Origin of the sequence: Microbispora sp. NPDC049125 (assembly GCF_040802045.1) — a bacterium.
GTDB lineage: Bacteria > Actinomycetota > Actinomycetes > Streptosporangiales > Streptosporangiaceae > Microbispora.
Genome location: NZ_JBEZDW010000004.1, coordinates 1 through 113,288, shown reverse-complemented (window position 1 = coordinate 113,288; position 113,288 = coordinate 1). Strand labels below are relative to the sequence as shown.

The 113,288-nt window shown below is 72.3% G+C and carries 102 protein-coding genes and 1 pseudogene (1 of these 103 running past the window's edge); 52 read left to right on the top strand and 51 right to left on the bottom strand.

Annotated elements, in window-relative coordinates; all coding sequences use genetic code 11:
* On the bottom strand, positions 1-1,291 hold the 5' portion of the coding sequence (locus AB0B72_RS06345; protein ID WP_367737290.1) for a sensor histidine kinase. It extends 365 nt beyond the left edge of the window; the window shows 1,291 of its 1,656 coding nt (coding positions 1-1,291); its start codon is at positions 1,289-1,291; its stop codon lies off the left edge, out of view.
* Between the two features lie 281 nt (positions 1,292-1,572).
* Here AB0B72_RS06345 and AB0B72_RS06340 point away from each other — a divergent pair, with 281 nt between their 5' ends.
* Genes AB0B72_RS06340 through AB0B72_RS06330 form a run of 3 tightly spaced genes read left to right on the top strand, consistent with a single transcriptional unit; the run spans position 1,573 to position 3,872 of the window.
* The gene (locus AB0B72_RS06340) at positions 1,573-2,163 is read left to right on the top strand and encodes a class I SAM-dependent methyltransferase (RefSeq protein WP_367737289.1); all 591 of its coding nucleotides are present in this window, start codon (positions 1,573-1,575) and stop codon (positions 2,161-2,163) included.
* A gap of 58 nt (positions 2,164-2,221) precedes the next feature.
* Positions 2,222-3,403 carry an acyl-CoA dehydrogenase family protein gene (locus AB0B72_RS06335; protein WP_367737288.1) on the top strand — a complete coding sequence of 394 codons (1,182 nt, stop codon included), beginning with the start codon at positions 2,222-2,224 and terminating at the stop codon, positions 3,401-3,403.
* A gap of 46 nt (positions 3,404-3,449) precedes the next feature.
* A complete protein-coding gene (locus AB0B72_RS06330) occupies positions 3,450-3,872 on the top strand; it encodes an SRPBCC family protein (protein WP_367737287.1) in 423 nt (140 codons plus the stop codon).
* 60 nt (positions 3,873-3,932) lie between these two features.
* On the opposite strand, the gene AB0B72_RS06325 is transcribed toward AB0B72_RS06330, so the two are convergent.
* The 3 genes from AB0B72_RS06325 to AB0B72_RS06315 are packed head-to-tail and all read right to left on the bottom strand — an operon-like array spanning position 3,933 to position 6,412.
* A complete protein-coding gene (locus AB0B72_RS06325; protein ID WP_367737286.1) occupies positions 3,933-4,715 on the bottom strand; it encodes an enoyl-CoA hydratase/isomerase family protein in 783 nt (260 codons plus the stop codon).
* Between the two features lie 11 nt (positions 4,716-4,726).
* Positions 4,727-5,650: an alpha/beta hydrolase gene (locus AB0B72_RS06320; RefSeq protein ID WP_367737285.1), complete on the bottom strand. Its 924-nt coding sequence runs from the start codon at positions 5,648-5,650 to the stop codon at positions 4,727-4,729.
* 51 nt (positions 5,651-5,701) lie between these two features.
* Positions 5,702-6,412, bottom strand: a complete 711-nt coding sequence (locus AB0B72_RS06315) for a gamma-glutamyl-gamma-aminobutyrate hydrolase family protein (RefSeq protein WP_367737284.1) — start codon at positions 6,410-6,412, stop codon at positions 5,702-5,704.
* A 309-nt stretch (positions 6,413-6,721) separates the two neighbouring features.
* Between AB0B72_RS06315 and AB0B72_RS06310 the strand changes: the two genes are divergently transcribed.
* From AB0B72_RS06310 to AB0B72_RS06290, 5 genes are all read left to right on the top strand, one after another.
* Positions 6,722-7,837 (top strand): globin domain-containing protein, encoded by a 1,116-nt coding sequence (locus AB0B72_RS06310; protein WP_367737283.1) that lies wholly within the window; start codon positions 6,722-6,724, stop codon positions 7,835-7,837.
* Positions 7,838-7,912: 75 nt separating this feature from the next.
* Positions 7,913-8,989, top strand: a complete 1,077-nt coding sequence (locus AB0B72_RS06305) for a WD40/YVTN/BNR-like repeat-containing protein (protein ID WP_367737282.1) — start codon at positions 7,913-7,915, stop codon at positions 8,987-8,989.
* Positions 8,990-9,011: 22 nt separating this feature from the next.
* The gene (locus AB0B72_RS06300) at positions 9,012-9,299 is read left to right on the top strand and encodes a hypothetical protein (protein ID WP_367737281.1); all 288 of its coding nucleotides are present in this window, start codon (positions 9,012-9,014) and stop codon (positions 9,297-9,299) included.
* 116 nt (positions 9,300-9,415) lie between these two features.
* Positions 9,416-9,997 carry an NADPH-dependent FMN reductase gene (locus tag AB0B72_RS06295; protein ID WP_367737280.1) on the top strand — a complete coding sequence of 194 codons (582 nt, stop codon included), beginning with the start codon at positions 9,416-9,418 and terminating at the stop codon, positions 9,995-9,997.
* A gap of 43 nt (positions 9,998-10,040) precedes the next feature.
* Complete coding sequence (locus tag AB0B72_RS06290) at positions 10,041-10,385, top strand: winged helix-turn-helix transcriptional regulator (RefSeq protein WP_367737279.1); 345 nt, start codon at positions 10,041-10,043, stop codon at positions 10,383-10,385.
* On the opposite strand, the gene AB0B72_RS06285 is transcribed toward AB0B72_RS06290, so the two are convergent.
* Together AB0B72_RS06285 and AB0B72_RS06280 are read right to left on the bottom strand one after the other, a co-directional pair.
* Positions 10,382-11,800, bottom strand: coding sequence for a PLP-dependent aminotransferase family protein (locus tag AB0B72_RS06285; RefSeq protein WP_367737278.1), 1,419 nt, complete (start codon positions 11,798-11,800; stop codon positions 10,382-10,384). The two genes, AB0B72_RS06290 and AB0B72_RS06285, sit on opposite strands and share 4 nt — an antisense overlap.
* A 204-nt stretch (positions 11,801-12,004) precedes the next feature.
* Positions 12,005-12,631 (bottom strand): helix-turn-helix domain-containing protein, encoded by a 627-nt coding sequence (locus tag AB0B72_RS06280; RefSeq protein WP_367737277.1) that lies wholly within the window; start codon positions 12,629-12,631, stop codon positions 12,005-12,007.
* 186 nt (positions 12,632-12,817) lie between these two features.
* Between AB0B72_RS06280 and AB0B72_RS06275 the strand changes: the two genes are divergently transcribed.
* Positions 12,818-14,392: an NCS1 family nucleobase:cation symporter-1 gene (locus AB0B72_RS06275; protein ID WP_367737276.1), complete on the top strand. Its 1,575-nt coding sequence runs from the start codon at positions 12,818-12,820 to the stop codon at positions 14,390-14,392.
* A complete protein-coding gene (locus AB0B72_RS06270; RefSeq protein WP_367737275.1) occupies positions 14,389-15,129 on the top strand; it encodes an aspartate/glutamate racemase family protein in 741 nt (246 codons plus the stop codon). Before AB0B72_RS06275 ends, AB0B72_RS06270 begins: the two co-directional genes overlap by 4 nt.
* Here the strand turns inward: AB0B72_RS06270 and thyX are convergent, their stop codons facing one another.
* The 7 genes from thyX to AB0B72_RS06235 form a co-directional block, all read right to left on the bottom strand.
* On the bottom strand, positions 15,130-15,912 hold the full coding sequence (gene thyX, locus AB0B72_RS06265) for an FAD-dependent thymidylate synthase (protein WP_367737274.1): 783 nt from the start codon (positions 15,910-15,912) through the stop codon (positions 15,130-15,132).
* Positions 15,913-16,059: 147 nt separating this feature from the next.
* Entirely contained in the window at positions 16,060-17,211 is a 1,152-nt protein-coding gene (locus AB0B72_RS06260) for an ROK family protein (protein ID WP_367737273.1), read from the bottom strand.
* Positions 17,212-17,302: 91 nt separating this feature from the next.
* The gene (locus AB0B72_RS06255) at positions 17,303-18,085 is read right to left on the bottom strand and encodes an ABC transporter permease (RefSeq protein WP_367737272.1); all 783 of its coding nucleotides are present in this window, start codon (positions 18,083-18,085) and stop codon (positions 17,303-17,305) included.
* On the bottom strand, positions 18,082-18,972 hold the full coding sequence (locus AB0B72_RS06250; protein ID WP_367737271.1) for an ABC transporter ATP-binding protein: 891 nt from the start codon (positions 18,970-18,972) through the stop codon (positions 18,082-18,084). The genes AB0B72_RS06255 and AB0B72_RS06250 overlap by 4 nt, the downstream gene beginning before the upstream one ends.
* Positions 18,973-19,068: 96 nt before the next feature.
* A complete protein-coding gene (locus AB0B72_RS06245; protein ID WP_367737270.1) occupies positions 19,069-19,926 on the bottom strand; it encodes an oxidoreductase in 858 nt (285 codons plus the stop codon).
* A 41-nt stretch (positions 19,927-19,967) separates the two neighbouring features.
* Positions 19,968-21,149 (bottom strand): amidohydrolase family protein, encoded by a 1,182-nt coding sequence (locus tag AB0B72_RS06240; protein WP_367737269.1) that lies wholly within the window; start codon positions 21,147-21,149, stop codon positions 19,968-19,970.
* Between the two features lie 71 nt (positions 21,150-21,220).
* Positions 21,221-23,347: an anthranilate synthase component I gene (locus tag AB0B72_RS06235; protein ID WP_367737268.1), complete on the bottom strand. Its 2,127-nt coding sequence runs from the start codon at positions 23,345-23,347 to the stop codon at positions 21,221-21,223.
* 241 nt (positions 23,348-23,588) lie between these two features.
* On the opposite strand from AB0B72_RS06235, the gene AB0B72_RS06230 reads away from it, so the two are divergent.
* The 3 genes from AB0B72_RS06230 to mctP all read left to right on the top strand — a co-directional run bounded on the left by AB0B72_RS06230 (position 23,589) and on the right by mctP (position 27,188).
* Complete coding sequence (locus AB0B72_RS06230) at positions 23,589-25,226, top strand: CocE/NonD family hydrolase (protein ID WP_367737267.1); 1,638 nt, start codon at positions 23,589-23,591, stop codon at positions 25,224-25,226.
* Positions 25,227-25,404: 178 nt separating this feature from the next.
* Positions 25,405-25,608: a DUF3311 domain-containing protein gene (locus AB0B72_RS06225; RefSeq protein ID WP_367737266.1), complete on the top strand. Its 204-nt coding sequence runs from the start codon at positions 25,405-25,407 to the stop codon at positions 25,606-25,608.
* The gene (gene mctP, locus AB0B72_RS06220; RefSeq protein ID WP_367737265.1) at positions 25,605-27,188 is read left to right on the top strand and encodes a monocarboxylate uptake permease MctP; all 1,584 of its coding nucleotides are present in this window, start codon (positions 25,605-25,607) and stop codon (positions 27,186-27,188) included. Before AB0B72_RS06225 ends, mctP begins: the two co-directional genes overlap by 4 nt.
* Before the next feature lie 137 nt (positions 27,189-27,325).
* On the opposite strand, the gene AB0B72_RS06215 is transcribed toward mctP, so the two are convergent.
* A complete protein-coding gene (locus AB0B72_RS06215) occupies positions 27,326-29,539 on the bottom strand; it encodes an MMPL family transporter (RefSeq protein WP_367737264.1) in 2,214 nt (737 codons plus the stop codon).
* 37 nt (positions 29,540-29,576) lie between these two features.
* Entirely contained in the window at positions 29,577-30,650 is a 1,074-nt protein-coding gene (locus AB0B72_RS06210) for an aldo/keto reductase (protein ID WP_367737263.1), read from the bottom strand.
* Positions 30,651-30,717: 67 nt separating this feature from the next.
* On the opposite strand from AB0B72_RS06210, the gene AB0B72_RS06205 reads away from it, so the two are divergent.
* The 3 genes from AB0B72_RS06205 to AB0B72_RS06195 all read left to right on the top strand — a co-directional run bounded on the left by AB0B72_RS06205 (position 30,718) and on the right by AB0B72_RS06195 (position 33,123).
* A complete protein-coding gene (locus AB0B72_RS06205; RefSeq protein ID WP_367737261.1) occupies positions 30,718-31,353 on the top strand; it encodes a MerR family transcriptional regulator in 636 nt (211 codons plus the stop codon).
* Between the two features lie 62 nt (positions 31,354-31,415).
* Positions 31,416-32,135, top strand: a complete 720-nt coding sequence (locus AB0B72_RS06200) for an ABC transporter ATP-binding protein (RefSeq protein WP_367737260.1) — start codon at positions 31,416-31,418, stop codon at positions 32,133-32,135.
* Positions 32,136-32,301: 166 nt separating this feature from the next.
* Positions 32,302-33,123 carry an ABC transporter permease gene (locus AB0B72_RS06195; RefSeq protein ID WP_367737618.1) on the top strand — a complete coding sequence of 274 codons (822 nt, stop codon included), beginning with the start codon at positions 32,302-32,304 and terminating at the stop codon, positions 33,121-33,123.
* Positions 33,124-33,160: 37 nt separating this feature from the next.
* Here the strand turns inward: AB0B72_RS06195 and AB0B72_RS06190 are convergent, their stop codons facing one another.
* From AB0B72_RS06190 to AB0B72_RS06180, 3 genes are all read right to left on the bottom strand, one after another.
* Positions 33,161-34,996 carry an MFS transporter gene (locus AB0B72_RS06190; RefSeq protein WP_367737258.1) on the bottom strand — a complete coding sequence of 612 codons (1,836 nt, stop codon included), beginning with the start codon at positions 34,994-34,996 and terminating at the stop codon, positions 33,161-33,163.
* Positions 34,997-35,197: 201 nt separating this feature from the next.
* Positions 35,198-35,911, bottom strand: coding sequence for an MBL fold metallo-hydrolase (locus tag AB0B72_RS06185; RefSeq protein WP_367737256.1), 714 nt, complete (start codon positions 35,909-35,911; stop codon positions 35,198-35,200).
* 301 nt (positions 35,912-36,212) lie between these two features.
* Positions 36,213-36,599: a hypothetical protein gene (locus AB0B72_RS06180; protein WP_367737255.1), complete on the bottom strand. Its 387-nt coding sequence runs from the start codon at positions 36,597-36,599 to the stop codon at positions 36,213-36,215.
* 54 nt (positions 36,600-36,653) lie between these two features.
* Here AB0B72_RS06180 and AB0B72_RS06175 point away from each other — a divergent pair, with 54 nt between their 5' ends.
* Positions 36,654-37,100: a MarR family winged helix-turn-helix transcriptional regulator gene (locus AB0B72_RS06175; protein ID WP_367737254.1), complete on the top strand. Its 447-nt coding sequence runs from the start codon at positions 36,654-36,656 to the stop codon at positions 37,098-37,100.
* 354 nt (positions 37,101-37,454) lie between these two features.
* Here AB0B72_RS06175 and AB0B72_RS06170 read toward each other — a convergent pair whose 3' ends face one another.
* The 4 genes from AB0B72_RS06170 to AB0B72_RS06155 form a co-directional block, all read right to left on the bottom strand.
* Positions 37,455-37,781, bottom strand: a complete 327-nt coding sequence (locus tag AB0B72_RS06170; RefSeq protein WP_367737253.1) for a hypothetical protein — start codon at positions 37,779-37,781, stop codon at positions 37,455-37,457.
* Positions 37,782-38,402: 621 nt separating this feature from the next.
* Positions 38,403-38,765: a hypothetical protein gene (locus AB0B72_RS06165; RefSeq protein WP_367737252.1), complete on the bottom strand. Its 363-nt coding sequence runs from the start codon at positions 38,763-38,765 to the stop codon at positions 38,403-38,405.
* Between the two features lie 132 nt (positions 38,766-38,897).
* Positions 38,898-38,984 (bottom strand): 3-hydroxyacyl-CoA dehydrogenase family protein, encoded by an 87-nt coding sequence (locus AB0B72_RS06160; protein ID WP_367737617.1) that lies wholly within the window; start codon positions 38,982-38,984, stop codon positions 38,898-38,900.
* Between the two features lie 261 nt (positions 38,985-39,245).
* The gene (locus tag AB0B72_RS06155) at positions 39,246-40,124 is read right to left on the bottom strand and encodes a hypothetical protein (RefSeq protein ID WP_367737251.1); all 879 of its coding nucleotides are present in this window, start codon (positions 40,122-40,124) and stop codon (positions 39,246-39,248) included.
* 46 nt (positions 40,125-40,170) lie between these two features.
* Here AB0B72_RS06155 and AB0B72_RS06150 point away from each other — a divergent pair, with 46 nt between their 5' ends.
* A complete protein-coding gene (locus AB0B72_RS06150) occupies positions 40,171-41,046 on the top strand; it encodes a ZIP family metal transporter (RefSeq protein ID WP_367737250.1) in 876 nt (291 codons plus the stop codon).
* A 54-nt stretch (positions 41,047-41,100) separates the two neighbouring features.
* On the opposite strand, the gene AB0B72_RS06145 is transcribed toward AB0B72_RS06150, so the two are convergent.
* Positions 41,101-41,730, bottom strand: coding sequence for a TetR family transcriptional regulator (locus AB0B72_RS06145; protein ID WP_367737249.1), 630 nt, complete (start codon positions 41,728-41,730; stop codon positions 41,101-41,103).
* A gap of 223 nt (positions 41,731-41,953) precedes the next feature.
* On the opposite strand from AB0B72_RS06145, the gene AB0B72_RS06140 reads away from it, so the two are divergent.
* Complete coding sequence (locus AB0B72_RS06140) at positions 41,954-43,738, top strand: protein kinase (RefSeq protein ID WP_367737248.1); 1,785 nt, start codon at positions 41,954-41,956, stop codon at positions 43,736-43,738.
* Positions 43,739-43,745: 7 nt separating this feature from the next.
* Here AB0B72_RS06140 and AB0B72_RS06135 read toward each other — a convergent pair whose 3' ends face one another.
* From AB0B72_RS06135 to AB0B72_RS06125, 3 genes are read right to left on the bottom strand one after another with little or no spacing between them, the layout of a single operon-like run.
* Positions 43,746-45,257, bottom strand: a complete 1,512-nt coding sequence (locus AB0B72_RS06135; RefSeq protein ID WP_367737247.1) for a wax ester/triacylglycerol synthase family O-acyltransferase — start codon at positions 45,255-45,257, stop codon at positions 43,746-43,748.
* 56 nt (positions 45,258-45,313) lie between these two features.
* Complete coding sequence (locus AB0B72_RS06130; protein ID WP_367737246.1) at positions 45,314-46,252, bottom strand: peptidylprolyl isomerase; 939 nt, start codon at positions 46,250-46,252, stop codon at positions 45,314-45,316.
* The gene (locus AB0B72_RS06125) at positions 46,249-50,655 is read right to left on the bottom strand and encodes an NEW3 domain-containing protein (RefSeq protein ID WP_367737245.1); all 4,407 of its coding nucleotides are present in this window, start codon (positions 50,653-50,655) and stop codon (positions 46,249-46,251) included. Before AB0B72_RS06125 ends, AB0B72_RS06130 begins: the two co-directional genes overlap by 4 nt.
* 305 nt (positions 50,656-50,960) lie before the next feature.
* On the opposite strand from AB0B72_RS06125, the gene AB0B72_RS06120 reads away from it, so the two are divergent.
* Positions 50,961-53,246, top strand: a complete 2,286-nt coding sequence (locus AB0B72_RS06120) for a glycoside hydrolase family 3 N-terminal domain-containing protein (protein ID WP_367737244.1) — start codon at positions 50,961-50,963, stop codon at positions 53,244-53,246.
* A gap of 72 nt (positions 53,247-53,318) precedes the next feature.
* On the opposite strand, the gene AB0B72_RS06115 is transcribed toward AB0B72_RS06120, so the two are convergent.
* The 4 genes from AB0B72_RS06115 to AB0B72_RS06100 all read right to left on the bottom strand — a co-directional run bounded on the left by AB0B72_RS06115 (position 53,319) and on the right by AB0B72_RS06100 (position 57,568).
* A complete protein-coding gene (locus AB0B72_RS06115) occupies positions 53,319-53,732 on the bottom strand; it encodes a PH domain-containing protein (RefSeq protein WP_367737243.1) in 414 nt (137 codons plus the stop codon).
* 79 nt (positions 53,733-53,811) lie between these two features.
* Positions 53,812-54,348 carry a DUF5709 domain-containing protein gene (locus AB0B72_RS06110; RefSeq protein WP_367737242.1) on the bottom strand — a complete coding sequence of 179 codons (537 nt, stop codon included), beginning with the start codon at positions 54,346-54,348 and terminating at the stop codon, positions 53,812-53,814.
* A gap of 64 nt (positions 54,349-54,412) precedes the next feature.
* Positions 54,413-56,992, bottom strand: a complete 2,580-nt coding sequence (locus AB0B72_RS06105; RefSeq protein ID WP_367737241.1) for a hypothetical protein — start codon at positions 56,990-56,992, stop codon at positions 54,413-54,415.
* 75 nt (positions 56,993-57,067) lie between these two features.
* The gene (locus AB0B72_RS06100; RefSeq protein ID WP_367737240.1) at positions 57,068-57,568 is read right to left on the bottom strand and encodes a metallophosphoesterase family protein; all 501 of its coding nucleotides are present in this window, start codon (positions 57,566-57,568) and stop codon (positions 57,068-57,070) included.
* Between the two features lie 222 nt (positions 57,569-57,790).
* Here AB0B72_RS06100 and AB0B72_RS06095 point away from each other — a divergent pair, with 222 nt between their 5' ends.
* On the top strand, positions 57,791-57,925 hold the full coding sequence (locus tag AB0B72_RS06095; RefSeq protein ID WP_367737239.1) for a hypothetical protein: 135 nt from the start codon (positions 57,791-57,793) through the stop codon (positions 57,923-57,925).
* 260 nt (positions 57,926-58,185) lie between these two features.
* Positions 58,186-59,067 (top strand): N-acetyltransferase family protein, encoded by an 882-nt coding sequence (locus AB0B72_RS06090; protein ID WP_367737238.1) that lies wholly within the window; start codon positions 58,186-58,188, stop codon positions 59,065-59,067.
* A gap of 140 nt (positions 59,068-59,207) precedes the next feature.
* On the opposite strand, the gene AB0B72_RS06085 is transcribed toward AB0B72_RS06090, so the two are convergent.
* The 3 genes from AB0B72_RS06085 to AB0B72_RS06075 all read right to left on the bottom strand — a co-directional run bounded on the left by AB0B72_RS06085 (position 59,208) and on the right by AB0B72_RS06075 (position 61,628).
* Positions 59,208-59,465, bottom strand: coding sequence for a hypothetical protein (locus AB0B72_RS06085; RefSeq protein WP_367737237.1), 258 nt, complete (start codon positions 59,463-59,465; stop codon positions 59,208-59,210).
* A gap of 123 nt (positions 59,466-59,588) precedes the next feature.
* A complete protein-coding gene (locus AB0B72_RS06080; protein ID WP_367737236.1) occupies positions 59,589-60,542 on the bottom strand; it encodes a Ppx/GppA family phosphatase in 954 nt (317 codons plus the stop codon).
* A 72-nt stretch (positions 60,543-60,614) separates the two neighbouring features.
* On the bottom strand, positions 60,615-61,628 hold the full coding sequence (locus AB0B72_RS06075; protein ID WP_367737235.1) for an NADPH:quinone reductase: 1,014 nt from the start codon (positions 61,626-61,628) through the stop codon (positions 60,615-60,617).
* A 135-nt stretch (positions 61,629-61,763) separates the two neighbouring features.
* Here AB0B72_RS06075 and AB0B72_RS06070 point away from each other — a divergent pair, with 135 nt between their 5' ends.
* Together AB0B72_RS06070 and AB0B72_RS06065 are read left to right on the top strand one after the other, a co-directional pair.
* A complete protein-coding gene (locus AB0B72_RS06070; protein ID WP_367737234.1) occupies positions 61,764-63,512 on the top strand; it encodes a RecQ family ATP-dependent DNA helicase in 1,749 nt (582 codons plus the stop codon).
* Positions 63,513-63,634: 122 nt separating this feature from the next.
* On the top strand, positions 63,635-64,018 hold the full coding sequence (locus tag AB0B72_RS06065) for a hypothetical protein (RefSeq protein WP_367737233.1): 384 nt from the start codon (positions 63,635-63,637) through the stop codon (positions 64,016-64,018).
* Between the two features lie 82 nt (positions 64,019-64,100).
* Here AB0B72_RS06065 and AB0B72_RS06060 read toward each other — a convergent pair whose 3' ends face one another.
* A complete protein-coding gene (locus tag AB0B72_RS06060; RefSeq protein ID WP_367737232.1) occupies positions 64,101-66,020 on the bottom strand; it encodes an amino acid transporter in 1,920 nt (639 codons plus the stop codon).
* A gap of 202 nt (positions 66,021-66,222) precedes the next feature.
* On the opposite strand from AB0B72_RS06060, the gene AB0B72_RS06055 reads away from it, so the two are divergent.
* The 3 genes from AB0B72_RS06055 to AB0B72_RS06045 all read left to right on the top strand — a co-directional run bounded on the left by AB0B72_RS06055 (position 66,223) and on the right by AB0B72_RS06045 (position 69,626).
* Entirely contained in the window at positions 66,223-68,721 is a 2,499-nt protein-coding gene (locus tag AB0B72_RS06055; protein WP_367737231.1) for a Tex family protein, read from the top strand.
* A gap of 150 nt (positions 68,722-68,871) precedes the next feature.
* Positions 68,872-69,114, top strand: coding sequence for a hypothetical protein (locus tag AB0B72_RS06050; protein WP_367737230.1), 243 nt, complete (start codon positions 68,872-68,874; stop codon positions 69,112-69,114).
* Positions 69,111-69,626 carry an SRPBCC family protein gene (locus AB0B72_RS06045; RefSeq protein ID WP_367737229.1) on the top strand — a complete coding sequence of 172 codons (516 nt, stop codon included), beginning with the start codon at positions 69,111-69,113 and terminating at the stop codon, positions 69,624-69,626. Before AB0B72_RS06050 ends, AB0B72_RS06045 begins: the two co-directional genes overlap by 4 nt.
* A 33-nt stretch (positions 69,627-69,659) precedes the next feature.
* On the opposite strand, the gene AB0B72_RS06040 is transcribed toward AB0B72_RS06045, so the two are convergent.
* The gene (locus AB0B72_RS06040) at positions 69,660-70,265 is read right to left on the bottom strand and encodes a PadR family transcriptional regulator (protein ID WP_367737228.1); all 606 of its coding nucleotides are present in this window, start codon (positions 70,263-70,265) and stop codon (positions 69,660-69,662) included.
* Positions 70,266-70,360: 95 nt separating this feature from the next.
* Between AB0B72_RS06040 and AB0B72_RS06035 the strand changes: the two genes are divergently transcribed.
* Entirely contained in the window at positions 70,361-71,278 is a 918-nt protein-coding gene (locus AB0B72_RS06035) for an alpha/beta fold hydrolase (RefSeq protein ID WP_367737227.1), read from the top strand.
* Between the two features lie 48 nt (positions 71,279-71,326).
* Here AB0B72_RS06035 and AB0B72_RS06030 read toward each other — a convergent pair whose 3' ends face one another.
* The 5 genes from AB0B72_RS06030 to AB0B72_RS06010 all read right to left on the bottom strand — a co-directional run bounded on the left by AB0B72_RS06030 (position 71,327) and on the right by AB0B72_RS06010 (position 77,531).
* On the bottom strand, positions 71,327-72,511 hold the full coding sequence (locus AB0B72_RS06030) for an allantoate amidohydrolase (RefSeq protein WP_367737616.1): 1,185 nt from the start codon (positions 72,509-72,511) through the stop codon (positions 71,327-71,329).
* Between the two features lie 137 nt (positions 72,512-72,648).
* Positions 72,649-74,319, bottom strand: a complete 1,671-nt coding sequence (gene hutU / locus AB0B72_RS06025; RefSeq protein ID WP_367737226.1) for a urocanate hydratase — start codon at positions 74,317-74,319, stop codon at positions 72,649-72,651.
* Between the two features lie 64 nt (positions 74,320-74,383).
* Complete coding sequence (locus AB0B72_RS06020; protein WP_367737225.1) at positions 74,384-75,340, bottom strand: MurR/RpiR family transcriptional regulator; 957 nt, start codon at positions 75,338-75,340, stop codon at positions 74,384-74,386.
* A gap of 32 nt (positions 75,341-75,372) precedes the next feature.
* Complete coding sequence (locus tag AB0B72_RS06015) at positions 75,373-76,644, bottom strand: isoprenylcysteine carboxylmethyltransferase family protein (protein WP_367737224.1); 1,272 nt, start codon at positions 76,642-76,644, stop codon at positions 75,373-75,375.
* A complete protein-coding gene (locus tag AB0B72_RS06010) occupies positions 76,641-77,531 on the bottom strand; it encodes a hypothetical protein (RefSeq protein WP_367737223.1) in 891 nt (296 codons plus the stop codon). The genes AB0B72_RS06015 and AB0B72_RS06010 overlap by 4 nt, the downstream gene beginning before the upstream one ends.
* Before the next feature lie 81 nt (positions 77,532-77,612).
* Here AB0B72_RS06010 and AB0B72_RS06005 point away from each other — a divergent pair, with 81 nt between their 5' ends.
* The 5 genes from AB0B72_RS06005 to AB0B72_RS05985 all read left to right on the top strand — a co-directional run bounded on the left by AB0B72_RS06005 (position 77,613) and on the right by AB0B72_RS05985 (position 83,198).
* A complete protein-coding gene (locus AB0B72_RS06005; RefSeq protein ID WP_367737222.1) occupies positions 77,613-78,239 on the top strand; it encodes a TetR/AcrR family transcriptional regulator in 627 nt (208 codons plus the stop codon).
* 258 nt (positions 78,240-78,497) lie between these two features.
* Entirely contained in the window at positions 78,498-79,550 is a 1,053-nt protein-coding gene (locus AB0B72_RS06000) for a sugar ABC transporter substrate-binding protein (protein WP_367737220.1), read from the top strand.
* Positions 79,547-81,022, top strand: a complete 1,476-nt coding sequence (locus AB0B72_RS05995; RefSeq protein ID WP_367737219.1) for a sugar ABC transporter ATP-binding protein — start codon at positions 79,547-79,549, stop codon at positions 81,020-81,022. The genes AB0B72_RS06000 and AB0B72_RS05995 overlap by 4 nt, the downstream gene beginning before the upstream one ends.
* A complete protein-coding gene (locus AB0B72_RS05990; RefSeq protein WP_367737217.1) occupies positions 81,019-82,020 on the top strand; it encodes an ABC transporter permease in 1,002 nt (333 codons plus the stop codon). Before AB0B72_RS05995 ends, AB0B72_RS05990 begins: the two co-directional genes overlap by 4 nt.
* A gap of 68 nt (positions 82,021-82,088) precedes the next feature.
* A complete protein-coding gene (locus AB0B72_RS05985) occupies positions 82,089-83,198 on the top strand; it encodes an MBL fold metallo-hydrolase (RefSeq protein ID WP_367737216.1) in 1,110 nt (369 codons plus the stop codon).
* A 12-nt stretch (positions 83,199-83,210) separates the two neighbouring features.
* Here the strand turns inward: AB0B72_RS05985 and AB0B72_RS05980 are convergent, their stop codons facing one another.
* The gene (locus AB0B72_RS05980; protein ID WP_367737215.1) at positions 83,211-83,867 is read right to left on the bottom strand and encodes a response regulator; all 657 of its coding nucleotides are present in this window, start codon (positions 83,865-83,867) and stop codon (positions 83,211-83,213) included.
* Positions 83,864-85,012, bottom strand: a complete 1,149-nt coding sequence (locus AB0B72_RS05975) for a sensor histidine kinase (RefSeq protein ID WP_367737214.1) — start codon at positions 85,010-85,012, stop codon at positions 83,864-83,866. The genes AB0B72_RS05980 and AB0B72_RS05975 overlap by 4 nt, the downstream gene beginning before the upstream one ends.
* Positions 85,013-85,355: 343 nt before the next feature.
* On the opposite strand from AB0B72_RS05975, the gene AB0B72_RS05970 reads away from it, so the two are divergent.
* Genes AB0B72_RS05970 through AB0B72_RS05960 form a run of 3 tightly spaced genes read left to right on the top strand, consistent with a single transcriptional unit; the run spans position 85,356 to position 88,180 of the window.
* A complete protein-coding gene (locus AB0B72_RS05970; RefSeq protein ID WP_367737213.1) occupies positions 85,356-86,330 on the top strand; it encodes a DUF418 domain-containing protein in 975 nt (324 codons plus the stop codon).
* A 48-nt stretch (positions 86,331-86,378) separates the two neighbouring features.
* The gene (locus AB0B72_RS05965; RefSeq protein ID WP_367737212.1) at positions 86,379-87,386 is read left to right on the top strand and encodes an ATP-binding cassette domain-containing protein; all 1,008 of its coding nucleotides are present in this window, start codon (positions 86,379-86,381) and stop codon (positions 87,384-87,386) included.
* Positions 87,383-88,180, top strand: coding sequence for an ABC transporter permease (locus AB0B72_RS05960; protein ID WP_367737211.1), 798 nt, complete (start codon positions 87,383-87,385; stop codon positions 88,178-88,180). Before AB0B72_RS05965 ends, AB0B72_RS05960 begins: the two co-directional genes overlap by 4 nt.
* Positions 88,181-88,224: 44 nt before the next feature.
* Here AB0B72_RS05960 and AB0B72_RS05955 read toward each other — a convergent pair whose 3' ends face one another.
* Entirely contained in the window at positions 88,225-91,605 is a 3,381-nt protein-coding gene (locus AB0B72_RS05955) for a BTAD domain-containing putative transcriptional regulator (protein ID WP_367737210.1), read from the bottom strand.
* A 129-nt stretch (positions 91,606-91,734) separates the two neighbouring features.
* On the opposite strand from AB0B72_RS05955, the gene AB0B72_RS05950 reads away from it, so the two are divergent.
* The 3 genes from AB0B72_RS05950 (at position 91,735) to AB0B72_RS05940 (ending at position 94,202) form a co-directional block, all read left to right on the top strand.
* On the top strand, positions 91,735-92,106 hold the full coding sequence (locus AB0B72_RS05950) for a hypothetical protein (protein ID WP_367737208.1): 372 nt from the start codon (positions 91,735-91,737) through the stop codon (positions 92,104-92,106).
* A 94-nt stretch (positions 92,107-92,200) separates the two neighbouring features.
* Positions 92,201-92,875: a DUF6766 family protein gene (locus AB0B72_RS05945; protein ID WP_367737207.1), complete on the top strand. Its 675-nt coding sequence runs from the start codon at positions 92,201-92,203 to the stop codon at positions 92,873-92,875.
* Positions 92,876-93,002: 127 nt separating this feature from the next.
* Entirely contained in the window at positions 93,003-94,202 is a 1,200-nt protein-coding gene (locus tag AB0B72_RS05940) for a hypothetical protein (RefSeq protein WP_367737206.1), read from the top strand.
* Between the two features lie 55 nt (positions 94,203-94,257).
* On the opposite strand, the gene AB0B72_RS05935 is transcribed toward AB0B72_RS05940, so the two are convergent.
* Complete coding sequence (locus AB0B72_RS05935) at positions 94,258-94,866, bottom strand: hemerythrin domain-containing protein (RefSeq protein ID WP_367737205.1); 609 nt, start codon at positions 94,864-94,866, stop codon at positions 94,258-94,260.
* 254 nt (positions 94,867-95,120) lie between these two features.
* Entirely contained in the window at positions 95,121-96,518 is a 1,398-nt protein-coding gene (locus AB0B72_RS05930) for a cellulose-binding domain-containing protein (protein WP_367737203.1), read from the bottom strand.
* 558 nt (positions 96,519-97,076) lie between these two features.
* On the opposite strand from AB0B72_RS05930, the gene AB0B72_RS05925 reads away from it, so the two are divergent.
* The 3 genes from AB0B72_RS05925 to AB0B72_RS05915 all read left to right on the top strand — a co-directional run bounded on the left by AB0B72_RS05925 (position 97,077) and on the right by AB0B72_RS05915 (position 99,237).
* Positions 97,077-98,105, top strand: a complete 1,029-nt coding sequence (locus tag AB0B72_RS05925; RefSeq protein ID WP_367737201.1) for an ROK family protein — start codon at positions 97,077-97,079, stop codon at positions 98,103-98,105.
* 246 nt (positions 98,106-98,351) lie between these two features.
* Complete coding sequence (locus AB0B72_RS05920; protein ID WP_367737199.1) at positions 98,352-98,939, top strand: hypothetical protein; 588 nt, start codon at positions 98,352-98,354, stop codon at positions 98,937-98,939.
* A 172-nt stretch (positions 98,940-99,111) separates the two neighbouring features.
* A complete protein-coding gene (locus tag AB0B72_RS05915) occupies positions 99,112-99,237 on the top strand; it encodes a hypothetical protein (protein ID WP_367737198.1) in 126 nt (41 codons plus the stop codon).
* A 347-nt stretch (positions 99,238-99,584) separates the two neighbouring features.
* Here the strand turns inward: AB0B72_RS05915 and AB0B72_RS05910 are convergent, their stop codons facing one another.
* Positions 99,585-99,779, bottom strand: a complete 195-nt coding sequence (locus AB0B72_RS05910) for a CsbD family protein (RefSeq protein ID WP_367737197.1) — start codon at positions 99,777-99,779, stop codon at positions 99,585-99,587.
* Positions 99,780-99,977: 198 nt separating this feature from the next.
* Between AB0B72_RS05910 and AB0B72_RS05905 the strand changes: the two genes are divergently transcribed.
* Together AB0B72_RS05905 and AB0B72_RS05900 are read left to right on the top strand one after the other, a co-directional pair.
* The gene (locus AB0B72_RS05905) at positions 99,978-100,430 is read left to right on the top strand and encodes an SPW repeat protein (RefSeq protein ID WP_367737196.1); all 453 of its coding nucleotides are present in this window, start codon (positions 99,978-99,980) and stop codon (positions 100,428-100,430) included.
* Between the two features lie 181 nt (positions 100,431-100,611).
* On the top strand, positions 100,612-101,574 hold the full coding sequence (locus AB0B72_RS05900; RefSeq protein ID WP_367737195.1) for a glutathione S-transferase family protein: 963 nt from the start codon (positions 100,612-100,614) through the stop codon (positions 101,572-101,574).
* On the opposite strand, the gene AB0B72_RS05895 is transcribed toward AB0B72_RS05900, so the two are convergent.
* Entirely contained in the window at positions 101,571-102,494 is a 924-nt protein-coding gene (locus tag AB0B72_RS05895) for a LysR family transcriptional regulator (RefSeq protein WP_367737194.1), read from the bottom strand. The two genes, AB0B72_RS05900 and AB0B72_RS05895, sit on opposite strands and share 4 nt — an antisense overlap.
* Positions 102,495-102,607: 113 nt before the next feature.
* Between AB0B72_RS05895 and AB0B72_RS05890 the strand changes: the two genes are divergently transcribed.
* From AB0B72_RS05890 to AB0B72_RS05880, 3 genes are all read left to right on the top strand, one after another.
* Positions 102,608-104,038: an MFS transporter gene (locus AB0B72_RS05890; protein WP_367737193.1), complete on the top strand. Its 1,431-nt coding sequence runs from the start codon at positions 102,608-102,610 to the stop codon at positions 104,036-104,038.
* Between the two features lie 44 nt (positions 104,039-104,082).
* Entirely contained in the window at positions 104,083-104,397 is a 315-nt protein-coding gene (locus AB0B72_RS05885; protein WP_367737192.1) for a helix-turn-helix transcriptional regulator, read from the top strand.
* Between the two features lie 182 nt (positions 104,398-104,579).
* Complete coding sequence (locus AB0B72_RS05880) at positions 104,580-105,524, top strand: TerC family protein (RefSeq protein WP_367737191.1); 945 nt, start codon at positions 104,580-104,582, stop codon at positions 105,522-105,524.
* Here AB0B72_RS05880 and AB0B72_RS05875 read toward each other — a convergent pair.
* Entirely contained in the window at positions 105,514-106,440 is a 927-nt protein-coding gene (locus AB0B72_RS05875; RefSeq protein WP_367737190.1) for a LysR family transcriptional regulator, read from the bottom strand. The genes AB0B72_RS05880 and AB0B72_RS05875 overlap by 11 nt on opposite strands.
* Before the next feature lie 87 nt (positions 106,441-106,527).
* Between AB0B72_RS05875 and AB0B72_RS05870 the strand changes: the two genes are divergently transcribed.
* From AB0B72_RS05870 to AB0B72_RS05855, 4 genes and pseudogenes are all read left to right on the top strand, one after another.
* On the top strand, positions 106,528-108,126 hold the full coding sequence (locus AB0B72_RS05870) for an MFS transporter (RefSeq protein ID WP_367737189.1): 1,599 nt from the start codon (positions 106,528-106,530) through the stop codon (positions 108,124-108,126).
* A gap of 112 nt (positions 108,127-108,238) precedes the next feature.
* Positions 108,239-109,069, top strand: coding sequence for a metallophosphoesterase (locus AB0B72_RS05865; RefSeq protein WP_367737188.1), 831 nt, complete (start codon positions 108,239-108,241; stop codon positions 109,067-109,069).
* On the top strand, positions 109,066-109,710 hold the full coding sequence (locus tag AB0B72_RS05860; RefSeq protein ID WP_367737187.1) for a 4'-phosphopantetheinyl transferase: 645 nt from the start codon (positions 109,066-109,068) through the stop codon (positions 109,708-109,710). Before AB0B72_RS05865 ends, AB0B72_RS05860 begins: the two co-directional genes overlap by 4 nt.
* Positions 109,659-110,229: pseudogene (locus AB0B72_RS05855) on the top strand (TetR-like C-terminal domain-containing protein). The gene AB0B72_RS05860 and the pseudogene AB0B72_RS05855 overlap by 52 nt, the downstream one beginning before the upstream one ends.
* Before the next feature lie 144 nt (positions 110,230-110,373).
* Here the strand turns inward: AB0B72_RS05855 and AB0B72_RS05850 are convergent.
* Complete coding sequence (locus tag AB0B72_RS05850; protein WP_367737186.1) at positions 110,374-110,730, bottom strand: MmcQ/YjbR family DNA-binding protein; 357 nt, start codon at positions 110,728-110,730, stop codon at positions 110,374-110,376.
* A 23-nt stretch (positions 110,731-110,753) separates the two neighbouring features.
* Positions 110,754-111,053: an MTH1187 family thiamine-binding protein gene (locus tag AB0B72_RS05845; protein WP_367737615.1), complete on the bottom strand. Its 300-nt coding sequence runs from the start codon at positions 111,051-111,053 to the stop codon at positions 110,754-110,756.
* A 308-nt stretch (positions 111,054-111,361) separates the two neighbouring features.
* Between AB0B72_RS05845 and AB0B72_RS05840 the strand changes: the two genes are divergently transcribed.
* Positions 111,362-112,696 carry an NAD(P)-binding domain-containing protein gene (locus tag AB0B72_RS05840; RefSeq protein ID WP_367737185.1) on the top strand — a complete coding sequence of 445 codons (1,335 nt, stop codon included), beginning with the start codon at positions 111,362-111,364 and terminating at the stop codon, positions 112,694-112,696.
* A gap of 241 nt (positions 112,697-112,937) precedes the next feature.
* Here AB0B72_RS05840 and AB0B72_RS05835 read toward each other — a convergent pair.
* A partial coding sequence (locus AB0B72_RS05835) for a hypothetical protein (RefSeq protein ID WP_367737184.1) occupies positions 112,938-113,288 on the bottom strand: 351 nt, incomplete at its 5' end.

The window sequence follows — 113,288 nt, the reverse complement described above, 5'->3', positions numbered from 1 at the left end:
CCGGCGACAGACGCAGGTCCACGCGCAGGCCCGCGGCGGTCATCCGGGAGACGGCGTCGCGCATCACGTCCTCAGGGTCGGCGACGATCAAGACCTCGGAGCCGGGGTCGCGGAGCACGGCGAGCAGCCCGCGCAGGTCCTCCAGGACCTGGTGGCCGGTGTTCCGGATGTCGGTCAGCGCCTCGGCCGCCGGGCCGGTGGCGCCCGCGTACTGCGCCGCGCTCGCCCGCAGCACCATCGCGCCGACGTGGTGGGCGACGATGTCGTGGACCTCCCGGGCGATCCGCTCCCGCTCGGCGAGCCTGCCGGCCCGGCTCCGCTCGGCCTCCAGCTCCGACGCCTGCCAGTCCTCGGCCTGCCGGGCCCGTACGTACCGGCCGATGGCGACGGGGGCCGACACCATGGCCATGAGCGCGATCACCCGGAAGAGCGTGACGTCGGAAGGGTCGTCCACGATCACGATGGCCGTGACACCGCAGGTCAGGCAGTATCCGGCGGCCACCCAGAGCCAGCTCACGCGGCTGGAGAACACGCCCAGCGCCACCAGCGCCAGCAGCTGAAGGCTGTTGCCGGTCCTGGGGACGTACTGGTCGGCGACGAGCAGCACCGCACTCTCCAGCAGCAGGACCGCTCCGGGCATGAGCCGGACGATGCCCAGAGCGAGGCCGGCGAGCATGACTCCCAGGCCGACCGCCCACACGGGGGGCCTGCCGCTGTCCCAGGTGGGCCAGGTGCCGAGCACGGCGAACGCCACGCCGCCGCCGGCGAGGAGCAGGTCGAGCAGCGGCGCCGGGTCCTCCAGGCGGGTGCGCTCCCGTCCGCGCAGATAGCGGCCGATGAGCACCGGGAAGGCGATCAGCCCGACGGAGTAGAACCAGGTGTTCTCCGTGAGGGCCAATCCGGGGTCGGCGAGGTTCACGGCCGTCGCGGCGCAGGCGAGCACCGCCACCGGGCCGGTCCACCGCCAGCCGCGGGTGCGGGCCAGCACTCCCACGCTGATCGGCAGGAGTATCTGCACGGTGTTGGTGGTGTAGGCGCCGAGCTGGTCGCAGGCGACGAGCAGCACGGCCAGGTGGACGGCGGCCGCCGCCGGCAGGCGCCGCACGAAGCCGAGGGGAAGGCCCGCGAGGAGCGTGAACACGGCGGCCAGCCAGACCGGGACCGTCGGCCCGCCCCACGAGCCGTGGGTGACGAGCACGTCGAGGGTCACCCCGCACAGCACGAGGAGGCCGTCCAGGGGCAGACCACGCCACCGCCTGGCGGACGCCGCCTTCGCGGTCATGAGGGGCATGAGGGAACGGTACCCGGCGTCCGCGCGGGCCCCGTCCTTCGCGGGGAGGAGGGGCGTCTCCTCCCATCGGCCGCGGTTCACGGGCCGTTCGGCCGCAGGTCCCGAGTCCTGTCGGCCGCGTGCCGCGGGCCGTTCGGCCGTCCTCGCGCGCGCTTCGGCCGTCCGGCCGCGCCATACGGCCGGGCGCGCGGACCCGGCGGCCGGGAGACCGGGCCAGAGGGCCGCCAGGCCGGGCCGGACGGCGGACGGCGTGGCGGGGCGGGCGGCCCTAGCGTCGGCGCATGGCCAACGAATCGACCGTCTTCTTCGAGCAGTTCCTCCGTGCCCCCGCCGTGACCGGGGCCGTCGCGCCCAGCTCGCAGCGCCTGTCCGCGGCCGTGTGCGTGCCGGTGCCCGAGCGCGGCGACCCCGTCGTGGTCGAGCTCGGGCCGGGCACCGGTCCGTTCACCGCGGAGATCCAGCGGCGGCTCGGCGGCCGGGGGCGGCACCTCGCCGTCGAGGTCAACCCGCGCCTCGCCCTCCACCTGTCCGCCCGGCATCCGGGGGTGGAGCTGGTCGTCGACACCGCCGCACGGCTCCCCCGCCTGCTGGCCGACCGCGGGGTGACCGGGGCGGACGTCATCGTGAGCGGGCTGCCGTGGGCGGCGTTCTCCTCCGGCCACCAGTCGGAGATCCTCCGGGCGGTGGTCGAGTCGCTCCTTCCCCACGGCGCGTTCACCACGTTCTCCTACGTGCACGCGCGCGCCCTGCCCCCGGCCGTGCGATTCCGCCGCCGGCTCGGCGAGGCGTTCGAGGAGGTGGTTCCGGGGCGCACCGTGTGGCGCAACCTGCCGCCCGCGTTCGTCTACCACGCGCGGCGCCCCCGACGATGATCTCGCGGTCGGCCGAACTTCGTTCTAGCATGACGCGCGAGCAGGATAGGAGGCGGCCATGGACTTCTCGCTGCCGGACAGCGCGCAGGCGGTGCGACGAGGGATCGGGGACATCTGCTCCCGCTACGGGATGGACTACTGGGAGCGCTGCGAGACCGAGAAGCGCTGGCCCGAGGAGGTGTGGGCGGACCTCGCGAAGGGCGGCTGGCTGGGCCTGGCCGTCCCCGAGGAGTACGGCGGGGGCGGGCAGGGCCTGCTCGAGCTGGCCGTGGCCACCGAGACCCTCGCGGCGTCCGGGGCCGCGGGCGGCTCGGCGTTCGTGTACGTGCTGACCCCGGGGTTCGGGGCGATGACCCTGGCACGGCACGGCTCGGCCGAGCAGAAGGCCGCGCTGCTGCCCGGCCTGGCCGCCGGCGAGATCGAGACCTGCTTCGCGCTCACCGAGCCGGACGCCGGGTCCAACTCACTGGCGATCTCCACCTTCGCCCGGCGCGACGGCTCCGACTTCGTCGTCAACGGGCGGAAGATCTGGATCACCGGCGTTCAGCGGGCCACCTGGATGCTGCTGGTCACCCGGACCGTCCCGGCCTCCGAGGCCCGCCCGCGCACGAGCGGGATGACGGTGTTCCTGGTGAACGTCCCCGAGGCGGTCGCCGCCGGGCAGCTGTCCTACCAGCCGATCCCCAAGATGGGCGCCAACTCGACGCCGTCGAACATGGTGTTCGTCGACGACCTGCGGCTGCCGGCGTCCAGCGTGGTCGGCGAGGTGGACGGGGGCGTCGGCGTGCTGTGGGACGTGCTCAACCCCGAGCGGATCCTGCTCGGGGCCGCGGCGATCGGCGGGGCGGAGGTCGCCCTGCGGGCGGGCGTGAGCTACGCGAAGGAGCGAGAGGTCTTCGGCCGGCCCATCGGGGCGAACCAGGCGATCGCGTTCCCGCTGGCCCAGGTGAAGGCGAAGATCGAGCTGGCCAGGCTGATGCTGCACAAGGCCGCCTGGTCGTTCGACAACGGGCTGCCCTGCGGGACGGAGGCCAACATCGCCAAGCTCACCGCCTCGCAGGCGGCCTGGGAGGCGGCCGACGCGGCCTTCCAGACACACGGCGGAATGGCGTACTCGCTGGAGTATCCCGTGGCGCGGCTGCTCGCCGACGCTCGGATCGGCAGGATCGCCCCGGTCACGGAGGAGCTCCTGCTGAACTACCTCGCCACTCAGGTGCTTGGGCTGCCGAGGAGCTTCTGACCCCCGGAACGGGGGATAATCACCCGTGAACGGAAGGGAGCCGTCGATGCCACAGTCGTACGCCAGCACGGTGATCGCCGCGGACGCCGGGGAGGTGTGGGCCTTCCTGCGCGGCTTCGGCAACCTGGCGGAGTGGCTGCCGGGGATCTCCATGTGCGAGATCGAGGGAGGCGGCCCGCCGGAGCCCGGCGCCGTGCGCCGGATGGACGCGGGGGGAGACCTCTTCCGGGAGCGGCTGCTGTCGCTCGACGACGAGGCCAGGTCGTTGACGTACGAGATCCTGCAGTGCCCGCTGCCGGTCGAGAACTACCGGGCCACGTGCCGGGTGGCGCCGGTGACCGACACCGGCCAGGCGTTCGTGGAGTGGTACGCGGACTTCGACGCCGCGGACCCGGCCAAGATGGCCGGGATCTTCACCAACGGCGTCTTCGCCCCTGGCCTGGCGGCCCTCGGCAAGCGGTTCGCATAGCGGTCAGGACAAACGGGCCGGGCCGGGAAAAGCGGGACGGTCTAGGAGAATCAGGGCGGTCTAGGAGAAGCGGGGCGGGCGCCGCTCGCGCAGCGCCTGGACGCCCTCCTCCAGGTCGGGGCCGGTGAAGCCGAGGAACTCCATGGCGAGCGACGCGTCGAACGACGGCCCGGCCAGCCGGAGCCAGTTGTTCAGGGCGTACTTGGTGAGCCGGATCGCCTCGGCGGGCCCGGCGGCGAGCCGCACGGCCACGTCCAGCGCCACCTCGTGCACCCGATCGTCGTCCGCGCACAGGCTGACCAGGCCGATCGCCTCCGCCTGCTCGCCGGTGAGGGGCTCGCAGAGCAGCAGGTGGTACTTGGCCTTCGCCATGCCGCACAGCAGCGGCCAGATGATCGCCGCGTGGTCGCCGGCCGCCACTCCGAGCCGCGTGTGGCCGTCGATGATCCGCGCGGTGCGGCCGGCCACGGACACGTCCGCGAGCAGGGCCACGGCGAGGCCTGCGCCGACCGCCGGCCCCTGGATCGCGGACACGACCGGCTTGGCGCAGTTGACCAGGTTGTAGACGATGTCGCGGGCCTCGCCGAACACCCGCATGCGGGTGGCGTGGTCGCGCGCCATCTCCTCGATCATGGACAGGTCGCCGCCGGCGGAGAACGCCTCCCCCTCGCCGCGGATCACCACCGCCCTGACGTCGTCGTCGCGGTCCACGTCGCGCCAGATCTCTGCGAGCTCGCGGTGCCCCCTCCGGTCGACGGCGTTGCGCCTGGCCGGCTCGCTGATCACCACGCTCAGGACGCCGTCGGCGGCCCAGCCGGTCTTGAGCTTCTCGTACTCCCGCACGCCGCCCCTCCTCACGCCTCGAACGCGGACCTGAGGCGGGCGGCGAGGTAGTCGCGCGCCTCCTCCGCGTGGTCGAAGAAGCCGGGCAGGCCGAAGAAGCCGTGAAGCGCGCCCTCGTAGCACCGGTACTCGACGGCAACACCTGCCTCCGCGAGCGACGTCGCGTACGCGGCGCCCTCGTCGCAGAGCACGTCGCACTCCGCGGTGATCACCGTGGCGGGGGGCAGCCCCGACTTGTCGGCCAGGCGGAGCGGGGCCAGCCGCGGATCGCGGGGATCGGCCTCCCCCGCGTACTGCCGGGCGAACCAGGCCATCTCCGCGGCGGAGAGCCCGAACCCCTTGCCGTACGCCCGATAGCTGGGGGTGTCCATCGCCACGTCGGTGATCGGGCAGACGAGCGCCTGGTGGACGAGGGGCAGCCCGGCGTCCCTGGCCAGCCGTGCGGCGACCGCCGCCACGTTGCCCCCGGCGCTGTCGCCGATCACGGCCACCCGGCGGGCGTCGCCGCCGTAGAAGGCGGGACGGGCGTGGACGTCCCCGACCACGGCGAAGGCGTCGTCGGCCGCCGCCGGGAAGAGGTGCTCCGGGGCCAGGCGGTAGTCCGCCGAGACCACCACGGCGCCGGTCCTGCGGGCGAGGTCGCGCGCGAGGAGGTCGCTGCGCTCGACGGAGCCGAACACCCATCCGCCTCCGTGGAGGTACACCAGGACGGGCAGCGGGTGGTCACCGGGCTCGGGCCGGTAGACCCGCACCGGGACGCCGGCGGCCCGCTCGTCGCGCACGTGCGGCAGCTCGATCAGCGGCCCCCGCCGGCCGGGCGTGCCGTCCATCGTGCGCAGTGCGGCGATCTCCTCGCGGGTCAGCGCGGTGAGGTCGGCCGCCTCGTGCGACGAGAGCAGCCGGAGGTAGGCCTCCGCCTGCGGGTGCAAAGCCATGCTCCGCACAGTAACAGCGCGGCCTGACAAGTCACCCGGGTCTCATCGGGGTCAGGGACGGGCCGCCTCGACGAGCGCCTCGACCAGCCGGTTGTCGGCGCCGCGCTCGGGGTGCCACTGAACGCCCACGGCGAACCGGTGGCCCTGCAGCTCGACGGCCTCCACGATCTGGTCGTCCGCCCACGCGACCGCGATGAGGCCGGTGCCGAGCCGTTTGACCGCCTGCCGGTGCGCGCCGGTCACCTCGGCCCGGTCGCCGACGGCCTTGCCCAGCTTGCTCGACACGCTGATGGTGACCACGTGCCGGGCCGTCTCGTGACGGTCGTGGCCGACCGTGTCGGGCAGCGAGCCGATCAGCGTGCCCCCCTGGGCCACGTTCAGCACGTGCATGCCCCGGGAGACGGCCAGGATCGGCAGGCCGGCCTGCACGGCGTCCTGGGCGAGGGCCAGCTCGCACCGGTCCCGGTACGGCTGGGGGCCGCCGTCGGCCTGGTCCTGCCCGGCGGTGTCGGCGGCCGGCTCGCCGGCGTCGGCGTACAGGGCGGGGTCGAGCTCGACGCCGCCCGCCAGGACCAGCGCGTCCAGGCCCCGCACGTAGTCCCCGGCGGTGGCGGGGGTCAGCGGCGGAAGGAGCACGGGCGCGCCGCCGGCCTTCTCCACCGCCCGCGAGTACGCCTGGGGTGAGACGGCGGCCTCGCGGACCCACACACCCCACCGGGCGGCCTCGAGGTAGGTGGTGATGCCAACGATCGGACGCGGCATGGTGATCTCCCGGATGTGGTGCGTGACGGCACGCCCATCATGGCGCAGTCGATTTCCTTTTTGTCAATTTTCTCATCCCTCACAGTGGTAACACGGCGCGAAGTCACGCACTATCACCATCCATTCACTCTCCGTACGGCTTCGCACCACCTTGTCGTGAATCGGTTGTGACGCCTGACTCCGAGTGAAACACTCGCGAATGAGCGATCGGTTGAGCCGGGGCCGCCGGTGCTCGTCACCCGGAGCCGTCAGGGAGGTGGATCGAGAAGACCGGAGAACGTATCCGGTCCCAAGGGTGGGACACAACTGATGTCGCTGAATCCGCGCCTGGTCAAGGAGAGCTTCGCGCTCGTGGAGCCCGTCGCGCCGAAGGCCGCGGCGTACTTCTACGGACGCCTGTTCTCCGCGAATCCGCATCTGCGGGCGATGTTCCCGCCCGCGATGGACATGCAGCGCGACCGGCTCTTCAACGCGCTCACGAGGATCGTCTGGATGCTCGACAGTCCAGGCGGGCTGTCGTCGTACCTCGCGCAGCTCGGCCGCGACCACCGCAAGTACGGGGTGATCGCCGAGCACTACACGGCCGTCGGCACCGCGCTGCTCGCCACGATCAGGCACTTCGCCGCCGAGGTGTGGACCGACGAGATCGAGGCCGCCTGGGTGGCGGCGTACGGCATGGCCTCGGAGATGATGGTCGAGGCCGCCTCCGCCGACGCCGGGCAGGCTCCCCCCTGGTGGCTCGCCGAGGTCATCGACCACGAGGTGCGCTCCAGGGACATCGCGGTCGTCACGGTGCGCCCCTCGCAGCGGATGGATTACACGCCGGGGCAGTACGTCACCGTGCAGACCGCCCGCTGGCCGCGGGTGTGGCGCACGTTCTCCATCGCCAACGCCCCCCGCGACGACAACACGCTGCGCTTCCACGTGCGGGCCGTCCCCGGCGGCTGGGTGAGCTCGACGCTGGTCCGGCACACCCGGATCGGCGACCAGGTCCTGCTCGGGCCTCCGGTCGGCACGATGGTCCCGGTCGACTCCGGCAGGGACATGCTCTGCGTGGCGGGCGGCACCGGCCTGGCGCCGCTCAAGGCCATCGTCGAGCATGTGATCGCGTCGGGCCGCCGTCCCAACATCCATCTGCTCCACGGCGCCCGATTCGCGCGCGAGCTGTACGACATGCCCGACCTGGCGCGGATGGAGTCCGGCTTCCCGTGGCTGCGGGTGCTGCCCGTGGTGTCCGACGAACCGGCGTTCGACGGCATGCGGGGCGCGCTCCCGGACGTGACGGAGCGGTTCCACTCCTGGGCGGAGCACGAGGTGTACGTCTGCGGCCCGGCGTCGATGGTCAGCCGGACGGTCCAGCGGCTGCAGGCGTCCGGCGTGCCGCCGTGCCGGATCCACCGCGACACCGTCCAGGGCGAACCGTAGCGGCCTGCGGGATCTCCCGGCGGAGCGGGCGGCCTCCCTGGCACGATGGCACCAAGCCGTACAAGGAGGTCCCCCATGGACGCACTGCTGGCGATCGGCACTCGCAAGGGCCTGTTCCTCGCACGCTCCTCGGGAGGCGGCCCGTTCGAGGTGGAGCCGGTGCGCTTCTCCACCATCGGCGTCCACGCCGTCGCGATCGACACCCGGGGAGAGACTCCCCGGCTGCTGGCCGCGATCGAGTACGGGCACTTCGGGCCGTCCGTCATGTGGTCCGACGACCTCGGCGAGACCTGGGAGGAGGCCGCCACCCCGCCGGTCGCGTTCCCCGAGCGGACGGGCGCCTCCCTCACCCGGGTGTGGCAGCTGCAGCCCTCCCCCACCGAGCCCGGCGTCGTGTGGGCGGGGGCGGAGCCGGCCGCCCTGTTCCGGTCGGAGGACGGCGGCGCGACCTACTCCCTGGTGGACTCGCTGTGGGACCACCCGACCCGGCCGCTGTGGCAGGCGGGGGGCGGGGGCCTGTGTCTTCACACGGTCATCCCGCACGCGACCGACCCTCGGCGCATCGCCGTCGCGGCCTCGGCCGTCGGCTTCTTCCGCAGCGACGACGCCGGCGCCACCTGGCGGCCGTCCAACGAGAACATCAGGGCGCCGTTCCTGCCCGAGGGCGCGCAGTTCCCCGAGTTCGGGCAGTGCGTCCACAAGGTCGCTCAGCACCCGTCGGCGCCGGAGCGGCTGTACCTCCAGCACCACTTCGGCGTCTACCGCTCCGACGACTTCGGCGGCTCGTGGACCGGCATCGGCGACGGCCTGCCCTCCGACTTCGGCTTTCCCGTCGCCGTGCACCCCGACCGCCCCGACACGCTCTACGTCTTCCCCCTTCACGGGGACGTCGACCGTACGCCGGTCGGCCACCGGTACCAGGTGTTCCGCAGCGACGACGCCGGCGGCACCTGGCAGGGGTTCTCCAAGGGCCTGCCCGAGGGGCCCGTGCACGCGTCGGTCCTGCGGGACGCGCTGTGCGCCGGCCCGGCCGGTGTCTTCTTCGGCACCCGGGGCGGGGAGGTGTACGGCTCGCAGGACGACGGCGTGACCTGGACCTCCGTCGCCGGCCACCTGCCCGACGTGCTGTGCGTGCGCGCGGCGGTCCTCTGACGTGGCGAGGCCCATCACTCTGGTGACCTTCGTGCTTCCGGGCACGCTGCGCCACCTGGTGGACCACCGGGACGAGGTGCGCGTGTTCGCCGTGGCCGCGTCCGAGGAGGAGATCCCAACCCTGGGGGCCGCCCTGGACACGCTCCGCCGTACGCACCCCTCCCTGGAGGAGCGGCTGCGCGACGCGGACGGCGAGATCCGCCGGCACATGGGCCTGTACGTGTGCGGCGAGAACGCCCGGCGGCTCGGCGGGCTGTCGTGCGCGCTCCCGCCCGGCGCCGAGGTGTACGTCCTGCCCATGCTCGGCTGACCGGCCGTCCGGCGTCTCCGGGACCGGCGCCCGAGCAACTAAGGAATGATTAGTCACTCAGGATAGTTGATAGCGTGGAGCAGAGCATTCCCGCCAATCTCCTGAGGAGGGCCTCCGTGGCCACATTGAAGATCATCATCGCGAGCACCCGCCCCGGTCGCGTGGGCCTGCCCATCGGCCAGTGGGTGAGGGAGCAGGCGCTAGCGCACGGGGGCTTCTCCGACGTCGAGCTGATCGACCTGGCCGAGGTGAACCTGCCTTTCATGGACGAGCCCAACCACCCCAGGCTGCAGCGGTACACCCACCGGCACACGCGGGAGTGGAGCGCGACGATCGCCGCGGGCGACGCCTTCGTGTTCGTCACGCCCGAGTACAACCACGGCTACAACGCCGTGCTGAAGAACGCCCTCGACTACCTGCACAACGAGTGGCGCTACAAGCCGGTCGGCCTCGTCAGCTACGGGGGCATCGCGGCCGGCATCCGGGCCGCCCAGCAGATCAAGCAGGTGGTCGCGGCGCTCAAGATGACCGCGGTCGCCGAGGCGGTGGCCATCCCCTTCGTCACGCAGGTCATCGACGAGGAAGGTAATGTGATGGCAAACGACGCCATGATCGCGTCGGCCAAGACCATGTTCGACGAGCTGGCCAGGGTGACCGAGGCGCTGCGCCCGCTGCGGAGGGACGCGGTCTCCGCATGACGAGGTGAGCGGGGAAGCAGTGAACGAGATACACCCTGTCTGCGTGCGCTTCCACGCGGCGATCGAGCTGATCGGCGCCCGCTGGACAGGCGCCATCCTGCGCGCCGTCTTCACCGGGCAGTGCCGCTACGCGCAGATCAAGGCCGCCGTCCCCGGGCTGAGCGACACCATGCTCGCCCAGCGGCTGCGCACGCTGGAGGACGAGGGCATCCTCGAGCGGCACGTGGTCCCCGCCTCTCCCGTGCAGGTCGAGTATCGCCTCACCCCAAAGGGCCGGGATCTGGAGCAGGTCATGGATGCGGTGCGGGCGTGGTCCCACAAGTGGATCCCCCTGCCGCCGCAGGCCCCGGCCGCGGACGACGCCCCCGCCGTCCAGACGAGTCGCTAGCCGGCGGGTTCCCGCTCGCGAAGAGCGCTGATGAGCGTGTCGAGGGCATTGCCGTAGGCGTGTTCCGGCGGGGTCGCGTACCCGATGACGATGCCGAACGGGGCGTCTTCCGGCCGGCCGTAGAAACGGGCGACACCGTCGACGGTGACGCCGCGCTCCTCCAGGTGGGACAGGAGAAGGGGCTCTGAGGCGCTGGTGCCCGGGAACCGGAGGACGGCGTGCAGGCCGGCGGCGATCCCGGACAGGCTCCCATGCGACAGGTGCCGGGTCACGGCGTCGCCGAGGCGGTCTCTGCGGCGCCGGTAACGGGCCCTGCAGCGGCGCAGGTGCCGGTCGAGCTCACCGGTGCGGATGAGCTGAGCGAGTGCGAGCTGGTCGATGACGCTCACGTAACCCTCGTCCCAGCGCATCGCCGCCCGCAGCGGCGCGACCAGGCCGGGGGGCACGACGATCCAGGCGGTGCGCAGGCCGGGGGCGATGGTCTTGCTGGCGGTTCCGGCGTACACGACTCGGTCGGGGGCGAGGCCCTGCAGAGCGCCGACAGGCTGGCGGTCGTAGCGGAACTCCCCGTCGTAGTCGTCCTCCAGCACGAACGCCCCTGTCCTGCGGGCCCAGGCCAGCAGCTGGGCGCGGCGGGCGGGGCTCAGCGTGACCCCGAGGGGGAACTGGTGGGCCGGAGTGACGATGACGGCGGCTTCGCCGGTGAGCCGGTCGACGACCAGTCCCTCGGAGTCCACAGGGATGCGGGACACCCGGAGCCCGGTCTCCTCGGCGAGAGCGGGGTAGTCGGGCAGGAAAGGGTCCTCGAAGGCGACGGAGGTCGCTCCTCGCCTGCGAAGCGCCTGGCAGACGAGCCGGAGGGCGTGGGTGTAGCCGGCGCACACGATGACGCGCTCCGGCGTGGTCACCACGCCGCGGGCCCGGCCGAGATACTCCGCGAGCACCTGTCTGAGCTCGGTGTGCCCGAATGAGTCGCCGTAGCCGAAGGCGGCGCCGGGAGTGGTCTGCAGGACTCGCCGTGTCGCGGCGAGCCATTCGCGCCGGGGGAAGCCCGACAGGTCCGGCAGCCCCGGTCTCAGATCCGTCCCCGCCGCGGGGGATGGGGCGGCGTGCGGCGGCGGCACGGTCTCGGCCGCCGGGGGTCCTGCCGGTTGATCGGCCACCCGGATGCCCGACCGCGGCCGGGACGTGAGGTACCCCTCGGCGACGAGCTGGTCGTAGGCCTGGGTGACGGTGCCGCGAGCGACGCCCAGATCACGGGCGAGGGTCCGGGAGGAGGGCAGCGGCGTCCCCGGCGAGAGCCGGCCGTCCCGCACCGCGTCGCGCACCGCGTGCTCAAGACCGGTCCGCAGGCCGTGTGCGGGACTGAGCCGGAGGTGGAGGTCCAGCCCCAATCTGGACCATTCATCTTCCATGGATCTGGACTATAACTTTGAGCCAGCCGGTCCGTAGGTTTCGTCGCATGAGACATGTGGCCTCCGCCGCCGGCCTCACGGTCCGCCTCCTGGGCCCCGCTCGGCGCCCGGGGCCAGGCGACGCGGCGGTCAACCCCGAACAGATCCTGCTGTTGTCCCTTCACCGGCGTGCCCGGCCGTCGGGGCGGGCCCGGTGGCGCGGACTTATTTGTGGACGATCAGCCAGGTGGCGACGGCGGTGACGGTGCCTGACCTGTTCCCGATGATGTGGGGCCTGCGGCAGGGGAAGGTGATCGAGTCGCCCTCCGCCAGCGTGACGACCTCGGTCTCGAACTCGACGGTCAGCTCCCCCTGGGTGACCGTGCCGACCTCGTATCCCTCGTGCTTGAGGAACCGCCCGTGCGCGTCGGAGATCGCGTTCGGCGGGTAGGTCGACTCGAAGAACTCCACGTCGGACGTCGGCACCGGGGAGAGCATGCGGAACGTCACCCCTCCGCTGAGCCGGATGGGGGCGGCCTCCCATGCCCGCCGGATGGCCAGCCCCTGGACGGGCGGCCCGCCGCCGGCCTCCATGGCGTCCGGCAGGGACTCCCCGGCGTCTGGCTGGTCGAAGACCGCCGCGAGCGGCGCGCCGATGGCCGAGACGTAGGCGATCAGCCTGCTCACCGAGGGACGCATCATGCCGCGCTCGATCTGGGAGACCGCGCTGGCGGAGATCCCCAGCTCCCGCGACAGGGCACGCAGCGACATCCCCGAGGCCAGGCGCAGCTCGCGGAGCCGCTGGCCGAGGCGCTCACTGGTGAGCGCCTCGATGTCCGTACGGCTGGTCATGGCCCCCACACCAATTCACACGAGGTTTACGCGAGCGAAATTCGCCGCCGGACGTCAAGGAATACATTCACGGCATCCGTTAAGTGGCCACTTAACAGTTCCGGCGCCCCGCCGTTCCCGCTCAGGGTCACCCCCTTGATCGGAGCCGTCGGTCCCACCCGCACGATACCCCCCAGGGATGCCGCAATGACCGAGCCCAGCGCACCTCCCGCGCCCCCGCCCCTCCCCTCCGCCCAGCCGGCCGGCCTGGTGAAGCCCGGCTACGACCCCCGCCTGGCCAACGAGGACCTCGCTCCCCTGCGGGAGCAGACCTGGTCGTCCTACAACATCTTCGCGTTCTGGATGTCCGACGTGCACAGCGTCGGCGGGTACGTCACCGCGGGCAGCCTGTTCGCCCTCGGCCTGGCGAGCTGGCAGGTGCTGGTCGCGCTCCTCGCCGGCATCGTGATCGTCAACGTCTTCTGCGACCTGGTCGCCAAACCCAGCCAGGTGACCGGCGTGCCGTACCCGGTGATCAACCGGGCGGTCTTCGGCGTGCGGGGCGCCAACATCCCCGCGCTCGTCCGCGGCGTGATCGCGATCGCCTGGTACGGCGTGCAGACCTACCTCGCCTCCCAGGCGCTGATCATCGTCTTCCTCAAGTTCTGGCCGGCGACGGCGGCGCTGAACGACACCGGCAGGTACGGCTTCCTCGGCCTGTCCGTCCTGGGCTACATCTGCTACGCGATCTTGTGGGTCGCCCAGGCGGTGGTCTTCTGGAAGGGCATGGAGGCCATCCGCAGGTTCATCGACTGGGCCGGCCCCGCCGTCTACGTCGTCATGGTCGTCCTCGCCGTCTACCTGGTGGCCAAGGCGGGCTGGAGCAACATCAGCCTCGACCTCTCCCAGGGGGAGCACCTCGGCTTCGGCGAGTCCGTGCCCGTCATGCTGAGCGCCGTCGCGCTCGTCGTGTCCTACTTCTCCGGGCCGATGCTGAACTTCGGGGACTTCTCCCGCTACGGCCGCTCGTTCAAGGCGGTGAAGCGCGGCAACCTGCTCGGCCTGCCGGTCAACTTCCTGTTCTTCTCGCTGCTGACCGTGATCACGGCGTCGGCCACCGTCCCGGTGTTCGGCGAGCTCATCACCGACCCGATCCACACGGTGCAGCGCATCGACACGCCGTTCGCGATCCTGCTCGGCGGGCTGACCTTCGTCATCGCCACCGTCGGCATCAACATCGTGGCCAACTTCATCTCCCCGGCGTTCGACTTCTCCAACCTCAGCCCGCAGCGGATCAGCTGGCGGACCGGAGGCATGATCGCGGCCGTCGGCTCGGTCCTGCTCACCCCGTGGAACTGGTACGGCAACCCGGACGCCATCCACTACACGCTGGGCCTGCTCGGAGCCCTCATCGGCCCGCTGTTCGGCATCCTCATCGCGGGCTACTACGTGGCGAGCAGGCAGCGGGTCTGGGTCGACGACCTGTTCACCCTCGACGAGCGCGGCAGGTACTGGTTCCGCGGCGGCTACAACCCCAACGCCGTGTGGGCCATCGTCGCCTCCGGGGTGCCGGCCATGGTCTGTGTGCTCGTCCCGAAGATGGTGCTCGACCTGGACCTCACGACCACCGACCTGACCTGGATCGCCGACTACAGCTGGTTCATCGGCTGCGCCCTCGGATACGTGGCGATGGTCGCGTTCGAGCGGATGTCGCCCCGGATCGCCGCCGCCGCCTCGCCCGACCGTCCCGACTGGGCGGGAGCGGCGCAGGACGCGGGATGACCCGCATCACGGTGATCAACCCCAACACCGCCCGGGCGATGACCGCCGCCATCGGCGCGCGGGCCCGGGCGGTGGCGGCGCCGCCGACGACGGTCACCGCCGTCAGCCCCGCCATGGGCCCCGAGTCGATCGAGAGCCACTACGACGAGGCGCTGGCCGTCCCCGGCGTGCTCGCCGAGATCGCCGCGGGCGAGCGCGACGGGGTGGACGGGTACGTCATCGCCTGCTTCGGCGACCCCGGTCTCGACGCGGCCAGGGAGCTCGCCTCCGGGCCGGTCGTCGGGATCGCCGAGGCCGCCATGCACGCCGCCACCCTCCTGGGCCGGGGCTTCAGCGTGGTGACGACGCTGTCCAGGACGGCGGGCCGCGCCTGGGACCTCGCCCACCGGTACGGCTTCGCCGCCGCCTGCCGGGGCGTGCACGCCTGCGACATCCCCGTCCTGGAGCTGGACGGGGACGGCGCACGGGAGACGGTCGCCGCGCTGTGCGCCCGGGCCGTCGAGGCCGACGGGAGCGACACGGTCGTGCTGGGCTGCGCGGGTATGGCGGCGTACTGCGACGAGATCGCCCGGGAGGCGGGCGTCCCGGTGATCGACGGCGTGGGGGCCGCCACCGCACTCGTCGAGTCGCTGGTCCGCCTCGGCCTGCGCACCAGCGTCCGCGGCGAGTACGCCCCGCCCGGTCCCAAGCGCTACTCGGGCCTGCTCCAGCCCTTCACGATTCCCGGGGCCGTGTGATCAGACCTTGCGCCAGCCGGGGATCCAGGCGCCGTTCTCCACCACGTAGTCACCGAACAGGGCCGGGGCCTCGGCTCGCATGATCTCGCCGATCCGCTGGAACACCAGGCGGATCTCCTCCTCCGCGCCTTCGGCGGTGCGGGCCTCGATCACGTTGCGGAGCGTGCGGACGTTGGCCGTCCACACCAGGCCGGTGGCGACTCCCTCGGGGGCGAAGCGGCGCATGAACGAGGTGCGGTGCTTCTTGTCCGCGAACGGAACACCTTCCTCGTCGAGCCCGAAGTGCCCGGCCATCCAGGTCTGGAACTCCTCCATCCGGTCCAGCAGATCGCCGGCCCGCTTCATCAGCTCGGCGTCCTCCCTGGCCCATTCGGGGAACCAGAACGGCAGGTCCGTCAGCCGGACGAACCGCAGCGACTCCTGGGAGATCGCCACCCCCGGCCGGTGCCGTACGAGCTCGTGGGTGAAGACCCGCGAGACGTTGTGCATCACGAAGCTGAAGTTGAGGTGCTCCAGGACGCTGCCGTGCGCGCTGGCCAGGATGTTGCGCAGGTACGCCTCCTGGTCCGTGCGGATGCGCGTGACGTTGGCGTTCAGCCCCGGCTCGAACGACCGGTAGCACAGGCGGCCGGCGAACTCGGCGAGGTTCTGGGCGTCGAACTCGCCCCGCTCCAGCCGGTCCAGCCAGCTCTCGCCCCCGATCTCCCGCAGATAGCGGGCGAGCTCGTCATAGTCCAGCTCGGGCCGGGCGACGATGAAGATCTCGGGTTCGACGCTGCGCATTCCAAATTCCCCGTCATGGTGGTGCGGCTGTGACCGTCCTAGCAAACCAGATCCCGAGCGCCCCCGGAGCGGCCGGCCAGGTCAAGCGGGCAGGGTCAAGCGGGCAGGGGCGGTCGGGCAGGGTCAGGCCGGCAGGGGCGTCACTCGTCAGGAGCGGTGCGGCGCGTCGCCGCGCAACAGGAAGTCCTCGACCACGAGCGTGGCGGCGCCGAGGGCCACGGCCTCGGGGCCGAGCCGTCCCAGCTCGATCGAGACCTGCGCCATGGGCTGGGTCAGCGCGTTCCGTCCCGCCGCCGCGCGGATCTCCGGCAGCAGCGCGCGGCCGATGAGCAGGCCCGCCCAGCCGCCGAGGATGACGCGCTCGGGATTGAACAGGTTGACCAGGTCGCCCAGCCCGGCGCCGAGGCAGGCGACGGCCTCGTCGAGCACGGGCCGGGCCGTGGGGTCGCCGAGCATCGCGGCGAGCGCGCTCTCCTCATCGCCCGCGGCCGGGCCGCCGCCGTACCGGCCGAGGAGCGCCCCCGCCCCGATGTACGCCTCCAGGCAGCCGCGGGCGCCGCAGCGGCACACCCTGCCGTTCACGGCGATCGTGGTGTGCCCCCACTCGCCGGCGCTGCTCGACGCGCCTCGGTAGGTGACCCCGTCGGTGATGACGCTGGCGCCGACGCCGGTCCCGATGAGGGTCATCACCACGTGGCGGGCCCCCTGGCCCGCGCCGAACCAGAGCTCCGCCTGGCCCATGGTCTTCGCGCCGTTGTCGGCGAACACGGGGATAGAGGTGCCCGCCCGCAGGCGGTCTCCGAGAGGGACGCCGTCCCAGCCGAAGGTCTGGCCGTGGACGAGCAACTCGGGGCACTGCTCGACGATCCCGGGCGCCCCGACGCCCATGCCGAGCACCTGTGACTCGTCCACCCCGGCGTCGGCCAGCACCGAGCCCAGCCCGGCGAGGATGTGCTCGATGACGGCCGGCGGCTCGTGGGCCCCGGGCTCCAGCGCGTACTCCGCCTTGGCCTGCTCGGCCATGGCGAGGTCGAACAGCTCCAGCCGGACCCGGGTCTCCCCCACGTCCACGCCGACCACGTATCCGTACGACTCCCGGATGCGCAGCAGCGTGCGGGGGCGGCCGCCGTCGGAGTCGACGGCGCCCGCCTCGATCACGATCCCGTCGGTGATGAGATCCGCGACGACGTTGCTCACCGTCGCCGGGCTGAGCCCGGTCAGGCGGCTGAGATCCTGCCGGCTGGACTCCTGCTCGAAGTAGAGGGTCCGGAGCAGCAGCGCGCGGTTCCCCCGGCGCACGCCGCGGAGCGTGCCTCGCTGCGGACGACCCACCGGCCTCACCCCCGCGCCCCATAGTTCAGGACTTATACCAAGCCCGCAAGCAGGAGGCTCAGGTGATGTCCCGCCGGACCGTCGTCGCCGACGCGACCACGGCGAACACCACGGCGTAGCCGACGAGCACGAGCGCCCCCGCCCACGCCGGCAGCCAGCGCGACGCGCCGAGGCCCGTGTCCACATCGATGCTCATCAGCGCCTGGGCGGCGCCGCCCGGCAGCCAGCGGCCGATCGGGTGCAGCACCGGGATCCCGGTGAAGATCCCCTCGATCACGTACGCCCAGACCACGGCGCCCACGATGCCGGCGATCTGGTTGCGGACCAGCGCCCCCAGCCCGATGCCGAACAGGGCGTAGAGCGCCAGCATGGCCAGGATCCCGATGCTGATCTGCGGGATGCGGGACGCGGACAGCGACAGCTCTCCCCCGGAGAGCAGCACGGCGGGGAACACCGTGACGGCCTCGAACACCAGCACCACCAGGCCGAACAGGGCGCCGACGAGCACTCCCGCGAGCAGCTTGGCGACGATCACGTGATTGCGTCTCGGAGTGGTGAGGAAGGTGCCGGTGATCGTCTGGTAGCGGTACTCGGAGGTCATCAGCACAACGCCGAGGATCATCGTGAAGATCGCGCCGCCGGAACCGGCCGACCAGGCGAGCTGCGCCCATTCGGCGGTGTCGCGCGCGGGGATGCCGGCCGACCCGTTCTGCCGGACCCCGGCCAGCCCGATGAGGAAGCCGAGGTTGACCGCCACCAGCACGATCATCACGAGCATCATGATCCACCACAGCCGGGTGGTGAAGAGCTTGCGCAGCTCCGCCTTGACGAGCGCGGTCATCGCTCCTCCGTCAGATCGAGGAAGACCTTCTGCAGGTCGGAACGCTCCTGGGCGACCTCGGTGAGCACCAGCCGCCGGTCGAGCGCGACCTCGCCGATCGCCTCGGCGTCGAGGCCGCGCACGCGCAGCACGCCGTCGCCGGCCTGCTCAACGGTCGCGCCCGCCGCCTCCAGGGCCGGCGCGAGCTCGGCCGGCTTCGCCGTGCGCACCCGTACGGCGGTGTCGCCGTTGGAGGTGAGCTCGGTCAGGGTGCCCTGCCGCACGAGACGGCCCTTGGCGATGATCACCACGTTGTCCACGGTCTGCTCGACCTCGGACAATACGTGGCTGGAGACCAGGACGGCGGCGCCCTCGTCGTGGGCCAGATGGCGCAGGAAGCCGCGCAGCCATTCGATCCCCGCCGGGTCGAGGCCGTTGGCCGGCTCGTCGAGGATGTAGACCCGGGGGCGGCCGAGCAGCGCGGACGCGAGGGCGAGCCGCTGCCGCATGCCCAGCGAGAAGCCCTGCACGCGCTTGTCCGCCGCGTCGGCGAGGCCCACCTGTTCGAGCGCCTCGCCGGCCCGCGTGAGCGGCAGCCCGGCCGCGGTGCACATGATGCGCAGGTGGTTGCGGGCCGTGCGGCCCGGATGGAAGCTCGTCGCCTCCAGGACCGCGCCCACCTCGGTCACGGGCGCGGGGAGGGAGGAGTAGCGCCTTCCGCCGACGAGGGCCTCACCCGAGTCCGGGGTGACGAGGTCGAGCAGGCAGCGCAGGGTGGTCGTCTTGCCGGCCCCGTTGGGGCCCAGGTATCCGGTGACGGATCCGGCATCGACCGTGAAGGACACGCCGTCGACGGCTTTGACCGCGCCGAACGACTTCACGAGGTTGTTGATCTCTATGGCAGCCATCCCGGCCGATTATCGCGCCCCTATCGCGGGGGTTCCTCATCACAAAGGATGATCCGTTCTTCCTCCCCCGGCAACCGCCTCCGGCACGCCGGCGGCCTACCCGAGCTCGGCGAGGTCCTCCGCGGTCAGCTTCAGCTCACCGGCGGCGACGTTCTCCTCCAGGTGGACCGGCGAACCGGTGCCGGGGATGAGGAGGATGTTGGGTGAGCGGGCCAGCAGCCAGGCCAGGGCCACCTGCGGCACGGTCGCGCGGTGGCGGGCTGCGACGGCGTCCACGCGCCCGGCCGTGAGCGGCTCGAACCCGCCGATCGGGAAGAAGGGAACGTAGGCCACGCCGGCCTCGGCGCAGGCGTCGACGAGCGGGTCGTCATCACGCCGTGCCAGGTTGTAGAGGTTCTGGACGCAGGCGATCGGCGCGATATCGCGGGCCTGGGCGAACTCGGCGGCGGTGACGTTGGAGACGCCCAGATGGCGGATGAGCCCCTCGTCACGCAGCGCGAGCAGGGTCTCCAGGGGCGCGGCCAGCGATACGGCGCCGCGGCCGAGGTCGCCCATCCGCAGATTCACCACGTCCAGGCGGTCCACGCCCAGCGATCGCAGGTTCGCCTCGATGCCACGGCGCAGGTTGTCCGGGGTGAGCCCGGTCATCTCCGCCGGCGGCAGGGCGATGTCGGAGCCCTCGACCAGCGCTCCCACCTTGGTCACGATGACCAGGTCGTCCGGGTAGGGATGCAGCGCCTCCCGGATCAGCTCGTTGGCCGCCACTCCGTCACGCGAGTAGTAGTGCGAGGTGTCGATGTGGTTCACCCCGAGCTCCACGGCCCGGCGCAGGACGGCCAGTGACGTCTCCCGGGCGGGCCGGTCGCCCCTCGGCCAGCCGGTCAGCTTCATCGCGCCGTACCCGATCCTCGCGACGTTCAGATCGCCGCCCAGCGCCCACCGTTCGCCCGTCATGGTCGTCACCCTACTCGGGTTCGGGGGGACGCCCGCGGATGTCACAGCCGGTAGACGCGGCGGGCGTTGCCCGAGCCGATCATGTGGGCGATCCTGGCGGCGTCGGCGGCGCTCCACTCCCCCTCGGCGAGCCGGTCGGCCAGCACGCGGGCGAGCCCGCGCCGGTGGTAGAGCGCCCCCAGGTAGCACGTCTCGGCGACGCCGTAGCAGTCGGAGCTGAACATCTGCTTGTGGAACGGCACCAGCTCCAGCAGCTCGCGCAGGACGGCGGCGGACCCCGCGGCGGTGTGGGTGAGGGCCAGCCCGACGTCGACGTGGACGTGCGGGAACACGCTCGCCAGGTACGCGGCCTGCCGGTGGTAGGGGTAGCAGTGCAGCAGGACGACGGGCACGCCCAGAGGGGCGGTCATCCGGATGAACCCGGTCAGCACGGCCGGGTCGGCCCGGTGCAGGTCGAGGTCGGTGTCGCCGAAGCCGCAGTGGAACTGGAGCGGCAGGCCGCGCTCCCTGGCGACGTCCACCCCGGCCCACAGCAGGTGCCGTACGAGCACCGGGTCGGTCAGGCGGGCCTTGGGGTCGGCGAGCCGCCGGCCCGCCGCCGCGATGACGCTGCCGCGGGACGGCCGGGACGGGTCGAAGTCGAGCCCGCACCGGTAGGCGGCGACGGACTTCAGCCCGGCGGCGCGCGCCGCGCGGGCGGCCAGCTCCTCCCGCAGCGCCGCCGCGTACTCGACCGCCGCAAGGCCGGCCTCGGCGACGTCGCACTCGACCCGCTCCAGCCGGACGATCTCGTCGGCCCCCGCGCCGCCCAGCCGGCCCATCTCGGCCGGGGGCAGCAGGCCGGGCCCGTCGAGGCCGGTGTCGACGAGGAAGGCCGAGACGCCCGCGCCGGTCAGCAGCCTCCGGTTGGCCTCGGCTCCGCCAAGCTCGGCCCGCCGCGACAGGTAGACGGCCGGTGAGGTGTGCGGGTCGAGGCCGAGGACGGGCGCGCACCAGCGCCGGATGGCCGCGCCCACCGGGGTGTCGAAGTGCGTGGTCCCCGGGGGCGCCGGCGTGCCCGCCTCCGTGATCAGCGTCTCGAACTCCGACCTCGGCGGGTCGTCGCGCCGCACGCCGTGGCAGTGGTGGTCGACCATCGGCGCGAGCAGCGCGGCGCGGACCTGATCGGGCAGCGCGACCGGCAGCGAGGCGGGCAGCACGTCGTCAGGTCTCGTCTCCGGCACGGGACTGGACTTTACGGTCCGCCGCGCGGCCGGGGTAGGGCGTTCCCGGCCCCTTTACCCGTTCTGGAGGGTCAGGAGCACAGCCGCAGCAGGTTGGCGATGATCCTGGCTCCCGCTCCGCCCTGGGTCGTGAGGATCGACTCGGGGTGGAACTGCACCGCGAACCGCCTGTTCTCGACGTCCTCGATCGCCATCGCCGCGCCGTCCGGCGTGTACGCCGTGACGGTGAAGCCCTTCACGCCCTCCTCCTTGGCGTGCAGCGAGTGGTACCGGGCGGCCACGAACTCCTCGGGCAGGCCGTCGAGGAGTGCGCTGCCGCCCTCCCGGCGTACCCGGCCGCGCTTGCCGTGCTCCGGGTACGGCAGGAGCTCAAGGGTGCCGCCGGCCTGCTCGACCATCGCCTGAAGGCCCAGGCAGACGCCGAACACCGGGAGCCTCCTGGCGTACAGCGCCTCGACCAGGGCGGAGCAGCCGAAGTCGGACGGCCAGCCCGGCCCGGGTGACAGCACCGCGAGCGTGGGCGCGATCTCCTCGATCATCTCCACCGGGAAGCCGTGCCGCAGCGTCACCACGGAGGCGCCCTGCTGGCGGAAGTAGTCGGCGAGCGTGTTGACGAACGAGTCCTCGTGGTCGACCAGCAGGACCCGGTGGCCCTCCCCCGGCAGGTCGGCCGGCGCCTCGGCGACGGCCTCGGCCTGCGGCCGGGCGGCGGCGGCCAGCGCGTCGAGCAGGGCGCTGGCCTTCAGCTCGGTCTCCCGCTCCTCGGCGCCGGGGTCGCTGTCGTACAGCAGGGTCGCCCCGGCGCGCACCGTGGCGACGCCCTCGCGGATCTGCGCGGTGCGCAGGGTGAGGCCGGTGTTCATCGAGCCGTCGAAGCCGACGAAGCCGACCGCCCCGCCGTACCAGCGCCGGGTGGTGGCCTCGTGGTCCTCGATGAACTGCATGGCCCACGTCTTGGGGGCGCCGGTGACGGTGACGGCCCACATGTGGGTGAGGAAGGCGTCCAGCGCGTCGAACTCGGGGCGCAGGCGGCCCTCGATGTGGTCGACCGTGTGGATCAGCCGGGAGTACATCTCGATCTGCCGGCGGCCGATGACCTTGACGCTGCCGGGGACGCAGACCCGCGACTTGTCGTTGCGGTCCACGTCGGTGCACATGGTGAGCTCCGACTCCTCCTTCACGCTGGACAGCAGCGTGCGGATCGCCTCGGCGTCCTCGACCGGGTCGGCGCCGCGGGCGATGGTGCCCGAGATGGGGCACGTCTCCACCCGGTCGCCCGTCACCCGGACGTACATCTCCGGGGACGCGCCGACCAGCTGCTCGCCGTCCCCGAGGTTGAGCAGGAACTCGTACGGCGCGGGGTTGGCCACGCGCAGCGACCGGTAGAAGGCGGCCGGGTCGGCGCAGGTGGAGTGGAAGACCTGCCCGGGGACGACCTCGAACAGGTCGCCGCGCTTGAACCGCTCCTTCGCCTGGGCGACGACCTCGGCGTAGGCGCCCTTGACCGGGTCGGCGGGGATCTCGGCAGGCGTGACCAGGGGCTCGGTCCGCCCGTCGCGCTCCAGCCCGGCGGTGGAGACCCCGTCGACGGTGAACTCGTAGAGGTACTCCATGCTCGTCTCGCGGACCCGGTCGATCACGACGAGCCGGTCGGGCAGGTGGAGCACCAGGTCACGCTGGTCGTCCGGCCGGGTCAGGCGGTAGCGGATCGGCTCGAACTGGAAGGCCAGGTCGTACCCGAAGGCGCCGTACAGGCCGAGATGCGGGTCGTCGCCGCGGAAGGCCGCGATGATCTCGCGGATCGCCGTGAAGACCGTGGGCCTGCGGCTGCGCATCTCCTCGGGGAGCAGGTCCTCCGACTCCGGGACGTGCACCTCGACGAACCCGGCCGTCGGCTCGGCCACCGGCTTGCCGGCCGCGAGCAGGCAGGAGGCGATCACAGGGAGGACGACCTCGCCGCGCTCGTTCAGCGCCCGCGCCGAGATCCGCCGCCCCCTCGCCACGATCTCCACGCAGGGGTCCACATAGCCGAAGGCCCATCGGCTGTAACGGCCGGGATAGTCCATGCCCGATGAGAACGCCCCGCCGCGGCGCTCGCTCAGCGCGGTGACGATCGCCTCAAGCGCCGCCTCCGGCACCTCGCGCACGGCCCGCTCGACGATGACGCCGCCGGCGGTGGTGTATCCGCTGGTCTGCACTGTCCACGCCCCTTGTCGTATGCCCCGGGGGCGGACACATAGAAGGCCGCCTCTTCGGGGCGGCCGTCAGATCCGATGATATGCGAAAACGCCGCCTGCTAGCGGCGCCACCACTGGGAAGGTGCGGAAGTTCGCATGTCGTAAGGGTAGCGGCGGGACGCTCGATCTTGCAATCGGAACCGCCGGAAACAGCACACGCGACCAGTCGATATTCTGGTTACCGGTAGGTAAGGAGGCTCGCATGGTCGACTTGCCGGCTCGTCTCCCGGTACGGGGGGCCACACGCGGGCCCGGCGGCGAGACGGGCCGCCGCGTCAGGGTCCGGCGCGACGTGCCCGTCCCGATGCCGGACGGCGTCACGCTCGCGACCGATCACTACTTCCCCGTCGGGGCCGACCGGCCGCCCACGATCCTCATCCGCACGCCGTACGGCAGGGGCGGCCTGGTCGGCTGGATGTACGGCTGGACGTTCGCGCGCCACGGCTTCCAGGTGCTGCTGCAGAGCTGCCGCGGCGGCTTCGGCTCGGGCGGGCGGCTCGACCCGCTCGCCGACGAGCGGGAGGACGGCCTGGCGACGGCCGAGTGGATGCGCCGGCAGCCGTGGTACGGCGGGAGCTTCGCCATGCACGGGCCCTCCTACCTGGGCTACACCCAGTGGGCCATCGCGGCGGAGACCCCCGATCTGCGCGCCATGGCCACCCAGGTCACCGCGTCCTGCTTCCGCGACGCCGCGTACGTGGGAGGGGCGTTCGCGCTGGAGTCGACGTTGATCTGGACGACGCTCACCGCCCAGCTGGACGGCCGGTTCGGCGGGGTGGCCGCGTTCACCGCCCCCTGGCGGACGCGCCGGGCCGTGCTGTCCGGACGGCCGCCCGCCGAGCTCGACCTGCTGTCGGCGGGCCGTGCGCTGCCGTTCTTCCAGGAGCTGCTGGCCAACCACGCCGACCCGGTGTCGCCGTACTGGGACAGGAGGGACTTCTCCGCCTCCGTCGGCGACGTGGGGGCGGAGGTCACGATGACCGGCGGCTGGTACGACGTCTTCCTGCCGTGGCAGCTCAAGGACTACGCGGCGATGCGCGCCGCCGGACGGCGGCCGTACCTGACCATCGGGCCGTGGTATCACGCCGACATCCGGCACGGCCGGGCCGCCAACGCCGACGCGCTGGCCTGGTTCCGCGCTCACCTGCTCGGCGACCCGTCGGGGCTGCGGGAGGCGCCGGTGCGGGTCTACGTGACCGGCGCCGGCGAATGGCGGGACTACCCCGACTGGCCGCCGCCTCAGGCCAGGCCTCGCCGCTGGCATCTGATGCCGGGCTCCGCCCTGTCCACCGGCGCCCCGGCGGACTCCGATCCCGACCGGTACCGCTACGACCCCGCCCACCCGACCCCGGTCGTCGGCGGCCCCGTGCTGATCGGCGACTCCGAGCCGCGCGACAACCGGCGGCTGGAGGCCAGGCGCGACGTGCTGGTGTACACCTCCGGCGTGCTCACCGAGGACACCGACGTGATCGGACCGGTGAGCGCCGAGCTGTACGTGCGCACCAGCCGGGTGCACGCCGACGTCGTGGTGCGGGTGTGCGACGTGCATCCCGGCGGCGCGTCCATGAACGTGTGCGAGGGCGTTCGCCGCCTCACCCCGGCCGACCGCGGCGACGCGGACGGCGTGCGCCGGGTGGAGGTCGACCTGTGGCCTGCCGGGCACCGGTTCCTCCGGGGGCACCGGATCCGCGTGCAGGTGGCGAGCGGCGCCTACCCCCGGATCGCCCGCAACACCGGCACGGGCGCCCCGCTGACGGACGGCGCCGTGATGGTGGCCTCCGATCAGGAGGTGCTGCACGACCCGGCGCACCCCTCGGCCGTGATCCTCCCGGTCGTCTGACTCCGGCACGGCCGGTGCGCGGGCCACCGAGGCGGGCGGGCCGTCCCGGGGGTCACCCCGGCAGGGGTGACCGGCGAGTCGCTTGGCGCGCCAACACGACCGTTCAGCGACCGGTGATGGCGCTGTTACAGGAGAAAATTTACGCTGCCGGTCAACCCGTGTCCGATTGGAGAGTGCGTTGACCACCCCCCGCACTGACCGCAGCCCGTGGAACTGGCTGCTCCTGCTGCCGATCGCGATCCCGCTCATCACACCGCTGTACAACGCCGTGGAGCCGCGGCTGTTCGGCATCCCGCTGTTCTACTGGCTGCAACTCGCCTTCATCATCATCGGGGTCACCGCGACGACGATCGTCTACCGCGTGTCGAGGAGGGACCGATGACCACCGAGATCGTCGTCTTCGCGATCCTCTTCCTGCTGGTCAGCGGCATGGGCTTCGTCGCCTCCCGCTGGCGGCGCCCGGACGATCTCGCGAGCCTGAACGAATGGGGCCTCGGCGGCCGGAACTTCGGCTCCTGGGTCACCTGGTTCCTCGTCGGCGGCGACCTCTACACCGCGTACACGTTCGTGGCCGTCCCCGCCCTCATGTTCGGCGCGGGCGCGATGGGCTTCTTCGCCCTGCCGTACACGGTCGTCACCTATCCCATCGTGATGCTCGTGCTGATCCGGCTGTGGTCGGTCTCGCACGTCCACGGGCTGGTGACCCCGGCGGACTTCGTACGGGCCCGGTTCGGCTCGCCCACGCTGGCGCTGCTGATCGCGATCACCGGCATCGTGGCGACCATGCCGTACATCGCGCTGCAGCTCGTCGGCATCGAGGCGGTGCTGAAGACGATGGGCGTGACCGGCGACCTGCCGCTGATCATCGCGTTCGCGATCCTGGCGGCGTACACCTACCAGTCGGGGTTGCGCGCGCCCGCGCTGATCGCCTTCGTCAAGGACTCGCTGATCTACCTGGTCATCCTCGTGGCGATCATCTACATCCCGGCGAAGCTCGGCGGATGGGGGTCGGTCTTCGGCGCGGCCCAGGCGAAGTTCGACAAAACGCCCGCCCCGGATGGAATCCTGCTCAACGCCAACAACCAGTTCCAGTACATCACGCTGGCCCTGGGCTCGGCGCTGGCGCTGTTCCTCTACCCGCACAGCGTCACCGGCGTCCTCGCCTCGCGGGACCGCAACGTGATCAAGCGGAACATGTCGGCGCTCCCCGCCTACAGCCTCCTGCTCGGCCTCATCGCCCTGCTCGGGTACATGGCGATCGCGGCGGGGATCACGCCCATCGGCAAGGACACCAACACGGTCATCCCCAAGCTGTTCGACGCGATGTTCCCCGACTGGTTCACCGGGGTGGCGTTCGCCGCCATCGGCATCGGCGCGCTCGTGCCGGCCGCCATCATGTCGATCGCCGCGGCCAACCTGTTCACCCGCAACATCTACCGGGAGTACATCAAGCGGGACGCCACCGACGCGCACGAGGCCACGGTCAGCAAGATCACTTCGCTGGTCGTCAAGGTCGGCGCGGTGCTGTTCATCCTGCTCATCGACCCCCAGTTCTCGATCGACCTCCAGCTCATCGGCGGCGTGATCATTCTGCAGACGCTGCCCGCGGTCGCGCTCGGCCTGTTCACGCGCTGGTTCCACCGGGCCGGTCTGATCGCCGGGTGGGCCGCCGGGATGGCCGCCGGGGTGCTGATGCTGTACAACATCGCCAATCCGGCCACCAACCACGCCCACTTCGGCAGCTCGGCCTTCCCCCTGTCGCAGCTCGGCTTCGACACCAAGATCACGATCTTCGCCGGGTTCCTGGCGCTCATCGTCAACCTCGCCGTCGCGGTTCTCGGCACCGTCGTCGCCCGGGCGATGAAGGCCCAGGACGGCCCGGACGCCACCAGCCCGGAGGACTACGTGGCCGACCGGGGCGACCCGCGCGTCCACGAGATCGAGGTGGCCGGCTCCACCTGAGCCCAGGCCCGTGGGCAGGTTTCACGGCCGGATCCCCCGGCCGTGAAACCTGCCACGAACGCCCGGTGACACGAAGGCGGCGCACGCGGCCGGCTGTAAGCCCCCGAGCGGACCGGTATTCGCCGCCGCCCTCCCGATCACGCGGGCCCCGCGCCGCCTGTCCTGGCGAGGGTCCGGTGAGCGCAGGGTTTCGCGGAGGCCGGGACGACCGGCCCGCCGCCCTCCTCGGGGAGCCCGTGACGCCGCCACCATCGCGCCAGCGGGCCGGGCGACCACCACGCCCACCGGCCCAGCAGCCGCATCGACGCGGGCACGAGCAGGCCGCGCACGATCGTCGCGTCCAGCAGGAGGGCCACCACCACGCCGACGCCGACCATCTTGAGCACCGTGACTCCGGTGGTGACGAACGCCCCCACCACGACGCCGAGGAGCAGCGCGGCCGCCGTGACGATCCTGGCCGTGTGCCGGACGCCGACCGCCACCGACTCGACGGTGTCCCCCGTCCGGAGGTAGTGCTCGCGGATCCGCGCGAGCATGAACACCTCGTAGTCCATCCCCAGCCCGAACGTGATCGCCGCGATCATCAACGGCATGGTGGAGTCGACGAACCCCGGCGCCTCGAAGCCGAGCGGCCCCGACAGCAGGCCGTCCTGGAAGATCAGGACCATCGCGCCGAAGGCCGCCGACAGCGACAGCAGGTTCATGACGACCGTCTTCAGCGGCAGCGTGACGGAGCCGAAGGCGAGGAAGAGCACCACGAACGTCACCACCACGACGATGAGCAGCATCCACGGCAGCCCTCGGGCGATCATGTCGAGCATGTCGACGATCGAGGCCGGCCGGTTGGTGAACATGGCCGTGGCGCCCCGCGGCGGCGGCTCGGCGCGCAGCTCCGCGACCACGTCCCTGATCTCCTGGCCGTACGGGCTCATCGAGTAGCCCAGGGTGATCCTGGCCAGGTCGCCGCTGACGCCGGTCACCCGGGCGCGCTCGACCCCCTCGACGCGCCCCAGCCGCCGGGCGAAGTCCTCCACCGCGGCCCCGGCCTGGGGGGCGCCGGCGGGCCCGGGCATCCGGACCACCGAGGTGATCACCTTCGTCGGGTCGTGGGAGAACTCGCGGGCGAGCTGCTCGGTGACCACGACGCTGTCGGTGCCGGAGGGCAGCGCCCACTCGGCCGGCCGCGACCAGACCGCGCCGAGCAGCGGCAGGCCGAGCGCGACCAGGAGCGCCGTGATCGCGAGGACGGCCGCGACCGGCCTGCGCATGACGGCGTGCGCGGTGCGGTACCACCGCGAGCCCGCCTCGCCGCCCCGCCGTCCCCACGGCAGCGGAACGCGCAGCGCGTCGATCCGGCGGCCGATCAGGCGGAGCGCCGCGGGCAGCACGGTCAGCGCGCTCACCACCGCGAACAGCACCACGCTGACCCCCGAGTACGCCAGGGAGGTGAGGAAGCGGGACGGGAACACGAGCAGGCCGCCCAGCGTCACGGCGACCGTGACCCCCGACACCGCCACCGTGCGGCCGGCGGTGGCGGTCGCGCGCACCACCGCGTCCTCCACCTCGCGCCCGGCGTCCAGCTCCTCGCGGAACCTGTTGACGATCAGCAGGGCGTAGTCGGTCGCCAGGCCCAGGCCCAGGATGACCACCACGTTGATCGCCGCCGTGGACAGCGGGACGAGCCCGCCGACGACCCGCAGCACGCCGAGCGACCCGACGGCGACGACGATCGCCACGGCGAACGGCAGCGCCGCCGCGACCACGCTCCGGAACACCAGGAGCAGCAGCACGATGAGCAGCGGGAAGGAGATCAGCTCCGCCCTGCCCAGATCCCGGTTGCTGATCGCGTTGAACTGCTGCGCCACCGCCGTGAGGCCGCCGAAGCGCTCCGTCAGGCCGGGCGCGTCCATCAGTTTCACGACCCGGAGGTAGACGGCCGCCTGCTCCTCCTCCACCGCTCCCGGAAGCTGGAGGGTGACGTATGTCTTGTGCCGGTCCGAGGAGACGAAGTCCGCCGACCCCGTCGACCAGTAGGTCTCCATCCAGGCGTAGAGGTCCTTGGGAAGCCCGGCGGCCGTCCGCTCGACCGCCTGGCGGAACCGGGGATCGTCCACGGTCATGCCGGTGCTCTCGTAGATCACCACCACGTCGGCGACGTGGCGTCCGAGCGTCCCGGCGAGGAGCCGGTTGGCCTGCGCCGACTCGCCGTAGGGGTTGTCCAGGCCGGCTCCGCCGCCGAGCGTGCCGCCGGCCCCGGCCCCCCACACGCCGCCCAGCACGACGAAGAGCACCGCGGCGGCGAGGACCCACAGCCGGCGCCGGGCGGCGAGCCGTCCGAGTTTCGCGAACATTGCCGTCTCCTTCGGGATCACGCGACAAGTCGTCGGGTCAGCGCCGGCGTCGCAGGGACGGGTCGGCCAGCCAGGGCGCCTGCCAGCCGCCGTCGGCGGGGTTGATCGTCACACCGGGAGGCACGATCTCGTCGATGCGGTCCAGCACGTCGGCGGTGAGCCGTACGCCGTCGGCGGCGAGGTGGCCCTTCAGGTGCTCCATCGTTCGGGGACCGATGATCGCCGACGTGACGGCGGGGTGCCTGACCACGAACGCCAGCGACATCTCGACCAGCGACAGGCCGCTCTCCTCGGCCAGCCGCGCGAGCTGCTCGGCCGCGGCGAGCTTGCGCTGGTTCTCCGGCAGCGCCATGTCGTACCGGTCGCCGACCATCACCGTGCGCCTGCTCGCGGGAAGCTCGGCGCCCTCGCGGTAGGCCCCGGTCAGCCAGCCGCCGGCGAGCGGGCTCCAGGCCAGCACCCCCAGGCCGTACGACTGGCAGACGGGGAGCACGTCGGCCTCCGCGCCCCGGGCGAGGATGGAGTACGGCGGCTGCTCGGCGGCGAACCGCTCCCTGCCGCGCCGCTCGGCCACCCACTGCGCCTCGACCATCTGGTACGCGGGGAACGTCGAGCTTCCGGCGTACCGCACCTTGCCGGCCCGGATCAGGTCCGTCAGGGCGCCCAGCGTCTCGTCGACGTCGACGGCGGGGTCCGGCCGGTGGATCTGGTAGAGGTCGATCCGGTCCGTACGCAGCCTGCGCAGGCTGTCGTCGACGGCGCGCATGATCCACCGGCGGCTGTTGCCGCCCTGGTTGGGATCGTCGCCCATCGAGCCGTGCACCTTGGTCGCCAGCACGACCTGGTCCCGCAGGCCGGTGTCGGCCAGGCACCTGCCGATCAGCTCCTCCGACTCCCCGCCGGAGTAGATGTCGGCGGTGTCGATGAAGTTGATCCCCGCGTCGACGGCCTGCCGGATCATGGCCAGCGTCTCGTCGTAGCCGTTCTCACCCCACCAGCCGAACATCATGCCGCCGAGGCAGAGGGGGCTGACCCGCATTCCTGTCCGTCCGAGCAGCCGGTATTCCATGACGATCATCTCCCCGATCGAGGCAATATGGATAGTGAACATGTCTACTATCATTTTGATAGGCTGGCAAGGTCCTCCGCCGGGTTCCGAGGACGCGAAGGAGGAATTCATGCGGATCGCCGAGCTCAGCCGCCGCGCTGACGTGCCCGTGCCGACGATCAAGTTCTATCTGCGTGAGGGCCTCCTGTTCCCCGGCGAACGCACCAGCCACAACCAGGCGCAGTACACCGACGGTCACGTCCGCCGCCTCAAACTGATCAAGGCGCTCATCGAGGTCGGCGGGCTCAGCGTCGCGGCCACCAGACACGTGCTGGGGAAGATGTACGAGCCCGGCATGAGCGCGCTGGACTCGGCGGGCAAGGCCCAGTTCGCCATGACGACCCCCCGCCCGGTGATCGACGACGAGGCGTGGAAGGCGGCGAGCGAGCAGACCGACTCCCTGATCGAACGGCTCGGCTGGGCCGTCCGCACGACCAACCCGGCACGGCAGACGCTGACCTCGGCGCTCGCCACGCTCTATCGCCTCGGCCACACCGACCAGCTGGAACTGCTCGACGAGTACGCCAGAGCGGCCCGGCAGGTCGCCAGGGCGGATCTCGCCCAGGTGCTCAAGGAGCCCGATCACGACAGGCTGATGGAGACCACCGTCGTCTGGACGGCGCTCGGCGACCTCGTCTTCAGCGCGCTGCGCCGCTTCGCCCACGAGGACGCGGCGTACGGCTCCTCCTCCTCCTCCGAGGGCTGAGCCGCCGCCGGGCGGGCGGAAAATGCGTTGCCGCCCGGTGCTCCGCCGTTCACGCTTGACCTGTGGCGATTCTTCAGGCAGTCTCCCTCGCCAAGCGCTTCGGCCCGGTGACGGCGGTGGACGACGTCAGCCTCACCGTCGGGGAGGGCGAGATCGCCGGCCTGCTGGGCCCGAACGGCGCGGGGAAGTCGACGACCCTGCACATGCTGCTCGGCCTGGTCACACCCGACTCCGGCACCGTCCGCATGTTCGGGCGGGAGCTGGCCGGCAACCGCGCCGAGGTGCTGAGCCGGGTCAACTTCTCGGCGAGCTACCTGGGCCTGCCCGGAGTGCTCCAGGTCCGTGAGGTGCTCGACGCCTTCGCCCGCCTGTACGGCCTGCGTCACCCGGCCCGGCGGGTCGCCGAGCTCACCGGCCAGCTCGACCTCGGGCCGCTGCTCAAGCGCAAGGTGACCGAGCTGTCGTCCGGTCAGCAGACCCGGGTGCAGCTCGCCAAGGCGCTGCTGAACGAGCCGAGCCTGCTCATCCTCGACGAGCCGACCGCCGCGCTCGACCCCGACGCCGGCGACCGCATCCGCCGGCTGCTGGTCGAGACGGCCCGGGAGTCCGGCCGCGCGATGCTGATCACCTCGCACAACATGCGGGAGGTGGAGCGCATGTGCGACCGCATCCACTTCATGGCCGGCGGCCGGATCATCGCCACGGGCACGGCCGCCCAGCTGGCCGACGACTTCGGGGTCGCCGACCTCGAGGAGGTGTTCCTCAAGGTCGCCCGACGCTAGGCCGCACAGTCCCCGGCCGCCCAGTCCCCGGCCGCCCAGTCCCTGGCCGCACAGTCCCTGGCCGCACAGCTCTTGGCCACCACGCATCAGCCGCACGCAACGCCGTACGGCGCCGGCACGTGCCGGAGGCCGCCGGATGAGGCAGCCATCAGAGAGGCCCGTGAGGATGACGACGCTCGCCTACCCACCGCTCAGCCCGGCCGCCCGCCGCCGCCGCGTCTCCGGCGTGGTGCGCCGCGACCTCGCGTCCTTGCGGCGCAGCCCGGTCCGGATGTTCGAGATCGTCTTCTGGCCGACGATCGAGCTGGTGGTCTGGGGTTATGTGACCCTGTTCCTCCAGGCCAGCAAGGTGCCGTTCGTGGTGTCGACCCTTTTGGGGGCCGTGCTGCTGTGGCAGGTGCTCCATCGGGCGTCCAACGAGGTGGCGATCGGCTTCCTGGAGGACGTCTGGAGCAGGAACCTGCTGAACATGCACGTCACACCCGTCACGGCCGTCGAATACCTCACCGGCCTCGTCGTGTTCTCCCTCGGCAAGATCCTGTTCGGCGTGACCGTCATGGGCGTCATGGCGTACGTGCTCTACGGGTTCGGGATCCTCACCGTGGGCATCGGGCTGGTGCCGTTCATGGCGCTGCTGCTCGTGCTGGGGTGGTCGCTGGCGATCGTCGCGATCTCCTGCGTGCTGCGGTTCGGTGAGGGCGCCCAGGTCATCGCGTGGAGTCTCGTGTTCGTCTTCCAGCCGCTGGCCGGGGTCTTCTACCCCGTCTCGGTGCTGCCGCCCGTCCTGCGGACGATCTCCTCGCTGGTCCCCGCCACACATGTGTTCGAGGGCATGCGCGCGGTGCTCACCGGCGGTCCCGTCCCCTGGGACCGCCTGGCCGCGGCGGGCCTGCTCGACGCCGTCTACGTGGGTCTCGCCCTGGCTCTCTACACGGTCACCCTCCGTCACGCACGTATGAAGGGGCGCCTGTCCCGCTTCGGCGAGTGACCGCCGCCCCCCGCCCATCCCGGGCGGGGGGCTCCGGTCAGCCGCCGCCCGCGTTCGCTCCGCCCTTCGCGTCGGACCTGTCCGCCGGGATCACCAGTTCGTTGGGGGCGATGCCGGCCTCCCCGGAGACGGCGGCGAGCTCGGAGCCGAGCGACTCGCACGCGACCGCGGTGTGCTTGCGCCCGATCCGTCCCGTCAGCGCCGACGCGGCCGCGGCGACCAGGCAGGCGGCCACGGCGAACCAGAAGGCGATGACCAGACCCTGGTGGAAGGGCCCGGCGATCAGATGGGGGAAGAACTCCTTGCTCGTGAGCTGCCTGCCGCCGTCCGGAAGCTTGGCGAGGACGCCGCCGAGGAGCTGCTGGAAGGGGTTGTAGCCCAGGAACGCCGCGAACAGCACGGCGATCGGCGGAAGGTGCGCGATGCCCTGCGCCTGCGCGTCGGGCACCCCCTGGAGCACGAGCTCGTCGTGCATCGCCGGGGGAAGCGAGTGCGACAGGCCCGCGATCATCAGACTGAAGAAGACGCCGATCGACAGCACCATCGACGAGTTCTGGAACGTGGCGGTCATCCCGGCGCCGACCCCCCGGGACTCGGCCGGCACCGAGTTCATGATCTCCGCCCGGTTGGGTGAGGCGAACAGGCCCGACCCGATGCCGTTGATCAGGATCAGGATCGCGAAGACCGCGTAGTCGAAGTCGGTGGGCAGTGTCATCAGGGCGTAGAAGCTCGCCGCCGTGATCAGGGCGCCGCCGACCGTGAAGACGCGCGGCCCGAAGCGGTCCGACAGCCAGCCGGAGACCGGAGCCGACAGCAGGAAGCCGATGGTCAGCGGGATCATGTAGATGCCCGCCCACAGGGGCGTCTCCTCGAAGCCGTAGCCGTGCAGCGGCAGCCAGATCCCCTGCAGCCAGATGATCAGCATGAACTGCAGGCCGCCGCGCCCCAGAGCGGTGAGGAGGCTGGCGATGTTGCCCGCGAGGAACGCCCGCGAGCGGAACAGCGAGAGCCGGAACAGCGGCTCGGCGACCCTGGTCTCGATCCAGGCGAACACCCCCAGCAGCAGGACGCCTCCGATCAGCGACGCGAGCACCCAGGGGTTGAGCCAGCCCATGGCGCTCGACCCGTACGGCTGGATGCCGTACGTGATGCCGACCAGGAGGGTGATCAGGCCGACCGCGAAGGTGGCGTTGCCCCACCAGTCCATCCGGGCCCTGCGCCGCACGCCGCTGTCACGCAGTTTGAGGAACGCCCAGATCGTGCCGAAGATGCCGAACGGCACCGAGACCAGGAAGATCGCCTTCCAGCTCACGGGCGCCAGCACACCGCCGATGATCAGCCCGAGGAACGAGCCGGTGATGCCCGCGATGGAGTTGATGCCGAGGGCCGTGCCGCGCTGGTGGGCGGGGAAGGCGTCGGTAAGGATCGCGGTCGAGTTGGCGAACAGCAGCGCGCCGCCGACGCCCTGCACGATGCGCCAGCCGATCAGCCACAGCGCGCCGGCGCTGCCCTCCAGCCAGGTGATCGACAGCATGATCGAGCACACGCTGAAGACGGCGAAGCCCATGTTGTACATCCGGACGCGGCCGAACATGTCCCCCAGGCGCCCGAACATCACGACCAGCACGGCCGTGACCACCATGAAGCCCATCATCATCCACAGCAGGTAGCCGGTGTTGCCGGGGTCCAGGGGGTTGAGGTGGATGCCGCGGAAGACGTCCGGCAGGGCGATGAGCACGATGGACTGGTTGATCATCACCATGAGCACGCCGAGCGTGGTGTTCGACAGCGCGATCCACTTGTAGCGCGGATTCTGCCCTGCCGTCGCCGCTTCCGCCGTGCGCTGGTTCATGAAGGCCACGCGGGTTCTCACCTCCGTACGGGACCGCGAATGCGGACGAAGATTAGTTAGGGGAACTAAGTTACCTCCTGCGGATGACATGGACGTTTCCGGGTGGCGGCCATGTGCGGTCATCCCTCCCGGGTCGCGCGGCCAGGCGCCGTCAGCGGCCCCGTCCGGCCGTGGGCCGAAGCGTCGCGGCCCTTCCCGTCTTCCCGGGAAGAGGACGGGCCGTCACACGGCGGGGATGCGGGCGGCGGCGGCTTTGAGCTGCCGGGACGCGTCCCGGGTCAGCGGCTCCCCGTGGCCGAAGCACGCGATCTCGACGTCGAGCTCCGCCTGCCGGCGCAACGACGCGACGGCCCGCGCGGGATCGACGTTGAACACCCCCAGGATCACCTCGCCCGACATAGTGCGGGCGACGGTGTCTCCGGTGAAGAGCACGCCTTCCTCGGGAAGGTGGACAGCGATGCTGCCGGGCGTGTGGCCGGGGACCGCCAGCACCCGTGCCCCACCTCCGAAATCGAGCACGTCGCCGTCGTCCAGCTCGCGGTCGATCCGCACGGGAGTCACGGGGGCGGAGGCGGGCATGCCGGCGCGGACCCGCTCCAACAGGGGCCGTTCCCAGTCGAGCAGGTCAGGCGGCGGCCCGGCCGCCTGTCCGAGGATGAACGGCGCCTCCGCCCGGTGGGCGTGGACGGTGACGTCGCCCCAGGAGGCCACCTCCGCCGCCCCTCCCACATGATCTTCGTGGAAATGGGTCAGCACCAGGTGCCGTACGTCGGCGGGGTGGTGTCCGAGTGTCCGCACCGCCTCCTCGATGGCCTGCGCGGAACCCGGGAGACCGCTGTCGATGAGGGCGAGCCCGTCGTCGTCGCGCCACAGGTAGGCGTGCCCTACGGGGAAGCGGAGGAAGTGCAGGCGCGGTGACAGCTCGATGACGTCCATGCGGCGACGCTAGGCACGGCGGGCGCCGCCGGGCCAGGCGTTACGCCGTGTGCGGATCCGCGCCGGGCGAACGCGCCGGAGAACGCGGGCGCAGCCGGCACATCGGAACCGCATCGGGCGGACAGGCGCGCATCTCGCAGGTGACGTAAGCGGTCCCAGCCGATCAGGTTGGGCCGGGTGCGCAGCAGGTCCCGGGGCTGGGGTCTAAGAACGTCAGGGTGCGCTCCTCCACCCGGACGGTGTGATCGAACAATGACAATGGCCGTCGACACCAGCGTGTCGACGGCCCGGGGGATCAGGTTCAGCGTGCGGCGACGCGGAAGGATTCCCGCATCTCGGGCGACCACAGTGCCCAGGCGAGGGTCGCGAGAAGGAGGCCGTGGACGACCTGTTCGGCGCGGAACCAGACCGGGATGACACCGGGGACGGCGACGTTGACCGCGACCAGGGCGCAGGCGACGAGGGAGATGATCCGGAGCCGGTCATAGGTGCCCTTCGATCCTGCGAGGACGCGCTTGGTCAGGACCAGACAGATCACCGACCCCGCGAGGATGCCGCCGGCCTTGGTCCACACGTTGTCCGCCGGTTCCTGACCGAAGGCGGCGACGGCCATCGTGAGCAGGAACACGCCGACGCCGAGGCCCGCGATGGTGTAGGCGAGCCGCTTGACCAATGTCTTCTTTGTCATGGCTGTGACACTAATTTAATTGCATGCAGCATGCAAGTACCTTAGACTGAAGTCATGCACCACCCCGAGAAACCCGACGAAAAGGACGTTCAGCGCATGGTCGACGTCCTCCTCCTGGTCAGCGACGGCATCGAACGTGCCCGCAGGCGACGACCCAACGCAGGCCTGCTGCGCATGCTGCAACTCATCGCCACGACACAACCCGTCCGCACCTCCGACCTGGCCAAAGAACTCGGTGTCCACCAGTCATCGGTCACCCGTCAGGTCCAAGCCCTCACCGAAGAGGGCAAGGTTCAGGTCCTCACCGACCCGGCCGACCGCCGGGCGAACACCATCACCATCACCGAGAAAGGCCGTGCCGAGCTCGCGACACTGGAACGCGTGGGCCTGCAACGCTGGATGCTGTTCACCGCCGACTGGGCCGCCGCCGAAGTCCAGACCCTCGAACGGCTCCTCACCAAACTCCGCGCCTCGATCGCGGCCGCCAACCGCAGGACGTAACCGGAGACCGGGGCTGAGCAGCAACCGAACGGCCAGATCACGTTAAGGAGCCCGGCCCGCGTCGGCGGCACGCTCCCGCAAAACGGCGCACGAAAGATCGGCCGACAACGGCACTGTCAAACATGTCCTGGGACTGATGTGTCAAAGCATGTCCCGGGACAGGACAATCACTTCTGCCGAATGGCGCTTCCAAGGGGCATGGCGCTTTCAAGGGTCAAGGGCGGCGCTCCGCCCATTCGGGCCGGCGCACACGATGCACCGCCGTATTCGACGCCCGTTCTCTCTCATCGACCCGCCGTCTCCACCGGTATTCAGGTTTGAATTGAAGTAAGATCGCCCGCCGTGCCCTCCTATTTATCGTTTGGCCACCTCTTCGAGGCCTTGGCCGTTCTGCCCCTCTTGATCGCGCTCTTTCGCGCTGCGCTCCCACGCAAGCGCGCAGGCAGGCTTCCTGTTTTTCGCACAGCGTTTCTCGCCAGCGGAGCTCTCCTGCTCCTCTGCCCGACCTTGACCGGTCTGGCGACCTACCTCACGGGCGATGATTACAGCACTGACTACCGAGTGGTATTCGTCTACGTCCTGGAAGGTGCCGGGCTCATGTTCGGCGGCTTGATCTGCGGGGTGGTGGAATGTTGGAAGAACAGCCTCCGGCAGGGACCTCGACTCCAGGATGATCGCCACGCGCAAGAGCCGGACTCCATAGAGGGCTGAGGCCGGTCTGATCGTCCTCGCCCACCATCCCCTGGCGCGCTGCCCGAGTTTCCCAGGCGCCCCCGATGTCCGTCCGGCGCCCGGAGCCGGCGTTCCGGTTCGGCCACCTGACGTGCCTGGTCTGCGGCAAGCCGCAACGGATCCGGGTGCATGGCGTCGCGGGCACCCGCCGACGCGGGCGGCGCGAACTCGTCGTCGGCCCGGTCGGTCTGCCGGTGATCCGGCGCCGGGATCGTGGTGTGGCATGGGGTTACGGGGCGCTCTGTCTCGCTGAACAGGGCGGAGCGCCGGGCGCCGGAAAGATCGCCGCCACAACACGGTCTGTCAGTCCGATCACCGGTCTACGGGATCGGAGACGCGAGGGATCCGGTACGGGCACTCCGCGGCGTCGGAGAAATTCGAGCATGACGCGGATCAGGATGCCGAGGATCACGGTAGGTCACCTACCCCTTGGGTCCTCGACCCGCGAGTAGCACCCGCTCACATCCAGGAGCTCACCTACCGGCCTACCCGTCACCGAATCCCCGTGGCCCGGGCGCCGGCACGCCGAAGCCCTGGCCGGCGGTAGTCGGCCAGGGCTTCGGGCGGACGTCAGATGTCGGCGATCTTGATGGTGGCGTTGCAGACGGTGCCGCTGGCGCTGCGCATGCTGGCCTTGTAGCTGGCGTACACGCCGTGCAGAACCTGGTTCACCCTTGTGTTCGTGCCGCTGGCGATGTTCTTGTTGTTGCTGGTGTCGAACACGCGCCAGGTTCCGGTACACAGGCCGGAGGTGACCACGCGGAGGTCGTGGGCCGCGTTGGCGTGGACGGCGCCGGTGGTGCAGGCCTTCAGCGCGGAGATCGACGTGCAGCTGGAGCTCGCCGCGAAAGCCGGTGCGGCCACCACCAGGACTCCGGCCAGGCCGAGGGCGGAACCCGTGGCGACCAGTCGGCCGAAACGCTTGTTCTTCATCGTTGCTCCTTACCGGGCTTCATTCATTGACGAAACCGTATGGCCGGCCGCGCTCGTTGTGATCCCTGCACCGGCCCTTGACGACCCCTACCGAGGCCGTCAGCAGGATCACGTCCAGGCCGATCATGTCGGTCAGGGTGGCGGGCCCATCGGGTGGCCACAGCCCAGGGTCATGCCGCGGTCGATGTCGGCGGCGGCGGCGAAGCCGGACTCGAGCATCCGTACGGCACCGAGCAGGTGCGGGATGAGCAGCGCGTCGACGACGAAGCCGGCGCGGTCGGAGCGGTGATCAGAGGGAGTGGCGAGGACTTCGCAGGGGTGCGCCCCACCCCGTCAGGTGCTCAGGCCGCGCCGCTCTCGCCTACTCCCTATACGTGCCATCTGGGCACATGACCGCAGTGCGCGTCACGGGAGCGACGGTTGCGCGGAGCCGCCCTTCGTCGCGCCGGCAGCGTGCCGTTGATCAGACCGGCACAGTGCTCAGGCGGGCGCGTTGACGGTGCCGATGCCGAGGGTGCTCTGCGCGGGCAGCAGGCCCGACTCGAAGACCGCGCCAAGCAGCGGCAGATTGAGCTGCGCCAGGCGCTCGGCCTTGTCGGCGCCGAGCGCCCGCCATGGCCCGGCGGCCAGCTCGTCGGTCGTCCGCTCGACCTGGTCCCGCAACTCGCGGCCCGCTTCGGTGGCCACGCCGTCGCCGTCGACGAGCCCGCGCGCGGCCAGCCGCTCACGCGCGGCCTCCCATTCGTCATCGGTCCAGCCCCGTCCGGCGAAGTTGGCCACGGGAGCGGCGCCGATCGCGGCGAAGGAGACCAGCGCCTCGCAGCCGTCGAGCCCGGCGGCCAGCAGCGCGGCCAGGTGACCGTCTCCACGGTGCTCGCGCAGCACCGTGTACGCCTGCCAGAGCACCAGATGCGGCTCCCGCGGCCAGGGGAGGTCGAGGTTGGCGGCGGCCAGCGGCCGGCCCGCGACGGTGACGCCCTCGGCGGCCCGCCGGGCCAGATCGGCGGCCTCCGCCACGTCATCCCGCTCCGCCACGTCCGGCAGCAGCGCGCGGAACGTGCGGTCCACCGCGCGCAGCCGGGCGGAAAGCACCTGATCCGGCCTCGCGACCGACCAGACCGCCGGAACGTGCTGGGCGACCGTGGCCGGGCTGAAGCTGTAGAAGGCCGCACCGACCAGGCCGGCGCCCGCAGCGCCGAGCGGCGCCGCACGCCACGCGAAATAGCTGGGCCAGCGCGACTCCACGTCGTACCCGAGCGCCCGCGCCTCGTCGAAGGCCTCGGGGGCGAAGTACAGTGCCGCGTGGACCGGCTCGATCTGGTGCCACATCCGCCGCGCGAGAGTTGAGAACTCCGACATGCTCACTCCGTTACTGGTCAATGCGATTTCGGCAGTCACCATAGACGTGGGCCGGATCCATGGTCAACTGTCGCCGGTGGTCGGCGACCTGACGGCGCGGCTGGTCACGCCCGCCTCTCCCGTACAGGCGGAGCAGGCCGCGAGGGCCACAGCGTCCCTGCCCGTCCTGCCGGGGTGGGCTCAGGCGGGCGGCTGGGGGTTGCTGGCCGGGAGCGCCCTGCTCGTGGGCGCCGCGCTGGGCTTCCTGGCGCGGGTGCCGCAACGTCTGATCGCGTCGGTGATGGCCTTCGGCGCGGGCGTCCTGCTCTCGGCGGTCTCGTTCGAGCTGATCGCCGAGGCGCACCGGCGGGGCGGGCTCGTCCCCACCGTCCTCGGCGCGGTCACGGGCGCGGTCCTCTACACGGGGTGCAACGTGCTGCTCGCGAGGCGGGGCGCCCGGCACCGCAAGCGGTCCGGCGGCCAGCAGCCGTCGGAGGAGGAGCAGAACGGCTCGGGCTCGGCGATCGCGCTCGGCGCCCTGCTCGACGGCATCCCGGAATCGATCGTGATCGGCGTCAGCCTGCTCGGCGGAGGGGCGGTCAGCGTCGTCACCGTGGCCGCGGTGTTCATCAGCAACGTCCCCGAAGGCCTGTCCAGCGCGGCCGGCATGCGCAACGCGCACCGCACCCCTCGCTACGTGTTCGGCCTGTGGTGCGGCATCGCCGTCGTGAGCGCCCTGGCGGCCGTGGCCGGATACACGCTGCTCGGCGGCGTCTCCGGAGGCGTGCTGGCCGCCATCACCGCGCTCGCCGCCGGCGCGATCCTCTCCATGGTCGCCGACACCATGATCCCGGAGGCCTTCGAGAACGCCCACCTGCTGATCGGGCTGATCACCGTCGCCGGCTTCCTGACCGCCTTCACGCTGTCCCGGGCGGGCGGCTGACGCCGGACCAAGCGCCGGACACGGGATGACGACGCCGAACGAGCGGCCTCTGGGTCACCGCCCCGCCGTCGCCGGCGTGGCGGAGGCGCCCGGGTCGCCCTGGAGGGCTCCGGCGATGACGTCGACGAGGCTGTCGACGACGGTGGCGCGGTCGAGCCGGGGGTTCTCCAGCCACCAGTCCCCGATGGCCTGCACCATGCCGACGAACGCGTGGCCCAGCACCTGGGCGCGGAGGGGATCGGCCACGCCCCCCTCGCCGAGGACCGCGCCCAGCTCCTCGCCGACGCTGCGCACGATGGCGGCCATCTGCGTGTGGGTGCGGCTGTCCTCCGCGCTGGCCCGGTGGAACAGGAACCGGTAGAGGTTGGGGTTCGCCGAGATCGTGTCCAGGTACGCGCTGATGGTGGCCCGGGCCCGCACGCGGGGGTCGGCCATGGCCTTGGCGAACTCCGGCCGCAGGAGGTCGATGACGATCCGGGTGTGCCGCTCGGCGAGCGCCTGGTACAGCCCGCTCTTGTCGCCGAAATGCCGGTAGAGGATGGGCTTGGTGATCCCGGCCTCCGCCGCGATCGCGGCCATCGACGCCTCCGGGCCCTCCCTGCGGATGACCCGGTCGGCCGCGTCGAGCAGCTCCTGACGGCGCTCCGGGCTCCGGCCGCCGTGATCCGCTGTGCCGCCCGTCATGAGCCCCAGCATAGGGGCCGGTCCGTCCCCGTCCCGGCGTATCGCCACCACCCGCCGCGCGCCGCCCGGCGCGTGCGGAGCACGGGTCCCGGCGTCGTACGGGCGGGGGCCCGCCGGACGGCCGGGTGACGGTCCGGGGACGGGTCTCCGCGGGCGGCGATCACGGGGCGATCCCTCCGGTAATGTGCCGGACGCGGGTTTCCGCCAGGTCTGGAGGTGTCAGGTGGGCGAGGCGGGCGGGCCGCTGGTGCCGGGCTACGAGACGCTCGGGATCCTGGGCCAGGGCGGCTTCGGGGTCGTCTACCGCGCCAGGCAGCTCGCGGTGGGCCGCGAGGTCGCCCTGAAGGTCGACAACCGCGTGCTGGTCTCCGACCGTGACCGGCGGCGGTTCATGCGCGAGGTGACCTCCGCCGGCGCCCTGTCGGGGCATCCCCACGTGGCCGACGTCTACGACGCGGGCGTGCTGCCCGACGGCCGGCCGTACATGGTGCTTGAGCTGTGCCCGAACGGCTCCCTGGCCGACCGGCTCCGCGAACGGGGGCCGATGAGCCCGCGGGACGTCCGCGACGCGGGCATGAAGATCGCCGACGCGCTGGCCGCCGCCCACGGCCTGGGCGTCCTGCACCGGGACGTCAAGCCCGCCAACATCCTCATCAACTCCTACGGCATGGTGGCCCTGTCGGACTTCGGGCTGGCCACCATGCCGGGCCAGGGCGGGGCTCGGGACGAGGTGTCGGTCACCCGCGAGTCGCTCACCCCCGCCTACGCCCCTCCGGAGGCCTTCGACCTGACCGAGCCGACGGCCGCCGGGGACGTCTACTCGCTCGCCGCGACGCTCTACGCGCTGCTGTCGGGCAGGCCTCCGCGCTTCCCCGAGAGCGGGGTGGTCAACATCGCGGTGATCATGGCACTGCACCGGCTGCCCGTACCCGACATCCCGGGGGTGCCGCCGGCGCTGACCGCGGTCTTACGCCACGGCATGGTGAGCGACCCCGCACGGCGGCTGCCGACGGCCGCCGGGCTCAGGGACGCGCTGGCGGCGCTGGAACCCGACGGCTCGGGCGCCCCCGCGGCCGCCGTCCCCGGCCAGCGGCCTCCCAGCTCTCCGCCCTCCGGCGCGTACGGCCCGCATGTGCCGCACTCCCCCGCGTACGACGTGGCGGCCCGGGTGCCCGAGCAGCGGCATCCGTCGGGGCCGGGCTCCCACGGGACCATTCCTCCTCCGCCCCACCTCGGCACCGGCCGGGGAGCCGTGCGGGACCCGCGTGACCTCCGGCGCGCGGCCACGTCGCCGCCCGGCGCGGGAGCCGTACGGGACCCGCGGGATGCCCGGCGGGCCGCGACCTCGCCGGGCGGGGCGGCCACGCGTCCACCGGCGGACCTCCCCGGCGGCGGGTCGAGGCATTCACTGGTCTTCGGCGCCGTGACCGCGGCGTTCGCGCTGCTCCTCGCGGGAGGGCTCGCGGTGATGCTCCTGGAGGGCCGGGCGCCGGGTGCCCAGCCCTCCGCCCGCCCCACCGCTCACCCCACCGTCCAGGAGACCTCCGGAACGGGTGAGCGGACGGCCACTCCTGCCGCCGTGGACGTCGGCGTGCCGGCCACGACGCGCGGCTGCCCTGCCGCGCAGGTCCGCGGGGCGGGCGCCGCCTGCGTGACCACGGCCGAGTGCTGGGCCGGCCTCGTCTCCGTCGCGGGTGACGTGACGGCCCGTCCGGTCGCCTGCGGCCGGACGCACGCGTGGGAGACGTTCGCGATCGCCCGTCTGCCCGCGGACCTCACGAGCAGCGACGAGGACACGGTCGCCAGGAATCCGACGGTGGCCGGGCTGTGCTCGATGGCGACCCTGCTGCGCTCGCGGCGCGGGCAGGCGGCCTCCGTGGCGGCGGGCCGGTGGAGTGCCGAGGTGCTCCCGCCCAGCGCCGCCAGGTTCGCGGCCGGCGACCGCACCTACCGCTGCGTCGGCCGGGTGACCGGGGAGGACAGGGCGGGCAGCTCGTTCCACGGATAGCCCGCGGTCAGTCGCCGCCCACGAGGGAGGCGAGGGCGCCCAGCTCCGCCAGGGCGTCGCGAAGGTAGTCGATGAGATCCCACACGTCAGGCACCATGTCGCGGTCGACCACGATGCCGAAGTCGAGACCGCCGTCGTAGGAGAAGACGGTGATGTTGATCCCGCCGCTCACGTCGGTGATGACAGACATGGGGTACTGGGCCAGCACCCGTGCCCCGCAGACGTAGAGCGGCGACTGCGGCCCCGGCACGTTGGAGATCATCAGGTTCATCGCGGGAGCCCTGCGGGAGGCGAGCCGGAAGGCGGATCGGGCGGCCAGGGCGTTGAGCGCGGCGGGCATGGCCGCGCTGAACTCGAGGATCCAGGTGGCCGGCGCCGCCGCCAGCCGTTCCTTGACCAGCCGCATGGAGTCGCTCACCGACCGCAGCCGCTCCTCCGGGCCGGCGACGTCGGTGGGGATCGTCGTCATCGTGAGGGTCACCTTGTTGGCCGCCGGGCCGTTCACGCCGTTCGAGCCGTTCACCGGCATCTCCCTGGTCGAGAACGGGATGCCGACGACGAGCGGCACCTGGGGCAGCTCGTCGCGCTTGGCCAGCCAGCGGCGCAGCGCGGCGGCGCAGATCGCCATGACGACGTCGTTGACGGTGACGCCGAAGGCGTTCTTGACCCGTTTGACCTCGTCCAGGGACAGCTGCCCGAACGCGAAGCGGCGGTGCTGGGAGATCCTGCCCGAGAACGGCGTGCGCGGCACCGCGATGCGCGGCAGGCCGGGCAGCCGCTCGGCGCCGATCCCGCGGACCAGCCGGGACACCAGCCCCGCGCCGGGGATCTGGGCGATGACCGGCACCTCGTCCAGCCGGGGCATCGCCTCGGCGACGAAGCGCAGCAGGGCCAGCGGGTTGTCCAGGACGCGGGCCACGCCTCTGATCAGCATCTCCACCGCGTCAGGGGCGTCCCCCTCCGGCGCGTCCTCGTCGTCGTACGGGGACGAGCCGTCGTACGCGGGGACGTCGGGGGGCGGCGCGGGACACGGCTTCGGGTCGAAGTCCATCAGCGCGGCCAGCACCTCGGCCCCCGTGACGCCGTCGATGGCGGCGTGGTGCACCTTCGTGTAGAGCGCCACCCGCCCCCCGGACAGGCCGTGGATCAGGTACAGCTCCCACAGAGGCCTGCGGCGGTCGAGCCGCTGCCCGTGCAACCGGGCGACCTGCTCGGCGAGCTGGTGGTCGTTCCCCGGCGAAGGCAGCGCGAGCGCCCTGACGTGGTAGTCGAAGTCGACGTCCCGCTCCTCCACCCAATAGGGGTGGTCGAGCCCCAGCGGCACCTCCACCAGGCGCCGTGTCAGCGGCGGCGCGAGGTGCAGCCGCCCGCGGAGCAGCGTGACCAGGCTCTCCCGGGTCACCGCGCCGCCCGGGGCCCCCGAAGGATCGAGGATCGTGAGCCCGGCTATGTGCGCCAGGTTGGTCGCCGTCTCGAAGTTGAGGAACTGCGCGTCGAACGCGCTGAGCTGCTGTCCCATGCCTAGTCTTTTGCCCCTAATCGTCACTATTGGACCGTCGTGTCCGGGCTGCGTCGTCAGTGCCGATGGGTGGCGTCGGTGTGCGCCGGATCTGCCGGATGCTCGTACCCGGGCATCAGCCGCACGGCGGCCTGACGGCCGTCGAGCCAGCGTGCGAAGGCCCGCTCCCGGCGCGCGTCGCCCAGCTCGCGGCGGATCCGCTCACGCACCGCGTCGTACGGCTCCCGCCCGCCCTCCTCGACCCGTTCGACGACCAGCGTCCAGGGGCCGCCCGGTCCGTCGACCGGGCCGACGGTGTCGCCCTCCCTGGCCGAGAAGACGGCGTCCTCGATCGGCCCTTCGATCTCGCCTCTCCTGATGGGCCCGAAAGGAGACGCCCATCGCGTCTCCGGACTGGTGAACCGGTCGAGGTTGCGCCGGTAATAGTCGCGGACCTCCTCCTCAGGCGGCTCGCACCCCCCGGCCACCGTACGGCACAGCGCCCGCGCGAGGGGCGAGGCCGCGAGCACGGCCGCCGCCACCCCGCCCGTGCGGAGAGCCGCTCCCAGCGTCAGCGGCCCGGCGGGCCACTCCGGCCCACCTTGCCCATCGTGCCCGCCAGAAGCCCCACCCGGCCCGCCAGAAGCCCCGGACGACCCGACGACCCCGGACCGCTCGTCCCCTTCGGACAGGTCGAAGGCCCAGGACGGCAGGACCCCGGACGGCTCGGAGACATCGGCGTCCCCGGCCGGCTCGGGGAGGACCCCGAGGCGGGCGGCCTCCTGCTCGACGATCAGCTCGGCCGCCATCACCTGGACCAGCCAGCGGCGCAGGTTGCGTCCCTCGGCGGTGCGCGGATCGGGTAGGCGGCCGGCCAGCGGCCCGCTCCTGAGCCGGCCCAGGCGTGCCTCCACCTCCACGACCGTGACGGCCCGCTCCCCCACGACGGCCGCGATTTCCACGGAGCCGCACGCGACCGGAGCGGCCGGAGCGGCGTGGTGCGGGTGCGCGGTCATCGCTCGACTTCGATCTCGATGCTGTCGGTGTAGTGCAGCCATCCGGCGCAGGCCACCTTGACGACCGCCCACCATCTGCCCGGCCTGGCGCCCCACGGGGCCCGGACGGGAAAGCGGACCTCCGCCTCCCCCGCCGCCGGGACGACGGCTCCGGTGTTCCAGACCGGGAACAGGTCGAAGGTCTGCCAGGGGCTGATGAGCTGCACCTGGGCCGGCATCGGCGACAGCGCCTCCGACTCCAGCCGGACCACGATCTCCGCCTCTCCCCCCGGCGGCAGCCGGACGGTAGGCGGGGCGCCCACGCCCTCCAGCGACACCGACAGCCCACGAGGATGGCGCCCGCCGACGTGCAACCGGGTGACGTCCTCGAACGTCTGCCCGCCGAACTCGGTCGACGCCCTCAACAGGTGCAGCCCTCCCTGGAGGTCCAGCGGAGGCGTCAGCCGTACCGGGACGCGGGCGTGACCGCCGGGGGGCAGCGCGTAGGGCCGGACGGCGGGTTCCACCGTCCAGCCGTCCGGCGGGGTGAGCACGACGACGCCGGACGCCTTGTCATCGGTGAGGTCGGACGCCACCGTGAGCGTCAGCTCGACAGGCCCTGTGACGTCGAGGTCGGCGCTGGACAGGTGGACCGCCACGGGGAGGTTCCCCATCGGCGCCGGCCCGGTGTTGTTGAGCCAGTACCGGGTGAAGACCGGCTGGTGCGGCTCCGCGTCCGGTGCCATCGCACCCCGGGCCCGCCACGACTCACTCCCGGCCCGCCCCGGCTCGTCTCCGGTTCCCGCGCCGACCGGCTCGCCCTCGCCGTCGCGCACGACTGGCCCGCTCTCGGGAACCCGCGCCGCCCACCTCGCTCCGAAGGCCACCGGCGTGGGATCACCCGGCGCAGGCTCATCCCTGACGCCGGTGGACGGCGCTCCGTCCGGTTGGAGGGGCGCGGTGAGTGTGACGATCTCCATGCCTTCCAGGGCGCCGGGAGCGGCGCCCGACGGGATCTCCAGCAGGTCGGCTCGCCGCCACGGCCCGGCGGGCAGCGCGGTCGTGATCGCCAGCGGCGTCCCGCCTCCGCCGGCCTCGTAGAGCCGCGCCGTGATCCCCGTGACCGGGCCGGGGAGGCGGCCGGAGGCCAGCGGGCTCCCGGCGCGCTTGAGTGCCGTCAGGACCAGCCCCGGCCCGGTCTCCAGGAACGACCGCGCCGCGTCCGGCTCCGCCGCGGTGCTCTCCGCCGCACCTTGTCCCGGCACCAGCGGGAGCAGAGGGTGATTGACGTCGTGCCCGATCCGTACGAGATCGGCGTCGCGCCAGTCACCGGGAGCGGCGACCAGCGAGCATTCGAACGAGTGCGTCCAGTGCTGGAGCTGGAAGTTGGAGCCGTCGGGCGCGGTGCGGCGCGGCGGGTCGATCCAGATGCCGGACGGCCATCCCGTGCACGACCGCATCAACGACAGGTGGAGCGCCCCCGACGGGTCGACGGCGAATCCGGGGACGCCCCGGTTGACGATGCCCACCGTGTAGTCGTCCAGGCCGGGCTCGACCGGCTCCGCGCCGGGCTGCACCACCTCGATCGTCGCGTCGCCGAGGTCGTCGATCAGCTCCTCGACCGCGCCCTCCCCGCAGACGATCAGCACCGGCAGCGCCCGCGTCCCCGTCAGGTCGGCGCTCGGCACCCACACCTTCTCCAGCGGCTCCTCGGCGGGGATCCACAGGCGCACCCGGCCCCGGGCGCCGAGCTGCTCGCGGAGCAGGGCCGCCGCCGCGTCGTCCAGCACCTCGGCCACGAACGGGTTCTCCTCCGGGGTGCCGACCGCGATCCGGACGTCGGGCAGGTTGGAGTCCACCGCCAGATCGCCGTACCGGGGCCCGGGGGCGGTGGAGCACGTCGAGGTCACGCCCTGCCGGACGAGGGCGACCGCCAGATCACGCGAGGACGCGCCGGAGGAGGGCGCGATGATCTCCGCGACGCCGATGGCGCGGGTGCCCGCGTCGCGCCCGCCGGGGGTGCGCACGGCGACGCGGGCGGTGGACGACAGGGCGAACCAGTTGTGCGCCGGGTTGTCGAGCGTCCACGGATGCTCGGCGGAGTCCACGTCGATCAGCGCGAAGCCTCGGCCGATCACGGCGTCGCCGACCTCGCTGACCGGGAGGGCGCCCGGCACCGCGACCGGCCAGCGCAGCCGCAGCAGCCGGTCCGCGCCCTCGAACTCGTCCACGTGGGTGGTGAGGCCGACCCGGGCGAGGCCGTCCCACAGCGTGATCTCCTGGGTGTAGGCGACCGGGCCCACGTGGCCGGTCACCGTGATCCGCCGCCCCGCCGGGCATCGCTCGGCCGTCACCTCGGCGTGCGACCCGGCGGAGCCCGTCACCCCGCCGCTGGGCACCAGGTGCCACGGGCCCTCGTGGAAGCGCGGATGGGCCGGGTGCTCGTCGTAGACCAGCAACTCGTTGCCCACCCGGCCGCGCTGGAGCAGCTCCCGGCCGTTGACGCGGAGGCTGGACACCGCGCCCCCTCTGGCCGGGTCGACCTCGACCACGTGGGTGGCGTTCTCGATCCGGGTGCCCTCCTGTGCGGTCCAGCCGATCGGGGACGGCTCGGACGTCGGGACGAGCCGGAACGTGCGATACCCGAGCGCGGGGACGTCCCTCGCGACGAACACGGCGTCCACGGCCGCCAGGCTGCCGTCCGGATGGCGCTCGGGATGCTCCAGCAGCAGGCCGCTCCCCTGCGCGTCGAGGACGACGCCGTACGAGCCGGGCTCGGGCAGCGACAGCCGTACGCGGACGAGGTCGGTGCGCGGCCAGGAGGACGGGTTCCAGACGGCGACCCCGGGCAGTCCGGCGCTGAGGCGGCGCAGAGAGGCGTCGAGGACCTGCCCGCCCAGGTCGTACGCCTCCCGCCAGCCGGTGAGCAGGTCGAGGTAGACCTGGTCGGACTCCGAGCCGGTGATCGCGTCGTGGTGCGCGCCGTACACGAGCTGCCGCCACGCCTTGTCGAGCGCGGCGTCGGGGTACGGCGCGCCGAGGACGGCGGTGGCGATCGTGGCGAGCTTCTCGGCGTCGGCGAGCCGGGTCTCCGCGTGCCGCTGGGCCTGCTTGGTGTCGATGAACGACACGTCCTTGCCGGTGTAGATCGGGTTCATGTCCCGGGTCTGGGGCGACAGCTCCACCGCCTCGGCCCGGACGGCGGCGAAGAACTCCCTGGGCAGCCCGCAGACGAACCTCGGCGAGACGTACCGGTCGTTCCAGTCGCGCTGGATGTCCATGATCCACTTGTTGGGCGGGGTGTAGTCGGTGCCGACGGGCAGCAGGACGTTCCGGGTGGCGGCGACCTTCTTGAGCAGCAGGAACAGGGCGTAGACCGCGGCCTCGGCCCGCTCCAGGGTCGGCGCGGAGTCCATCCACCACCCGGCGCTGTAGTGGGCCGGCATGTAGTGGGTGAGCACCCCGAGCCCCGACGGCGCCAGCCATTCGAACTCTGACGGGAACTGCATGACGGACGGATCGTTCCACCCGTCGCCACGGAGCATCGGCCCCCACTGGTGGAACGGCCCGCGCGCCCACGAGCTGGAGCCGAGCCCCGCCGCGGCGATCAGCCCGGGGAACTGCGGGTCGTGCCCGAACGCGTCGAGCTGCCAGGCCGTGCGGGGATCGCCGCCGAGCACGTCCCGCTGAAACCCGATCCCGTGGACGATGTTGCGGATCGTCGACTCGGCGCCGGTCAGGTTGGTGTTCGGCTCGTTGTGGGTGCCGCCCATGATCTCCAGCCGGCCCTCGTGGAGGAGTCGCCGCAGATGGGCCCGATCCTCCGGATGGGCGTCCCAGTAAGGCTTGAGGTAGTCGACCTCGGCCAGCACGAACTTGTAGCCCGGCTCCCTCCTCGCCGTGTCGAGGTGCAGCCGGACCAGCTCGAAGCCCGCGTGCTGGAACTCCGAGCGGCTGGCCTGTGCCCAGCCGCCGGCGTCGTCCCACGTGGCGGTGTAGGCGGCCTGGGTGTTCCACCAGACGGGGTCGTAGTGGAAGTGCGGCACCATCCACACGGTCCATCCCGGCTCGGCGACGACCAGCTCGCCGGTGGCGCTGTCCTCGCCGCCGTCACCCCCCGCCCGTACGGTGAGGGGGATCCGCGTGCCGGGGGCCTCGGCGGTCTCCACGGGGACCTCGACGGCGATCGCCTGGACCGGGGCGCCCTCCCGGGCCGGATGGTCGGCGGCGCGGTAGCGGGCGGAGCCCTCCACACCGGGGCCCTCCACCCGGATGGTCACATCGGCCGGCGCCGCCACAGGAGGGTGGGCCGCCGCAGGAGACTGGACGGTCGCGCCGGAGGCGGCCGGTTCGAGGATGACGCGGACGATCTGGCGAGGTCCATCGACGAAGAGCTCGGTGGACTCGACGGCGGTGATGCGCAACTGCGGGCCCCTAACAGGTGACGACGGCGAAGAGCATCCCCCGCCCGCGCCGCACCCACTCCCACCAGAGCCCACTCCCACCAGAGCCCACTCCCGGCATGACTTGAGGCTCGGCGTCCGCCGGGGCACGTCCACCGGGGCACGTCCACCGGGGAAGCGCCGCGCGGGACGCGGATCACAGCCTCGCTCCGCTGGAGGTGAAAGTTTCGCGGCTTCCGGCTGGTCACCTTCTGGCGTCCCCTGATCCGATTGACCGTTCCATCCCGGCGTTCTTACGGTCCCTACGGACGATGAGGGAGGATCCGATGGCATCACGGCTGAGGCTCGTGTGGATCGCCATGCTCGCGGCGCTGCTCGCCCTGACGATGAGCGTGGTGTTCACGGCGCGGCATGACGTCGCGAGGGCCGCGGGCGAGCCGTACAGGGATCCGGCCCTTCCCGTGGCGACGAGGGTGAACGATCTGCTGTCGAGGATGACCCTCGACGACAAGGTGGGCCAGATGACCCAGGCGGAGCGGGCCGCGCTGAGCCCCGTCTCCGACGTGGCGACCTACCGGATCGGCTCGATCCTGTCGGGCGGCGGCTCGGCCCCCTCGCCGAACACGGCATCGTCCTGGGCGGACATGTACGACAACTTCCAGCGGCAGGCGCTGTCCACCCCGCTCGGCATCCCGATGATCTACGGAATCGATGCCGTGCACGGTGACAACAACGTCGTCGGGGCGACGATCTTCCCGCACAACATCGGGCTCGGCGCGACACGCGACCCCGGCCTCGTGCAGCGGATCGGCCAGGCCACGGCCGAGGAGGTCTCCGGCACCGGGATCGACTGGACGTTCGCCCCCTGCCTCTGCGTCGCGCGCAACGACCGCTGGGGCCGCACGTACGAGTCGTTCAGCGAGGACCCGCAGCTCGTCACCCAGATGACCACGATCATCGACGGCTTCCAGAAGGCCGGGAACGCCTCGATCCTCGCCACCGCCAAGCACTACATGGGCGACGGCGGCACCACGGGCGGCGACGACCAGGGCAACACCGAGCTGAGCGAGGCCGACCTGCGGGCCATCCACCTGCCGCCGTTCAAGGCCGCCGTCCAGCGCGGCGTGGGCTCGGTCATGGCGTCGTTCAGCTCGTGGAACGGCGTCAAGATGCACGGCAACAAGTACCTGCTGACCGACGTGCTCAAGGGCGAGCTCGGCTTCACCGGGTTCGTCGTCAGCGACTGGGCCGCCATCGACCAGCTCGACGGGCAGACCGGCTTCACCGCCGCCGAGGTCACCGCGTCCGTCAACGCGGGCATCGACCTGGTGATGGTGCCGAACGACTACAAGAGGTTCATCTCGCTGCTCAAGTCGGAGGTCCAGGCGGGCCGGATCCCGATGTCCCGCATCGACGACGCCAACCGGCGGATCTTGACCAAGAAGTTCGAGCTCGGGCTGTTCGAGAAGCCGCTGGCCGACCGCTCCTACGCCTCCACCGTCGGCAGCGCCGCGCACCGCGCCATCGCCCGCGAGGCCGTACGCGAGTCCCTGGTCCTGCTGAAGAACTCCGGCAACGTGCTCCCGCTGGCCAAGAGCGGCGGCAAGATCTTCGTGGCCGGCAAGAACGCCGACGACGTCGGCAACCAGAGCGGCGGCTGGACGGTCACCTGGCAGGGCGCGTCCGGCAACACCACCCCGGGCACGACCATCCTGCAGGGCATCCGGGACGCCGCCGAGTCCGGCACGCAGATCACCTACAACCGCGACGGCACCGGCATCGACTCCTCCTACCGCGCCGCCGTGGCCGTCGTGGGCGAGACGCCGTACGCCGAGGGCGACGGCGACCGGCCCGGCTCGCTGAGCCTCGACTCGACCGACCTCGCCACCTTGCAGCGGCTCAAGGCGTCGGGCGTGCCGCTGGTCGTCGTGCTCGTCTCCGGACGGCCGCTCGACATCGCCTCCCAGATCGACCAGTGGAACGCGCTGGTCGCGGCATGGCTGCCCGGTACCGAGGGCCGGGGTGTGGCCGACGTGCTCTTCGGCGACTACTCCCCGACCGGCAAACTGCCGATGACGTGGATGCGCAGCGCCGACCAGCAGCCGATCAACGCCGGGGACGGCAAACCGGCGCTGTTCACCTACGGCTTCGGCCTCTCGTACGCCGGCCCGAGCCCGTCACCCTCGCCCAGCCCTTCCCCTTCGCCCAGTCCCTCACCGTCGCCCTCGCCCTCGCCCTCACCGTCGCCCTCGCCCTCGCCTTCTGCGTCGCCCAGCCCGACGCCCACCGCGGGCGGCTGCACGGTGACGTACAAGCCGAACGACTGGGGCGGCGGCTTCACCGCGGACGTCACGATCACGAACAGGTCGTCGGCGGCGGTCAACGGGTGGACGCTCCAGTGGACCTTCGGCGGCAACCAGAAGGTCACGAGCGCCTGGAACGCCACGATCACCCAGTCGGGCCAGCAGGTCACCGCGAAGAACGTGTCCTGGAACGGCACGATCGCCGCGGGAGGCGGCACCGCGAGCTTCGGCTTCCAGGGCACCTACAGCGGGTCCAACCCGGCGCCCGGCACATTCACACTGAACGGCACGGCCTGCGGGGCCGCCTGACCGCCTGACGTGGGGGCGGTCGCGGATTCCAGGTGACCGCCGCCACGGCGACCGATCGCAGGCGTGCGGAGGTCAGGGCCGCAGGCGCATCAGCGTCTCGGCCACCTCCACCACCGAATCGCCCAGGTCGAAGCGGCTGAACAGGTGGATCTGGTCGCCCGCGTCGATCTCCAGAAGCTCGGTGGTGAGGCCGTAGCGGCGATGGGAGTCCACCCGGATGCGGTCGACGTCGTTCCAGGAGATCCGCTCCCTGCCCGACAGGCCCGTGACGACGAGGCCGTCCGCCCCTGCGGAGAGCCGCACGGGGACGATCAGGTCGCGTACCGCGAGCACGGCGCAGCCGATGCCGGCCACCCCCGCGAGGAAGAGCTGACGGTGGTCGCCGAGGATCGCCAGCACCGCGCACACGGCGACGCCGGCGGCCTTCAGCGCGACGATCTGCCACGGCACCCGCCACTCGTGCCGCGTCTGCTCAACCTCAGCCATCGTGGCAGCGTAACGAATCCGGCCGCGGCGCGCGGATCTCGCCCCGCCGCCCGGCCCGGTCGGCTCAGGCCCGGTCGGCTCAGACGCGGTCGTCGCCCTCGATGTACATGGCTCTCTCCTCCGGGGAGTAACCGCCGACGTCGGGACCGACGTCGGTGCCGATCAGCTCCTTGTCCACGTCCTCCCCGAGACCCTCGTCCGGGTCGACGAGGCGGCCGGCCGGGAGCTGCTCGCCACCGTTGTACAGCAGGTCGCCGGCATCCCGGCCCTCCCCCAGGACGTCCGCCACCCCGTCGCCCGTCCAGGGATCCTCCTCGTCCACGGACGAGTCGAGCTGCTCGTCGCCCGCCGGCTGCTCCTCGTCCCGGTCGCCCACGCCGAGCCGTGGCTCGACGTCCGGCACCTCGCGCGACAACCGCTGGTCGAGGGGTTCCCCTTCGCGCATCTCCCGCGTCGTGGTGCCGTACTCGTCGAGACCCACGGGCCGGTCGCCGGGCAGCGGCGCCTCCTGCGGGTCCTGCGCCCACTGCTGCCCGGGGGTGCCCTCCTGCAGATCCGGAATACCTTCGTCCTCGAACCGCGAACGCGGGTCGGGTTGTGGTCTGTGCTCGTTCATACGGGGCCCCATGCCCCTCCTGAGCCGCCTTAGCCACCCTTCGCGTACGACTTTGGCGGCATGGTCAGCTGGGCGTGACGGAGATGTCCTGGCACGTCCGGTGCGCGGCGGGGTTCACGCTCCCGAACGGGTCGTTCCAATAGTCCGCCGAGCTGTACAACCGCCACCAGGTCAAGCAGGCGTGCATCCGATAGGTGTGCGCGGGATTGACGTACAGATCGTCGGAGGAGTAGGAGACGGGCTGCCCGGACTCGAAGGGGGTGCCCCGGTAGTAGAACGTCCAGTGGCCGTTGCCGATCGGGATGGGGGGCGGCGGCGTGCAGCCGGGCTCGGCGGCGCACTCGTCTGCCCTCGTCTGGTCGACGACCGTCATCTCGACGTCCCTGACCAGCTCGGGATGGACGACGCCGCTGAACGTCGCGGTCGCCTGCCCGGTGACGAGCTCGGTGCCGGTGCCCGGGACCTTTCCGGTCAGGGTGAAGGGACGGGGGCCGTCCGGCTCGGTGACCGTGCCGGTCGGGGTGTCCACGAACTGCTCGCCGAGGGCCGGCAGGGCGAGCCGGAGCCGCAGACCGCTCAGGAGCTGGGCCACGTCACCGTTCGCGGAGCCGTTCCGCACGGGGGCCCCGGTCACCTGGTAGGCCCTCTGGTCCATCCGGATCGTCACCCTCTCCCCGGGGGTGAGCGGGCCGTTCACCTTGGGCGGGGTGAGCGCGGCCGACCATCCCGGGCACAGTCCCCCCACGTGCTTGCCGTGGGGCCGTCCGCAGTGGGACGCGCTGGGCCGGCCGAGGCCGTTGGTGAGGTAGGAGACGAACGGCGCGAAACCGGCCGCCGCCTGCGCGGGCGTGCAGGTGTGGACGACGAGATAGGACAGCGGGGGCTCCCAGTAGTCGTGCCCTAGATCGCGGATGTAGACGTAGAAACACGAGTCCGCGGGCCAGGTCGAGCCGAATCCCGGCGGATCCTGGTCCTTCATGCAGACGGGATCGAACCGCAGCGCCCGGATCCGGTCCCTGCCCTCGGCGAGCTCCACGCGGCATTCCGCGGTGGCGGGCGGGACGTACGAACCGAGGGTCCAGTCGGCGGCGCAGGCGATGCCCCTCGCCAGGCACGTGCTGCTGCGCTCGGCACCACGGATCATCCAGGACTCCGCCGCGGGGGCGGCGGCCGCGGCCCTGGTGCGCCGCGGCATCAGCAGCAGCCGTTCCGGATGTCCCTCGTCGTTGCCCGAGCCGAAGCAGATGCCGAGGAAGGTCCCGTACGGGCAGGGGGTGGTGAGGCCGCCGCCGGAGATGGTGAGCCCGGCCGCTCCGAACGCCACCTCACCCTGTCCACGGCCGTTGAAGCCCTGCAGATAGTCGTGATGCCGCGGGTTGAGCAGGAGGTCGGCAAGCACGTCCGGGGGGCGGTAGCGGGAGGACGCCGCGATGGTGCCCTCCTCGGCGAAGTTCGCCGCGGACTGGGCCACGGGGGCCAGGTCGCCGATCCAGACCTGCATCATCGGCGAGATCGCGTCGGAGTCGAACAGCCGGTCGGTCCGCTCGCTCTCCCTGCGGCGGAACGTCGGATTGCGCAGCTCGCCCATGGACCCGGTGGCGGCCTTGGCCGCGATGAGGTCGAGCACGGCACGGACCTTCGGCCGGAGGGGGTCGTCCGCGGGCGCCAGGTCGTACAGGTTGAGCAGCCCGATCATCTGCAGACGCGCGTAGGGGCGGGAGTTGTACTCGAGGAAGTCGGTGGTGAGCCAGATGCCGAGCTTGCGGTCCAGGTCCGCGCGTACACCGTTGGTGGCGTTGTCGGCGTGCGCGTCGTGGACGTACACGCGGACGGCGTCGTTGGAGGCGGTCTCGACGTCGAACTGGCTCAGCGTGGGTAGCAGCTCGTTGTGGAGGTAGCGGGTGGACTCGATCATCAGGTTGTGGTTCTCGGTCTCGCTGATGTCGCGGCCCGCGATCTCACAGTTGACCGTGTCGGCCGAGGTCTCGCTCCCTTGCAGCCACACGACGCGGGACATCTTCCGGTCCAGCCGTTCCACGTCGGCGGGAGCGAAGTGGTAGCGCGCCAGTGACCAGGCGCGCAGCGCCATCCCCATCGTGAGGTCCCAGTCCCCGTCGTGGCACAGCTCGGTGAACTCGGTGCCGGGCCGGCCGTACAGCTCGGGCATCCGCTCCAGCTCGGACGCGACGATGTCCCAGCCCGGGGAGTTCACCCGGGTCTTGCCGTTGAACGGCACCGTGCCGAAGTCGTCCCTCCAGTCGGTGACCCGCCGGCTGAGGCACTCGGCGGCGTCGGAGGGCTGGCTGATCGGCGGATACGTGCGGGTGGTGCCGTCGTCGCCGCCGTTCACCGCCCGCTGGATCGAGACCGTTCCGTTCCGGGTGTCCAGCATGCGTAACAGCGTGACCTCGGCGAGGATGTGCGCCGGGTAGTCCTCGCCGTAGTCGCCCGGCGCGTTCTTGCAGGCGGCCGCCAGCACCGGCGGCACCCTGTACTCCTCGCGCGCGCCGCGCAACTCCACGAAGTTGTCCGGCGGTTTGATCGTGGCGTAGTCGACGTACGCGGCGTCCGCCCGGGCGGTCGCCGGCGACAGCGCCGCCATGAGCGCGGTGACGATAAGGATCGCTGGCACGAGTCTGCGCATGAAGAAACCATGCGGCCGGACTTCCCCGGCCGCGTGAGTATGCCCCTGCTCAAAATCGGCCGGCACCGGCGCGGCCTAGGTGACGGGCACGATCCTGGCCTCGGCCAGTCTCCCGTCACGGATGTCGAGGATGCCGATGGTGCCGTGGGGCTGGCGGCGCCGGTCGGTGGGCGAGCCGGGGTTGAAGACGCGGATTCCGTCCCCGGTGAGGTCCATCGGGATGTGCGAGTGGCCGAAGACGACGAGGTCGGCGCCGGGGAACCGGCGGCGCATGCGCCGGGTTCTGCCCGCGGCCTGGCCGCTGTCGTGGATCATCGCGACGGCGAGGCCGCCCAGATCGAGCTCAAGGGTCTCCGGGGCGCCCCAGGCGGCGACGTCCGGGCCGTCGTTGTTGCCGAGCACCGCGTGGACGGGGGCGTAGCCGGACAGCTCGGTGAGGACGCCGGCCGTGCAGACGTCGCCCGCGTGGAGGATCGCGTCGGCGTGCCGGAGATGCTCGGCCACCGCCAGCGGGCACGACTTCCACCGCCGGGGGGCGTGGGTGTCCGACAGGACGACGACTTTCACCCCCTCCATCCTCACCGGGATCGCCGCCGGCAACCGTCCCGGGCCCGGAAACGGGCCCGGGACACAGCCGGAACACCGCGCCGCAAGGTCGCGCGAGACGCCGAGTGCAATGTCCATGGCGAATCGAGGTGCCAAATCGCTCAATCTGGGAATAGGAAACTGCGTCCCCCAGATCCCTCAGCCCTGCACCCCAACGCCGGTCCCTCAACCGGCGCCGCTCGGGAGGAAATCATGAGCAGGCAGATCGCCGACGGCTTCCAGACGCCCACGCTGTCCGAGCTGGAGGCGCGGGTGCGCGGGCTGGAAACGCAGGTGGCTCGCCTCACCGAGCTGGTCAAAGCGCTCTCCAGCACAGATCGCGACTAGGTCGGCGGCACCGACTCGGGCGGCCCGCCGGGGCACTCTGGCATGATCACGGCGGGCTCCGGTTCGCGTGCCTGGCGCCGTTCGGCGCGCTTTTAACCGGTTGATCCCTTACGTCTTTAACCGGTTGATCCCTTACGTCCCGCTGGATACGGTGCTCCGGGTCGCGGCCTGAGCTGCGGTGTCGACGCGCTCTCGCGAAGCCGGCGGCGCGTCCTCCGGTCGCGGCCGCCCGCCAGCCGGCCACCGACGACGGAGAGATCGTGCCGATTCGCATCACCCCGCTGACCGAGCTCCGCCACGGCGCGTCCCCTCCCCGCCTGGTGTGGCTGGCGTCGCACAGCGACGGATACCCGGTCGGATCGGCGTACCTGCGGCTGACCAGCCGGGCAGGGCAGACACATCTGGCGGAGGCCGACCTCCACGTCCACCCGGACGAGCGGCGCCACGGCATCGGGTCACAACTGATGGCGGCCGCCGTTGCCGCCGCCAGGCAGGACGGCCGGCGCAGCCTCATCTCTCAGGCGGAGGCCGGCTCCCCGGGTGACCTGTTCCTCGCGGCCCAGGGCTTCCGCAAGGTGCTGACCTTGATGTTCACCCGGCTGGCGCTGGAGACGGCCGACCTGGCGGCACTCACCCGGATCGCCGCGCAGCCGCATCCCGGCTACCGGTTGACCTCCTGGGACGGCGTCGTCCCCGACGAGCTCGCCGAGACGTTCGCCGCCTCCCGCCGTGCCATGGACGACATGCCGATGGACGACACCGACTTCGGCACCGTGGCCTGGGACGTCGAGGCCGTCCGGGCCGCGGCCGCCGCGGTGGCGGAGCGCGGCGAGCTGCTGCACACCGTGGCCGTGATCGACGAGTCCGACGGGTCCGTCGCCGGGTTCACCGAACTCGTCGTCCCCGGTGACGGCGAGGGCGACGGCCAGCACTACGGCACCGGAGTCCTGCCGGAGCACCGCGGGCACGGTCTCGGCCGCTGGATGAAGGCCGAGGCGATCAGGCGGGCCCGGCAGCGCCACCCCGGCCTCGGCGGACTGCTGGCCGACACCGCGGAGGGCAACCTCCCCATGCGGCGGATCAACGACGCCCTCGGCTACCAGCCGACGCACCGGACGCTGCTGCGCCAGCTCGACCTCTGACGACGTGGTCCGCGACGTACGCGAGCCGCCGCCACGCCTCGGCCGGCGCGTGGCCGGGGTGCGGCGCGCCGGGACGGCGGTGGCGCGGGGTCACGCCGGTGCGCCTCGGCGTACCGGCGTGACCGCCCTCGGCGTGACCGTCAGCCCGCCCGCGTTCCTCCGCTCGCGTGGGAGCGGAGCGTCGCCGGCCCGGCACCGCGCAAGGACGCGGTCCCGCGGCCGCGCACGGACGCCGTCCCGGCTTGCGCGGCCTCGGCGTATCCGTACGCCTCCCGTCCCGTGATCGCCGCCATCACGCCCAGTACGACCAGCGTCATGACAGAGATCATCACCAGCGACACCAGCAGGAGCGCCGACACCGCCGCCAGGGAGACGAACCCTCCCAGCAGCTCCACCATTGCGCGTCCTCCACCTGTCGGCCCCGATGTCCGGCGGATGCCGCCCAAGGGCCGACACCGTGCACCCTCGAACCGGACTTTGCCGGATATGGGGGCATTGCCCGTTCAGTCGGGGGTCATACCTTACTGATCGGCCACCGAGAGGCGACTCATGGGCAGGATGTCGAGACGGCGCAGGATCATGCCCTCGCGCAGCGCCCATGGGCAGATCTCCAGTACCGGCAGGTCGAACAGGTCCATGGCGGCGTCGGCCACCAGCGCGCCGGCGAGGAGCTGCCCCGATCTTCCCACCGACACGCCGGGCAGCTCGGCCCGGCGGGCCGCCGACATTCGCGCCATCTTGCCGGTCCACTTGGCCAGGTCCTCGCGGGCCAGCGTCCGGGTGACGTACGCGCCCTCGCTGGACGGCGCCGCGCCCGCGATCCGCGCGAGCTGGCGGAAGGTCTTCGACGTGGCGACGGCGTGGTCCGGCCTGCCGTACTTGGTGACGGCCCCGACCGTCCGGGCGATCTCGGCGCGGGCGTGCCGCCGCATCGCGCGGACCTCCTCCTCCGCGGGCGGGTCCGAGGTGAACCAGTCACGGGTGAGCCGCCCCGCCCCCAGCGGCAGGGAGACCGCGACGTCGGGCTCCTCGTCGTTGCCCGAGGCGATCTCCAGCGACCCGCCTCCTATGTCGACGACGAGCAGCCGCCCGTACGACCAGCCGAACCAGCGGCGCACGGCGAGGAACGTCAGGCGCGCCTCGTCGCCGCCGGACAGCACCTGGATGTCGACCCGGGTGTCGGCCTTGATCTGGGCCAGCACGTCCTCGCCGTTCACCGCGTCCCGGACGGCCGAGGTCGCGAAGGCCACCAGGTCCTCCACGCCCTTGTCCTCGGCGATCCGCATCGCCTCCTCGACGAACGTCCGCAGGCGGGTGGCGCCCTGCTGGGACAGCCGGTTGCCGTCCACCAGGTGCTCGGCGAGGCGCAGCTCCTCCTTGTGGGAGAAGGCCGGAAGCGGCCGGGCGCCCTGGTGCGCGTCCATCACCAGCAGGTGCACCGTATTGGATCCCACGTCCAGTACTCCGAGTCGCATGACCTGACGCTACAGCCTGGGGCTCCTTCGCCGTCGCCCCCCGTCACGGCCGGGACCCCGCGCCCGCCCCGGTCAGCCCTCCGCCACGTCGATCAGGACCTTGCCGACGGCGCCGCTCTCGACCGCGTCGTGAGCCTCCGCGGCCCGCTCCAGCGGGAAGTGGTGCAGGGGAAGCCCGGCATCCTCCCCCACGAGCAGGGCTCCGGCGGCGACCGCCGCGCGGACGTCCTCCACGGCGGCCAGCTTGGCGGCCTCGGGCATGGTGTAGACGAGGACGAACTGGTAGCGGACGTTCCGGGTGTACAGCTCGCGCACCGGCAGGGTGGCCTCGTCTCCGCCGTTTTCCGCGTAGACGGCGACCACAGCGCCCGGGGCCACGACGGCGTTGTCGAGCGCCGCGTTCGGCGCCGGGGCCACCTCCACCACGATGTGCACCCCGCCGGGAGCCACCTTTCTGATCGCGTCCGCCGCGTCCTCCGCGCGGTAGTCCACCACGTGGTCCGCCCCCGCGGCGGCCGCAAGCCGGGCCTTCGCGGGGCTGCTCACCGTCGTGACGACGGTCGCTCCGGCCCAGCGGGCGAGCTGGACGGCGGCGTTGCCGACCGCCCCCGCGCCCCCCGCCACCAGCACGGTCCTGCCGCTCAGCGTTCCCGGGCCGAGGCGTTCCGGGCCGCCGTCCGCGACGGTGAGGCAGCGGTGGGCGGTCAGCGCGGGGATGCCGATGCTGGCGCCGAGGTCGAACGACGCCTGGTCGGGCAGCGGCACGGCCTGACGCGCGGGCAGCGCGACGTATTCCTGCGCCGTGCCGTCCGCCCGCTGCCAGGCGGCCTCCCACAGCCACACGCGCTGCCCCTCCTGAAGCCCCTCGACCCCCGGGCCGACGGCGTCGACGACGCCGGCGCCGTCCTGGTTCGGCACCGCCTCGGCGAAGCCGAGCCCGCCGCGCCGCGACTTCCAGTCGGTCGGGTTGACGCCCGATCGCACCACTCGGACCCGCACCTCGCCCGGCCCCGGCTCCGGTGCGGCGCGCTCGGCCAGGCGCAGGACGCCGCTGTCCCCTGTCTCGGTGTAAACGATCGCTCTCATACTGTTGTCCAAAGCCGCGATGCGGACCGCTATTCCCCGGGGTGCCGGGCGCGGCGCCGATTCCCCTGTGAACGCCGCGATTCGAGTGACAAGCCTGGGGTACTGCAGTGCCGATCCGGCGAGGGGAACGACGGCATGGGTGTGCGGCAGAGGTTCGGCGACCGCTCCGGCGGCCGTCCCGGCGACAGGCTGGGCGGCAGAGCGGGCGGCTGGTCCCGGGGATGGTCGGGAAGCTGGTTCAGCGGCTGGGCCGCGGGCCGGTTCGGCAGGCGGCTCGGCCCGCGGAGCCGCAGGCTGCGGTCGACCGCCCGGGAGGCGTTCGGGTGGGACCAGCTCCGCCCGGGCCAGCAGGAGGCGATGGAGCACCTGCTCGCCGGGCGCGACGTGCTGCTGGTGATGCCGACCGGCGCCGGGAAGTCGGCGGTCTACCAGGTGCCCGGCCTGCTTCTCGACGGCCCGACGGTGATCGTCTCGCCGCTCATCGCGCTCCAGCGCGACCAGGTCATGGGCCTGCTCAAGGCGGGCGCGGCGGGCGCCGTCGCGGTGAACTCGGCCGGTTCTGTCGACGCGGGCCTCGACCAGGTCACGGCCGGGGACGCCGAGTACGTCTTCCTGTCGCCCGAGCAGCTCGCCAAGCCGGAGGTGGTCGAGAGGCTGGCCGAGACGCGGCCGTCCCTGATCGCGGTGGACGAGGCGCACTGCGTCTCCGCCTGGGGTCACGACTTCCGGCCGGAGTACCTGCGGCTGGGCAAGGTCATCGAGCTGCTCGGCCATCCACCGGTGATCGCGATGACCGCGACGGCCGCGCCCACCGTCCGCGAGGAGATCATCGAGTCGCTGGGCCTGATCGGCGCCCAGCAGATCGTCCGCGGGTTCGACCGGCCCAACCTCGACCTGCTGGTCCGCCGGTTCGTCACCGAGGACGACAAGCGCCGGGCCCTCGCCGAGCACGCCGCCGGGCTCGACGGCGTGGGACTGGTCTACGTCGCGACGCGCAGGCAGGCGGAGGAGTACGCCGAGCTGCTGAGGGACAAGGGCCGCCGGGCCGAGCCGTACCACGCGGGGATGAAGTCGACCGACCGCCGCAGGATCCACGAGATGTTCCAGGGCGACGAGCTGGACGTCGTGGTCGCCACGTCGGCGTTCGGGATGGGGATCGACAAGCCCGACGTCCGGTTCGTGCTGCACGCCACCCCGCCCGAGTCGCTCGACGCGTACTACCAGGAGATCGGGCGCGCCGGCCGCGACGGCAACCCGGCGTCCGCCGTGCTGTTCTACCGGTCGGAGGATCTCGGCCTGCGCAAGTTCTTCGCCGGCGGCCGGGCCGACGAGGAGCTCATGCGGCGCGTCGCCACCATCGTGCGGGAGCACGGCGGCGAAGTGCCGTCGGCGGAGCTGCGTGAGCTGCTCGGCGTCGGAGCGGCCAAGCTCACCTCGCAGGTGAACCTCCTGGAGCGGGCCGGCGCCCTGGAGATGGCCCACGGAGGCGTGCTCACCTACCTGCCCGACGGGCCGTCGCCGGACGAGGCTGCGGCGCGGGCGATGGAGCTCGACGACACCCGGCACCGTCTTGAGGACTCGCGTCTGGACATGATGCGCGGATACGCCGAGACGACCGGCTGCCGCCGCCGCTTCCTCCTGGAGTACTTCGGCGAGCCGTACGAGCGGGCCTGCGGCGCCTGTGACACCTGCCGGGCAGGCACCGCCACGGTTCCCGAGACGGGCGAAGGGCCGTTCGCCCTGCACGCGAACGTACGGCACGCCGAGTGGGGGCACGGAGTGGTCATGAGCCGCGAGGAGGACCGGATCACCGTGCTGTTCGACACGGTCGGTTACAAGACGCTGGCGCTCGGCGTGATAGACGGCGTGCTCGAACTCGCCTGACGGTGCATCACTCAGCGCGGCCCAATAATTACCCATCGTGGCAAACGTCCCTCTTGCGGGGGTTCCAACTCCACGCGGACACTCGTAAACGGGGCTGTTTCGCGACCTGGGGGGTGACCACGGTGCATGAGGGGTTCAGCACCTACGAGACATGGCCGTACGAGTGCCTGCACTGCCTGCGCGTCTGGGAGGAGGAGTATGTCGTCCGGCGCGTCCCGGACGGGCACGGCGGCGACGTCACGGTGTGGACGCTGCGCGGCCTTCCGGCCCAGCCCCCCTGGTCGGGGAGGACCTGCCCGGCCTGCGGCTGCGGCAGCGTGACGACGTTCCCCACCGGTTACCTCGCCCATCACCCGGAGATCACGGTCACCCGTCCCGAGCCGGCGACGCCGCCGCGGATCCCCGGCAAGCGCGCCCGGCCGCCGTTCCCCACGCAGCCCCTGCTCGCGGCCTGCCTGCTCGTGCTCACCGGCGTCGAGGTCTGCTCCCGGCTCTACGCGCACTGACCTGTCAGCGCCGCGGGCCGATTTGCAGGCGGGCGACGCGGCCGGACCCTTCACCGCCGCCCGGTCGTCCACGGCGGGGTGGTCAGCTCACGTGCACCTGCGGGCGGCGGGCGACCTCCGGCTCGGCCTTACGGATGACCTCGCGGGTCAGCGGCGGCACGTCGCCTCCCCCGAACACGAGGTAGCGCAGCAGCGCGCCCACCGGGTTGCCCTCCGCCCAGTGGAAGTAGACGTGCGGCCGCCTGCCGGTCAGGTCGCGCAGGTGGAACAGGATCGCGGCGACGGTGTTGGCAACTGCCGGGCTGTGCACGGTGAGCACCCGGTAGCCGTGCCGCATCTCCCCAAGGACGCGGAGCTCGGACTCGAATTCCGAGGCGTCGCCGAGCGTGACCTCCAGGAAGATCATCGGCTCGTCGTCCGGAAGGTGATGGTATTCGCGTGTCTCGCGGTCCTTCTCGGCGTACTCGGCCGGGTCTCGCGCGTCCGGCTCGTTGGCGATCAGGCGTAGCTCTCCGTCGAGGTCGAGCACGATCTTCTTGGCCGTCTCGTCGAGCTCGATGTGGGTGGCGCGCAACTCCGTCGAGCGGGTCGCCCGCGAGATCAGCGACGTGACGACGATCGCGAGGACGAACAGCAGCGCGATCTGCAGGCCGTCGGGCCGCTCCCGGATGTTCTCCACCGCGGCGTACAGCAGGACGGCCGCGATCACGCCGAACGCCGCGCCGGACGCGCGGCGGCCCTCACGGAAGGCGGCGATCGTGACGGCCGTCGCCGCAGAAAGGATCAGGGCGAGCACACCGGTGGCGTACGCGCCGCCCTGCGGCTCCACCTGGGCGCCGAACAGGATCGTGATGCCGAACGAGATCGCGGTGAAGACCAGCACCAGCGGCCGCACCGCCCGGGCCCAGTCGGGCGCCATGCCGTACCTGGGCAGGTAGCGGGGCACGATGTTGAGCAGCCCGGTCAGCGCGGACGCCCCGGCGAACCAGAGGATGGCGATCGTGCTCACGTCGTACGCGGTGCCGAACCAGTCGCCGAGGTAGTGGTGGGCCAGGTAGGCCAGAGCCCGCCCGCTCGCCTTGCCGCCCTCCTTGAACTCGTTCGCGGGGATGAGCACGCTCGTCGCCACGCTGCTGGCCAGCAGGAACACGCTCATGATCACAGCGGCGGTGGTCAGGAGCCGGCGGGTGCCCTTGATCCGCTCGGACAACTCCCCCTTGATCTGGGGCATCACGGCGACGCCGGTCTCGAACCCGGACAGGCCGAGGGCGAGCTTGGGCAGCACGAGCAGCGACATCCCGATCATCGCCAGCGGGCCCGAGTGCTCCGTGGTCAGCGCGTGCCGCCAGTCGGCCAGCAGGCCGGGGTTGGTCACGACCTCGCTCAGCGAGACCGCCACGACGACCACGTTGAGCAGGAGATAGGCGGCGACCAGCACCACGGCCAGGCCGATCGCCTCGCTGAACCCGCGCAGGAAGATGGCGCCGAGCACGGCGATCAGCAGCAGCGTGATGACGACCCGCTGGCCTTGGAGGGACTCGGGGACGAAGGGATTCTGCAGGATGTGCGCGGTCGCGTCGGACGCCGACAGCGTGATGGTGAACACGAACGCGGTGGCGACGAACCCGAGCAGCACGAGCACGAAGAGCTTGCCCCACCAGCGGGGCAGCAGCCGTTCGAGCATGGCGATGGAGCCCATCCCGTGCGGGCTGCGCTCGGCGACCGCCCGATAGGTGGGCAGGGCGCCGAACAGGGTAAGCACCACCAGCAGCGACGTGGCGACCGGCGACAGCGCGCCCGCCGCCAGCGCGGCGATGCCGGGCTGGTAGCCGAGGGTGGAGAAGTAGTCGACCCCGGTGAGGCACATCACCTGCCACCAGGAGTGGTGGACGCCGGGCTCGTCGGCGTGGGGGCCGCCCGCCCCTCGGTCCCGTTGAAGACCTTCGAGAAGCCACGAGCGGACCGATCCGGCCGGCTCCTGCTGCTGTCCGGGGGTGGTCACCGGGCTCACTCTCCTCGGCCTCCTGGTGTCGACGGCTGGGGAGACCCTACCGGTCCCCGGCGTACCCGGCTGATCGGCGGGAGTTCCCTGTGGACAACCCCGCCACGCGAGCCGGTACGACGAGGATGTCCACAGGCCGGAGCCGGGGGCGCCGGAGATCCGGCAGAATGAGAGCCCTCCCGGAAGAAGGCGGACCAGGATCGTGACGACCTCCATCCAGCGGCGGATCGCCGAAGAGCTCGGCGTTCGCGAGAACCAGGTGACCGCGGCCGTCGACCTGCTCGACGGCGGGGCCACGGTGCCGTTCATCGCCCGCTACCGCAAGGAAGCGACGGGCATGCTCGACGACGCGCAGCTGCGCGCCCTTGAGGAGCGGCTGCGCTACCTGCGCGAGCTGGAGGAACGGCGGGCCGCCGTCCTGGAGTCGATCCGCTCGCAGGGCAAGCTCGACGAGGCCCTGGAAGCGCGGATCATGGAGGCCGACTCCAAGGCCCGGCTGGAGGACATCTACCTGCCGTTCAAGCCGAAGCGCCGGACGAAGGCGCAGATCGCCCGGGAGGCGGGGCTGGAGCCGCTCGCCGACAAGCTGCTGGCCGACCCGTCGCTCGACCCGCACGCGACCGCCGAGGCGTTCGTGGGCGAGGGCGTCGCCGACTCGGCCGCGGCCCTGGAGGGGGCGCGGGCCATCCTCATCGAGCGTTTCGCCGAAGACGCCGACCTCATCGGCGACCTGCGTGAGCGGATGTGGGCGCGCGGCCGGGTGGTCTCGCAGGTGCGGGACGGCAAGCAGGAGTCCGGGGCCAAGTTCTCCGACTACTTCGACTTCTCCGAGCCCTTCACCAAGCTGCCCTCGCATCGCATCCTCGCCATGTTCCGCGGCGAGAAGGAGGAGGTGCTGGCCCTCACGCTCGACCCGCAGGCGGAGGAGCCGAACGACTACGAGATGCGGATCGCGCGCCGGTTCGGCGTCTCCGGCCAGGGCCGGCCGGCCGACCTCTGGCTGTCGGAGACGGTGCGCTGGGCGTGGCGCACGCGCATCCTCGTCCACCTCGGCATCGACCTGCGCACCCGCCTGTGGCAGGCCGCCGAGGAGGAGGCCGTACGGGTGTTCGCCGCGAACCTGCGCGATCTGCTGCTCGCGGCGCCCGCCGGGGCGAGGCCCACGATGGGTCTCGACCCGGGGCTGCGGACGGGCGTCAAGGTGGCGGTGGTCGACGGGACCGGCAAGGTGGTCGCGACCGAGACCATCTACCCTCACGAGCCGAAGCGGCAGTGGGACCAGTCGCTCGCCGTGCTCGCCCGGCTCGCCGCCGAGCACGGCGTCGAGCTGGTGGCGATCGGCAACGGCACCGCCTCACGCGAGACCGACAAGCTCGCGGGTGAGCTGGTGACCCGCATGCCGCACCTGACGAAGGTCATGGTGTCCGAGGCGGGGGCGTCGGTCTACTCGGCCTCCGCCTACGCCTCCCAGGAGCTGCCGGGCCTCGACGTGTCGCTGCGCGGCGCCGTCTCGATCGCGCGCCGCCTCCAGGACCCGCTCGCCGAGCTCGTGAAGATCGACCCGAAGTCGATCGGCGTCGGCCAGTACCAGCACGACCTGTCCGAGGTGAAGCTCTCCCGCTCCCTCGACGCCGTGGTGGAGGACTGCGTGAACGGAGTGGGCGTCGACGTCAACACCGCCTCGGCGCCGTTGCTGACCCGCGTCTCGGGCATCGGCTCCGGCCTGGCCGAGAACATCGTGACCCATCGCGACGCCAACGGCCCGTTCCGGTCGCGCAAGGGCCTCAAGGAGGTCCCCCGGCTCGGCCCCAAGGCGTTCGAGCAGTGCGCGGGCTTCCTGCGCATCCCCGGCGGCGACGACCCTCTCGACGCCTCCAGCGTCCACCCCGAGGCGTATCCGGTGGTCCGCCGCATCCTGGAGTCGACGAGCAGCGACCTGCGCGCCCTGATCGGCAACACCTCGGTGCTCCGCTCGCTCAGGCCCGCCGACTTCGTCGACGGCTCCTTCGGCCTGCCGACCGTCACCGACATCCTCAAGGAGCTGGAGAAGCCGGGGCGCGACCCCCGTCCGGCGTTCAAGACGGCCACGTTCAAGGAGGGCGTCGAGAAGCTCTCCGACCTTGCCCCCGGAATGCTGCTGGAGGGCGTCGTCACCAACGTCGCGGCGTTCGGCGCGTTCGTCGACGTCGGCGTGCACCAGGACGGCCTCGTCCACGTGTCCGCCATGTCCACGTCGTTCGTCAAGGACCCGCGGGAGGTCGTCAAGCCGGGCGACATCGTCCGGGTGAAGGTGCTCGACGTGGACATCCCGCGCAAGCGCATCTCCCTCACCCTGCGGCTCGACGACGAGGTGACGACCCGCGGCGGCGGGCGCGCGCAGGACGGCGCCCCCGAGGACGGCGGCAACCGAGGCGGCGGCAACCGAGGCGGAGCAGCCCGGGACGGCGGCGGCAGAGCGGGAGGCAACCGAGCGGGAGGCGGCCGGGCCGCAGGCGCACCCAAGGACGGCCCGAAGGACGGCCAGCAGGGCCAGAGCGGCCAGCAGGGCCAGCGAGGCCAGGCCCGGCAGGGCCAGGGCGGCGGGGGCCGCGGAGCGGGCCGCGGCCAGGGACGGGGCGCCGGCGCTCCTCCGGCGAGCGGCGCCATGGCCGAGGCCCTCCGCCGCGCCGGCCTCACGGACCCCGGCTCGCCTTCCCGCTGACCCCGGCTCGCCTTCCCACTGATCACGGCTCGCCTTCCCGCAGATCACGGCTCGCTGTCCCGCAGATCACAGCTTCGGGACAGCGCCCCGCGGAACCGCCGCGCGACCACGCAGGCGCTCGCCCGCGCTCGACAGTGTTACCTTGGTAACATGGTAAAGGTTGAGCGGATCCAGACCGGGCTGCGCCTCGAACGGAACACCCTGAAGGTCCTGAAGGGCCTGGCCGAGTACCTGGACATGTCCCTCGGCGACCTGGTCGAGGGCATCGTGCTGCACGCGTTCGAGGGCAAGACGCCTTTCGGCCCGCAGACTCTCACCGCGATCGAGCGCCTCAGGTCCGTATACGGCCACACCCTCACCGCAGCCGACGCGCACGCCCTGGAGGAGAAGTGAGCGCCCCGGCGCGGCGGCGCCTCACCGGCACCCTGCGCGTCCCCCTGCCGCCGGCCCGGGCGTTCCCGCTGTTCACCCCTTACGGCGAACGGGCGTGGGTGCAGGGCTGGGACCCCCGGTTCCCCGACGACATCGACGACATCCGCCCCATGGGCGGCAAGGGCCACGCCGGCGATGACGGCGGCGACGGGCCGGCGGACACCCGGCCGGGAACGGTCTTCCAGACCCACGCCCACGGGGAGACGACCACGTGGGTGGTCGTGGACCGGCGGCCCGGACGGCGCATGGCGTACGCGCGCGTCACCCCAGGGGCCCGCGCCGGCACGGTCGAGGTCGACCTCGACGACGACCCCGGCGCGCCCGGGCACAGCGTGGTGACCGTGACCTACGACCTCACGGCGATGGACGAGGCCGCCCGGGCGGAGCTCGGCGTGTTCGCCGCGGGGTACGGCGGCTTCCTCCGTTCCTGGGAGGAGGCCATCGCCGCGTCCCTGGCCCGGGACCGCCCCTGACCCCTGGTCGCCGTCCGGCGACCAGGGCCCCTCTCAGTCCGCGGCCTCCGCGAAGGCCATGAGGTCCTCGGCCGACCAGGCCAGCTCGCCGCTGCGCAGGTCGTCGGTGACCGAGCGGAGCCAGCCCAGCTCGGCGGCGGTCACGGCACGCAGGTATTCGGCCTCCAGCATGGCGATGCGCGGCAGGCCGCTCCCGGCCTCCGCCTCCAGGTCGGCGTCCAGTTCGGCCAGCGCCCGGCCGACCGCCTCCATGCGCCTCTCCAGGGCGTCGCGTATCTCCTGAGGGGCGAGCATCAGCAGGTGGGACAGCGCCGCCGGGAACTCGGGAAACTCCGGCTTGGGCCGGGCGACCATTTCCAGCAGCCACTCGCGGGCGGCCGAACGCCCCGCCTCGGTGATCTGGTAGACGGTCCGCTCGGGGTAGGCCTGGTCGCGCTCCGTCTCTCTCACGCTGATCAGCCCGTCCGCGGCGAGGCGGTCGATCGTGCGGTGCAGGCTGGTCCGCTGGCCCACGTTGACCACCTTGTCCTTTCCCCACTGCTTGATCAGCCGCTGGATGCCGTACGGGTGCAGCGGCTTGTACTGCAGCATCGCCAGGACGGTCACAGCGAGCGGGGATCCGCGACGAGGAGTGGTCATGCCCCCATACTAATCGAAGCGGTACAAAGAAACTAGTTGACGTGCAACTAGTGTCACTGACATCATCAGGTCATCGACCCGAGAGGAACCCCACGATGACCACCGACCACCAGCAGCCTCAGCCGGCGGACACCGCCACCGGCTTCGTCACCTCCCACGACGGCACCCGGATCGCCTTTCGCACTCTCGGGCAGGGCCCCGGTCTGGTGCTGCTGCACGGCTCCATGGAGACAGCCGGAGACCACCTGGCCATGGCCCGGGAGCTGGCCGACGCTTTCACCGTCCACCTGCCCGACCGCCGCGGCCGCGGCCTGAGCGGCCCCTACGGGGACGGGTACGGCGTGCGGACCGAAGTGGAGGACCTCGACGCGGTCCTGAACGCCACGGGCGCCCACTTCGTCTTCGGCGTCAGCGCGAGCGGCGTCGCCGTTCTCGAGGCTGCGCGCCTGCTGCCCGCGATCCACAAGGCGGCCGTCTACGAACCGGCGCTGCTCCTCGAGGACATCCCGCACCTGACCGGGTGGGTCGACCGGTTCGACCGCGAGATGGCCCGGGGCGAGGTGGCCGCCGCGCTGGTGACGAGCATGCTGGGCCTGCGGCTCGGGCCGCCGGCCATGAACGTCATGCCGCGAGGACTGCTCAACTGGCTGACCGGCCTGATGATGAAGAGCGAGGACAAGAACGCCGGCCCTGACGACGCCACCATGCGCGCCCTCGCCCCGACCCTGCACTACGAGGGCGTCCTCCTGGCGGAGATGGCCGGCAAGCTGGACGACTTCGCCGGTGTGCGCGCCGATGTGCTGCTGCTGGGCGGAGGCAAGGGGCTGCCCTACCTCAAGCCCGCTCTGACCGCCCTGGAGAAGACCCTTCCCCATGTCCAGCGGGTCGAGTTCCCCGGGCTCGACCACGGCGCGTCGGGCGACCCCAGCAAGCGGAACCCCGGCGGCAAGCCGCAGGTCGTGGCGGCCGAGCTCAGGCGCTTCTTCGCCTCGGCGACCGCGGCGCGTCCCTGACGCCGCATCCCCACACAAGCCGACCTCAGGGGCCCGCCCCGGCTGGCGTCACGACCCGTCAAGGGACGCGGAGGCGGGCAGGAGGTCGCCGAGGACGCGTGCCAGAGCGGCGACCCCGGCGAGGCAGTCGGCCTCCTCCGCGTGCTCCTGCGGAGAGTGGGACACACCGGTCGGGTTGCGTACGAACAGCATGGCGGTGGGCACGGCGGCGGCCAGGATGCCCGCGTCGTGGCCCGCACCGGTGGGCAGGACGGGGACCCCGCCCAGGACGCGCGCCACCCGGTCGCGCAGCGGCCGGTCGAACCGCACCACCGGCGTGGCGGACTCGCATGTGACCTCCGCGTCTTCCGCCGCCCTGGCGATGTCCTCGACCAGCGCCTCCAGGACGGCGGCCTCGGGGGCGCGGCAGTCGAGCCAGGCGGTCACCAGCGACGGGATGGCGTTCGTTCCCCCCGGCTCGACCTTGACCTTGCCGAACGTCGCCAGGCCCCCCAACTGACCGGCGCGCTCGCGGGCGGCCAGGACCGCGGCCGCGTACGCCGGCATGGGGTCGCGGCGGTCCTCCAGCCGGGTGGTGCCCGCGTGGTTGGCCTCCCCCCGGAAGTCGAACCGCCACCGGCCGTGCGGCCAGATCGCCGACGCCACGCCGACTGGATGCGGCGTCCCCCCGAGGTGGCGGCCCTGCTCCACGTGGAGCTCCACGAACGCCCCGATGCGGGCCAGGCGCTCGGGATCCGGCCCGGCCGCGGCCGGGTCGTGCCCGGCCCGCTCCATCGCGTCGGCCAGCGGCACGCCGTCCGCGTCGCGCAGGCCGGTGACCGCCTCGGCCGGAAGGGCGCCCGTCATCAGCCGGGACCCGGCGCAGGCCACGCCGAACCGCGCGCCCTCCTCATCGGCGAAGTTGACCACGGCCAGCGGCCTGGCCGGCCCGGCCACCCGATCGCGCAGCAGGTCGACCGCCGCGAAGGCGGCGACCACGCCGAGCGGCCCGTCGTACGCCCCGCCGTCGGGGACCGAGTCCAGGTGGGATCCGGTGACCACGGCGTCCCCCGCCGCGGGGTCGCCGAGCCAGGCCCACTGGTTGCCGTTGCGGTCCACCTCGTACGCGAGCCCCCTGGCCCGCGCCTGCTCCGCGAACCAGGCGCGGCACTCCGCGTCCGCGGCCGTCCAGGCGTGACGGCGGTAGCCGCCGGTGCCGGGATGCCGGCCCACCGGCAGCAGCTCCCGCCACATCCGGCGGAAGCCCTCCACCGCATGCGCTGGCAGGACGGCCTCTCCGGCAGCGCCCCGCCCATCACCGGAAGCCCCGCCGGACCCTCCATCGGACGTCCCACCGAAAGCCTCGCCGTCCCGCCGGCCGGGCGCGCCGGTCACGACTCTCCTTCGGCCATCGGGATCCGCACGCCCCGCTCGCGCGCCACCTCGGCGGCCTGGTCGTACCCCGCGTCCACGTGCCGGATCACGCCCATCCCCGGGTCGTTGGTGAGGACCCGGCGGATCTTCTCCCCCGCCAGCCGTGTGCCGTCGGCCACCGTGACCTGCCCGGCGTGGATCGACCGCCCGATGCCGACACCGCCGCCGTGGTGGATGGACACCCATGACGCGCCGGAGGCCACGTTGACCAGGGCGTTCAGCAGCGGCCAGTCGGCGATCGCGTCCGAGCCGTCCAGCATCCCCTCGGTCTCCCTGTACGGCGAGGCGACCGACCCGCAGTCGAGGTGGTCACGGCCGATCACGATCGGCGCCGACAGCTCGCCCGACGCCACCATGTCGTTGAACCGCTCGCCCGCCCGGTCCCGCTCGCCGTACCCCAGCCAGCAGATGCGCGCCGGCAGCCCCTGGAAGCGGACCTTCTCCCCCGCCATCCGGATCCAGCGGGCCAGCGGCTCGTTCTCCGGGAAGAGGTCGAGGACGGCCCGGTCGGTTTTGGCGATGTCGGCGGGGTCGCCGGAGAGGGCGGCCCACCGGAAGGGGCCCTTGCCCTCGCAGAACAGCGGTCGGATGTACGCGGGCACGAACCCCGGGAAGTCGAACGCGCGGGCGTACCCGGCGGCCCTCGCCTCCCCGCGGATGGAGTTGCCGTAGTCGAAGACCTCGGCCCCCGCGTCCTGGAACCCCACCATCGCCTCGACGTGCCGCGCCATCGACTCGCGGGCGCGCAGCGTGAAGCCCTCCGGATCCTTGCGCGCCTCGTCGGCCATGTCCTCGAACGCCACGCCCAGCGGGAGATAGGCCAGCGGGTCGTGCGCGCTGGTCTGGTCGGTGACCACGTCGATCTCCGCGCCGCGCGCCAGCAGGTCCGGTACGGCCTGGGCCGCGTTGGCCTCCACGCCGATCGACAGCGGGCGGCGGGCGTCCCTGGCCTCATGGGCGAGGCGCAGGGCCTCGTCCAGATCGGCGGCCTTGACGTCGAGGTAGCCGTGGGCGATCCGCCGGTCGATGCTCCGCGGGTCGCAGTCGACGCAGACGGCCACGCCGCCGTTCATCGTGACCGCCAGTGGCTGGGCGCCGCCCATGCCGCCGAGCCCGGCCGTGAGCGTGATCGTCCCGGCCAGGCTGCCGCCGAAGCGTTTGGCGGCGACCGCGCCGAAGGTCTCGTAGGTGCCCTGCAGGATGCCCTGGGTGCCGATGTAGATCCACGACCCGGCGGTCATCTGGCCGTACATCGTGAGCCCGAGCTGCTCCAGCCGCCGGAACTCCGGCCACGTGGCCCAGTCGCCCACCAGGTTGGAGTTGGCGATGAGCACGCGGGGCGCCCACTCGTGGGTGGTCATCACGCCCACCGGGCGGCCCGACTGCACGAGCAGCGTCTCGTCGGCCGCCAGCGTCGTGAGCGTACGGACGATGGCGTCGTAGGAGGGCCAGTCGCGGGCGGCCTTGCCGCTGCCGCCGTACACGACGAGCCTGCCGGGGTGCTCGGCGACCTCCGGGTCGAGGTTGTTCATCAGCATCCGCAGGGCGGCCTCCTGCTGCCACCCGCGGGTGTTCAGCTTCCCGCCCCGGGGCGCCCGGATGGGCTCCCGGCCGTCGTCGTGTGCCACGGCCCCTCCTTCGATGGATGCGTCCATTCATCGGTATCGCGTATGAATACTTTCAGTCAATGCGCTATCCGAGGAAGAGGCCCCGGCGAGCCGCCGACAGCTCGAAGGCCTCCAGGCGGGACTGCGCTCCCGGCAGCTCGTCGCACATGCGCTCGAGCAGCACCCGGCCGAGCAGCATGGGCGCGCACGCCGTGTCGAAGACCAGGCCGGTGCCGACGGCGGCGGTGAGCAGCACATCGGACAGCGTGCCCAGCTCCCCGCCCGTCTCCCCGGAGGTCTGTCCATTCGGTAGCCCGGCCACGTCGGGGTTCACCGGCTCAGCCAGGCTGTCGGCGACGGTCACCACGCTGAGCCCGGCGTCCTTCGCCGTGGTGAGCGCGGAGACCAGCTCGGCCGGATGGCGCGGCAGCGCGAAGCACAGCAGCGCGGTCGCCCCCGCCGTGGCGGCCTGCTCGATCCGGTCGTCCAGCATCGAGCCGCCCTCGTCGAGCAGCCGCACATCGGGGTGGACCTTCGCGGCGAAATAGGCGAACCCCGCCGCCTGCGCGGCGGCGGCGCGCAGGCCCAGCACCGGCAACGGCCGTGAGGCCGCCAGCAGCCGGGCGGCCCGCGCCACCGGCTCGGGGTCGGCCAGCAGCCCGGCGAGGCTCCGCAGATTCTCGATCTCGGCCAGCACGGCCCGCTGCAGCTCGTTCGGCGGGGCCCCTGTACGCGGCGGATGCCACGGATTTCCCGCCGGATCGTGCGCCGGGCCTCCCGCGGAGCCCGCCGGTGGCGCGGTCACGCCGACCTCTCGCAGCCGCCGCCGCAGCCCCGGATAGCCGTCGAATCCCAGCGCGGTGGCGAACCGGGTCACCGACGGCTGGCTGACGCCCGCCAGCTCGGCGACCTCCACGCTCGACAGGAAGGGCGCCTCGGCGGCGTGCTGGACCAGGCAGTGGGCGATCCGGCGCTGCGCCGGCGTCAGCCGGCGGCCCTCGAACAGCCGCAGCAGGCGTGATCCGGCGTCGTCTGTCCTCATCGGTCTCCTCGCGGCCCGGTTTCTGCATAAGTTCATTCATCCGGAAGTCTGCACGCGCCCTCCGAAGGCGGCAAGCCCGCCCGGGAGGGAACAGGACGGGGGCCGCCCCCGAGCGCGTCGACGCAGAGCTGGGCGGACCAGGCCACGCCCGGCAGCAGCAGCGTCCAGCCCGCGATCGCCCAGCCGAGATGCAGATGCGAGGCCGCGTGCGCGAGCGCCGCCACGCCCTGGGCGCGTACGCCGTCCGAGCGCTCGTAGGTCATCCGCCGCAGGCCGCCGGGGTGGTCCTCGGCGGGCAGAACGCGCAGCCCCACCGGGCGGCGCCGGGCGATCCACTCCCCCACCGGGCGGCACTGCTCGCAGGTCACCGAGACGTGGACGACGGCCTCCGGCATCACCGGCGAGGGCCGCAGGCGCGGCAGCCAGGGCCGCACCCGCCGCCGGTAGCCCGTCCACGCCTCGCCGTGCCGGGCGGTGAGCTGCTCTCCCTCGTGCCATGCCGCGAGCCCCGCGCCGTACGCGACCACCGTGGCCGCGCCCAGCAGGAAGCGGGCGTCCAGCACGCCGAGGAGCGCGTACGCGGCCGCCATCGAGACCTGCATGGGGTTGCGGACATAGGCGTACGGCCCGCCCGTCACCAGCCGCCCCGGAGGGTCGTACGGCAACGGGGTGCCGCCTCCCGCCGTGGCGAACTCCCGCACCGCCGCGAGGCCCAGCGTCAGCGGCACGGCGAGGACCTGCGCGGCCAGGCCGAGCACCCAGCCCGGCTGCCGCCACACCTGCGTGAGCGTCACCGGCAGCGCCAGCATCAGCCCTCCCGCGAGCACCGCCTGGAGGGCGGCCCGCTGGGGCAGCCTGCGGCTCTCCCGCGTCCATCGCGCGAGCAGCAGCCCGGGGATCAGGGCCAGTCCCGCCGCGAGGGCCTCGCCGTACAGCCATCTCTCCCCGAGGCGCACGACCGGGCCGGCGATCGGCATGAGCGCCAGATCGGCCCAGACGAGCGCGGCGGCCGTCAGCGGGACCGGCAGTCGGCGCGCGGCGTGGGCGGGCAGCGCGCCCCACAGCAGCGCCCACCCGAGCAGGAGGTCGGCCGGGACTCCGGCGACGACCGCCCCCTCCGCGTGGAAGGACCACCAGCCGGCGCGGAGCGCGACGGCGTTCACAGCGGCGAGGGCCGCCAGGTTCCAGGCCGTCGCCAGGATCATCGCGGCGACCTCCCGCTCGGCGGGCCGCCGTACGGCCGCCGCGACCCAGACCGCCGCGAGCGGCGCGAACAGGGCGACGCCCCGGATGAGCGCGATCACGAGGTGAACGTCCCGGCGAGGTAGCCGGCCGCCTCCGACAGGGCGTACCGCTGGAGCGGGCCGAAGTACCACCCCGGGTCGAAGGTGCGGCGATAGCGCAGCGTCACCTCCAGCCGGCGCCCCCGCCAGCGGAACTCGGCCTCGCGCAGATCGAGCCACCGGGCGAGGGTGGTGTCGCGCTCCACCCGGAACACCGCCCATCCGGGGCCGCGCCCGGCCACCCGGAGCGTCATGGTCCGCGCTTCCAGCGGGGCGCCGATGCCGAGCGACCGGCGCGGCGTGAACGTGACCGTCCTCGTGTCGCCCACCGCGAGTCCCCGCCCTTCGGCCCTGACCGGCCGGGGGAAGCCCAGTCTCAGCAGCGGCGATCCGACCGGGCCGAGGGACGGAGGCGCGGCCAGCGCGTCCTCCGGGTCCACCGCGCGCGCCGCCGTCCGGGAGGCCGTCACCTCGCCCTCGCGTGGCAGCGAGATCCCCGGAACGGCGCCCTCCGCGGCGACGCCCAACAGGAGCGGGGCGACCAGCACCAGGGCCTGCGACCGCCCGGAGCCGCCCCGCATCCAGTCGACGGCCAGCGCCACGAAGAGGCCGACGAGGTAGAAGAGGGGCGCCGCCATCAGCAGGCACACCACGCCCTCGCCCAGCAGCGGCCCGGCCAGGCACAGCCCGATCGTCACCGTGGCCATGGTGAGCCCGACGGTGGTCCGGGGCCTGGCCGTGGCCGTGACCGTCAGCGCGATGACCGCCGGGATCCCCACATAGAAGAGCGCCGTCTGGTCCAGCCGGCCCGCGTCCAGCGCCCGATAGAGCACGTACGCGGCGAACAGCCCGGCGAGAAGCGCGGCCAGCGTCAGCCGCGCCCGCGACGGCTCATGTGGATCCTCCATGCCCGCCCTCCATTGACCGATCGGTTTAATCGACTGATTAAACCGTATGATGAGAGGCACGTCCGATGTCAAGGGGGTTCGATGGCCGGCAGGCAGCAGCCGGGCGAGGAGACGCGTGAGCGGCTCATCGAGGCGGCGGCCGAGACGCTGCGCACCGAGGGGTACGCCGGCACGAGCGCACGAGTGATCGCCAGGGCCGCGGGGGTCAACTCGGCGCTCGTCTTCTACCACTTCGGCGGCGTCGACCCCCTCCTGCTGGCCGCCCTGGACCGGTCGTCCGAGCAGCGCATGCGCACATACGAGGAGGCTCTCGCGGGGGTGCGGACGCTGGAGGAGCTCGTCGAGGCGGCCAACGGGATCTACCGGGCCGACATCGAGGGCGGCCACATCACCCTCTTCTCCGAGCTGGTCGGCGCGGGCATCGCCCGCCCGGAGCTGCGGGCGGAGATCGTGAAGCGCGCCGAGCCGTGGATCGACTTCGTGGAGCGCACGGTGGAGCGCGTCATCGGCGGCTCACCGCTGGCCAGGCTCCTCCCGCCGCGCGAGCTGGCGTACGCCGCGATCACGTTCTACCTGGGCGTGAACCTGTTCACGCACCTCGACGCCGACCGCACGCGCACCGACGCGGTGTTCGGCCTGGCGGCCCGCCTCGCGCCGCGGGCCAGGCTCCTCACCATGCGCCTGCCCCGCCGCCACGAGAAGGGCTGACATCCGATGGTTCGCCCCACATGAACAGGCCGCCGCAGGAGAGACCAGCACGTCGGCTCGTGCGCCTCGGGACACCTCTCGCGGGATAGGTCCTAGGTATCCGCGTCGAAACCCTTCCCGGGCAGGCAGATCATCCTTACCTCGCCGCCCGGAGATCCTACATATCGATCCTGTTGCGCCTGCTGTGAGAGTTGTTGACGCGCGAGGACGGAGGGCGTTATACATCGGATCATTACTGAGACATTGCGGAGGCGGCAGATGAAATCTCGCATTCCCGCTGGTGCGGCGGCCGGGCTGGCGGTGGCGCTGTCGCTGGCCGCGTGCAGCTCTACCGACACCGGACCCAGCACGGCGACCAACGCGGCGAGCGGAGCGGCAGGAGGGAAGGTCGGCATCGACCACCCCCGGGCCGACACCGACTTCTGGAACAGCTACATCAAGTACGTGCCCGAGATGGCGCAGCAGCTCGGCGTCGACCTGCTTCCCGCGACCAACTCGCAGAACGACGTGCAGAAGCTGGTGTCCAACACCAACGCGCTCGTCGGTCAGGGCGCCAAGGCCATCGTCATGGCCCCCCAGGACACCGGTGCGATCGCCTCCACCCTGGAGCAGCTCGCCGGCAAGAAGATCCCCGTCGTCTCCGTGGACACCCGCCCCGACAAGGGCCCGGTCTACATGGTCGTCCGCGCCGACAACCGGGCGTACGGGCAGAAGGCGTGTGAGTTCCTCGGCGACAAGCTCGCCGGCAAGGGCGAGGTCGTCCAGCTCATGGGCTCGCTGTCGTCGGTCAACGGCCGCGACCGCGCCGAGGCGTTCCGCGAGTGCATGAAGAGCAAGTTCTCCGGCATCACGGTCTACGAGGCGCCGACCGAGTGGGACGGCGGCAAGGCCGCCTCGATGCTGCAGACCTTGCTGCAGCAGCACCCGGGCATCAAGGGCATCTACATGCACGCCGGCGGCGCCCACCTCGCGCCGACCCTCCAGGTCCTGAAGTCGAAGAACCTGATCGTCCCCCCGACCGACCCCAAGCACATCTTCGTGGTCTCCAACGACGGCATCCCCCAGGAGCTGGCCGCGATCCGGGCCGGCGAGATCGACGCGACGGTGTCCCAGCCCGCCGACGCGTACGCGAAGTACGCCCTCTTCTACGCGAAGGCCGCCCTTGAGGGCAAGACCTTCAAGCCGGGCCCCACCGACCACGACAGCACCATCATCCAGCTTCCCAACGGCCTCGAGGACCAGCTTCCCGCTCCCCTGGTGACCAAGGAGAACGTGGACGACAAGGCGCTGTGGGGCAACCAGATCAAATGACAGCCGTCGAGGCGCTTGACGTCACCAAGAGATTCGGCGCGACGGTCGCCCTCGCCGGCGCGGGCATCCGCGTCGACGAGGGCAGGACCCACGCGCTCGTAGGGCGCAACGGCGCCGGCAAGTCGACGCTGGTCTCGATCCTCACCGGGCTCGCCCGCCCGGATGAGGGCTCGGTCCTGTTCGACGGCGAGCCCGCCCCTCCGCTCGCCGACCGGGACGCCTGGCGGCGGCGGGTCGCCTGCGTCTACCAGAGATCCACCATCATCCCGGCGCTCAGCGTCGCGGAGAACCTGTTCCTGAACCGTCAGTCGGACAGTGGCCCCATCCGGTGGCGGCAGCTGCGGCAGCGGTCCCGGGAGGTGCTCGAAAGGTACGGCGTGGACGTCCCGGCCGACCGCCTCGCCGGCGACCTCACGGTCGAGCAGCGCCAGCTCGTGGAGATCGCGCGGGCGCTGTCGGGCGGGGCGAGGTTCATCATCCTCGACGAGCCCACCGCGCAGCTCGACGGCCCGGCGATCCAGCGGCTGTTCACCCGGATGCGGGCGCTCAGGGAGCAGGGCGTCACAATGCTGTTCATCTCCCACCACCTCGAAGAGGTGTACGAGGTGTGCGACGACGTGACGGTCTTCCGTGACGCCCGGCACGTGGTCACCCGGCCGGTGGCGGAGCTGCCGCAGGGCGAGCTCGTCGCGGCGATGACCGGCGAGGCCGTCTCGCTGGGCGGGCGCTCCGACCGGCCGGCCCCGGCCGAGGACGTCGTTCTCCAGGCCGAGGGGCTGACGCTGCCCGGCCATTACGAGGACGTCGACCTGCGCGTACGCCGGGGCGAGGTGCTCGGCCTGGCCGGGTCGGGCAGCAGCGGCAAGGTCTCGCTGGCGGAGACCCTCGCGGGCCTGCGCCGCGCGGCCGCGGGGACGGTCGCCATCGACGGCGTGCGGCCCCGGCCGGGCGACGTCCCCGCGGCGCTGGAGGCAGGTCTCGGCTTCCTCCCCCAGGACCGCGGCAAGGAGGGGTTCGTCCCTCTCCTGGCGCTGTCGGAGAACGTCACACTGCCGGTCGCGCACAGGCTCGGCAGCTACGGAACGGTCTCGTCCTCCCGGCAGCGGGAGTACGCGAACAAAATGATCAAGGAACTGGACATCCACGCGAGCGGCCCGGGCCAGCCGGTCGGCGAGCTGTCCGGCGGCAACGCGCAGAAGGCCGTCATGGCCCGCGCCCTGTCCAACTCCCCCAAGGCGCTGGTCGTCGTCGACCCCACGGCCGGCGTGGACGTGCGGGCCAAGGAGGCGCTGCTCGGCGCCATCGAGGACGCGGCACGCGGCGGCTCGGGAGCCCTGGTGGTGTCCGACGATCTCGACGACCTCCGGGTCTGCGACCGGGTGCTGGTGATGTTCCACGGCCGCGTCGTACGGGACCTGCCGCGCGGCTGGACGGACCAGGAACTGGTGGCCCTCATGGAAGGCATGGCATGACGGAGCAGAGCGAGCGGATGAGGTTCGCGCCGGTCTCACTGAAGCTCGGGCGGTTCAGAGATCTGACCCTGGTCCCGGTGATCGTCGTCCTGCTGGCCGCGGGCGCGACGGTGAGCCCGACGTTCCTGACCGGCGAGAACCTGGTCAACGTGCTGCAGCAGCAGAGCGCGCTCGCTCTGGTGGTCCTGGCCGAGACGCTCATCCTGGTGACGGGCAAGTTCGACCTGTCGCTGGAGTCGACCGTGGGCCTGGCGCCCGCCCTCGCGGTGATGCTCGTCATCCCCACGTCGGCGGGCGGATTCGGCATCGGGCTGCCGTCCTTCCTGGCGATCCCGCTGTGCCTGCTGATCGGCGCGCTCACCGGGGCGCTGAACGGGTTCCTCATCCTGCGCTTCCAGCTGTCCGCGTTCGTCGTCACGCTGGCGATGCTGATCGTGGTCCGCGGGCTGCAGCTCGGCTTCACCGGCGGCAAGAGCCTGTTCCAGCTCCCCGAGTCGTTCACCTATCTCGGCAGCGCGAACTGGCTCGGCATCCCGGCATCGATCTGGATCACCGGCGTGCTGTTCGCCGCGGGCATCGTGGCGCTCGGCTACTTCCGGGTGGGCCGGGCCCTGTACGCCATCGGCGGCAACGACGACGCGGCCCGCGCCGCGGGCGTGCGCGTCAACCGGGTCGTGTGGGGCGTGTTCATCATCGGCAGCACGCTGGCGGCCCTCGCGGGGCTGCTCACCACCGGCTGGCTGGGCTCGATCAGCGCCAACCAGGGCAACGGGTGGATCTTCATGGTGTTCGCGGCGGCCGTCATCGGCGGCGTCAGCCTGGACGGCGGCAAGGGCACGGTCTTCGGCGCCCTCACCGGTGTCCTGGTCATCGGGCTCGTGGAGAACATCCTCACCCTCAAGGGCGTGCCCGGCGAGTGGAAGCAGCTCGTTTACGGCGTGATCATCCTGGTCGCCCTGATGATCAGCCGTCTCGCCGGAGGCAAGGCGCAGGACTGACGCGGCCCGGCGCGCGCTCCGGCGTGACCGCCTAGTCTGAACCGCAGGATCCAGCAAGGAGAATGCCGTTGAAGACTGGTGGACATGGCCGGAGCGCGGGGCTCGCCGCAGGGGCGCTCGCGCTCGCCGCACTGGGATGGGTGTCGCGGGACGTCCCGGCCGCCCTCGGCGCCAAGCCGGCCGGCGACCGGGCCGCACGGGTGCGCGGGTCGAGACAGTTCAGCGACGGGGCGTTCCGCAACGAGACGCCGGCTTCCGTGATCCCTCCCGGCACCGGCCGCAAGGTCGCCGGTGAGCTGCTGCTGGAGCGGAGCAGAAGGAAGCCGCGCCTCCCGGTGCCCCTCGCCGTCCCCTCCCCCGCGTCGGGGAGCGACCTCGAAGCCGTCTGGTACGGCCACTCGTCCGCCCTCGTCGAGATCGAGGGGCGGCGCGTGCTGCTCGACCCGGTGTGGAGCGACCGCTGCTCCCCCTCGGCCCTGGTGGGCCCCCGGCGCCTGCACCCGCCGCCCGTTCCGCTGCACGACCTGCCCGAGGTCGACGCCGTCGTGATCTCGCACGACCACTACGACCATCTGGACATGGCCACCGTACGCGTGCTCACCCGCACCCAGTCGGCGCCGTTCGTCGTGCCGCTGGGCGTCGGCGCCCACCTTGAGCGGTGGAAGGTGCCCGCCTCCCGCATCGTGGAGCTCGACTGGGAGGAGGAGGTGACGGTCGGCGGCGTGCGCCTGACCGCGACCGCGGCGCGCCACTTCTCCGGCCGGGGCTTCGAGCGCGACCAGACGCTCTGGGCCTCCTGGGTGATCGCGGGCGAGCGGCGGCGGGTCTTCTACACGGGCGACTCCGGCTACTTCGACGGCTACGCCGCCATCGGCGAGGCGCACGGGCCGTTCGACCTGTCGATGATCCAGATCGGCGCGTACAGCGAGGGCTGGCCGGACATCCACATGACGCCGGAGGAGGCGATCAGCGCACACCTCGACCTGCGGGCCGGCCTGCTGCTGCCGGTGCACTGGGGCACGTTCACCCTCTCCACCCACGCCTGGGGCGACCCCGTCGACCGGCTGTGGAGCGAGGCCAAGGCGCGCGGCGTCCGCCTCGTCGTCCCCCGTCCCGGCGAGCGGGTCACGGTGGACGACCCGCCGCCCGTCGACGGCTGGTGGCAGACGATCGCCTGACGGCCTGGGGCGCTACACCGTCCCCGCGAGGCGGCTCTCCCACGCCCAGGCGGCGATCTCGACCCGGTTACGCACCCCGAGCTTCGCCTGGATGCCCGAGATGTGGCTCTTGACCGTGCTCAGCGAGATGAACAGCTCGGCGGCGATCTCCTGGTTGGTGCGGCCTCTGGCGATGGCCCGGACGACCTCGGTCTCCCGGTCCGACAGCGGCCGCGCCGGCTCGCGGGCGGCCGGCGCCCCGGCCGCCGTGAGGTGACGCAGCAGCCGCAGCGTGAGCGACGGCGAGACCAGGGCGTCGCCCACGCTGGCGGCCCGGACGGCCTCGACCAGCAGGACGGGGCCCGCGTCCTTCAGGACGAAGCCCACCGCCCCGCCACGCAGCGCGCCGTGGACGTACTCGTCGAGGTCGAAGGTGGTGACCACCACCACCCGGAGCGGGTCGGCGACGCCCGGGCCGGCCAGGGCGCGGGTGACTTCGATGCCGTCGAGGCGAGGCATCCGGATGTCCACCAGGCACACGTCCGGCCGCAGCCGCCGGGCGAGGCCGACGGCCTCGACGCCGTCCGCGGCCTCCGCGATCACGCTGATGTCGGGCTGGTCCTCCAGGATGAGCCGCAGGCCGCCGCGGACCATCGCCTGGTCGTCGGCGATCAGGACCCTGATGGTCATCGGCGCTCCTTCCCGGGGACGGGCAGAGTGGCGAGCACGGACCAGCCCGCCCCGGGGCGCGGGCCGGCGCGCAGCGTGCCGCCGAGGGCCTCCAGGCGTTCGCGCATCCCGACCAGGCCGTAGCCGCCGCCGCGGTGGTGCCGGGCCGGGCCCTGCGGGGCGTCGTCGGCGACCTCGACAGTGACGGCGCCTCCATCCTGGACGACGCTCACCGTCACCGACCGGGCGCGCCGGGCGTGGCGGGCGATGTTGGTCAGCGACTCCTGCACCACCCGGTAGACGGTGCTGGTCACCTCCGCGGGCCAGGCCGGTTCGCCCTCGGGAAGCCGCAGGTGCACCGCACGGCCATGCCCCTCGAAGCGCCTGACCAGTTCGCTGAGCCGTTCGGGCCCGGAGGTGGCGGGGGCCCCGTCACCGGTGTCGCGCAGCAGGCCGACCACGCGGCGCATCGCCGCCAGCGCCTCGGAGCCGGCCGCCTCGATTCCCGCGAGGGAGCCCTCCAGCCTCTCCGGCCGCTTGCGGGCGACCAGTTGGGCCGCCTGGGCCTGGATCACGATGCCGGTGATGTGGTGGGCGACCACGTCGTGCAGTTCCCTGGCCAGCTCCAGGCGTTCATCCCGGCGCACCCGGTCGGCGACGGCCCGTCTGCGGGCGTCGAGCAGCCGGGGGCCCAGCCCGGCGGCGACGGCGGCGAGCCACCCCGCGCCGTTCAGCACCACCACCCCGCGCACGCCGGATGAGGCGGAGGCGCTGAGCAGGCTGCCGGCGACCACGGCGAGACCTCCGGCGGCGACGGCGCAGGCCTGCCGGGCCGGAAGCGTCCTGACCGCGGAGCCGACGAGCACCCACAGGGCCACCGCCATGGCGAGACCCGGCTCCGCCGGCAGGTGGGCGGACCGGGCGATCAGGATGGCCGCCGCGGCGACGGCGAGACCCGCGGCCGCCGCCCGCGCCCGGCCGCGCCGGCGCAACAGGGCGATCAGGCACACCGCCGCCCCGGCGGCGCAGTCGAACCGCCAGTAGCCGCCACCCCAGCTCCGCGCGATCTGAACCGCCTGGAAGGCGAGCGCCGCCGCGAACACGGCGGCGAGGCCTGCGTCGGCCACGATCCGGGCGCCCCGGGCCAGCCACTCGCGAGCATTCACGCCGCTCAGGCTACGAGATCCCCGCCGGACGCCGGAACCGGCCGAAAGTACGGTCCCGGCGGCGCGAGCCGTGCTTTCGGCCGATGCCGGGAACGGGCCGCCGCGCGCAGGATGGGGTCCCATGCCACACGGAGATCTTCCCTCTCACGCTGAGAGCCGCGAGCCCGATCAGGCGGCCCGGCGGCCGCCGGGCTCAGCCCCGTCCGCGCATCCGTCAGGCCGGGCTCATCGGGCCGACCGGACGCGACCGGACCGGCCTGTCCATCACCCGCTCGGAACCGGCGGCGAGACAGGGCCCGCGACGACCTCCGCCGGCCGGCCGCGCATCGCCGCACTCGACGTGGTGCGCGGTTTCGCGCTGTGCGGAATCCTGCTGGCCAACGTCCAGCCGATCGCCAACATGGGCCGCGTCGTCGTCGAGCTTTCACCGGTTAGCCTGGACGACGCGGACGCCTGGCTGGGGCTGTTCGTCGGGCAACGCTTCTTCCCGATCTTCTCCCTGCTGTTCGGCGTCGGGTTCTCCCTGCTGCTCGGCTCCGCGGCGGACCGCGCCGCGCGCCCGCGGCTGCTCCTGCTGCGCCGGCTCCTCGCGCTGCTCGCGGTCGGCCTGGCGCACTACGTGCTGCTGTGGCAGGGCGACATCCTGACCGTCTACGCCGTCGTCGGCCTGGTGGTGCTGCTGCCCTCGACCTGGTTGCCGCGGTGGGCCGTGGCCGGCCTCGCCGCCGCGCTCATCCCGGCGGCGGCGCTCTTCTTCGGCGGCTTCCTCACGCTGGTCCCCGGGCTGTTCCTGCTGGGGTCCGCACTGGTCAGGTACGGGGTGATCGACCGGATCGAGCGGTCCACCCGGATGCCGGCCGTCCTGGGCCTGATCCTCGCGGCGGGGGCCGTACCCGCCGTGTGGTGGCAGGTACGGGCGCAAGGAGGCGACGTGGGGGGCGCGGACTTCGGCCGGTCGATGTCCGTGGCCGGGTTGCTGCTCGCGGGGGTGTACATATGCGTCCTGCTCGTCCTGCTGAGGACTCCGCTGCGACCGGCGCTGCGGGCCGTCTTCACGCCGCTGGGCCGGATGGCGCTGACCAACTACCTGACCGCCACGCTCCTCGTCCTGGGGGTCACCCGGTTCCTCGACGGCCCGCCGCACAGCTGGTCGGCTGCGAGGGTGCTGCTGATCGCCGGCGCCATCCTCGCGGTCCAGTGGCTGTGGTCCACCCTCTGGCTGCGCCGCTGCCGCCAGGGCCCTGTCGAATGGCTGTGGCGCTGGGCCACCTGGGCGCGCCGCCCGCCCCTGAGCCGTACGCCTGAGCACGTGGCGTGACAGCGCCGTGTGCGAGCGATGTCAGCGCGGGCCGCCACTGTGGGCGTCATGAATTCGACGACGTACGCGATCCGGGCCGAGGGCCTGGTGAAGCGATATGGGAGCACGACCGCGCTCGACGGGGTCGACCTCGCCGTGCGGCAGGGCACGGTGTTCGGGCTGCTCGGGCCGAACGGCGCCGGCAAGACGACGGTCGTGCGCGTCCTCGCCACCCTGCTGCGCCCTGACGGGGGCACGGCGCACGTCGGGGGCTTCGACGTCGCACGGCGTCCCGAGAAGGTCAGGGAGCTGATCGGGCTGACCGGGCAGTTCTCCGCGGTCGACGAGGACCTCACCGGGCACGAGAACCTCATGATCGTCGCCCGGCTGCTCGGCCTGTCGCGGCCGGACGCGCGTGGCCGCGTCCGGGAGCTGCTCACCCGCTTCGGCCTCGCGGAGGCCGCCCGGCGCACGGTGAAGACCTACTCCGGGGGGATGCGCCGCCGGCTGGACCTGGCCGCCAGCCTCATCGGCCGTCCCCGGATGCTGTTCCTCGACGAGCCGACCACGGGGCTCGATCCGCGCGCCAGGGGGGACGTGTGGGACCTGGTGCGCGACATGGTCGCCGGCGGGACGAGCGTGCTGCTCACCACCCAGTACCTGGAGGAGGCGGACCGGCTCGCGGACGAGGTGGTGGTGATCGACCACGGCCGGGTCGTCGCCACCGGCACCCCCGACGGCCTCAAGGCCAAGGTGGGCGGCCAGACCCTCGACGTACGCCCGGCGGATCGGACGGCGGCGGGCGCGGTGGCCGCGATCGTCGCGGAGGCGGCGGGCACCGCGCCGGTCCGTGACGGGGCCGACGGGGTGGTCTCGGTGCCGGTGGAGGCCGGGAGATCCGGTACGGAGGTGCTGACCGCGGTCGCGCGGCGGCTCGACGCGGAGGGCATCGCCGTGAACGAGCTGGGGCTGCGGCTGGCCGGCCTGGACGAGACGTTCCTGTCGCTGACGGGCACGCCGCCGGTCGCGCCCGTCCCGGCGGGCCGCGGCGGCGAGGACGACAGGAAGAGCCGATGACCGCGCCGGAGCCGGCCGCCCGCCGTCCCGCCGCCCCCGTGCGGGTCGCACGGGAGGGCCTCACCCTCGCCTGGAGGAGCATCCTCAAGATCAGGCACTCGCCCGACCAGCTTCTCGACCTCTCCCTGATGCCGATCACCTTCGTGGTGCTGTTCACCTTCCTGTTCGGCAACGCGGTGTCCGGGGACTGGCACGCCTACCTGCAGTTCGTCCTGCCGGGTGTGGCGGTGCAGGCGCTGGTGTTCGCCTCGATGAACACGGCGATCGGCTTCAACTCGGACCTGCGGTCGGGCGTCTTCGACAGGTTGCGCAGCCTGCCGATCTCACGGGCCGCGCCGCTGATCGGGCGCGTCCTCGGCGACGTCGTCAGGAACGTGGTCTCCCTCGCCATGGTCTTCGCCGTCGGCGCCGTCCTGGGGTTCCGCGCCCACGCCGGCCTCCTCGCGATCCTGGCCGCCTGCGGGCTGATCCTGGCCTTCTCGCTGTCGATGTGCTGGATGGCGGCGCTGGCCGGGCTGCTGGCGAGGAGCCCGGAGAGCATGGGCGGGTTCGTCTTCATCACGGTGGTCCCGCTCACCTTCGGGAGCAACGTCTTCGTGCCGACCGAGAAGCTCCCCGGCTGGCTGCAGGCGTGGGTGAAGATCAACCCGGTGTCGCGGCTGTCGGAGGCGGCTCGCGCCCTGATGACCCGCATGCCGGTCGGCGGCAGTGTCCGTGACTCCCTGCTGTGGACGGCGGCCATCCTGGCGGTGTTCGCGCCGCTCGCGATCATGGTCTACCGCCGCAAGGCCTGAGGCCGTCCCAACCGGGGGCGCCGGGGGCCCTCGGCCCCCGGGAGTCACCGATCCCGGAGGGCGGCCAGCGCCGCGTCGGTGCCGAGCCGGGCCGTCGCGGCGTAGGCGGCGGCGTGGGCGGCCTCCCCGAGCGTCGCCCGTGCCGCCGCCTCGGCCCGCAGCACGTCGGGGCTTCCCCGGTCGGGGACCCCGCGCACCGCCGCGGCGAGCCCGAGCAGGCCGGCGGCCTCGCCCGTCTCGCCCTCGGCGACCGCCAGGGCGGCGAGCCCCTCCGCCACGCCGGCGACGGCGGACCGGTCTCCCGCCTCCTGGGCGGCAGCGAGGCCTTCCCGCAGGCGGGACCGTGCGGCGTCGAGGTCGCCGTCGGCGATCTCGACCCGGCCGAGGCTGAGCAGGGCGCGCGCCCGGAGCTGCGGAGGTGCGCCGCTCACCCCGTCGAGGTCGCCCAGGGCGCCGGCCAGCAGGGATCGCGCCACGGTGAGATCGCCGCCGGCGCGCGCCAGCTCGCCCAGCCCGGCGCGGGCCGAGGCGGTGATCGCGGCGGAGCGGCACGCCAGCCCCTCCGCCTCGGCCTCCTCCAGGTCGGCCCGGGCGGCGACGAGGTCGCCCATGCGCACGCGCTCCAGCGCCAGATCGATGAGCATCCACGGGACGTCGCCCTCGGATCCGAGCATCCGGATGAACGTCACCGCCTGCCCCATGGCGGCCACCGCGGCGGCGTGGTCGCCGCCGAGACTGTGGCAGCTGCCCAGGGAGCTCACCGCCGCCGCCATGCCCCAGCGGTCGCCCACCGCCGCGAATCCGTCCCTGGCCGCGGTCAGGTCGGCGGCCGCCTCGGCCGCGCCGCCGAACGCCGCCAGCGCCAGCCCGCGGAACAGCCGGGCCGCCGCCGCCAGCCAGGGGTCGTCGCTGTCCGCCAGGCCGGCCAGGTGCCGCAGCGCCGCCGAGTCGTCGGCCTCACTGTGGTCCGGGTGCATGCGGACCAGCACGTCCATGAGCATGATCATCGGGTCCGTCAGGTGTGCGGCTCCGGCGAGGCGGTGAGCGTGCGCCGCCGACCACAGGGCGGCCCCGCTGTCCCGGATCGCGAAGTGATGCATCGCATGATAGGCGTACGCCCGTGCGACGGCCCGGTGGGAAACCGGCCCGCTCCCGTCCAGGCCGGGCAGTGCGAGCGCCTCCCGGAGCCAGGAGGCCGCCTCGTCGTGGGTGTTGTGCAGGTTCCAGAACCAGCCGAGTGCCGCGGTCAGCCGGACGGCCGTCTCCGCGTCGGCCGAGTCGATCGCCCAGCGCAGGGCGGCGGCCAGCTCGCCCCGCTCGCGGGCCAGCCACTTCAGCCACTCCAGCTGGTCCGCCGTACGGAGTGCGGGGTCGGCCGTCTCCGCCCTGTCCAGGAAGAACGCCGCGTGGGCCCGCCGCACCCTCCCGGCCTCACCGGAACCGGCCAGCGCCGCCGCCGCGTACGCCCTGATCGTGTCGAGCATGCGATAGCGGGGCGGGGCCCCCGGCGTCTCGAGGAGCACCACGAGGGACTTGTCCACCAGCGCGCCAAGGGTCCGCAGGACGTCCTCCGGGGGCAGCACCACCCGCCCGTCCTCCCCCTTCGCCGTGCCGGCGCACACCGCCTCCGCCGTTTCCGGGGTGGCGCCCGCGGCGAAGACCGCGAGCCGGCGGGCCAGTGCCCGCTCCGCCTCGGTCAGCAGGTCCCAGCTCCACTCGACCACGGCCAGCAGCGTCTGGTGCCGGGGCAGGGCCGTACGGCTGCCTCCGGTGAGCAGGCGGAAACGGTCCCCGAGCCGCGTGACGATCTCCTCGACGGGCAGCGTGCGAAGGCGCGCGCAGGCCAGCTCGATGGCGAGGGGCAGGCCGTCCAGCCGCCGGCACGCCTCGGCGACGGCGGGGAGGTTGGCCGCGGTGAGTGAGAACCCCGGGCGGACGGCGGCGGCCCGGTCGGCGAACAGGCGCACGGCGGGGAAGGTGAGCGCCTCCTCCAGGGGCACTCCCGGCGGGGGGACCCGCAACGGGCCGACGGAATGGAGCACCTCACCCGTGATCGCCAGAGGCTCGCGGGACGTGGCGAGGACCCGGACCCCCGGGCACCGGCCCGCGACCACGTCGGCGAGCCACGCGCACGCGTCGATCAGGTGCTCGCAGTTGTCGAGCACGATCAGCGTCCGCCGGTCGCGCAGCGCCTCCGCGATCTGCTCGATCCTGTCGTGCGGCGGCCGCGGAGGAGGCCCGCCGCCGTGCCGCGCGTCTCCCCGGTCTCCCGGGCTTCCCGAGGTTTCCCAGGTTTGCGAGGTTTCCGGCGCCGCCGGGTCCTCCGCTCCCGGAGCCGCGACGCCCGGCGCTTCTCGCGGGTCCACGCGGGACTCGTTCTCCCGCAGGCCCAGTGCGGCGGAGACGGCCGCCGGGACCTGGGCGGGATCCCGCACCCCGGCCAGCTCGACCAGCCAGACGCCGTCACGTACGTGACCGGCCCGGCGGGAGGCCACCTCGACCGCGAGCCGGGTCTTGCCCGCGCCTCCAGGGCCGACCAGCGTCACCAGCCGTGCCTCGTCCAGCAACCGGCCGACGCGCTCGGCCTCCTCGTCCCTCCCGACGAAGCTCGTCAGCGGAGTGCGCAGGTTCGTGCGGGGACCGGCGCGTCTGGAGGACGGGCCGGCCTCGCCCCGCAGGATCGCCACGTGCAGCGCGCGCAGGGCCGGTGAGGGATCGGCGCCCAGCGTCTCGGCGAGCGTCCGGCGCAGGTCGTCGAAGGCGGCCAGCGCCTCCGCGGGCCGCCCGGCCGCGCACAGCGCCCGCATCCGCGACTCCCACAACCGCTCACGCAGCGGATGTTCGGTGGTCAGCTCCTCCAGCTCGGCGACCAGCTCGCCGGCCTTCCCCAGCGCCAGCCTCGCCTCGGCGAGATCCTCCACGGCGCGCAGCCTCATCTCCGCGAGCCGTGACACGGCCGCGGACGCGAACTCCGCCGCGCGGAGCCCGGTCATCGGAGGCCCCCGCCACAGTCGCAGCGCCTCGGCGAACCGTCCCGCCGCCGTGGCGAGGCCGTCGAGGGCCGGCGCCTCCCCGGCCGGCGTCCACGCCGCCCGTCCCTCCGCGATCAGCCTCTCGAACCGCCCGGCGTCGATGTGGTCCTCGGGGACGGCCAGCCGGTAGCCCGCCGGCAGCGACTCCACGAGCGCCGCGTCGGCCGCCGGCAGGGCGCGGCGGAGCCGGGAGACGAGCGACTGCAGCGCGTTGGCGGCTCCTCCGGGCGGCTCGCCACCCCAGATGGCGTCGATGAGCGCGTCCGCCGTCACCGGACGCCCGTGGGAAAGGGCCAGCCGCGCCAGGAGCGTGCGAAGCCTGACGCCGGTGATCTCGACGAGGTGGCCGGCGTCGTCTCGGACCTCCAGAGGGCCCAGCAGCGCGATCCGCACGCGGCCAGGGTCTCACGGTTGAGGGATCTACCCGTACAGATCACCATGGAAGGACCGGCGGCGTCCGCCCAGGTGGCAGAGGGGGCGTCTTCGCTGGTTTCACTGCCGTCCCTGGGGTAGACGCAGGTCATGGGCAAGCGAGCGATGACGGTCGTCTGCCTCGCGGTCACCGTCGCCGGATGCGCGCGGGCCGGGGACGAGCCGGCGGCGCGGACGGCTGAGCGGTTCTTCGCCGCCGTCGCGCAGGGACAGGGCGACCGGGCGTGCGCGCTGCTGTCGCCGCGTACGGCCGAGAGCGTCGACGACTGCGCCGGGGACATCGAGTCCAAGGGCCTGCGTGGTGGCGCGGTGGGGGACGTCGAGGTGTACGGCGACGAGGCACAGGTGCGGATGGGCGGGGACACCGTCTTCCTGCACCGCTTCCCCGACGGCTGGCGCGTGCGGGCGGCGGGCTGTGCCCCGCGGCCCGGCCTGCCGTACGACTGCCAGGTGAGCTCATGAACGGCGCCCGCACCCTCTACGTGGTCCTCCTGGGGGTCATCGCGCTCGGCCTGGCGTACGTCGTCGTCCTCGGTCTGATGCGGAGGTAGCGCAGGTGAGGCGTCTCATCCGGGACAACGCCCTCGGTCTGGTCTTCCTGGCGCTGTTCCTGCTCAGCCTCGCCGGGCAGTCGATCTCCGGCGTGGCGGCGTTCAACGAGGAGCAGCTGGCCGGTGGCGGCTCCCCCGTCTCGTGGGCGGCGTACGTCACCTCGTCGTCCTTCGCCGTGGACGTCGCGGAGAACTGGCAGTCGGAGTACCTCCAGTTCCTCCTCTACATCATGCTCACGGTGTGGCTGGTCCAGCGCGGCTCGCCGGAGTCGAAGAAGGTGGGCGAGGAGGGCCCACAATCCGACGCCGAGCAGAAGGTCGGCCCCCACGCCGGCGAGGACTCACCGAGATGGGCGAAGGCGACCGATTGGCGGCAGACCCTCTTCGGCCACTCGCTCGGGATCGTCATGGGCGTGATCTTCGTGCTGTCCTGGCTGGCCCAGTCGATCGCGGGCGTGGCCGCGTACGACGCCGAGCAGCTCACCCGGCTGGAGGACCCGATCGGCTGGAGCCGGTACGTCCTGTCGGCCGACTTCTGGAACCGGACGCTGCAGAACTGGCAGTCGGAGTTCCTCGCGGTCGCCTCGATGGTGCTGCTCGCCGTCTTCCTGAGGGAGCGTGGGTCGTCCCAGTCGAAGAAGGTCGGCGACCCGCACGCCGCCACGACCTCGGCCGACTGACGCCGACGCACCCCTAGGTGCAGATCCGGTCAAACCTATCCGACCTGGGCGAATATCAATCGATGCGGAGGTTTGCCGTTCTCCGGCGGCTGGGTAGGCCCTGCCGAGTCGCGGGGAAGGAGCAGCCATGACGTTCGATCCTCTGCGGGAGCGGGGCGTCCCGCTCGACCGCCAGCTGCGGAACTGGCGCGAGCTGAACGTCGCCCCGATCGACCCCGACCGCGCCGATCCCTACACCCGCTGCCGGATCATCACGATGAACGGCATCGAGATGGAGGCGATCGGCTTCAGCCACCACTTCGCGCGCCGGTGCCGGGAGCCCGAGGTGAGGCAGCGCCTGGCGGAGGTGCGGTACATCGAGGCGCAGCAGCAGAAGGTGGTGAACTGGCTGCTGCCGGGGCTGGCGTCGGTGCTGGAGACGACGATCGCCTATGAGCAGGTGGCGGTGGACCTGACCGCGTGGGTGGCGCGGATGGAGCCCGACCCGTACCTGAAGCAGGCCTACCAGTTCGGCGTGCTGGAGGACTTCGATCATCTGTACCGGTACGCCAACCTGTACGAGATGATCGAGCACCGGCGGGCCGAGAAGATCGTAGACCGGCTGACCGAGGTGATGCCGGGCCGGCCGACCAAGATGCATCACCGCCATCCGGTCGACAACGTGCGTGAGCCGTACGACCGTGAGGCGGCGGCGCCGATCTCGAAGCTGCACGCGTTGACGATCATGTCGGCGGAGCAGCAGACGATGAACTTCTACATGAACGTCGGGCCGACGTACATGGAGCCGATCGCCCGGCGGCTGTACCAGGAGATCGGGCTGATCGAAGAGGAGCACGTCACGCATTACGAGTCGCTGGTCGACCCGGGGGAGACGTGGTGGGAGCAGCTGGTCAACCATGAGTACAACGAGTGTTACCTGTATCACTCGTTCATGGAGACCGAGTCCGATCCGAAGGTGAAGGCGATCTGGGAGCTTCATCTGAACATGGAGCTGGAGCACCTGCGGATCGCGGCCGAGCTGATGCGCCGCTACGACGGGCGTGAGCCGGAGCAGGTGGTGGCCCCCCGGCTGCCGGCGCCGGTGACCTTCGAGCCGAACAAGGGCTACCTGCGGGAGCTGATCGCCACCCAGATCGACTACACCACCCTGGGCACCGGCTACGTCCAGGAAGCCCACGAACGCTTCCAGCGGTGGCAGGAGCAGATCCACGGCGGCGAGGAGCCCCCCAGCGAGACCGTCATCGAGGACAACCGCGCCGTGTCGGGCGAGGAGTACCGCCTGGAGACCGAGGGCACGCACCCGCTGTACAGCCTGCGGACCCACTGACCGGCTCACGCCGCACGGCCCCGGGCCTCATGGGGCCCAGGCCGTACGGCGTCTCTCAGGCACCCCCCTCAGGCGTCCCTGAGGCGTGCCTGCCCGCCGCCTTGCGGATCAGGTCGCGGGCCCGGTCGACGATCGCGGCGGGCGGGCCGAACAGGAGGTTCCTGGTGGCCGACTCCACCCCCGGGTGCGGGTGGGTCGGCGCCACGGCCTCGGCCGCCCGGACCCCGAGGGCCATGGCCCTGCGCTCGGCGGCGGACGTGCGGGCCTTGAGCCGGGCGAACTCGTACCGCTCCTCGGCCCGGGCGTGCGCGAGCACGGCGAGCCGCAGCGAGTCCAGGCGCGCCGCGAAGTCGGGATGGCCGGGGCCCTCCCGGTCGAGCTGCGCGAGCAGCTGTTTGGCCTCGTTCTCCTCGCGCAGCCGGTCGGCCACCACGCCCTCGCCGCCGTCGATCCTGCGCCGCGCGTAGGGGTGGACGACCTCCTCCTCCGCCGTCTCATGGACGGCCAGCAGCCGCACCAGCCGGTGGAACGGCTCACGCCGCTCGCCGGGCGCGGCCCGCTCCACCTCGTCGAACAGGTCCCTGATCATCCCGTGCTGGTGGATGAGCAGGTCGATGACGTCGGGCTCCTTCATCATCTCGGGAACGCGGTGCACATCGGTCATCGCCCTCTCCCTTCGGACGCGATCCCCGGCTCGCTCCGGAGCCCGCGAGGCAGGAGCGCCCCACCCTGAGATCACCGCCCCCATAAACCGACATATCCGACAAATATGCCCTCGCAGGCCGGGTCGTACCAGGTAGAGGAGGGATGGCGCGGACGGCCTCCCGCGGCACGCCCGCGTGAGCAGGCCGAGGCCCGTGCCCCTGGAGCGGGACACGGGCCTCGGCGAGCGGCGATGGAACGGGGGCGCTCCTGCTGTCAGCAGCCGATCGGGCTGGAGCCGAGCGCCACGTCGTCGTACCAGAGGGTGTCCGCGTCACCGGAGTAGCTCTCCCAGCCCAGGCGCAGCGTGCTCGGGCGGGGGGCGGTCGTCCGGCGCAGCCACTGCGAGTCGATGTCGCGGGTCGGCGTGGTGTCCAGGTGGAGCCCGGCGACCTCCTGGTCGTCGAGGTAGGTGCGCATGGCCTGCTGGGTGGTGTCGATCTGGAAGCGCAGGCACACCCAGCGGCCGGTGGGCAGCGGCGAGCTGAGCGACACGCCCGTCGGGCTCTGCTCGGGCAGCGTGGCGTCGTCGGACTCCCTGTTCCATTGGAGCGCGGCGTTCTGGCCGCCGATCCTGAGGTCCTTGCCGCCGTCGCGGGTGTCCGCCATCGTGATCATCGCGATGTGGGAGACGGGGAGCGCGGTGGTGTGCCGGACCCACATCCGCCCGTACACCACCGGCCCGACCGTCGAGACGTCGCGGGTGGTGGCGGCGAAGACGTGGTTGCAGTAGCCGCCGCCTCCGTTGATCCGCAGCGACCTCGCGCCGCTGTGCGTGGTGGCGGTGTCGATGACGGCGGTGCCGGTCCCCTGGCAGTTCGGGGCGGTGACCTGCCAGTCACCCGAAGGTGCGGTGCCCGTCTGGTCCTCGAAGCCCGAGCACACCGCCAGCCCCGCACCCGAGCAGCCTGAGGACGTCGGAGTTGGAGTCGGCGTGGGCGTGGGAGTCGGCGTCGGAGTGGGGGTGGGAGTGGGAGTCGGCGTCGGCGTCGGCGTGGGAGTCGGCGTCGGCGTCGGCGTCGGCGTGGGAGTCGGCGTCGGCGTCGGCGTGGGAGTCGGCGTCGGCGTCGGCGTCGGCGTCGGCGTCGGCGTCGGCGTGGGGGTCGGCGTGGGGGTCGGCGTGGGGGTCGGCGTGGGGGTTCCGCCGCACGGCACGCCGTTCAGTGAGAAGTTCGTGGGCGTGGCGAGCGCGCCGGACCAGGTGCCCTGGAAGCCGAAGTCGGTGGCGCCTCCGGTGGCCAGCGTGCCGTTCCAGGCCGCGTTGACCGCGGTCACAGCGGTGCCCGACTGGGTGACCTGGGCGTTCCAGGAGTTCGTCACCTGCTGGCCGGCCCCGGCGGTCCAGCGCAGCGTCCACGAGGTGACGGCTGGCCCGAGGTTGGTGAGCCGCACCTGTGCGGTGAAGCCGCCGGTCCACGGGTTGGTGGAGTAGTTCACCGCGCAGACCGAGTCGGCCGCGGCGGCGGGGCCCGGAGCGACCAGGACCACGACCCCCGCCACGAGCGCGGCGAGGGCGGCGAGGATCCGCCGCGCTCGCGGCCCCCGCGTGCCTGGCGCGGCCGTCGCGGCGGCCCGCAGCGGTCCGCGTGCCGGACGGGAATGGGAACCGTTCATGACGTTCCTCGCTTCCTGGCGCGTGTGCTCATCAAGCGCCCGGGCTGGGCGCGTGCGTGCTCGTCACGACGCCCGGCGCTGCCTGCCCGTCAGGGACGCCCCGGGGTGGGGGCGCTCCTTCAGGGACGCCCCGGGCGGGGCGTGTGTTCTCCTCCGGCGCCCCTTCCGGGGCCCGGACGTCCGGCCGGGGCCGCCCCGGAACGGGGAGCTCGGCACCGAGGGCGCATGCGCCGGCGCCCCCGGACGCAGATCGTTCTTCCGGGCAGGCCGGGGGTCAACGCCCGGGCACCCGCCGCGGAGCCGGGAAGGCCCCGGACATCACGGCATCACGGCTGGCCAAGGCCGTCGTGAAGGGCTACGGCGGCCCGCATGGGGAGCTGAATGTTTCACCTCTCCGGCTCGCCTCCGCTCCCCCGCTCGCTTCCGGGCGGCCTTTCTGACGCGCCTTCTTCGGAAACGCCCGCCGCCCGCGTTCGCCGGTTTGTGGCGGCTTGGTGCCCGGGCGGCCCGACTCTCGTAGTCTTCGCACTGACACGCGCGGAAGAAGGACACTCCCCTATGGCTTATTCAGGGCCCTGGGTCGTCGTCGGACTCGACAACGGCGGCACCAGCAACAACGCGACCGTCCTCGACGCGTCCGGCCGGTTCCTGGTGGACCGGCTGGTCGAGACTCCGAGCCTGGTGCGGGAGGGCCCAGACGTGGCGGTGGAGCGGCTCCTCCACGCCCTCGACAACGTGCTGCGGGTCACCGGCGTGCCCCGTTCGAAGGTCCGCGCCGTCGGCCTGGACACCCCGGGCCCGGCCAGCGCCGAAGGTGTGATCTCCTCCAAGGGCGCCACCAACTTCGTCGACCCCGGCTGGTACGGCTTCGACTTCCGCGGCGCCCTGGAGGCACAGGTCGAGGTGCCCGTCGTCTACAACAACGACGGCAACGCCGCCGCCCTCTACGCGCATCACGCCCACTTCGGCCCGGAGGCCTGGCACCGGTCCTCGATCTCGGCCATCGTCGGGACCGGGCTCGGGGGCGGGGTGATCGAGGCCGGGCGCGTGGTGAAGGGCGCCGCCGGCATGGCCGGAGAGCTGGGCCACGTCCACATCCCGCTCCACGGGGTGCTCGAGGAGGGCCAGCCGCTTCCCTCGTGCAACTGCGGCTTCGCCGGGGACGCCGAGAGCGTGGCCTCCCTCACCGGGATCGAGAGGAACCTGCTGCCGTTCTGGCTGACCCGGTTCCCCGGCCACGAGCTCGGGCTGGTGGAGCCGCCCGGAAAGGCCGCCAAGCTGCTGCGCGGCTACGGCGAAGCCGGCGACCCGCTCGCGCTGAAGGTCTTCGAGCAGCAGGCCATGGCCATCGGCAGGCTGCTCACCATCGCGGCCAACTTCACCGACCCGGACGCGTACTTCCTCGGCGGCGGGGTGGTGGAGGCGGCCCCGCACTTCCGCGAGTGGTTCCTGGAGAAGGTTCGCGACCACACCCTCCTGCGGGAGGAGCAGCGGCGGGTCGCCGGGGTATGGCTGGTCGAGCACCTCGACATGGCCGGGGCACGGGGCGCCGCGCTCGCCGCGCTCTCCGACGTCGTCGGGCGCTGAACCGCCGCCGCGCCCGCGGGCGGCGGCGAGCGTACGCCTGATCCGGCGCCCCATGTCGTCGAATCGTTCACACCAGCGGCTCCGGTCCCACGAAACGTAACTGGCAAAAGTGGGCAAACAACCGCTATCAGCGCCAGAAATCGCTTTAAGCACGATGGAGGATGGAAAGGTCATTTTCGCAGTTATGACCTCGCGGGTCGCACGTCGGCGATCCGGCATCGGGGAGATACGTAGCCGGGAGGAACCATGACCGTGACCCAGACGCGGACACCCCGCGGGCGCACGACGCCCGCCCCGACGTCCGCATCAGCCTCTCCGACCGCCCCCAGGACGGCGCAGGAGCCGGGAACGCCGTTGCTGGACCTCAACCTGCCGTTCCTGAGGGTCCAGGTGCGGCCCCCGGAGATGCACATGCCGCACATGGAGTTGCCGCACCTCAGCCGCCGGGACATGGGGCACGCGGTGGACATCGCGCGGACGTTCCTGCCCCCGCCGGAGCGCATCATGTACTACGGCGGGCTGGGAGCGCTCGCGGCCTTCGGGCTCCTCGAGTGGCCGGTGGCGGCCGCCATCGGCGCCGGGACCATGATCGCCCAGCGCACCCGCTCGCGGGACCAGCGGTGGTCGCCGCTGAGCCGCCCGGGCGGCCAGAAGAGCGAGGAGGCCGGTGCGGGCGCGCGCGCCGGCAGGGCCGGGGCGAAGTCACCGGCCGAGGCCATGGCCGAGGCGACCCGAGGCGGCCGGGCCGGACAGAAGGCCGAGACCGGCGCGGCCAAGCCCTCCGCGGCTTCCGCCAGGAGCACGGCCGGCCGCGCCAGGACCGCCACCAAGTGAGAGCGGCGTCCCGGCGCCCGGCCTGATGCCTCTGTGGCATCGGCGGGCGCCGGGGTGTCGTGAGTCGTAACGGTAATCAACCGTTCACCGAACCGTAACCTCACCTATGCCGACACGGGAGGTTTATGCCTCACTCTTACAGAGAAGCCCTTTTGCCGCGAAGAGGTATCTCGTGTCCGATTTTCTTGCCGCCGTACTTGCCAAGGCGGCCCTGATAGTCCTCGAAGCGCTCGTCATCCGCCTGATCCAGGCGTTCATGACCTCGGCGTTCCGCTCGCCCGCCCCCCAGGCGGCCTGACAAGCACATCACCCCGGTCACGCCGTGCCCCCTCGCATCGGGGGCCGGCGTTTTCGTCGTACCGCGTTCCCTCAACGCCGCCTAATCTCAGCGCCGCGTAGCCCCAGCGCCGCGTTCTCTCAGCACCGCGTTCCCTCAGCGCCGCGGCACCGTCGTCGCGACCGCTGCGGCGCGTACGCCCCCGGCATGATCTGCGGCCCGCCGTCGCGTCATGATGCCGCCATGCCCCCGTGCCCGGCTCGGGCTGCGGAAGAAGGGCTTACGGAAGAGCTTCGGGCGCCAAAAGGGACGAGAGCCCGGCTCGGAGCGATGCGCTCCGGCGGTCTCCCGTCCCCTGGCTTGGCGGGTCAGTCCTTGAAAGCGTCCTTGACCTTGCCGGCGGCGTCCTTCACCTTCTCACCGGCCTGCTTGATCTTGCTTTCCGATTGGTCGGCGCGGCCCTCGGCCTCAAGACGCTCGTCGTCGGTGACCTTTCCGAGCCCCTCCTTGGCCTTGCCGGCGACCTCGTCCGTCTTGTTGCGGAACTTGTCCTCAGCACTCATAAGGGTGTGCTCCTCTCGGTCCTCACGTCTGACTTCTTCCTCCTTCCCCAGGCCGGGACCCTAAACCCCAGGTGAGCGCCGGTGAGGCGGATCATGCCGCATGCGCAATAGAAAACCCGCAAATCGGGAACAAAGGACGAAACGGGCGTACGCTGGAATCAACGGATCGCCCCACACCTCAGAAGGGTGGTGTGACGGATGACGCACAGCACGGACATCGGGAGTCATCCCGACATCATGCAGATGCGAGCCCGATACGACAGCGCCGCGGCGAATCCCGCCGCTCAGCTCGCCGACGGGCTCACCTTGCTCAGCGGCATGTACCTCGCGCTTTCACCATGGATCGCCGGGTTCAGCGGACGCGGCCCTCTCGCCGTGAACAACCTGGTCACCGGCATCGTGGTGGCGCTTCTGGCCCTGGGCTACAGCTCCGCGTTCGGCCGCACCTACGGGATCTCCTGGGTCGCTCCGGTGATCGGCCTGTGGACCATCGTCGCCCCCTGGGTGATCCGCGGATCCATGGCGGACGCGAGGACCATCGCCAACAACGTGATCGTGGGCGCGCTCATCCTGATCCTCGGGCTGGCCACCATGCGCTTCGGGATGATGGAGCGCGGCAGACCGTCCGGGTTCCGCAGGCCGACGTCCTGAATCCCGCGCCGCCGCCCCGGGGACGGGGTGGCGCGGGCTGTCCAACCCTGTGTTCACCTCGCTGGGCACAGGGTTCCTCTCTCCCGGGGCCCGCGCGGAAACGGCGCGCGGGACGGGAAGAGCGGCCGGGGGCACGGACCCCTCACCGCCGGTGGCCGGAGCGCCCGGATACGCTCGGAAGATGACCACCACGACGCCCGTCGCGAGCCCCGTCGACTTCGACGCCTTCGGCGACTACACCGTGAAGGCGCCCACCGGCCCCGACGGGGCGTTCGTGCGCCCGCTCTCTCCCTTCCGGGGCCGGATCACCGCGGGCGGCGGCGACTTCCCCGCCGAGCCCGGCCGCTACCACCTGTACGTGTCGCTGGCCTGCCCGTGGGCGCACCGCTCGGTGATCGTCCGCGCTCTCCTGGGGCTGGAGGACGTCGTGACGATGTCGGTGGTCGACCCGGTACGGGACGGCCGCGGCTGGGCGTTCCGCGAGGGGCCCGGCCACGGGCCCGACGAGCTGAACGGCTTCACACTGCTGCGGGAGGCGTACGAGGCGACCGAGCCGGGCTACGACGGCCACGTGTCCGTCCCGGTGCTGTGGGACCGCGTGACACGCGGGATCGTCAGCAACAACTTCCCGGACATCAGCATCGACCTCGGCACCCAGTTCTCCGAATGGGCGCGGCCGGGTGTCGATCTCTACCCGGCCGACCTGCGGCCGGAGATCGACGCGCTCAACGAACGTGTCTACGCCACCGTCAACAACGGGGTCTACCGCTGCGGCTTCGCCGAGAGCCAGAAGGCGTACGACGCGGCGGTGACGACCCTGTTCGCCACGCTCGCCGACCTGGAGGAGCGCCTGGCCGATCGGCGTTACCTCTTCGGCGACCGGCTCACCGAGGCGGACGTACGCCTGTGGGTCACGCTGGCGCGCTTCGACGCGGTCTACGTGACGCATTTCAAGGCCAACATCAGGCGGCTGGTCGACCACCCCAACCTGTGGCGCTACGCACGCGACCTCTACCGGATCCCCGCCTTCGGCGGGACCACCGACTTCGGCCACATCAAGCGCCACTACTACGGCACCCATCCCCGGCTCAACCCGCTCCGCATCGTGCCGGCGGGCCCGGAAGTCGACTGGGACGCTCCCTAACCGCCGCCGGTCCGCCCGCCCGCCGGGGCGGGACGGGAGAGGACGTGGTTGTCGACCAGGTCGAGCAGGGCGCGGACCGCCGCGCTCGGCCGCCGGGTCGAGGAGGTCGCGACGGCGAGCGACCAGACCATGTCCGCGTCCGCCGCGCGCAGCAGGCACAGGTCGGGTGAGTGCGGGGCGACGAACTCCGGGAGGAACGCCACCCCGAGGCCATGCCGTACGAACGCCGAGCCGGTGGCGAGGTCGGTGACCTCCACGGTGACCCGGCGCTCGAGCCCGGCGGCGGCGAAGGCGCGGTCCACGACGGCCCGATTGCCGTAGCCGGGCGGGAAGTCGATGAACTCCTCCCCCGCCAGGCGGGCAAGCGGCACGCTGCGCTCACCCGCGAGATCGTGGTCCGCGGGCACCACGAGCACGATCGGGACCGCGGCGAGCGGCCGTACGGCCAGACCGGACGGCGGCGGGCCGGACGGAGACAGGAACGCGACATCGAGCTCGCCGGTGGCCAGCGCCTGGGCGAGGCCGGCCGAGCCGCTGGTCGCGGCACGCAGCCGCATCATCACGAGCGGATGGTCGGCGTGGAAGCGGCCGAGCAGTGCCGGCATGTCGATGAGGGTGACCGACGTCATCGTCCCGATGGCGATCGTCCCGCGCAGGCCCGCGCCGACCGCCTGGACCGACTCGCGGGCGGCGCGTGCCGCGTCGAGCACGCCCCGGGCCTCCGGCAGCAGCGCCAGGCCGGCGTCCGTCAGCGTCACCCGCTGCGACGTCCGGTCGAACAGGGTGACGCCCAGCTCGCGCTCCAGCGACCGGATGGCCGCGGACACGCCGGACTGGACGACGTGCAGCCGCCGTGACGCACGGGTGAAGTTGAGCTCCTCCGCAACCGCCACAAAGTACTCAAAATGGCGCAACTCCATGGCACAAGTATCACCATCCGTGATCGGGGCAAGCACGAACGGTCGTTGGACGTGTTCAGGAAGCGACGGCGACGCTGGCTGGGACACACGAAGCACTCGACCGATGGCGCCAGATGCCGACATCTCCCGACCAGTTCCCAGAGGATTCGATCGCCCTTTACGCCGCGGGCTCGCCCGCCCCGGCGGGCATCCGGCGCGGCCACCCGCGGGCGGGCGCCATCGACGGAGTCAGGACCGCCCGGCTCTCTCCCCGGCGGGCCTTCTGGTTCTCCGCCGCGGCGTTCGCCGTGCAGATGGGGTTCGGCACTGCGCCCACTCCCCTGTGGCCGCTGTACGAGGCGCGGGACGGCTTCGGCCCGACCACGGCGACGGTGGCTTTCGCGCAGCTCTTCGTCGGCGCGTCGCTCGGCTTCCTCGGCCTGGGACACCTCTCCGACCGCCACGGGCGCCGGCGCGTGATCGTGCCGGCCCTGCTGCTGGCCATCGTCGCGGCGCTGATGCTCACCGCCCGGCCCGATCTGCCGGGCCTGCTGGCGGGGCGGCTGCTCACCGGCGTCGCGCTCGGCCTCATGGCGTCCACCGCGACCGCGTACCTGACCGATCTGTACGCAGCGGGGCATCCCGGCCGGCCCGGCTCCCCCGTGCCCGGGACCGTGGCGACCGCCGCCAATCTCGGCGGCCTGGCCCTCGGCCCGCTGGCGGGCGGCGTCATCGCCCAGTGGGCCCCGCAGCCCCTGATGACCACGCAGCTGGCCTTCGCCACCGCCATGGCCGTCCTCATGGTGCTCGTCGCGGCCGGCCCCGAGACAGTGAACCGCCAGAAAGCGAGCCCCGAAACGGCGGGCCCGCAGACAGCGGGCCCGGAGCCGGTGGACTCTCAGACGATGGGCCCGGGAACGCCACTCCAGAAAACAGCGGGACCGTACACGCCGGGCTCGGGGACGCCGGTCAGGCGCCGGCCGGCGCGGTTCGCCCTGCGGCCGGGCGGCCGCCTCTCGTTCGCGGGGGCCGGAGGGCTGGCCTTCGCCGCGTTCACGACCTTCGGCCTGTTCTCGGCCCTCGGCGCGAGCATGCTCCGCGACCGCCTCGGTATCACCGCTCCCCTTGCGGGCGGCCTGCCCGGATTCGTGATGTTCTTCGCCGCGGCCGCGGGACAGCTCGCCATGGGCCGCGCCTCCGGCGGGCGGCTCCTGGCGACCGGGACCGTGCTGTTCCCGCTCGGGCTCGGCCTCGTCGCGCTCTCGCTCGCCCATCCCGCCCTGTGGCTCTATCTGGCCGCGTCCGCCGTGGCGGGGGCGGGGGCCGGGCTGCTGTTCAAGGGTGGGGCCGGCGCGGCCGTGCGGGTCGCCGTCCCCGCCTCCCGCGCGGGCGTGCTGGCGGTGTTCTTCGTCATCGCGTACGCCGGGATGGGCCTTCCGGTGATCGTGTTCAGCGTGGCCCTTCAGCACATCGGCCCGCTCAAGGCGATGGCAGGCCTCGCCGTCGTCATCTCAGCGTGCGCGGTCGCCTCCACCCAGGTCGTACGGCGGACGGCCCGCCGTTGACGACGGCGTTTTGTTTCGCGAATCCGATCTCGCATAATCGGGGGATGAGCACCTCCGTCCCGGGCAGCGCCGGGTGGTCCTTCCTGACCAACCACGCGCACGTGCTGCTCGCCATCGCCCGCGATCCTGATGCGCGCCTGCGCGACGTCGCCGAGCAGACCGGCATCACCGAGCGGGCGGTCCAGGGGATCGTCTCCGACCTGGAGGCGGCCGGCTACCTGCGGCGGGAGCGGGTGGGCCGGCGCAATCACTACACGATCGACTCTCTCGCCCGCTCCGGCCACCCCTCGGAGCGGAACCTGGTGGTCGGGGAGCTGCTGGCACTGTCCGACGGCGATCGCGCCCAGGCCGGAGCTTGACAGACGAACTATATTTCGTGAATAATCGACCGTAGTTCGAGGGGGAGTACCCGCCACGTCCTCTACGCCGTCATCACGGCCGCCCGCCGAAGGGGCCGCCCGGTGCGAGGGCCATCCACGAGATGGTGCGGGGAGACCGTCGACCGACCGAGCCGCCGACGCGGCGGGAGCGGAGGTTGACGATGTCGTTGCAGGTGCCGTGGTGGGCGTGGGCGGCCGTGGTCGGGGTCATCCTGGTGATGCTCGCGATCGACCTGTTCGCCCACCGCAAGGCCCACGTGGTCGGCTTCCGTGAGGCGCTCGCCTGGTCCGGCGTATGGGTGGCGCTCGGCCTCGGCTTCGGCGTGGTCGTGTGGCGGGTCTGGGGCCCGGACGCGGGCGGGCAGTACCTGGCGGGTTACCTGATCGAGAAGTCCCTCGCCGTGGACAACGTGTTCGTCTTCGCGCTGCTGTTCGGCTTCTTCGCCGTCCCCCGCGAGTTGCAGCACCGGGTCCTTTTCTACGGCGTGCTGGGCGCGCTGGTGTTCCGTGCCGCGTTCATCGGCGCGGGGGCGGTGCTGCTGGAGCACTTCCATTGGGTGCTGTACCTGTTCGGCGCGTTCCTGCTGTACACGGGCGTGAAGATGGCCCGGCACAGCGCCGTGGAGGTGCATCCGGACCGCAACCCGGTGCTGCGGGCGCTGCGCCGTCTCATCCCCGTCACCGACCGCTTCCACGGGCGGCGCTTCCTGGTGAGCGAGAACGGCAGGCGGGCCGCGACGCCGCTGCTCGCCGTGCTGATCGCGGTGGAGACGACCGACATCGTCTTCGCGGTCGACTCGATCCCCGCGATCTTCGCCATCACCGACGAGGTGTTCCTGGTGTTCACCTCCAACGCGTTCGCGATCCTGGGGCTGCGCGCCATGTACTTCCTGCTGGCCGGCGCCATGCACCGCTTCGGCTACCTCAGGTACGGCCTGGCCGCCGTCCTGGTGTTCGTCGGGGCGAAGATGCTGCTCGCCGACGTCTACGCGATCCCGGTCTGGCTGTCGCTGCTGGTGATCGTCGGCTGCCTGGGCGTGGCGATCGGGGCCAGCATGCTGAAGACCCGGAACACGGTGGGGAACACGCCGGGGATCACGTCCTAGCGGGGTCGTCCGCGAGGCCGGCGACCTCAAGGGGGTGACGGCGGGCCAGCCGCAGCAGCGCGTGGACGGCCCGCTCGGCGGGCCCGCCGCCATCGCGCCACCATGCCTTGACGTCCACCGTCACGGGAGCGGCGGCGACCTCCAGCGCCACCAGCTCGCCGGACGCCAGCTCCCGTGCCACCGCGAGGCGCGGCAGCAGCGCGATGCCTCGTCCCTGCGCCACCAGCCGCACCATGGCGGCCTTGGAGCCGGTGACCGTGGTGCCGGCGTCCTCCGAGAAGGCGCGTCCGGCCAGCAGCCCGTCGAGAAGCAGCTGCGACGTGCAGCCCTCCTCCGCGAACAGGATCCGGGCCGCCGCCACCGCCTCGGGCGTCACCGTCTCCCGCCCCGTCAGCGGGTGCCCCGGCGCGACGACCACGACCACCTTGTCCCGGCCGACCACCGCGTGCGGGCCCGGCCAGGCGACGCCGTTGTCGTACAGGAACACCACGTCCAGCCGCCCGGCGGCCAGCGCGTCGCGGAGGCGTTCGCGCGTCTCCACCGTCAGTGACACGCCGACCGCGGTGTCACGGCCGCCCGCGCCGTGGTCCAGCGCGGTCAGCAGGTCGGGCAGCCACTCCAAGGCCAGCGTCTCCTGCGCCCCCACTCGCAGGCGCGGGGGCAGGGCGGCCACCGCGCGGCGCATCCGCTCCTCGAGTTCGAGGGCCTCCCGCGCGTACGGCAGCAGCGCCAAGCCCGCGTCGGTGGGGGTCGCGCCGGAGCTGCCCCGCACCAGCAGAGCGACACCCAGGTCACGCTCCAGGCGGGCGATCTGCGCGCTCAGGCTCGACTGCGCGTAGCCCAGCTTGTCTGCCGCCGGGGAGATCCCCCCGAGATCGGCCACGGTCACGAACGCCTGCAACAGCCGCGAATCCACATGGCCATCGTCCCATCGGACTGTCCGATGGGACCATCGGATTCGCGGCGTGGCGGGAACGAGGCTCCGGCCGCCACCCTCGGGGGCATGGCACTCACCACCGTCACGCCCTCCCGCGCCGCGCTCGGCTTCGCCGGGGTGGCCGCGGGCAACTTCCTCGTGCTGCTCGACACCTCGATCCTCCTCGTCGCGCTGCCCGACCTGCGGGACGATCTCGGCGCCCCGGTGGCCTCGCTGCCGTGGACGGCCGACGCCTACACGGTCGTCTTCGCGGGCCTGCTCCTCGCCTCCGGCGCACTGGCCGACCGGTGGGGGCCGCGCCGGGTCTACCGGGCGGCGGTCGCCGCCTTCGGTATGGTCTCCCTACTGTGCGCCGCCTCCCCGGACGTGGCGGCGCTGATCGGCGCGCGGGCCCTGCTGGGCGTGGCCGCCGCGGGGATCGTCCCGTCCTCGCTCGCGCTGCTCGCCGCGCTGAACCCCGAGCCAGCCCGCCGCGCCCGCGCCGTCGGGGCGTGGGCCGCCGTCACGAGTCTCGGCCTCATCTCGGGCCCGGTCATCGGCGGAGCGCTCGTCGCGCTCGGCGGATGGCGGCTGGTGTTCCTGGTCAACCCGCCTATCGCACTCCTCACGCTGCTGGCGGCCCGCCGTCTGCCGTCCGGGCCACCGACGGCCCGCAGGCGCGTCGACTGGGCGGGGCTCGTGCTGTCCGTCGCCGGTCTGGGCTGCCTCGCCTTCGGCCTGATCTCCGCCGGCACCGACGGCTGGATCCGCCCCGTCACCCTCGCGGCCCTCGGGACGGCGGCCGCGGCCTTCGCCCTGCTCGTCGTCTGCGAGCGCCGGCTCGCCTCGTCTGGGGTCCCCGCGACGTCCGTCCCGCCTGCGCCTCCCGCACCGCCGGATCTGTCTGCACCGCCGGTCCCGCCTGCGCCGCCGGATCTGTCTGCACCGCCGGGCCCGTCGGCGCTGCCCGTCCCGTCTGCACCGCCGGTCCCGCCTGCACTGCCCGTCCCGTCTGTACTGCCGGTCCCGCCTGCGCTGCCCGTCCCGCCTGCACTGCCCGTCCTGCCGCCGGCGCTGCTCGGGCTCGGCCGGGTCCGGGCCGGGCTCGTGACGGGACTGATGGCGAGCTTCCTCGTGTACGGCCTGCTTTTCACGCTGACCCAGTCGCTGCAGGAACGGCTCGCGCTCACCCCGCTCCAGGCCGGCCTCACCGTGCTCCCCATGACGCTGCCGATGGGTTTCATGCCGTTCCTCACCGGGCGGCTGGTCGCCAGGGCCGGCGCCCGGCCCGTGATGCTGGCGGGGCTGGCCCTCGACGCCCTCGCGGGAGTGCTCCTCCTGCCCGGAGGGCCGCACGGCGCACTTCCCCTGATCGTCGCCGCACAGCTGGCGCTGGGCTTCGGGAGCACGCTGGCGATTCCGGCCGCGATCGCGGACATGGCGGCGGCCGCGCCCCCGGCGCTGGCGGCGACCGGGCAGGGAGCGCTCAACGCGGCACGCCAGGCGGGGGCCGCGCTCGGCATCGCCGTGCTCGGGACGCTGTCCACCTTGCCGAGCGCCGGGACGGTCGTGGCCGGTGGAGCCTGCCTCGCCTTCATCGCCGTCCTCATGGCGTCCCGCCTCGAACGGCGGCGTGGTGAGCCGGTCGGCCCGCCCGACCGCGACGCCGTACGCGCGAACAGCTGATCTTCCGTCACGACGCGCGGCACCGGCCCCGCCGTACCCGAACGGGTGATCTTTCCGCTGCGGCGATATACCCTCCCAATCAGGAGCTTCCTGACAGAGAGGCGCATACCGCGTGGATGGCGGCCTGTACGGCATCAGCGACCTGCACGTCGCGTACGCCGAGAACAGGGAGATCGTCGAGAACCTTCGGCGGGTGTCGGACGAGGACTGGCTCATCGTCGCGGGCGACGTGGCGGAGACACCGGCCGACGTCGAGTGGGCGCTCGCCACCCTGGCCGGCCGGTGGGCGAAGGTCATCTGGGCGCCGGGCAACCACGAGCTGTGGACCACCGCCGGGGATCCGGTGCGCCTGCAGGGGGTCGCCCGCTACGAGCACCTCGTACGCGTCTGCCGCGGGCTGGGGGTGGCCACACCGGAGGACCCCTACCTCGTGTGGGAGGGCCCGGGAGGGCCGGTCGCGGTGGCCCCCCTGTTCGTGCTGTACGACTACAGCTTCCGGCCCGAGGGCACCTCGACCATCGAGGAGGCGCTGGCCTACGCCCACCACACCGGAGTCGTGTGCTCCGACGAGTTCCTGCTGCACCCCGACCCATACCCCTCGCGCGAGGCGTGGTGTCACGCGCGGGTGGCGTGGACGGAGCGCCGCCTGGCCGCGGTGGAGCTCCCCACCGTGCTCGTCAACCACTTCCCTCTCGTACGGGAGCCGACGCGGATCCTGCGCCATCCGGAGTTCGCCCTGTGGTGCGGCACCGACCGCACCGCGGACTGGCACACCCGGTTCCGGGCCGCCGCGGTCGTCTACGGCCATCTGCACATCCCCCGGACGACCTGGCACGACGGAGTGCGGTTCGAGGAGGTCTCGCTGGGCTACCCGAGGGAGTGGCTTCCGCGGCCCGGCGGGCCGTCCCGGCCCCGGGCCGTGCTGCCCGGGAGTGAGGCATGATCGAGCGGATCCTCCCGTCCTGGGCGGCCTGCGCCGAAGAGTTCGGGGACGTCCCGGTGGAGACCCTGTTTCCCGAGGAGATGCCGTTCATCGCCAAGAGCGCGGACGTGCGGCGGCGCACGTTCGCCACCGGGCGATACTGCGCCCGGACGGCGCTGGGGCGTCTCGGCGTGCCGCCGGGACCGATCCCGCAGGGCGAGCGGGGAGCCCCGGTGTGGCCGTCCGGCACGGTGGGAAGCATCACGCACTGCGACGGTTACCGCGCCGCGGCCGTCTCCCTCACCAGGGACGCCGCCTCCATCGGCATCGACGCCGAGCCGCACGGGCCGCTCCCCGAAGGAGTGCTCCCCTCGATCGCCCGGGAGGAGGAGATCGCCGCCCTGCGGGCACTCAGCACGCGCGAGCCCGCGATTCACTGGAATCTGATCCTGTTCAGCGCGAAGGAGTCTGTCTACAAGGTCTGGTTTCCCCTGACCGGCCGGTGGCTCGACTTCTCGGAGGCCTCGATCGAGCTCGACGTCGACGGTGGCTTCACCGTGCAGCTCCTGGCCGACGACCCCCGCATGGGGACGAACCGCCTGACCGGCCGATGGCTGGCCGCCGGCGGGTTCATCCTGACCGCGATCGTGCTTCCCCGGTAATACCCCCGCCCCGGGGGCCGATTTCGTTGGAGGCGGGGCGGGAAGCCAGATGCCCCCTCGGCCCCCTCGACGCCGGCGGACGAGACATGGGCGGCCTCAATCGCGCGGCGATCCTGGTCGCCTCGATCGTGGCCGCCGACGCGATCGGCGCAGCCACCCAGGGCCGCGCCGGACGTGACGCTCTGGCCGCCGCGGCCCGTGCGCTGCGTGACTTCGTGCTCAGCCACCCCGGCCGCTATGCGGCCACCATCGGCCTCACGCCGACCGGTCCAGACGACCCGATCGCGGTCGCTGGAAGGCGGGGACTCGGACCCTTCGAGGCAGTACCACGGGGATACGACATCACCCCGCAGGAGATGACCCACGCGCTGCGCGCTGCGCAGCAGCTTCCACGGCTTCGCCACCCTGCAGGCCACCGGCGGATTCCAGTGGTCCGCCGACGTCGACGAGAGCTTTGAGTGGCTCATCGACCTCGTCGACCGCGGCCTGCGCTCCGCCTCATTCGGCGGCCTCCCGTAGTCCCGGGCCCACCGATCGCCGGTAGACCACCCGCTCGCTGAACTGCCGGCCCCTCCCCTCTCGCAGCAGCCAGGTGGAATCACGGCACCCCGCAAGCGGTAAGCCGCCACCGACTTCGCCGCCTACGGCGAGCCGGCCGACCCGTCATGGGGTTTCACGCAAGGGTGCGACGGGGGTGGAGCCGGATGGACCGGACAGGTGAGCGGCGGAGACCCGTTTGGGGACCACCATGCGCCAGGCCTCCACGACGATCTCCCGCATCTCCGCCTCGTCGATCGCCGCCAGCCATACGCGCACCCAGTTGTAGCGCTCGTCGGAAGGGCGGGGCATGTGGAACTTCTCCGGCTCCGCCGCGATCAGAGCGGCCCGCTCCTCTTTGGGGAACGCGAACCCCATCGACGTCTCGTCGGCGGAGATCGCAGCGTAGACGATCCTTCCCACGCGGAAGGTCAGGCGATCCCTGACCACCTTCTCCTCGGTCCTCGGAAGGTCGGCCGCCACCCGTCGGATCTCCTCGGCCGTGATCATGCGCCGCCCGCCAGGTGGCGCTCCACAGACGCGACCTTGGCCTCCATGCGGCCTTCCCCCGGCCGGGCGTCGGCCTTGAGCACCAGGCTCACCCGTGGCGACCGCGCCTCGACGGCCGCCACAGCGTCCCGTACGACCGCGAGCACCTGGTCCCACGTGTCACCCTCGACCGTGGTGAACATGGCATCGGTGTGATTGGGCAGACCCGACTCACGGACCACCCGCACCGCTTCTGCGACGAGCTCGCCCACCTCCTCGCCGGCCCCGATCGGCGTGACGCTGAACGCCACCAGCACGGACATGAGTCCCCTTTCCCGCACGCGGACCCTCGGTCACGCTGCCTTCAGCACGCTGCCTTGGGTCGTGTGCAGCCTGCGAGTCACGCATCACTCGGCCTTACAGGTGGAACGCTAACAGCGCCCACCGACAGAAAACCGTCCGTCCTGCTGGAGGTGTCGCCCCGGGGGCAGAGTGGCCGCGCCGGCCGCGGATCTGCGCCGGCGGCACCCCCTGGACGATTCTGGTGGGCGCACAGTGAGGCGTCAGACTCGCGAGTGACCGGTTCCGCGGAAGCAACGTCCTCCGGCCGTTGTTGACCACGGCCGTGAGCACTCCGGCCGACCGTGAGATCGACGCGGTCGTCATCGGCGCGGGCCAGGCGGGCCTGTCCAGCGCGTACTTCCTGCGCCGTTTCGGTATCCCGTTCATCGTGCTGGACGCGGAGGACGGGCCGGGCGGGGCCTGGCGGCACCGCTCTCCCACCCTGACCATGGCCAAGATCCACAACATCTTCGACCTGCCCGGCATCCCCCAGCCGCCGCAGATGGACCCGTCCCGTCCGGTGTCCCAGGTGGTCCCGGCCTACTACGCCGCGTACGAACGGCGTACCGAGCTGCCGGTGATCCGTCCCGTGAAGGTCAGGTCGGTCAGTCGCGACGTCGGCGGGCGGCTCGTGGTGGACACCTCCGCCGGCCCGTGGGTGGCCAGGGCGGTGGTGAACGCCACAGGGACGTGGACCCGCCCGTACTGGCCCTACTATCCGGGCGCGGCCAGTTTCGGCGGCAGGCAGCTGCACTACGCGGACTACCGGGGCCCGGAGGAGTTCGCCGGCCTGCGGGTGGTCGTGGTCGGTGGCGGCGCCTCCGCGATGCACGTGCTCTCGGAGATCGCGGGCGTCGCCGCCGCCACACGCTGGGTGACCCGGCGGCCGCCGGTGTTCAAGGAAGGCGATTTCGGCGACGAGGAGCGACGGGCCGCGGTCGCCCGGGTCGAGGCGCGCGTGCGGGCCGGACTGCCGCCGCAGAGTGTGGTGGGCGCGACGGGCCTGGGGTACACCACCGTGGTCAGGGAGGCCATGGCGAAGGGCGCACTCGACAGGCTGCCGATGTTCAGCCGGATCGTGCCCGGGGGCGTCGCGTGGGACGACGGCCTGAAGGAGCCGGCGGACGTCATCGTGTGGGCCACCGGCTTCCGCTCCGCTATCGACCACCTCGCGCCGCTGAAGCTGCGCGAGCCCGGTGGCGGCATCCGGATGGACGGCACGCTGGCCGTGGCCGAGCCCCGCCTCCAACTCGTCGGCTACGGCCCCTCGGCCAGCACGATCGGGGCCAATAGGGCGGGCCGGACAGCCGCCCAGAACGTCCGAAGGATCCTCGCCGCTTCCCGCCCCGTCGCTTCTCGCACCACCGCTTCTCACCCCGTCGCGTCTCACGCCACCGCTTCTCACCCCGTCGCGTCTCACGCCACCGCTTCTGCCCCCGTCGCGTCTCACGCCACGGCTGCGCACAACACGGCCGCCCATGATTCATCCGCCCCCAACGCGGCCGTCCACGGCGCCGTCTCCAACGCAGCCTCCCCCGATGCCGTATCGAACGCTCCCGTTGCGCATGCCGCGGACGCTCTTCACGCCGTCTCCAACGCCAGCTTCGAGCAGGCTTGAAACCTTCGCGTATCCCATGGACAGCCCCCGCCCCTCGGCTTCCTCGGAAGCGGTGTCGCATCCGCCAGGCACCGTTAACGCCCGGCTGACAGGGCTGACGATGCGGCGACGGAGTAGCTCCAGCCGGCGACAGGCGGCCCGGTTGATCGCCGACTCGGCGGGGAGTGGCTGGCTTGTCCTCCTGTACCGCCCCGTTCCCTCGCTCCTGATCTCTCGGTGTTCGGGAGGGCAAGGGCAGAGGTCAGAAGGGCGGAATTTCATGCTCGTACCCCAGAGAAGACGGATCGTCGTCGGCGTTGGTGCTGTTTGTTTGCGTGGCGGCGGCTCCCGAGACGGTGGAACGGGTCGCGGGAGTTTCGGTGCCATGCGGATCCGTGCTGGTGGACTCGGGTGCCGGCGGCAGGGGCATGCTGGCGAGGTCGGCGCCTAAGTCCTCACCTGCAGTCGGCGTGCAGACGTGCGGCCACTGGCGCGGATGCGGGCCTGGCAGCGGGGTGATGATCTTGGGTAGTCGGGCTTGGTAGGTGTGTCCGAGTGGGCTGGTCCAGATGATCAGGTGGGGTTGGGGCATGGTGGCGTGCCAGCCGCCGTG

Excerpts from the sequence above, each read along its gene's own strand:
- AB0B72_RS06340 (WP_367737289.1), top strand. The coding sequence starts at position 1,573 with ATGGCCAACGAATCGACCGTCTTCTTCGAGCAGTTCCTCCGTGCCCCC.
- AB0B72_RS06335 (WP_367737288.1), top strand. The coding sequence starts at position 2,222 with ATGGACTTCTCGCTGCCGGACAGCGCGCAGGCGGTGCGACGAGGGATC.
- AB0B72_RS06330 (WP_367737287.1), top strand. The coding sequence starts at position 3,450 with ATGCCACAGTCGTACGCCAGCACGGTGATCGCCGCGGACGCCGGGGAG.
- AB0B72_RS06320 (WP_367737285.1), bottom strand. The coding sequence starts at position 5,650 with ATGGCTTTGCACCCGCAGGCGGAGGCCTACCTCCGGCTGCTCTCGTCG.
- AB0B72_RS06315 (WP_367737284.1), bottom strand. The coding sequence starts at position 6,412 with ATGCCGCGTCCGATCGTTGGCATCACCACCTACCTCGAGGCCGCCCGG.
- AB0B72_RS06310 (WP_367737283.1), top strand. The coding sequence starts at position 6,722 with ATGTCGCTGAATCCGCGCCTGGTCAAGGAGAGCTTCGCGCTCGTGGAG.
- AB0B72_RS06305 (WP_367737282.1), top strand. The coding sequence starts at position 7,913 with ATGGACGCACTGCTGGCGATCGGCACTCGCAAGGGCCTGTTCCTCGCA.
- AB0B72_RS06285 (WP_367737278.1), bottom strand. The coding sequence starts at position 11,800 with ATGGAAGATGAATGGTCCAGATTGGGGCTGGACCTCCACCTCCGGCTC.
- AB0B72_RS06280 (WP_367737277.1), bottom strand. The coding sequence starts at position 12,631 with ATGACCAGCCGTACGGACATCGAGGCGCTCACCAGTGAGCGCCTCGGC.
- AB0B72_RS06275 (WP_367737276.1), top strand. The coding sequence starts at position 12,818 with ATGACCGAGCCCAGCGCACCTCCCGCGCCCCCGCCCCTCCCCTCCGCC.
- AB0B72_RS06270 (WP_367737275.1), top strand. The coding sequence starts at position 14,389 with ATGACCCGCATCACGGTGATCAACCCCAACACCGCCCGGGCGATGACC.
- thyX (WP_367737274.1), bottom strand. The coding sequence starts at position 15,912 with ATGCGCAGCGTCGAACCCGAGATCTTCATCGTCGCCCGGCCCGAGCTG.
- AB0B72_RS06255 (WP_367737272.1), bottom strand. The coding sequence starts at position 18,085 with ATGACCGCGCTCGTCAAGGCGGAGCTGCGCAAGCTCTTCACCACCCGG.
- AB0B72_RS06250 (WP_367737271.1), bottom strand. The coding sequence starts at position 18,972 with ATGGCTGCCATAGAGATCAACAACCTCGTGAAGTCGTTCGGCGCGGTC.
- AB0B72_RS06245 (WP_367737270.1), bottom strand. The coding sequence starts at position 19,926 with ATGACGGGCGAACGGTGGGCGCTGGGCGGCGATCTGAACGTCGCGAGG.
- AB0B72_RS06230 (WP_367737267.1), top strand. The coding sequence starts at position 23,589 with ATGGTCGACTTGCCGGCTCGTCTCCCGGTACGGGGGGCCACACGCGGG.
- mctP (WP_367737265.1), top strand. The coding sequence starts at position 25,605 with ATGACCACCGAGATCGTCGTCTTCGCGATCCTCTTCCTGCTGGTCAGC.
- AB0B72_RS06215 (WP_367737264.1), bottom strand. The coding sequence starts at position 29,539 with ATGTTCGCGAAACTCGGACGGCTCGCCGCCCGGCGCCGGCTGTGGGTC.
- AB0B72_RS06210 (WP_367737263.1), bottom strand. The coding sequence starts at position 30,650 with ATGTTCACTATCCATATTGCCTCGATCGGGGAGATGATCGTCATGGAA.
- AB0B72_RS06205 (WP_367737261.1), top strand. The coding sequence starts at position 30,718 with ATGCGGATCGCCGAGCTCAGCCGCCGCGCTGACGTGCCCGTGCCGACG.
- AB0B72_RS06195 (WP_367737618.1), top strand. The coding sequence starts at position 32,302 with ATGACGACGCTCGCCTACCCACCGCTCAGCCCGGCCGCCCGCCGCCGC.
- AB0B72_RS06185 (WP_367737256.1), bottom strand. The coding sequence starts at position 35,911 with ATGGACGTCATCGAGCTGTCACCGCGCCTGCACTTCCTCCGCTTCCCC.
- AB0B72_RS06180 (WP_367737255.1), bottom strand. The coding sequence starts at position 36,599 with ATGACAAAGAAGACATTGGTCAAGCGGCTCGCCTACACCATCGCGGGC.
- AB0B72_RS06175 (WP_367737254.1), top strand. The coding sequence starts at position 36,654 with ATGCACCACCCCGAGAAACCCGACGAAAAGGACGTTCAGCGCATGGTC.
- AB0B72_RS06165 (WP_367737252.1), bottom strand. The coding sequence starts at position 38,765 with ATGAAGAACAAGCGTTTCGGCCGACTGGTCGCCACGGGTTCCGCCCTC.
- AB0B72_RS06160 (WP_367737617.1), bottom strand. The coding sequence starts at position 38,984 with ATGCTCGAGTCCGGCTTCGCCGCCGCCGCCGACATCGACCGCGGCATG.
- AB0B72_RS06155 (WP_367737251.1), bottom strand. The coding sequence starts at position 40,124 with ATGTCGGAGTTCTCAACTCTCGCGCGGCGGATGTGGCACCAGATCGAG.
- AB0B72_RS06145 (WP_367737249.1), bottom strand. The coding sequence starts at position 41,730 with ATGACGGGCGGCACAGCGGATCACGGCGGCCGGAGCCCGGAGCGCCGT.
- AB0B72_RS06135 (WP_367737247.1), bottom strand. The coding sequence starts at position 45,257 with ATGGGACAGCAGCTCAGCGCGTTCGACGCGCAGTTCCTCAACTTCGAG.
- AB0B72_RS06130 (WP_367737246.1), bottom strand. The coding sequence starts at position 46,252 with ATGACCGCGCACCCGCACCACGCCGCTCCGGCCGCTCCGGTCGCGTGC.
- AB0B72_RS06120 (WP_367737244.1), top strand. The coding sequence starts at position 50,961 with ATGGCATCACGGCTGAGGCTCGTGTGGATCGCCATGCTCGCGGCGCTG.
- AB0B72_RS06115 (WP_367737243.1), bottom strand. The coding sequence starts at position 53,732 with ATGGCTGAGGTTGAGCAGACGCGGCACGAGTGGCGGGTGCCGTGGCAG.
- AB0B72_RS06110 (WP_367737242.1), bottom strand. The coding sequence starts at position 54,348 with ATGAACGAGCACAGACCACAACCCGACCCGCGTTCGCGGTTCGAGGAC.
- AB0B72_RS06105 (WP_367737241.1), bottom strand. The coding sequence starts at position 56,992 with ATGCGCAGACTCGTGCCAGCGATCCTTATCGTCACCGCGCTCATGGCG.
- AB0B72_RS06100 (WP_367737240.1), bottom strand. The coding sequence starts at position 57,568 with ATGGAGGGGGTGAAAGTCGTCGTCCTGTCGGACACCCACGCCCCCCGG.
- AB0B72_RS06095 (WP_367737239.1), top strand. The coding sequence starts at position 57,791 with ATGAGCAGGCAGATCGCCGACGGCTTCCAGACGCCCACGCTGTCCGAG.
- AB0B72_RS06085 (WP_367737237.1), bottom strand. The coding sequence starts at position 59,465 with ATGGTGGAGCTGCTGGGAGGGTTCGTCTCCCTGGCGGCGGTGTCGGCG.
- AB0B72_RS06080 (WP_367737236.1), bottom strand. The coding sequence starts at position 60,542 with ATGCGACTCGGAGTACTGGACGTGGGATCCAATACGGTGCACCTGCTG.
- AB0B72_RS06075 (WP_367737235.1), bottom strand. The coding sequence starts at position 61,628 with ATGAGAGCGATCGTTTACACCGAGACAGGGGACAGCGGCGTCCTGCGC.
- AB0B72_RS06070 (WP_367737234.1), top strand. The coding sequence starts at position 61,764 with ATGGGTGTGCGGCAGAGGTTCGGCGACCGCTCCGGCGGCCGTCCCGGC.
- AB0B72_RS06050 (WP_367737230.1), top strand. The coding sequence starts at position 68,872 with ATGGTAAAGGTTGAGCGGATCCAGACCGGGCTGCGCCTCGAACGGAAC.
- AB0B72_RS06040 (WP_367737228.1), bottom strand. The coding sequence starts at position 70,265 with ATGACCACTCCTCGTCGCGGATCCCCGCTCGCTGTGACCGTCCTGGCG.
- AB0B72_RS06035 (WP_367737227.1), top strand. The coding sequence starts at position 70,361 with ATGACCACCGACCACCAGCAGCCTCAGCCGGCGGACACCGCCACCGGC.
- AB0B72_RS06030 (WP_367737616.1), bottom strand. The coding sequence starts at position 72,511 with ATGTGGCGGGAGCTGCTGCCGGTGGGCCGGCATCCCGGCACCGGCGGC.
- AB0B72_RS06020 (WP_367737225.1), bottom strand. The coding sequence starts at position 75,340 with ATGAGGACAGACGACGCCGGATCACGCCTGCTGCGGCTGTTCGAGGGC.
- AB0B72_RS06010 (WP_367737223.1), bottom strand. The coding sequence starts at position 77,531 with ATGGAGGATCCACATGAGCCGTCGCGGGCGCGGCTGACGCTGGCCGCG.
- AB0B72_RS06005 (WP_367737222.1), top strand. The coding sequence starts at position 77,613 with ATGGCCGGCAGGCAGCAGCCGGGCGAGGAGACGCGTGAGCGGCTCATC.
- AB0B72_RS06000 (WP_367737220.1), top strand. The coding sequence starts at position 78,498 with ATGAAATCTCGCATTCCCGCTGGTGCGGCGGCCGGGCTGGCGGTGGCG.
- AB0B72_RS05995 (WP_367737219.1), top strand. The coding sequence starts at position 79,547 with ATGACAGCCGTCGAGGCGCTTGACGTCACCAAGAGATTCGGCGCGACG.
- AB0B72_RS05990 (WP_367737217.1), top strand. The coding sequence starts at position 81,019 with ATGACGGAGCAGAGCGAGCGGATGAGGTTCGCGCCGGTCTCACTGAAG.
- AB0B72_RS05980 (WP_367737215.1), bottom strand. The coding sequence starts at position 83,867 with ATGACCATCAGGGTCCTGATCGCCGACGACCAGGCGATGGTCCGCGGC.
- AB0B72_RS05965 (WP_367737212.1), top strand. The coding sequence starts at position 86,379 with ATGAATTCGACGACGTACGCGATCCGGGCCGAGGGCCTGGTGAAGCGA.
- AB0B72_RS05960 (WP_367737211.1), top strand. The coding sequence starts at position 87,383 with ATGACCGCGCCGGAGCCGGCCGCCCGCCGTCCCGCCGCCCCCGTGCGG.
- AB0B72_RS05950 (WP_367737208.1), top strand. The coding sequence starts at position 91,735 with ATGGGCAAGCGAGCGATGACGGTCGTCTGCCTCGCGGTCACCGTCGCC.
- AB0B72_RS05940 (WP_367737206.1), top strand. The coding sequence starts at position 93,003 with ATGACGTTCGATCCTCTGCGGGAGCGGGGCGTCCCGCTCGACCGCCAG.
- AB0B72_RS05935 (WP_367737205.1), bottom strand. The coding sequence starts at position 94,866 with ATGACCGATGTGCACCGCGTTCCCGAGATGATGAAGGAGCCCGACGTC.
- AB0B72_RS05930 (WP_367737203.1), bottom strand. The coding sequence starts at position 96,518 with ATGAACGGTTCCCATTCCCGTCCGGCACGCGGACCGCTGCGGGCCGCC.
- AB0B72_RS05925 (WP_367737201.1), top strand. The coding sequence starts at position 97,077 with ATGGCTTATTCAGGGCCCTGGGTCGTCGTCGGACTCGACAACGGCGGC.
- AB0B72_RS05920 (WP_367737199.1), top strand. The coding sequence starts at position 98,352 with ATGACCGTGACCCAGACGCGGACACCCCGCGGGCGCACGACGCCCGCC.
- AB0B72_RS05910 (WP_367737197.1), bottom strand. The coding sequence starts at position 99,779 with ATGAGTGCTGAGGACAAGTTCCGCAACAAGACGGACGAGGTCGCCGGC.
- AB0B72_RS05905 (WP_367737196.1), top strand. The coding sequence starts at position 99,978 with ATGACGCACAGCACGGACATCGGGAGTCATCCCGACATCATGCAGATG.
- AB0B72_RS05900 (WP_367737195.1), top strand. The coding sequence starts at position 100,612 with ATGACCACCACGACGCCCGTCGCGAGCCCCGTCGACTTCGACGCCTTC.
- AB0B72_RS05895 (WP_367737194.1), bottom strand. The coding sequence starts at position 102,494 with ATGGAGTTGCGCCATTTTGAGTACTTTGTGGCGGTTGCGGAGGAGCTC.
- AB0B72_RS05890 (WP_367737193.1), top strand. The coding sequence starts at position 102,608 with ATGCCGACATCTCCCGACCAGTTCCCAGAGGATTCGATCGCCCTTTAC.
- AB0B72_RS05885 (WP_367737192.1), top strand. The coding sequence starts at position 104,083 with ATGAGCACCTCCGTCCCGGGCAGCGCCGGGTGGTCCTTCCTGACCAAC.
- AB0B72_RS05880 (WP_367737191.1), top strand. The coding sequence starts at position 104,580 with ATGTCGTTGCAGGTGCCGTGGTGGGCGTGGGCGGCCGTGGTCGGGGTC.
- AB0B72_RS05870 (WP_367737189.1), top strand. The coding sequence starts at position 106,528 with ATGGCACTCACCACCGTCACGCCCTCCCGCGCCGCGCTCGGCTTCGCC.
- AB0B72_RS05860 (WP_367737187.1), top strand. The coding sequence starts at position 109,066 with ATGATCGAGCGGATCCTCCCGTCCTGGGCGGCCTGCGCCGAAGAGTTC.